The sequence below is a fragment of the Bradyrhizobium diazoefficiens genome, assembly GCF_016616235.1.
In the GTDB taxonomy this organism is placed as follows: Bacteria; Pseudomonadota; Alphaproteobacteria; order Rhizobiales; family Xanthobacteraceae; genus Bradyrhizobium; species Bradyrhizobium diazoefficiens_H.
Genome location: NZ_CP067100.1, coordinates 114,489 through 229,831, shown reverse-complemented (window position 1 = coordinate 229,831; position 115,343 = coordinate 114,489). Strand labels below are relative to the sequence as shown.

The window sequence follows — 115,343 nt, the reverse complement described above, 5'->3', positions numbered from 1 at the left end:
CTGAAGATGAAGGCGCTGGATGGCATGGCGGCGCGAACCTTCAGCGATGATATCTCTTTGCTTATTAGCCTGCTCTATGCGGTTGCGCGATCCTATGCTGCTGCCAGTATCTATGGGCCGGTCAGGCGACTGGCTCCCGCAGGGCATGTACGAAGTCGTGAGCTCGCAGCTTATTGCCGGCGTCAATACAGTCGGGGACGCGGCATTCTTTGGGTATCCCAGCAGGCTGGACTTCAGCGGCTAATTGCAGAGGACTCTTTCGCACTCTGCACTCCGACCGGTTCGGGCAAGACGTTGATTGCTAATCTTGGGATCGTCAAAGAACTGCTACTGCGGGACCATGATGGCATCGTTCCACTGGCAATCTACTTGGTGCCGTCGCGCGCCCTCGCGGGCGAAGTCGAACACAAGCTGCGCGGCGAACTAGGCGCTGAATTCATCGTAACCGGCCTATATGGCGGCACCGACTGGGGGATCACCGATTATTGGTTGGCCGCTGATCAGCCAACCGTGCTCGTTGCTACAGTCGAAAAGGCTGAGGCGCTGATGCGGTATCTCGCGCCCCATCTCATTACCCGGCTCAAACTGCTGATAATCGACGAAGCCCATCAGGTCGTACCTGACGATGTTGACAGTGCGCGCAAGGATTTTGCGAACCATAGCAGCCGCGCCTTACGCCTTGAGTCCTTCGTTTCGCGGTTGTTGGCACAGGTGCCCGGGTTGGTACGGATCGCCTTGACCGCAGTCGCTGGCGGTGCTGCCGGTCCCGTCGCCCGTTGGGTGGAAGGACGCGAAAATGCGCAAGCCGTTGGTATCCGCTACCGCAGTACGCGGCAGATCATCGGCGTGCTCGAGAACGCGCGAGGGCGTTCGTCTCGATTGTTGCTTGAGCTATTGAACGACAAGCGACTGCGCCTGCAGGATCGCGGGGATGCCGTTTACATGAACCTTCGCATTGGGCCGATGCCAAAGTTGCCGGCCCGCATGTATTCCAGCCTCTATCGCTTCAACGAACTCAGTGTCCTTTGGACCGCGCTTCATCTGGTAGACGGCGAGCGGCGTATCTTAATTTCCATTGCGCAAGAACCAGAACAGACCATGGGTTGGTATGTTGAGGCATTTGCTCTCCCGACCTGGACCGGATTTACACAATTCGAACCACCTGAAGGCGTTCTCGGCGGGCTCTATCGCGAAGCGTTTGACAGTTGCGTGGATTACTGCGGTGCGAATTCCTACGAAGCCGCGCTTCTCGCGCGTGGCATTGCTACTAGCCACGGGCAGATGCCGCAGCGTCTGCGGCGGTTGATGACTGAGCTTATCGATCGCAAGATCTGTCCGATCACGCTGGCTACGGCGACCCTAAGCGAAGGCGTCAATCTACCGTTTGACATCATCTTTGTTACGTCGCTCCAGCGCGCAAGCTTCGATGCCGATGAGGAAGAGCGAATTGTTCGACCACTGTCGACGGCTGAGTTCCGGAATCTAGCAGGCCGCGCCGGCCGTCCCGGAGCAGCAAAGGGCATGGAAGGCATGACTTTCGTTGCCCTGCCGACGACGATTGGAGCAACTGCGCCTCGGTTGCGGGGGCTGCAAACGCGACAGATGGCCGGACTGCGCGCGAACTACGTCAAGATGCGCAGGAATTTGCGCGCTGAGGAGCTTGGCGGAGAGACAATCGACAGCCCGCTCGGTGTTCTGCTCGAAGCTATTCGAGAGAAGTTCGAAGAAATCTTTGGCGATGATGATAACGAAGCTTTCTTGGATTGGCTCGAAGTGACTGCTCCGAGCGACATCACTGAACATGCGGGAAGGGGCGTAGCCGGCGAGAGGCCTAGGTTGGCGGACAGCTTGGACGAACTCGATGCCGTCCTTCTGTCTGCAATCGAGGAAGTTTCACGACTCGACGGCGCTGCGCTAGAACCTACGACCCTTGAGCAAAGGCTGGCAGAGGTGTGGCGCAGCAGCTTTACAGCTGCGGCCGCTGCTCGCGAGGAATGGTTAAAATCGGCATTCATTCAACGCGGTCGCGGGCTGGTCGATAAGGTCTACACAGACCCTGCTGAACGGTCTCGGCTCTATCAATATGGATTTTCGCCACACGTCGGACGACGCTTCGAAGCGACCGCGGCCGCCATTCGTGTTCAACTTTTGGCTGCCAGTAATTATGGCAGCGACGATGAAGCTGATCGGCTAGCAAGATTCGAAGCCATTGGTGAGCTTCTCACCGATGATCGCGGCTTTGGTTTCCGAATCCGCAATACTCAAACTGACCGGGACTTGCTGGCCAACTGGGAAGAAGTGTTGGGGTGGTGGATGGGAGCCGCGGAAGCCGCTGCGCCCGAGCCCGCGGCGCTGAGATCCTGGCAGAGGTTCGTTTCCGAAAATCTGGAATTTCGACTTGGCGTCGCGATCGGAGCGGTAGTCGCGCAGGCATGGACGCAGGGCGCAGACAGCCCGCTTGCGGTGCCGTCCCTTGCTGAATGGCAGGGGACAACAGAACTGCCCTGGTTTGGATTTTGGGCTCGCGAGCTTCTTCGCTGGGGTACCCTCGATCCCTTCGTGGCCTTTGCGCTGGCACAGGGGCGCGCCAAAACGCGGCAGGAAGCTGCGGCACTTCGTACGGATTTCAATGCCTGGCTCGAACGGGAGGTCGACGAGATTGTCTCGGAAGACCGGATCGATCCTCGGCATTTTTTGGAGTGGGAGAGAAGCCTTCCTCGCAGAGCGGTCGACCACCCTGCAGAGGCACCCGAACCTGCCCGTTTGACCGGAACGGACGGTCGCAACGAACAGTATGCGGTGCTCCCTGTGTGTATCGCCGGGACCGTCTATTGGCTCGACGCGGCGGGCTATGAACTCGCGCGCTCCAACGGTGAGCTGGAGTCTTTCGACGAAAGCGCTCTTTCAGACGACTTCATTCTCGATGCGATTAGAGGGGAGCCCGTGGTTCTACGAGCCTATCGAGCAGCGCGCTGAGGGAGTTGCTGGGAACGGAATGCAGAAAGCGGGCCATCTGCGATCGAATGAAGCCAGATGCCGGGCTTTGACTTGATCAAGGTCCGGGGATGGCGCGAGGTGAGGGCGACCGATATGCGCGCCATTCTAAAACTACTGCGTGTGACCGAGACCATTGACGTTGGGGCATCAGGGGGCGGAGATGTTTCGAGATGGTTGATTCGAGGATAACTCGTGGACAGAATAGCCTCTCTACCAATAGGCGGTTCGTCTCTTGTCGGATACCTATGATTGTCTAGCCACGGCTGCCTTGCCTGACCGCTAGGCGGAATAGCGCCATTGCCCCTTAAGGGTTCCTGCCGGCCAAGATCAATTTGTCCACGGAACGCATTCGGGCGAACGACCAGTATTAGCGAGACAAGTAATGAAGGCATTTGAGTTCGAACATCGACTTATCGATTCTTACGCTCGCTTCTCACGCTCCTTCAGCATCATTCGATCTGATGATCTGAAATCGGAGATCGACCGCCAATACGATGCTGGTCGCTTCTGGCCGGATGCTCTGCTGTCTCTCAACCCTCGATATCTTCAGGGGTCGACGGTCGATGATCTGGTCGCCTCTGGCGATCTCGACGAAGCGACCGGCAGAATATTCCGGTTCGGGCCAACGCCCCTGCGGTTTCATCGCCACCAGGCGCAGTCCATCGCTAAGGCTCGGGGCGGACAGAGTTACGTGGTCACGACTGGAACCGGCTCGGGCAAGTCGCTTTGCTTCTTTGTGCCTATAGTCGATACGATCGTCCGCGCGCGGAAAGCCAGCAGGCCGCGCAGGACCAGCGCCATCATCGTTTATCCGATGAACGCGCTGGCCAACAGCCAGATTAAGGAGATTGAGAGGTTCATTTCTCAATCCGGCCTGCCCGACGAGCTTCGCCCTGTCGTGCGGCGCTACACCGGTCAGGAAAGCCAAGAAGAGCGGCAGCGGATTGCCGATAGCCCACCGGACATACTGCTCACCAACTTCATGATGGCCGAATTGCTTCTGACGCGGCAGGATAGTCTCGATACCCGGGTCATAGAGAACGCGCACGGACTCAACTTCATCGTCCTTGACGAGCTGCACACCTATCGCGGCCGTCAGGGCGCCGATGTTGCCATCCTCGTTCGTCGCCTCCGCAACCGCTGTACGCCGGACAAGGCGCCAATCTGCATCGGGACCTCGGCCACCATGGCGAGCGAAGGCTCCGATACTAACCGCGCGCAAGCTGTGGCGGACGTGGCATCGCGCCTATTCGGGACTCCGATTGGGCCGGAATCGGTCATCGACGAGTCGCTTCAACGGGCGACGGATGATCTGCTGAAATTCGACGACGTGCGGCCAAAGCTTGCGCCTGCCCTGACATCTGCGCTCCCGGATGTGCTGACCGATCAAATTCTGAGGAAGCATCCTCTGGCGGTTTGGACTGAATTGGTGATCGGTCTAGAGGACGCGCAAGAACTCAAGCGCAAGAAGCCGATCCCCTTTGGGGACGCTGTAGCGTTGCTATCGAAGGATAGCGGCGTAGACATCGAAACCTGCCGAAGTGGCCTTGAGTCATTCCTGACCCGCATCAGCCTTCCGGAAACCGAGCGGGGCGGCTCGGGAAGCGGTGCATTCCTGGCGTTCAAACTCCACCAGTTCATCTCTGGCGCAGGTGAAGTTTTTACCACGCTGACAAACCAGCCCAGGAATGTGCTGTTCGAAGGTCAGCTCGAAGATCCCAGCGCGCCTGGTCATCGTCTTTATCCAACCCGTTTCTGCCGGGAATGCGGACACGAAGTCCACGTCGTCACCAAATCCGAAGATACTGACGGAATCCTCTTTCTGCCGAGGAACATCGACGATACGCCGCTTGACGATGAGGAGGGGGACACAGCAGGCTACCTGAGTCCCACGGGCGACGGTGACCCCGACTATGCCTTCACGGGCGAGATCGAGTCTTATCCCGAGGATTGGCGCGAGGAACGCAACGGCATCGAGCGGCTCCGCGCGAGCAGGAAACGCCAGGTGCCTCAGCCAGTCACGGTGGCTCCGGATGGACGCTACGATCCATCTGGGAAGAGCTTCTGGTTCATCCCGGGCAGGTTCGGCTTCTGCCCGTGCTGCCTCGATCAGGCGTCGCCCCGCATGCGCGAACGCAACAAACTCGCGGGTCTGTCGGGCGAGGGCCGAAGCTCGGCCACGACACTTCTCGTCGCGACCGCGCTGGAATGGATGAATGGGCGCGGCAGCGGCGTGCCGAAGGAAAAGCGCAAGCTCCTGGGCTTCACGGACAACCGGCAGGACGCGGCCCTCCAGGCCGGTCATTTCAATGACTTCCTGTTCGTCAGCTTGCTGCGCGGCGCGATCCTGCGCGCCGTTCTGGATGCGGGCGATGCAGGGTTGACCGAGGACGAATTCGGTTTGAGGGTCGTGAAGGCGCTCGGATTCACGGCCGGAAATAAGGACGCCCGCATCCATTGGATGTTGGACCCCGAAGCCGGTGCTGTGATCCGCGAAGACGCGCAGCGCTCCCTCGCGAAGGTCCTTGCCCATCGGCTCTGGACGGATTTGCGCCGGGGATGGCGCTACACCAACCCGAGCCTTTCGGTGCTCAAGCTCATCGACGTCGAGTTCATTGGGCTTGACGACGTCGTGGAAAATACCGCGCGGCTCACGAGCATTCTCCCAGAATTCGGGACCCTCGGTGGGCCTGCGCGCAAGGCGATGCTGAAGCTGCTCCTCGGCGCCATGCTCGATGGCCTCGCCGTTGGCACGGAAGCGCTCGATCTGACCGAACTCGACGCCGTCGCGCAGAAGTCGAGAAATCTCCTGCGTGCGCCCTGGGCCATCGATGCAAGGGAGAAACCGAGAAGCCGCACGGCCTTGTTTCTGCAGGCTCCGGGCAGGAACGATGTCAACCTGAGGGTGGAGCAGACGATCGTCCGTGCGGGACACAACTCCCGCATCTCGCGCCTCATCAATCGCAAAAAGATCATTGGGACCAAGCTCGGCAAGACGGACTACTTGACGGTCATGACGGGCCTGATGGAGTTTCTGGCCAGTGAAGGCCTGGTGTCGCGCATCGACATCGAAGCCGATTTGCAGGGCTGGCGACTGTCGCCATCAGCGGTTCGCATTGTGCCCGGCGAAGCGATCCGGACGGGCGCAGCGCAGGGAAACCGCTATTTTCATGATCTCTACAGTGAGATCGCAGCCGATCTGAAAGCGGGCCAGAGCAGCTTTTGGGGCCTCGAAGGCCGTGAGCACACGGCTCAGGTATCACAGAGGCAGCGCGAATGGCGCGAGTGGCGGTTTCGGTTCGAGAAAGAAGATAAGGAAAATCTCGCGAAGAGTGCCGCCGATCTCAAGGCGGCAGGAGAACCAGAGCAATTCCTGCCTGCCCTGTTCTGTTCACCCACTATGGAACTTGGCGTCGACATATCGGCGCTCAACGCAGTCTATCTGCGAAACGTGCCACCGACGCCCGCGAATTATGCCCAGCGCGCCGGCCGTGCGGGTCGCTCCGGCCAGGCCGCTGTCATCGTGACCTATTGCGCCGCTCAGTCGCCGCACGACCAGTACTTCTTTGGGCGGCGTAACGAGATGGTGGCCGGTGTCGTTCGTCCTCCGGCGCTCGACATCACCAATGAAGAACTCGTACGGTCACACCTGCATGCCGTTTGGCTTGCCGAAGCGAAGCTCGCCCTGTCTCCCGACATTCCGGAAGTGCTCGACCTGACACAGACTGGCTACCCGCTGAAGCAAGCGATTCACGACGTCATCGATCGGCCTGAGTTGGTGATTGCGGCACATTCCCCTATGAAGCGCGTCCTCCATCAGATTCTTGCTTCGATGGATGGTCGGAAGCCCGTTTGGATGGGCGAGCCGGATGACTTCATCTCAGCGGTTGCCCAGCGTGCCCCTCAAGAGTTTGATCGCGCCTTCGACCGTTGGCGAGAGCTCTACAACTCAGCCCGAACGCAGTTGATGGAGGCGAATGCCCGCTCGGAAATCGCTGGGCTCCCGGGCGCAGACCGCCGTCGAATCAAGGCGGCCCAGATGCAGGCGAGCGACCAGATCACCATTCTCGAGCAGGGCAAGGCTTCGAACGGCTCCGACTTCTACTCCTATCGCTATCTCGCGACGGAAGGTTTCCTGCCGGGCTACAATTTCCCCCGTCTGCCACTCTACGCCTTTATCCCGGGGGAAGGGAAAACCGGCTCGTTCCTCCAGCGCGCCCGCTTCCTGGCCATTTCGGAATTCGGGCCGCGCAGCCTCATCTATCACGAAGGGCGCGCCTACCGAGTCATGAAGGCGAAGCTGCCGCCGGAAGTGCGGACGGAGGACGGGGCGGAGCTCGCTACCCGGGACATCTTCATCTGCTCGAACTGTGGCGCCTGTCATGACGGCGACGTCGAGCGCTGTCATGCCTGCAACAGCCCGATGGCTGGCGAGGTGCCGGTGCAGAGGACGCTCCGGATTGACAATGTAGAAGCCGCACCTGCTGAGCGGATCACTGCGAATGACGAGGAGCGGGTACGGCAAGGCTTCGACATCCAGACCGTCTTTTCCTGGCCGAAGCGGGACGGCCGTGCGCAGATCACCGCAGCCGATTTTCGTTGCGAGGAGACCTCGATTCTCAGCTTACAATACGCCAACAGCGCCGAGATCAGCCGGATCAACAAAGGACTCAAGCGGCGGGCTAACCGGACCGTTTTCGGCTTCTATATCGATCCGCGCAGTGGCTACTGGGCAAAGGCCGAGGACGAGGATCAGGATGGTGATCCGGCTCCTGATATTGAGCGGCCCGTGCGGATCGTTCCAATCGTCCGCGACCACAAGAACGCGCTGCTCTTCCGCTTCAACGAACCCACGGCCTATGCACCGGAGACGATTGCGACGGTCCAGCATGCCCTCATGAGGGGTATCGAGGTCGTCTTCCAATTGGAAGAAGGCGAGATCCTCGGCGAACCTCTGCCTGCCCGAGATAATCGACGCGCCATCCTGGCCTACGAGGCGACTGAAGGTGGCGCAGGCGTGTTGAGTCGTCTGATCGAGGATGCGCAGGCACTCAGCCAGGTCGCGCGAGAAGCGCTGACACTCATGCATTTCGAAAAGGTTGATGAAGCGATTGCAGCCGGCGACGCCAAACTGCTCGTTAACCGCGATGGGGAGGCATGCGTCCGCGGATGCTATCGCTGTCTCCTCTCCTATTTCAACCAGCCCGATCACGAGCTGATTGACCGAACGAGCAATGAAGCGAAGCAGATGCTGATCGATCTTGCGCGCGGCAAGGTGGTGCTCGCGACGTCGCAGAGCCAATCGACCGAGGGCGGGGGATGGGCTCAAGTCTTCAAGGATGCGGGTATTCCGGCGCCTGACGCTTCGGCCGTCAGCTTCTCCGGCCAGGAGATGACCCACGCCTGGCGCAGCCATTTCGTCGCTGCAAGCGTTTACCCTTTGACCGAGACAGCGCGAGAGGCGGCGGAAGCCAAGGGATGGACTCTGTTCGAGTTGCCGGGAGCGGTCACTGCGGGAGTGCCCCAGGCGATGCGCACGATGTTTGGTGGATGATTTCATGACGGTGAATTTTGCCCCCGGAGACCTGGTTCGCGCCCGCGGACGCGAGTGGGTCGCACTGCCGTCCCCGAGGGAGGGCATTCTGGCGCTTCGTCCCCTTTCGGGCGGCGACAGCGACGCCGTCGTCCTCGATCCGGTGCTGGAGCTTCTGCCGGTCGAGCCTGCCCGCTTCGATCTCCCGGCAAACGCTGTGGTCACGGTTCAGGCGAAAGCGGCGTTGCTCGCGGATGCGATGCGTCTGACGTTGCGGCGGGGCGCCGGCCCATTCCGGTCCGCTGCTCAACTCGCCTTCGAACCTCGAATCTATCAGCTCGTGCCCTTGCTGATGGCGCTTCGTCTGTCGGCGCCGCGCCTGCTGATCGCGGACGACGTCGGCATCGGGAAGACGATCGAAGCCGGCCTGATCCTGCGCGAGCTGATGGATCGGGGTGAGGTGGACGCATTCTCGGTGCTCTGCCCGCCGCATCTCGTCGAGCAGTGGATCGGAGAGCTGAAGGCGCGCTTCGGGATCGCCGCTGTGCCGGTCACGTCGGGCACCGCAAGCCGGCTGGAACGTGGCCTGCCGCTCGCTCAGACCCTGTTCGATGCCTATCCCTTCACGGTCGTCAGCCTCGACTATATCAAGGCCGAGAAGCGCCGCGAAGGCTTCGCGCGCGCATGCCCGGATTTCGTCATCGTCGATGAAGCGCATGCCTGCGTCGGCACGCACCAGGGCCGCCAGCAACGTTTCGAGCTTCTGTCGGGACTGGCCCGGAATCCCGAGCGCCGGATGATCCTTCTGACCGCGACGCCGCATTCCGGCGACGAGGAGGCTTTCGGGCGTCTGCTTTCCCTGATTGACCCGTCATTTGCGTCGATGAACTTCGAGGACCCGCGCTATCGCGAGAGTTTGGCCCGGCACTTCGTCCAGCGCCGCCGTATCGATCTCGTCTCCGAGGATTGGGACGAAGATCGCACTTTCCCGAAGCATGAGACGAAGGAGTTCGCCTATCGGCTGTCTGAGGCCCATCGCGGGTTCCAGGAAGCCGTTCTCGACTATTGCCTCGGCGTCGTGTCCCGGGCGGGATCTGGGCAGCGGGAGCGGCGCCTGGCCTTCTGGGGCACGTTGGCCCTGATGCGCTGTGTCGGCTCTTCGCCGGCCGCAGCCCTGAGCGCGCTGCGGAACCGCGTGCTGAACGAGAGCGATCGCCTCGAACCTCAAATTTATGATGATGACGGGGACGACGAGGACGCCGTTGATCTCGAACCGGGCACGGTGTTCGACGCCGATCCTGAGCTTCTCGCATTGGTCAGGCGCGCGGAAGAATTGGTCGGCAAGCCCGATCCGAAGCTGACCGCCCTCGTCGATGAGCTGACGCCCCTCATCAAGAAAGGGGTAAATCCCGTCGTCTTCTGTCGCTATCTGGCGACGGCCGAGCATGTCCGCGATGGCCTACGCAAGGCTTTTCCGAAGTTGACCATCGAAGCCGTGACGGGCGTTCTCACTCCGGACGAGCGTCGCGACCGCGTGGCGGACATGGCGCCCGTGGATGAGGGAAAACCGGTTCAGCGAATTCTCGTCGCCACCGACTGCTTGTCCGAAGGCATCAACCTTCAGCAGCTCTTCGACACGGTCGTTCACTACGACCTTTCGTGGAATCCGACCCGGCATCAACAGCGCGAGGGGCGGGTCGATCGCTTCGGCCAGCCGGCGGAAATCGTTCGATCGATCATGATGTTCTCGCCGGACAGTGCCATCGATGGCGCGGTGCTCGAAGTCATCCTGCGCAAGGCCGAGGAAATCCGCAAGGCGACGGGTGTAATCGTGCCGCTCCCCGAGGAACGAGGGCCGGTGACGGATGCGCTGATGGTATCGATGATGCTGCGCCGTGGCGTGCCCCGTCAACTCGCGTTTGATCTTCGCCTTGACGACGGCGCCAAGATCATGGAGGCGCGCTGGCGCGATGCCGCCGATAATGAGAAGAAATCACGCGCGCGTTTCGCCCAGAACGCGATGAAGCCGCAGGAAGTCGCCCCGGAATGGGAGAAGGTCCGCACGCTGCTCGGCTCCCCTGCTGATGCGAGACTGTTCGTCGAGCGGGCGATGGCGCGTTTCGGCGTGCCTCTGGAAACCCGGAAAACCGTGCTCCTGGCTCATCTCGATGCCCTCGACGCCGGCCTGCGCGAGCGTCTTGCTCAGCACGATCTCGCCGGATCGGTGCGTTTGGCGACAGCCGAGCCGGCGCCGTCAGGCGCGGCCCTGCTGACCAGGACGCATCCCCTGACGGCGACCCTTGCCGAAGCGCTGGTCGAGGCTTCTCTCGATCCCGAGTCCCTGTCGGGTCTCGGCATTGGCCGGGTCGGCGCCTGGCCGACCGCGGCCGTCCAGCAAGTGACGCGCCTTGCTCTCTTGCGTGTCCGGTTCAAGTTGACCGTCCATGCCCGCAAGGAGCGGCTGCTGCTGGCGGAGGAAGCAGCCCTGGTGGCTATCCAGGGCGACCGGATCGTGGCAGTGGGCGAAGCTGCGCGGGAATGGCTCAATGTGCCAGCCGCTTCCGATCTCGCGCCCGTCGCACGCGACAGGTTCATCGCCCAGACGAAGGAGGGCTTGCCGGGCCTGATCGATGGACCGATCGCCGACTTCGTCCAGTCGCGCGCGCGAAAGCTCATGGCCGACCACGCGCGCCTCCGCGCCGCGTCAGGGTCCGCTTCGCGCGTCACCGTGGAGGCCGTGCTGCCGCCGGACGTGATCGGCCTGTTCGTACTGATGCCGGGAGAGGCCTGAGCCATGGCGCGCAAGCCCGTCACCGACATGTTAGCTTGGCCCTCGCTGACCCTGGAGGGCAACCTGATCGCGCCCGCCATGGTCGCCAGCATCGACCGCCGACAGGCATCCGACCAGACGGAGGAGGATTATCGAATCCGCAAGGGGCTGACGATCCGCGAGGAGGTTTCAACCGCCTTCCGCGTCGGACAGTCCCATTTCGATGCCTTCGCCAAACTTCAGAAACCCTCGGCCGAGGCGACGCAGCGTTTCGTGCGGGCCTTCCTTGCGGAAACCTTCGGCTTCGACGATCTCGCTCGGGCCGATGGCGTGATCTCCTTCCTCGCCGGTGGTCGCGTTCCTGTCGTCGTCGTGCCGCCTGCCGAAGAAAAACTCGACCGACGCAGTCCGACGCTCTCGACCGGTCGTTCGCGGTCCCCGGCTTTCGCGCTCCAGGACTATCTCAACGACAGCGATGACGCGCTTTGGGGCCTAGTCACCAACGGGACGTTCCTCCGCCTCATGCGCGACAACGCCTCACTGACCCGGCCGGCCTATATCGAGGCCGATCTTGCTCAGATATTCACGAATGAGGACGCCGCCTCCTTCGCCGTGCTCTGGTCGCTCATCCATCGCACACGGTTCGGCGTCGCCGGCGCACCCGTCACCGATTGCGCGCTCGAACGCTGGCGCGAGGCCGGCTCGCGCGAGGGTGAAGCTGCCCGAGACAAGTTGGCGGCCCAGGTCGAAACCGCGCTCAGGGTGCTTGGCTCAGGTTTTCTCGAAGCCAACCCCGATCTCGCCGCCCGCCTGAAATCCGGCGCAATCGACCGGACCGAATGGTTCAACGAGCTTCTTCGCCTCGTCTATCGCCTCATCTTCCTGATGGTGGCCGAGGACCGCAGCCTGCTTCATCCCGAAGCGGCGAAGCCGGATGCCTGCAAACTCTACACCGACGGCTACAGCCTTGCTGCGCTTCGGGCGCAAGCGGCCCGCGGCGCCACCTGGGACAAACACCACGACCGCTACGAGGGCATCAAGGTTGTCTTCCGCGGCCTTGCGTACGGCGAGCCGGCGCTCGGCCTGCCGCCGCTTGGCGGCCTCTTCGGCGCCGGCATGCTGCCGCATCTCGAAACCTCGCGCCTGCGCAACCGCGCCTTCATGGAGGCGCTCTACCGGCTGTCCTGGCTCTCAGACAAGGCCGGGATGGTGCCGGTGAACTGGCGGGCGATGGAGACCGAGGAGCTGGGCTCGGTCTACGAATCTCTGCTCGAACTTCAGCCGCAACTCGGCGACGAGGGCAAGGCGCTGGTCTTCGCCTCGGAAGCCGCCGAGCAGAAGGGTAATCAGCGCAAGACCACCGGCTCCTACTATACGCCCGACAGCTTGGTGCAGCTCCTGCTCGACACTACGCTCAATCCGATGCTCGATGAGCGGGAAGCTAAAGCTTCCGATCCTGTCGAAGCGCTCCTGAAGCTCACCGTGATCGATCCAGCCTGCGGCTCCGGGCATTTCTTGCTAGCGGCGGCGCGGCGCATAGCCACCCGCGTCGCCCGGCATCGCGCCGGAGGAATCCCTTCGGCTGCCGACTTCCGCCATGCATTGCGTGAAGTCGCCTGCCGCTGCCTCTATGGCGTGGACCGCAATCCCATGGCGGTCGAGCTGACCAAGGTCGCGCTGTGGATCGAAGCGCTGGAGCCAGGCCGCCCGCTGGCCTTCTTCGACGCACAGATTCGCTGCGGCGACAGCCTGATAGGTGTGTTCGACCGCACGATGTTGCGCGAGGGCTTACCCGATGAAGCCTACAAGCCGCTGACCGGCGACGACAAGGAACTCTCCCGTCGCTACGCCCGCCTCAACAAGGAACAACGTGACCGGGCGAAAGAGCATCTGCAACTGTTCCAGGACTGGTCGCCGCCTGAAATCCTAGCCGCGCAGGATCATAAGCTGAAGGAGATGGCGCAAGACGATCTGGACAGCGTGGAGGCGAAGGCGCGTGGCTTCGAGGCAATACGCGCATCGGATGATTGGCAGAGCCTGAAGACAGCCAGCGACCTCTATATCTCGGCCAATTTCTACATGCCGGCTTTCTTCACGCCAAAAGCAGCGGGCGCCGCAACGAGTGCAGACGTCATGCCGCTGACCGAACACGTGTGGCAGGCGGCAGGCGGCCAGGTGCCCGCCGAGCATCTGCGCAAGGGAGCTACGCTAACCGCTCAGAAGGTGAACGCCTTTCACTGGTTCATCGAATTTCCCGAGGTCATGGAGTGCGATGGCGGTTTCGACGTAGTCATCGGAAATCCGCCATGGGAACGATTCAAGCTCCAGGAGCAGGAGTTTTTTGCCGCGCGCTCCCCAGCAATCGCCAGTGCGCCCAACAAGGCGGAGCGGCAGAAGTTGATCGACGCACTGGAGCCGGCCGATCCTGAGAGTGCGGATGGACGCTTGTGGCGGGATTTTATATTCGCCAAGCGCACGGCAGAGGCGGCAAGCGAATTCGCGCGATCGTCGGGACGATATCGGCTTACTGGCAGAGGAGATGTCAACACCTACGCTCTTTTCGCCGAGCTATTCTCTCGCCTCGCTAAGCCAACCGGACGGGCCGGTGTGATCGTTCCCACTGGTATTGCTACCGATGCCAATACTGCGCCGTTCTTCGCCGCATTGGTGGAGAGTAAGCGGTTGTCTGCTTTGTATTCCTTCGAGAATGAGGAGATGATCTTTGCCAGTGTCCATCATGCATTCAAATTTGCTCTACTCTCCATCGGAGTACCAGCAAATGGCCAGTCAGAGTTTGCCTTCTTTCTCAGGCAAGTCACTTTCCTTGCAAATCCTGACCGCCGCTTTAGCCTAGCCTCGGACGAAATTGCCCGACTGAACCCCAATACCCGCACTGCGCCTGTTTTTCGTTCTCGCGCCGACGCCGACTTGACGGCGAAGCTCTATGCCCGCGTGCCCGTGCTGATTGAAGAGGCGAAGGGGGCGGAGGGAAATCCTTGGGGCGCCACCTTTCAAAGCCGAATCTGGCACATGGCGGAAGACGCCGCGTGGTTCCGAGCAGCGGCGCGGTTTGCAGCCGAGGGCTGGCGGCGCGATGGCCCGGACTGGGTGCTGGAGACTGCGGCAGGCACCGAGCGCTGTGTGCCACTCTACGAAGCCAAGATGATCCATCACTTCGATCACCGCTGGGCGACCTTTGGCGTCGGCGCAAGCAATGATGAGGAAAGCGCCCGAGACTGCACCCGTGCCGAAAAGCAGAACCCGGATTTCGAGCCGTCGCCGCGTTATTGGGTGCCGGAGGAAGAGGTCATCTTGCGCGCCGCCCGCGTGCCGGCGGCATTGAAAAGCGCCGTCAGGCTGGCGCGAGGCGAAGGTGGAAAGGGACGCCGAAAAACAGACGTCGATGCGCAGGAAAGCGCTCGCGCCATGGCACTTAAGGCGCTTATCATCTGGCTGGCCGGTGCCATTCCCGCCCTTGAAGGAAAGCCAGCGCGAGAGGCCGACATCTTCCATTTCCTCGGCCGTGCGCAGGATTGGCGTGGAGCGCTCAAGGCATCGCCTGAACGCTTCCTGCTCGATCCAAAGACGCTTGCCGCCGGCGACGAAATGCAGTGCGAGACGCCGCTGACGGTGGCCGATCTGACCCTCGTCGCGGAGGGGCCAAAGGATACGCTCCGCCTCGCCGAACTCCTGATTGCCGCGAAACAGCCGCGTTGGCTCATGGCGTGGCGGGACATCACCAATGCGACCAATGAACGGACGGTGATCGCGAGCGTGATCCCGAAAGTTGCGGTAGGGCACACGTCGCCTCAGTTCTTCCTTAACGTCAGTGCAGAACTCGGTGGCGCGTTCCTCGCCAACGTATCGTCCATAGTCCTTGATTTCGTTGCGCGTCAAAAGGTCGGGGGCACGCACCTGACTTTTGGCTACCTGAACCAGTTTCCCGTCCTTCCGCCTTCGGCCTTTTCCACCGACGATCTCGACTTCATCCGCCCGCGCGTGCTGGAGCTGACCTACACCAGCCACGCCATGAAGGCTTGGGCGGAGGATCTGGGATATTCCGGTCAGCCCTTCGCGTGGAATGAGAATCGCCGCGCGCAAGTACGTGCCGAACTCGATGTCTTCTTCGCCAGTAAATACGGCCTGACCCATGAAGAGCTGCAATACGTGCTCGACCCGGCCAAGGTTAAGGGCGTGGACTATCCCTCCGAAACCTTCCGCGTGTTGAAGGAAAAGGAAATCCGCCTCCACGGCGGATACCGCACCGAGCGTTTGGTGCTGGAAGCGTGGCAGCGGATGGAGGCCGATGGGACATTCGTCGCTCTCGGACTCGGGGCGAGTCAGGGCGCACATACAGCACCAACCATTCAGAAGCCTGCTCTCGCCGCTCTGCCCGATGGAACTTGGACGCGCGCAGCGCAGCAGCCGAATGACGCTGGCGCTGCCCTGACCGCGATCCTCAAGGCGGTCAACGGGCCGACGCCGAGCCGGACGATCCGCCTCGCTGCCGCGATGATACTGGAGCCGCACCTTCTGACGTCGCTGCTCCCGGAGCCAGGAGCGCGGGAGTGGCGACGGCTGGTCGGAAAGGAGGCCGAGCCGCGTACGGGGAATGTGATCGGCTTCGCGGCACGCAGCAATCAGGGCTGGGGCACAGCCGTCTCCAACCATCGCGGCAACGGACGTTTGATCGAGAACCTGTCGGCGGGAACATGGGCGCCGGGGCCGGGCCTCGATGCGTTCGACACTGCTGGCTGGCCGGATGGACGGTCTGGATTCGTGCTGGAGGCGCTAGGTTCGCTCGATCTGGATGCGACGGTCACCTCCTTGCCCGACGAGGTTCGAAGCTGGGTCACGCATGTCGCAGCAGCATGAGATGTTCGATGCCCCGAAGCTCAGCCTGACCGTTCCGGCGGGCCTGAAAGAGCCGCGCCTCTGGGTGCGGCGCCTGGCGCTCTGGGAGGCGCCCGGTGGCCCGAAAATCCGCGAGGACATCATGCTTCGGCCGGGGCTGAACATCATCTGGTCACCGGACGGTTTCGATGAAAACAGTGCGGGCGGCGTGCGCGCCATTGGTCACGGAAGCGGCAAGACCTTGTTCTGCCGCCTGCTGCGCTACTGCCTCGGCGAGCAGCGCTTCGCCGACGAAACCCAACGGGAACGGATCGCGGTCGCTTTTCCGAATGGGATCGTCGGCGCGGAGGTGATTCTCGATGGCGTGTGCTGGGCCGTCGTGCGGCCACTCGGCATCCGGCGCCGGCATGTCGCGATTGCCGACGGCAATCTCGATGAGATTGCTGCGGGCGATGGTGCGACAACAAGCATCGATCCACTGATCGAGGCGATAGAGCAGGCCATCGTGACGGCCGGTGTCGCGGGTTTGGCTCGTCTTCAGCCCAGCCAGAAGGCATGGCCGATAGCGCTCGCCTGGCTCACGCGCGATCAGGAATGCCGCTTTGACGACGTTCTCGATTGGCGCTCCCCCGCATCCGGCTCCGATGCACCATTGCCAGCAAGTGGACGTGAAACCGGACCGCGGCGCGAGGCGCTTCGGGCGTTCCTCATGGCGATTACTGAAGAGGAACAGCAAACTCGACGCGCGGAGGAAGCGCTGCGAACCGAAGTCGCCACGGCGGAGCGGGAAGCGTCGTACCTCGATTGGGATCGCGGTAGACGCCACGAACGATTGATTGAACAGCTCGGCCTTTCCGGACAGACCGTGCCCGAGATGCCCCTGCTCCTGGAGGTATTTCGAAAGGCCGCCGACGGGCGGCTCGCTGCGGCCGCCCAGCTTCCGACTGGCGACACCGCGGAACTCGGACAGGCCCGCAAGGCGTTGCAGGAAGCCCGCGAAATACTGCGGAGCACTGACGAAGAGCGCATCCGCCTGGAGGCCCAGATACCGGCCGAGAACCACGTTCTGACTCTGCTCTCCAGCGAAATGCCAAGTCTGTCCGCAGCGGCGGAGAATGCGGCCAGTCAGGTGTGCCCGATCTGTGAGGTGCCGATTGATAAGGCGCTCGCGGAGAAATGCGGATTGTCTCACAAGCTGCACAATGAGACAGATTGCCGAGCCCGCCTGGCCGCCAAGCGCCAGGAGGTTAGCAATCAGAAGCAAAAGATCGACAGTCTGGAAGCTCGACTAAAAGCTCTTCAGCCTGCCACCGTTCTCGGGCGCCAGCAAGTCGAGCAGGCAGAGAAGAGGGTACAAACCATCGAAAGTGTGCGCGACACGCGTGCGTCCGCCTGGCAGGCGGCGACACGACTCAAGGAAGGGGTCGAGCGCTTTTCCGAGCTATCGACTGAGCGAGATGAGGTACGGAAGCGGTTGCTTAACCTCGACGAAAAGTTGACCAAAGAACGGGAGCGGCTTGCAGCCTTCCGCGACAAGCAGAGCCTGACTTTCGGTCGAATAACGGAGAAATTCTCAGCCATTATTCGTCGCATGGTCAATGAGAATGCGAAGGGAACCGTGACCTTGAGCGGCGATAGGCTGCAATTGACCGTCGATGTCGACGGAGATCGCCGAACAGCCGCCATCGAATCCCTGAAGGTGTTGGCTTTCGATCTCGCCTGCCTTTGTCTGAGCATCGAGGGTGCGACCAGTGTTCCCGCATTCCTTGTTCACGACAGTCCCCGTGAAGCCGATCTCGGCCTCAGCATCTACGATGAGCTTTTCCGCCTGATGCGCGAGCTTGAGGCGCCGAGGAAGACAACGCCATTTCAGTACATCGTGACGACGACTACCCGTCCCCCAGATGACCTTCGTCGCGATCCCTGGCTGAGGCTGGTCCTGAGAGGGGCGCCGGGCTCGGAGCGATTGATGGCGCGCGATCTATAGTGAGGGCCGGACAGTGCTTGAATCGCCGCAGTCCTTTGTCGTCCGCGAGGAATGCCAAAAGGCCGCCTCGCAGAACGGCTTTCGCCGGATACTGGGTGAAGAAAGGGGCTGGGCGGCCTTCGGCTCGACTACAGCGAAGGGTACGGTCTATCTGGCGGCCATAGGACCGTCAGGGCCATGGCTTCTGGCCCTTGACCATCTCGGCATCATCCGTGAACTCAGCGTACCCGAAGCCGACATCTCCGGTCCCGGCCGAGCTCGCTTCTTCTTTGACACGCTCGGCGCCCTCTATGCGGCGCTGCATCGGACCTATGAGCTGGGTGTCAGCCTGCCCGATGCACCGCTCCAGGAGTTTGAGCGCCGGGTCGCTGACCTGCCCCGGACCACCGAGGTCGAGCGGCTCGTCGTGCAGAGGATCGGGCAGGACGTTTTTCGCGATCGCCTGATGGACTACTGGCAGGGGCGCTGTCCCCTCACCGGGATTTCCGACCCGGCCCTACTGCGCGCATCGCACATCATCCCATGGGCAGATTGCGAAAGCGACGCCGAACGGCTCGACGTGCATAACGGCCTTCTCCTTTCAGCGCTTTGGGACGCCGCATTCGACCGCGCACTCGTGACCTTCGACGATGAGGGAAGGCCGGAGTTCTCGGCCGGCCTCAGCGAAGCCGCGCGTGCCGAACTGCGCTGGCACACTCCAATTTCTCTTACCGACGAGCATCGCCGCCGGCTCGTTCGTCATCGCCAACGAGTACGCGCAAGTCACTAGCGATATACACGTAGACGGAGCCGAGGCTGGCTCGATCCAATGCCCAACCTTCCGTCGAACGTCTTGGCCCATACGCCAGCCTACATTTGCGCGAGAACTTCAGGCGAGTTGGCATGAACGCTATGAGGTCCGACGTACGCTTGCCGCTGTGGCGCAGGAGTTTCCCGAAGATCGGCGAACATGTGCGAATGAGGGCAATATAGCCCTATTTGGACACTCTCTCCGCCATACTGAGGCAAAAGCCCTTAATTTTCAGCGCTTCCCGAAATAGGCTGGTCTACCGCCCATATCCCGGCCCATACTCTTAATCGGACTGAGGCGCGAGCTTCTGGTCGTCCTCTATCGGCAAATTTTCTTCAGAATTCCGTCAATGTCACCCCGATACTCGTACTTCCTCGCTTCCTTTGGCAGGATGACACGAATAGATTTGATGACCTGACGTGTCTTCAGAAAGCTGGCGGTCGTGAAATAGGTGTCTCCGGTCCCGCTCTCCAAGAGCTTCCAGGTGCGCTCCTCACACGTCTCATTGATGCAGAGATACAGGGTCAGCTCTTCGTCCTTTCGATTTCCGACTCGTTCGAGTTCAGCAGGCAGCTTGTCTGCTCTAACATACAGACCGAGTTGGACCCGCTGCGACCTAGCAAAGTTTCTGCACCCTATCAGGGCCAGATTGAACTGATCCGCCTCACCAAGCTGAAGTTCGGCATCGAGGCCTGCCCCACCTTCTCCCTTGTGAAGATAGACGTTTGCGGCACAAGACTGCTTGGACCAAAGTCCCGTGAGCATGGCAAGGCTGAAACACAGGATGGCTTTATGTGCTCGGCCGATCATTTGTCGTCCTCAAGAAAGCTGCATGAGCCTCGTATCTCCCCGACCGGCTGTTGGCCATTCAGTAAGGTCGCTGTGTAGGTGAATGAATTCTGCCGACCGGTCTGAAGTAGATCAGCTCTCATGCTCCACGCCCGAGGCCAGGCCGGTGCGAGCCGCGGACTTGTTCCGACCCAAGACATTCTGTTGGCCGTCAAACTACCTTGAAATTTTACGCTGTCGAAAAGCTCAGTCGGTTTGGACTGCCTGCCGTCATTGTAATTGTGGACGATGGTTGCGGGGATGTTCAGTGCGCCGCCGTTATTGAACGATGCGCAGATCGTTATCGATCTGATCTCCCTGAAAGCGGTGGTTCGGAAATCGGTGGGGTCAGCGGTGAAGGTGTTCTTGTTGATCTTGCACCTCAGATTCCAGTCTTCGAATGCGTCATGTGCGCAAGCTTCTTTGTAGACGATGACTTCTGCTGAGCTGCTTGAGCAGTTGATTGCGATACAGATCGTTGCGATGCAGTAAGTTCTGAAAGGGTGCGCAAACTCCATAAAATGGTTCCTCTCGCTACAATTCAGACGCGACCGAACAGCGTGCGACAAGCAAGGAGACGTTGTCCCGCGCTCCGGCGCTAAATGCTTTCGCAGCAAGATGCTTCACGGCATGAAGCGGGTCCTTGGCTGTCTCCAATGCCTCGCTGATCGCGTGGCTGCTGACCATGTCGCTGAGGCCGTCGCTACACAAGAGCAGGGTCTCACCTGGCGCAAGCGGCGCGTCGACGAAGATGTGAGGTTCGACCATGATTGGAAATGGAGAGCCGCCCAAAGCTTGGGTGATGGCGTGGGACTTGCGGGGACTGATGTGGCTGCTCTCGCCTTCGGGTACATCGTCTTGGCTGAGCTGCACCAATTGGCCTGCGCTGAGCAGATAGCCGCGGCTGTCGCCGATGTTGAATGTGAGTAGTTGGCCGGCCGTCAGAACGGCTCCCACGAGCGTAGAACCCATGCCGAGCGCTTCCTCGTGCTCTCGCATGAGTTCGTAGAGGTGTCGATTGGTTTCCTCGATCGCCTCGGCGCAGGAGGCTGAATTTGAAAGCCGATCAACCGCAGCAACCAGGTAATCGAGCACGGCTCGGCTGGCCATCGCGCCGTGCGCATGGCCACCCATGCCGTCGGCGATCATCAGGAGGCAGCAATCGCCCGGTGACGTCACGACGAGCGGTGCGTCCATGTCGCCGGTAAGGATACGGTCGCCGATGGCAACGGCATCCTCATTATGCGGACGTACGCGCCCCCGATTGGTGAAGCCGGCAATGATCCAACTTGTCATGTGATCGCTCAGGCCTCGATGAAGGGAACCCCTATTATTGTGACGAAGCGCCACCTAACAGCTTGGCCTTCAGGCCGTCGAATTCAACCTGAGAAATCGCACCACGCACGAGGAGATCATGGATACGTTCCAGCTCTTGCACGGTGGATGTCTGTGGCAAAGGTGGAGGGTCGACGAGCTGAATCTTCTTCACGTCGTTGATGAACAGGTTGAGACCGGACTCGCCCCCGCTGCTTGTAGAGCCTATTCGGTGAGCCACCCGCATCGCCCACACCATCGCGACTCCCCATCCGATGATCGTGCCGCCGAAGGCGATATTGATGACCATGATGATCCAACGGTTGGGGTGGTTGCGCCGGAATGCTACGAGGGTCGGCGCGATGTAGATGATCCCGATGGCCAGGAAAAAAATCACCAGGAAAATAAAGTCGTCGGTATGGGAATCTGTTTGCACGTCACGCCGCCCGCAAAATGATCGACGCGATGAACGATGCGATCCAAACAAATCCATAAAATGGAGTCTGACGAAGACGTTGCGCGCGCACGAAAAGATAGACTGGAGCCAAAAGCAGTGCGAAGAGCGTTAGCCACCCCGCGCTGTAGCCGGCACGCTTGAGCTGTTCCGTGTCGATTAGGCACAGCCCCGCATTCGTCAACACCGGAACGAGCCAACTGAGCGGTGATAGAAACGCGTCGAAAAACTCGTCACCTGCCGGATGGCTGTTTTGGTAATTGAGTAGAGCGACGTCAACGAAGAGATAGACAAGTGGCGCGAAGGCGAGCGCCCACACGAAACCATTGTTCACGTGGTTCGCGGCGATGGGCGGTGGAGTATCCTTGAGCTCTGTCCCGAGTTCTGTTGTGCGCAATGGTTGCCAGTCAGCCAAGCCTTTACGCCAGACTGGGGTCTCTCCGTCGATCATCTGAGCCGCCAATAATTCGCGTAGCTTGTCGGAGGGCACAGGGCCTTTGCGCTGGCCGCCTTCTGCATAGAACCATGCATCGTCCCTTGCCGCTGTATCGCTCAAATTGGCCCCCCGGTGTTGATAGCCCGCGCTTGGTCTAGATTCGGTTGTTGGTTTGTAATGTTTCTAGCGGCGCGAAGTCCAGAATTTTGTCTGTTTAAAGCGGTGGGTTAATAAGCGGTGCCTTGATTGCTTGAGGCATGGACCTCCGCCAAGTCTTTGCTGCGAACTTGCGCCGCTTTCGGCACGCCAAAGGGCTGTCCCAGGAGGATTTGGCCTATGAGGCCGGCGTGAACCGGACCTACATGAGCAAGCTGGAAAAGGGTGGGACGTTCGTAGGCCTGGAAATAATCGGAAAGCTGGCAAAGGTACTGGACGTCGAGGCTGCCGAGTTTCTGAAGCCGCCTCCCAAGAAGGCGCGGAAAAAGTAGTCTTCTTATGGAAAGAGCCCCCGATGAAGGGGCTCTTTGAGCTTCGCACCTTGCGGTTTCATCGGGCTACGCCACGTTTCCGAAAGCCCCTCACGTGCCGGTACCCCTAGCCGCTGCTCTGGGGAGACTCGCACGAAGCTCAATGTTGATTCATTGGGAAGAGACCGATGTTTACTCGCGTGCATTGTACAGGCGGTGCTCAGAAGGATGCGTCGCAGTCTCACTCCAGAGGGGAGGTGGAAAATGCGATTGCAGCGGCGTGTGGCATCGATATTTTGATTACGCGCACGCCATAGGCGAGCTCTCCGCTTCCTCTCATTAAGCCAATGGGCATACGTTCATCCAGCGAACCCTCCGCAAGCTGATGTGATGTGGTATTCGAACGCGGCAACTTCGCCAAAAGGCATTTAGCGAATGCGCCACCAATTATTCGTTGGCTGAGAAGAATTGTTTGAGTCGATCGAGCTCAGACCCGGCGTCCTCAATTGCTTGTGCGAGCTCAGTCAGGTCGTTACGTGTACACTCTCCCAGCGGTTTGCCATTAGGCATCATCAAGCTGAGCATATTCCCCTCTTTCGCGGCAACCTCGATCCGACCCCTCAAGGCCAAGGCTTCAACAGCGGACATCCTTAATTTCGATTTCGTTTTTCGTTTGTTTGCATGATTACTTTCGACATTGTTTGGAGCGTTGCAGCACGCAGCATGGACTAAAAGGCGAGGACAGCAAAAGCGCCTTTCTGATTTATCATACTAAGCGCCTGTGGACACGGGATCGAGCTGCCTATGGGACTGTCTTGTCTGGACGCATGCGGACGAAGAACGGGTGCCGGAACTTTCTGTCCGCCGTGAGCTCGAGGCAGCTAACCTCGATGACTTGGCCAACCAACGTTCGGGCCTTGGCTTCGGCCCACAGAGTCTCGCGTTCGCTGTCGGAGAAACCCGCGCCCACGGCGCCTTTTACAGTTGTGACGAAGCCCAACCGGCCGCCATGCTTGCCTTTGCCTTCAGCGAATCCCGTGATGAGGACGTCGTGCGTCTCCGCAGGCTTGACCTTGATCCAATGGTCGCCCTGACGAAGGACAACACCCTCGTAGCCCAGGTCATTGGCGCGTTGGAGCTGGGCGCGTATGTCCGCGGGGGTGGGGTTGGTCAAGCTTCCCCAACGAAGGCGCTGGTCGAGAAGGGCGAGGCCATAGAGGTGTTCTTGTGCAATCGAGGGCGTGTCTTGCTTGAGACACCTGGTACGGGTCGCCCTGATTGTGTCGCGGAAGTTGTTGACGAAGACCTCGCAGTCTCGCGGTTGACCCGCGCGCCAAGGAGGAATGTTATGGAGACTCTTATTCGCCCGGCTCAACCAGCCGCGCTTGTCATGCCATATCGCACGAACTCCATCCAGTTTCAGCGTCACCAACCAGTCACCCGCGAGAGCCTTTCCATTCCATGAACGTGGATTGTTGATCTTTCGGTCCGTCATGGGTCCCGTGGCAGCTAGGTTGTTGTCGCCGGGATTCGGGGAGTACTTCGAAATGTTACGTTGGAGGCAACCGTCCTGAAAACGCTTCGCTTCGTGGGTTCTTCGAATTGAGCGGGCGCAGGGGTAGTGCAGGGAAGGGAGGGGTAGGAGAGCGGAGGGGTGGGCCGACTGGTCGGCGGGGGCAGAAAATATAGTCGTGTTTCACGCGCCGACCGTGTGATTTTTTCGCGCCAGTGGGAGAGCGATGCATCAACGCCGTCCCTTTTACCGCGACGGGGCGTTTTGAATGCGAGGACACGGTTGCAGTCGAATTCCGTCTTAGTGCCCGAGGTAATCACATGCGCAAGCTGCGACCTCTTGAGAGTCGACCGGGGACGTATCTGCGCGGCAGTTCGGGCACGCGTCGTCGCAACCGCAGGACCATGTGTCTTCCCACGTGGTACCGCAGCTTGCGCATTCGTAGAAATTGATGAAGGCAGGCTGACAGTGGGGCTCATGGCCCCACTGGTGATTGCACTGCTTCCTTTTCTTAGGCAACGATGCGGCCTTTGGCTCGGGCTTCAGCGGCGTATACCGAAATCGGCTTGTCCGGGGTGAAATGAAGGTCCCGTTCCACGGGAAGGCCCAGGCGACCTCTGATCTCCTCGATTTCCGCGAGGCTGACCCAGCCGAGCTCCGGATGCCCGAGACCCAGGTCACACAGGCCGAACAACCGATCCGGCTCGTCAGGGTCACACTCTACGAGGAGCCAGGTCGCGCCTGCGTCAGGCGTGAACAGTTTGACCACCGGAAAATGGTCGCGCTCATCCGCCAAGGCGTTCGCGAACAAACGAATCTTCAATTCGTCCGGTAGAAGAGCTGAGTCATGCATTCGCAGCATCCGTGACTTCGGAAGAGCTCGCGGGATGAGCCGGTCGGCTTCGCTTCTTGCGAGAGCCCTCTTGAGGACGAAGATTCGTATCATGGGCGGCTTGATCTGCGACCGGACTCGGCGTCTCATTGACGGGGGTCTTCGGCGCAATGACCGCAAGAGCGGCGTCATAGACGCGCTGGAAGTCGCAGTAGCGCTTCCAAAGCTGGTCAGCAGTTTCCCCATCGCCTGCCACGTCAATGGCATCGATGAACGTCTCCAGGGTGAAATGCTGGAAGCCGACGCGTGATCGATCGGTCTCGTCGATCGGCAGCAACTCGTTGGCATAGACGAAGAAGGCGGCCTGGACGCGCCGATTGAGCCGAGGCCCGATGCCGATGAACATAGCGCGCGGTGTTACGCCGTTGTCGACCGCAAGCTGGCTGAGGCAATGTTCACGGGCCAATTGCTCGACCGGTATGGAACGAAGGATCGGGCTGGTGGGATCCTTGAATAAACGAACCTCCTTAAATGCCTGTTCGTAGCGTTCCCGCCAGCGTGCCGCGGGGCCGGTCATGTCTTCGCTGTATTTCATCTCGGCATAGACGATGCCGGACCCGCCTTCCGGTGTCTTGACATGAACAGCGACGTCGAAGGCGGAGCGATCGGCGAGGAAGCGGTCATCGCGCCGTCCAGGAGAATGTTCGAAGACGACTTTCTCGACCGATTGGACGAAGTCGGGCAGAAGTTGACGGAACACCTTGGTGGCCAGCTTGACGTCGAGCGCCAATGGACCGAACGCATTGAACACCAGCGGCTGCGAGCTCAACGAATTCGCAACGAGCCGATCTTCGTCTATGGCGGCGTCGTCTTCGCGGAGAAGCATTTCGCGTAGCGCGAGGAGGTGGATTTCGGGGGTCAGGAAATTGAGGCCGGCCTCCGCGGCATCGGAGCTGAGATAGGAGCCGAGATGCGTGCTACTCGCGGCGTCGGGAATTGCATTGGCGATGCCGTGGTCGCGCATCCAGAAAATTTGGAGCATACGGGCGCAGCGGCGGAATCTTGAGTCAATATTGCATGTGCCGCCGTATTCCTGAAGCATGCGCTCCGGCACCCAAGGGGTCTGGGTGAGTTGCGTGAATTTGGCTTTTCTTTTCCGGGTGCCTGATGAGGCGGAGGCTGGTGTCGTTGCTTCGGTGTTGCTCAAGGTGTCTCTCTCTCTTGTTGTTGCCGTTGTGGCGAGAGAGATTCAGCGAGCCGATGGTGGAATTGACGTTGGTTGACGGGACGAGAAAGTGATCCGATCCTAGATCCAAACCAAGAAACCAGCCGACCGGCCTCTAAATGATCGGCAAATTCAATTCACGCGATTGTGATAATGGGTTTTCATAGGTTCGTTCTTTGTTCCTCTATATTGTATGGGTGCTCCGCTCATGACGTGCCGAGGCCCGACCATGAGAGGGGCCAATGGCCGATCGATCAGATATTCCAAAGAAGATCAAACACTTAACTCTTGTCTGGGCGCGTGATGTCGGCGATAGCACGTCCACGTCCACGTCCAAGTCACCCAAGGGGACGTCGAAGGCGCCGAAAGCGCCAACTAACGCCGCGCCTTCGGTTCCCACCGCACCTGCCGAACTCGAAAACGCCGATCTGTTCGAAACTTTGCCCGACGGCTACTTCGACGACGACTTTGCGGACCTCCCCGACGACTATTTCGAAACCTTGAATGATGTAGACTCCAAAGAGATCGAGAAGGCTCGCCTTCGCTTCAAGGACATCGACAACACTGAGGAGCTGTCGCACGCGTTCCTATTCGGCGAATATGATTGGTGGTGCTTTCCTGAACTCCACGACGAGTTGCGTCGCGCGTGCTCGGGCTCCGGCCCACTTTCGCGACGGCTCGCACGAACGGCAGGGTTCGAATTCATCGTTGGTTGTGCAGAAACGGTCGCCTTCCGCGGCGACGGGCCGCTCTCCACGCCGTTGAAATTCACATCCAAGTACGCGGAAGAGCCTACGTGGGATGAAGAGGTCATCACACTCAATGAGCCATACCGTCAGGATGCTCTCGAACTCGGCGGATGCTTGTCCTTCATGATGCATTGACGGCTTATGCCTCCATCCACTCACCCGCGGCGGCCGTAACTGGCCGCCGCGTTGTCATGAAAAGCGCCGCTCGCACCCAGTCGTGCGCCTAGATAAAGGCGCGCCAAACAGTATTAACTAGGAATTCTCGTGAAACGTCTTGCCTTGAAATATCGCCCAAAGACCTTCGAACAAGTTGTAGGCCAGGAATATCCAAAACGGATCATATCGCAGCTCATTCGGAACGGGCAGAGTTGCGCAAATCTGCTCCTGCACGGCAGCGTAGGGTCTGGCAAAACCACGCTGGTGCGCATTTATGCCGCGGCCTTAAACTGCGAAGCGCCTACGGCAACGGGTGACAGATGTTTCGCTTGCAGACAGTGCAAGGCTTGGGATGCTGGCGACGACACCGGCTTCACCGAACTGGACACCCCGAAATTCAGGGAGCGGCGCGCGCTTGAGATTGAGATCGACCGCCTGTTGGAATCCGCGAAGTGTGGCAAACGGACGGTGATCTTTCTGGATGAAGCGCATGTGCTATCGAAGTACCGGGACAGCTTCGACTTTCTCCTAAAGAGCGTCGAAGAGACGCCGCCAGGTGTGTCTTTCTGTTTTGCAACGACAGCAGTGGAGAGAATTTCTGATGCGTTGCGCTCTCGCACCATCATGTTGGAGCTTCGGCCCCTGACCCATGAACAGAGTGTCGGCCTTCTCGCCCGTACCGCAAGCGAGGAGAGTCTCACCTTCCATCCTGAAGCCCTTTCGCTGCTGGCAGGCCTGGGTGAGCATCAGCCGAGGAACATGCTTCAGGCTCTCGATAAGATGGGTCTGACTAGCGATGGAACAAAAATCACGCGGGATCGAGTGGCTGACGTCTTTGGCGTCGACTACATCGAACATCTCATCCAGTATTTCGAGGCTCTCGGGGCGGGTGACTTCAATCTGCAGACCAGGAGGTTTTTGCGGTGGTCGGATAGCGTTCGCAACAAGGCGCGCTTAATCCAGCTGTTTCTGGTGGGGTTGTACTACGTCGAGCTCTGCGGACTGGACGTCTCGGTCGAACCGGTAATCGCATCCATCAGAGAGGAGGAGCGCAGTCGCGTCACCAACGCGTTTATGAAGAGGTTGCCGACCATAGATCTGAAGGCGTTTTTCGAAAGCTTATTGAACGCGTGGCCCGTCGTTACCAGCGATTTGAGTGACGAAGCGCTTCTAGCTGTTTTGATGCGTTTTCAGGCTAGCGTGAATCGCGGCGAGATCGTTCCTCGATCGAACGAGGCGGAGCGCATCACGGCACAACCCGTGGGGCAAGAGGTCCCAATAACTGCGTCGGGGCGGATTCTCCGCAAGCGGGATGATGAGGATGCGCCCAAAGATCCAGCTTATCTGCACCGGAGCCACGTTCGTAGCATCTTTGCCGCCGCGTCATTCTTGGTGCAGCAAGGCCACCCGCCATTCAATGCCCGAATCATAATTCGACACCGTCTCTTTGGCCACGAAGAGCAGGCGGAAGCGTCCAAGCATTTCGCTAAGTTTAGCCAGGCTCTGAAGGGACAGCTCGAAAACTGGGGCGGCTCCGGTCTTCGAGTGTTCGTTCAGGAGCGAGACGAGGACGAAGGATCATGTGGTCGGGTTATCGCCCATGTTCCGGATGCAAAGGTGGCCGACCGCTGGTTGAAGAAATGGCACAGAGGTGATCGCGTGCCGGGCAAGGAAGACGAAGCGATTACGCTCGAGATGGTGCCCGAGGGCGAAATGCTCGATGGGCATTGGAGTTGCGTGCGGTGGCTATGCGGGGGCTTCAACCCAACTGATCCGATCTTCGCCAAACTGAATATCGAGTCAGCGTACCGACGTGTTGCCGGAAACATCGGCAAGCGAACGCGGCTGGATTTTTCCGAGCCGCTGGGGGCAGCCGCGAGGCGAAAAGCTGAGCTTGAGTGTGGGGTGGATCTCGTCTCCGCGTTCGATGACAAGCAATGGGGCCGTTTGTACGACGGCTGGGAACTGGAGGAGTTCAGGTGCCGCAAAGAGCAGAAGCTGCTTTGGCAAGCTGCGCTTGCGGACGTGGTGGCGCGGTATCCCCTGGATGGCTCGGCCCGCTCGAAAGAAGTGCAGGACTATGAGCTGGAGGAGCTGCGCAAACGCTGGGCGGCAAGCGCTCCAGTGCGACCGTGGGCGATTTGGAGCCGCCCTTGAGTACACCGGTTATGATGACTGACATTGAGTTCGTGCAGCTGCCCGAGCTCACCCAGAAGAATCATCTCTATCTCTATCGTGAAAATTCGGCTCTGTTGCGAGCCACTGTTCGCGCGAAGGTGATCAGACAGGCCGAGCTCGATGGGCGTAAGCTGAAAGATGTTTCGACATCTTCCCAGCGCGTTGTGAAGCCGGGCGCACTCGCCCTCCAATCGCAAGCTCGAGAGCCTAGCAGCCCCGGTGGTGACGGACGGCCGGACTCCGATAAGAGCGACGCTTCAGTGGAACTGTCTGAGAACGTGGTTTTGCCCAGTTTGCACGTGACGGTTGCTGAGGCTTCCTTGCTCAGTGACACGCTTACCGTGCACGATCTCGGCGATAAGACGCTGAGGCATCCACCGCTGGATGATATCGAAACTGCCCTGGATCTAATCGCAAGAGATGCTGCGCTCCAGTCGCTTTGTTTGCTCGTACCGGGAACGCACGAGGTCGTCAAAACCGATGCTTGGCGTGCCGCTGTCGGAACAGTCGGTCTCATCGAGGAGCCGATGGTTAGCCTTGATAGTTACCTTCCTGTCGCGCGTAGTTACTTTCCGCAAAGTCGACTGGGCAATCTGAGCCACCTCTCGGGCAATCGACGTTTCTTGACGCGATTGAGGAAGTTCGTCGAGCAGGGGACGTGCACGCCGTTCGAACTATCGCGTCAGATTGATCTGATCGTCTTGGGCGAAATGGAAGGCGGCGAATTCCGTTTTAACGAGGAGACAGAGACGAAGCGCAGGAGACGGTGGGTTCTGCCTGAGACGCTGAGGCGGTTCTTGGACGATCGCGATGGCGCATCATTCTCAGCACTAATGCAGTTGGTCGATGGTCTGCACCATAACAGGATGCTCGATCCCAGTGAAATCTTGACGAGGCTCTATCGGGCGACAACCGCAACCCTGGAAAGTCGTGACAGGCGCTATCGGCGCGTTGAAGATCCCATGCATTGCGTGTGGGCTGCGTTACTCTTGGCGAATGAGCACAGGTTTCTGAACGGAAATGCGTTCGTCTCGATGGACTATCTCTGTCAGAAATATAGCCGGGTTGCGGGAGCGCCAGCTTGGTTTTCTTCAGGTGATGGGTGGCAGGCAATTGCGCCATTGCTGGAGATCAACACAGTAAAAGAGCCGAGCCGACTGGATAACGCGCGGCTTGAAGTGCAGCGCGCCTTGCGCGCGCGGTTGGAAGCAATGACGGGAAACGGCGTCGATTGGTTTCATTGCCTAACCAGCTTGGCAAGGAGCGGAGAAGCCCCTGATTCGTCAAATGAAGAGCCTTTGATGGCGGACGCGGAGTCCGATTGATGAGACAATCGCTGGACACTTATTTGGAGCGGGAGCGGCCGCGCTCGTTCAAGGACATCTTGGGTCATGAGCGGTGGTTCGAGACGTTGCTTTCCAACCTGAAGAGAGAGCGCGCAACGAATTCGCATCAGCCGATCGCTCTGATCGGCTCGCCAGGCGTCGGAAAGCGAACATTGGTGAAAATGTATGCCCAGGCGCTGCTTTGTGAGCGGGCGCTTGCTTCACGGATCGATGGCGATCCCTGCGGCCATTGTTATGAATGTCGTGCGCTGAAAGAAGAACGAAGCTGGGGTTGGGTCGAGAAGGACGTACGTGGCGAGGATGGCGAGGATGATGATGCAGGGGTGTTGGAGAAAGCGCAGGGTGAGGCCCTTCATACGCTGATTGAGCGCGAGGGAGGCTTGAATACTGCTTCGGTGCGGGTCGTCGTGTTCAACAACTCCGAAGAGTTCACGGGCACCACCGCCGATATCGCCTTGAAGACCCTGGAGCGGGAGGTCTCGTCGAGCCTCTTTGTGTTCCTTGTGAATGACGAAGCGCGTTTTTCGGCCGCATTGCGATCGCGGTGCAACGTTTATCGTGTTGGGCCGATATCGGTGGAGGATATGGTCGGTCGTTTGTCGCTGATATGCGAGCGGCGGTCGGTGATGTTCGATGAAGCGGCTTTGCGGGCAGTCGCGGTTGCCGGCAACGGCTCATTTGGGGAGGCGTTGGCTATTCTCGCTCCCATCGAGCGCCGCGGGGATGTCACGGTCCAAAATCTTGTGCGCGAGCCGGAGTTCGGCTGGGGTCCGACGATGCTGGCGTGTTGGCGGGCTGTGCTGAGCGGTCACCGCGACGAAGCAATGTCGTTGTTTGGGAGTATCGGTACGCATGGTCCTATGCGGGTCAGGGCAATGCAAGCATTTCTCGTAGAATGCCGCATTCGCAAGGCGGCGGGCGGTCTGCCGGTGGCCGCGAGCGTGAGCCCGGCGTTGGGTCTTCTGTCGGCCGAAAGTTGGGAGCGCATTTTGCGGGATTGGACAGGGTGGTGCCAAGCTCGGGGTCTCGAGCTCGATGAAGCGATCGAACGGGCGCTCGGCTTTTGGGCTTCCGTGAAGGTCGGCGTGCCGTGGAGGGCCAGTTTCCTCAAGGGTTATGAAGACCTAACCGGAACTAGGTCGACCAGTAATGACCTGGAGATGGCGACCGGAACCGCTCTAATTTAGCCACTCTCGCGCTTGTTGATTTAGAAATGTTGATTTAGCACCTCGATTCCTATTGGAGCGATCAAGTGTTGGCAATTGCGGGGGGTCGGGACCGAATTGGGTGACCGGCTGGCCGGGTCAGCCAAGAGGCGGAATAGGCCTGTTCATGGGAGTGCTGAGATGAATTCGACAACGCGCAGGAAGCGGGGAGGGAGCCGTGAGGTCAGCCAACCTTTTGTCGAGCGGCCATTCGCGGGTCGCTGGTCGGAGGAGGAGGCCGCGGCCGCCCGTCGAGCCCGTGGGTTGGTGATCGGACGGTACGTGCGGAACGTGGATATGAGTGACCCGGCTTCGGTGCGAGCGGCTCTTGCGAATGAGCCCTTTGGTCATCTCATTCCGGATGAAGCGATCGAGAAGCTTTGCCGGGATGGAGATGCGGCGGACCTGTTCGCCCATCGATACCCGACCTGGCGCTATGGCATTGACCCGATCACATACCCTTGCTTTTTGCTGCCTCCGACAATTGAGGAGCTTGAGGGGATTGAAGACAAGGTTCATCTCGCCTCTCTCATACGAGACCTTGATATTCGTGGGACAACGCCGCGCATCCGGGCTCTAATACGGTCGACGGTTGAGCCCGAGTGGTCGTGGCTCGGGGAGATTGTCCAAGATCATCTTAATGTCGTGGAGGACAACTAGGCGCTTGGACTATCGGCCAGCATGAAAGAGTTTGGGACCATCGCTTCCACACCTCGCCTCGACGAACCCGTGTCGACGGAGAAAACTCGGCCTCAATTCACCGCCCTGTTTTCGGAACACAGCGAAAAAAGCGCTCAGCCTCTTCCGGATCGCTGATTGCTTGCCGGAGATCAAACCCGTTGGTTCCTTTCTGAAAGATTGGTTCGCGACTTACCTTTTGTTCGGTGACGTTAGGGTTGCGGGCCTTCAGCTTGCGCAACAGTGCGACGAACTCGTCGAGGCCGCGTTCGGGGTGGGCCTCTCGATCCCCATCCATGAAGATCGTCCCTTTGCCCGGATAGAAATTGTAAGGGCCAACCTTGATCTGGTATTCGGAGGTTTGTTGGTGGCGGATACGCTCGGCACGAAGCCGTTCAAGAGCGGAGTTCATTTGTGAGGTATTGCGTCCCTTATCCATGCTGTTCTCCTGCATTGAATTGTTCTCTGCGCAAAAGTGGGGGGAGTTCTCTAGGGAGGTTGGGTGTTGGATATTTGGAAGGGTGGGTAGGCAGACAGAGCAGGCAGACAGGGCAGACAGAGCAGGCAGAGCAGGCAGAGCAGGCAGAGCAGGCAGGCAGAGGGGTGAGGGGTGATATAGATTGGATCGGCAAGACGCTTTAGGTGTCGTTTTGCCATCTTGCCGTACGGGTGGAGCGTTTCGCGTTCGGCCTAATCGCGCGCACGCCGCAGCGCGGCTTGCAGCCGCGCTCTTTCCTTTTCCCACCGGTCATCTTCCGCGCGTGACCGTTTCTCGAGGGCCTCCACCTCGGCTTGGATGGCCGCTGCTTTCCTGTCGTGTTCGCGCTCACCCTGGTCCATTGCCGCTTGCGCTTTGGCCGTTGCCTTCTCGCGCCGTTCGCGCTCCCTTTCTCGGACAGCCTCTTCCCGCCGGCGTTCGGCTTCGCGGCGTTTACTCTCCTTCTCGAAATCAGCCGCGGCTTTTCGGGCTTGTTGTTCGCTGATCTTGGGAGCGGCTCGTTTCGCCGGCTTCTGCCGATGTCTTCCGCGCAGAGTCCGGTTCTCGCCGGATCTCAGATCGGACGGGAGGTCGGAGTGCTCGGCGAAGTTGCCATTCGATCCCGCCGGGCGCTTGAGCACCACGCCTGGCTTCGACATCGTGCGGCTACCACGCCGGGGTCGTCCGTCTCCTTGGCGACGCCCTGATGGAAGAGATTGCTGCCAGCGCCCCAGGCCTCGAGCGCCGCCTTCATAGACGGCGCCGCGATCGCCAGATCATAGAAGCCCAGCGACGTCTGAAATGTCTTGAGCTTCCTTGCCGTGGATATCGGCAGCCCCCGCGGCTTGGCCCTAGCGCCGGCGTGCAACCCATGTGCCGAGTAGGAACGCGACGAAGAGCGAGGACAACGGGGCCTGCACCGTCAACTTACGCAGCAGCTCGGCCCAGTGCAGCGCCGCCTCGTTCGCAGGCTTGCGCAGCGACCTGCGGGTCACGGCTGACTCCGTCTTGCCGCTCGGCTGCGGTGCGCCGACAGCGTCCTGATCGTCGACGAGGCCAGAGGCTTCTGTCATTGCGGAAGCTTCTTTCATATCCATGCGGTCCTCCTATTCCGACCTCAGGCTGACTTCCGCTGCGGCCTGACCGCCGGCTTCTTCGCCGCCGTCACATTGGGCTTCTTGCCCTCGATCGGCATCAGCATCTCCTTCTGACCACTCGATGCCTTGCGCGGTTTCTTGCCTGGCTTTGCGGCCTTTGCCGGCGCAGCCTCCTTGCCGACGGATCGGCGGAGCGCTTCCATCAGGTCAACGACGTTAGTCGATGCGGGCCGCTCTTTCGGCGTGATTGGCTTGCCCGCGCGCTTCTGGTTGATGAGGTCGATCAGCGCGGTCTCGTAGTGGTCCTCGAACTTCTCGGGCTCGAAGCGCCCCGCCTTCTGGTTCACAATGTGCCTGGCGAGATCGAGCATGTCCTTGGTGACTTTGACGTCCTGGATCTCGTCGAAATACTCCTGCTCGCTGCGCACCTCATAGGGATACCGGAGCAGCGTGCCGACGAGACCCTTGTCGAGCGGCTCGAGCGCGATGATGTGCTCGCGGTTTGTCAGCACCACCCGGCCGATCGCGACCTTGTTCATCTCGCGGATGGTCTCGCGGATCACCGCGAAGGCGTCGTGGCCCACCTTTCCGTCCGGCCGCAGGTAGTACGGGCGGATCAGGTAACGCGGATCGATATCGGACTTGTCGACGAATTCGTCGATCTCGATGGTGCGCGTGGATTCCAGCGCGATCTCCTCGAGCTCCTCCTTGGTGACCTCGATGTACTGGCCCTTGTCGAGTTCGTACCCCTTGACGATGTCCTCGTTGGGCACCTCGTCGCCCGTATCGGCGTCGACCTTGAGGTACTTGATGCGGTGGCCGGTCTGCCGGTTGAGCTGGTTGAAGCTGATCTTCTCTGACTCGGAGGTGGCCAGATAGAGCGCCACAGGGCACGTCACGAGCGACAAACGCAGGAAGCCTTTCCAGTTGGCACGGGGGGCCATGTACGCAGAACTCCGGTTCGAGACGGCCTGGATTCAAGACGAACGGCAGACCATGGTTCCGACAACGGCTGCCTCGCCATAAGTCCAATTTTTGGTCGGGGGCTCGACTCTTATGTTCTTGTTATGTTCTAATCGTAACATGACCGATCGACCCGCGAGCTGGCGCATGCCGACCCCCAAGCAAATGGAAAAGATGGCTGCTGGCGTCCGCAGAAACATGCCGCCGAAGCCCGGATTGGCTCCAGACGATGATCTGCCGCGGGAGTACTGGCAGGCGCTTCTGGACGACCCCCGCGCCGAAGCCAAGCCGGCAAGTCCGTGCGGCGGCACGCTGCGGTTAAGCCAAATTCCTCAACATGTTCTGAGGGTGAGCTGCCGCCGCTGTGCCAGGGTGGTCGAGATCCAGAAGGTCGACGCCGCTCGTCTCTACGGTCCGGACGCGCTCTGGAAAGATGTCGGACAGCGGCTGTTGGACAAGACCTGCACGCAGCGGACCGGGCGCCATGAGGAAGACGGCTGTTGGCCTGCGTTCGAATAGTCGCCGGCGCGTCCCAAACCTGGATGCTGCCATGGCACCGAAACATCACCCGACGCCCCTCTCCGGAGGAGACCGCAAGGCGCTCACCAAGGAGCTCGGCCGGGCACGCGCGATGACGACGATCCTCGCAGGACAGGCCGCCGAAGCCCGGGCTAAAGGCGAAGCGCTCATTCGTCAGGCCGACAAGTTGTTCTGCGAATCCTGGAACGAGCGCATGTGGGCGGATGGCGGGCCCATTGACCCATCACCGACGGTCGACCAGGCCATCAACGGAGGCTTCGCCTCGCTCGAGATCGAATGCTCGCGCTGCAAGACGAGACGGGACGTCGACCTGGCCGCGCTGCGTCATCCGCCGACCACATTTGTCCACGACTTGGCCAGCCGGCTACGCTGCAGCAAATGTGCTAAGGCCGGCCGTCGGCCGTCCGCCACGCTGCTGCAACTGATGTCGCGACCCCGCCTGGTCGCTCCGGAGAGTTGATCGTGTGCAATCTCTACTCAATGACAAAGAACGTCGACGCGATCCGTCGCCTGCTCGGCGCGCTGAACAGTGATGTCGGCAACCTGCCATCGACGCCCGGCATATTTCCGGACTATCCCGCACCGATCGTGCGTAACGGTGCCGAGGGACGCGAGATCGTCATGGCACGCTGGGGCATGCCGAGTTCGCAGCGGGCCCAGATGGACGCGACCAAGAAGCGCGCGGAAAAGCTGCAGGCCAGGGGGCAGACCGTCGATTTCAAGGAATTGCTGCGGATGGAGCCGGACGGCGGCACGACCAACATCAGGAACGTCAACAGCTCCCACTGGAAGCGGTGGCTCGGACCGGAGCATCGCTGCCTGGTGCCGTTCACGTGCTTTTCCGAGTACGATAGGATCGATGGCAAGAAAGTGCCGGTCTGGTTCGCTCTGGACGAGGCGCGGCCTCTGACCGCATTTGCCGGGCTGTGGACGAATTGGACCAGTGTGCCGAAGGCGAAGGAAGGCGAGATCACCACCGATGTCTTCGGCTTCCTCACCTGCGAGCCGAACACGGAGGTCAAGCGCGTCCATCCCAAGGCGATGCCGGTGATCCTGGAGACGGCGGAGGAGTACGAGGTCTGGCTCCGCGCTCCTTGGTACGAGGTGAAGTCGCTGCAGCGGCCTCTCCCGGAGGGCGCGCTGCGGATTGTCGCAACGGGCGAGAAGGAAGACCCCGCGCTCGCCGCGTGAGGAAGGCACTTTGGGCAAGCTGCTGCCAATTTGAGTTCGCCGCTGTGCACAGGGCGGCGGAACACGTGGAGAAGCGGCGCACCCAGCGATTTCGAATCCCTGCTCTGTGCTAACCGCCGGGAACGACGCGGACGGCACAAGGATTCGTCCGGGTGGGAGCGGTCTCGATGCTGATGACGAAGGAAAGACGGCCGACGATCCGGACGCTGCGCGGTTGGGTGATCTCGGTGCTGCAGGACGCCGGCGCCATCAGCGAGTGCGAGGAGCACGGCTGGATGCAGGACCGCGCCGACCCGCATGCGCGCGCCCGAGCTTTTGACATCGCCCGCCAGAATCCACCGGCGGGCGCCTCTCCCGAGGAGGCCGCAGCAGAAGTTCGGAAAGTTCTCGACTCGATCGGCGACACCTGCCCGGAGTGCCCGCCGCATCCCGATTAGTCCGCCTCTTCGCTGCGGGGGCCGAACATCGAGGGCTGCCGCATGCGAGCGATTTCGTGCAATGCCGTCGCCAGACGGATCCAGCGCTCCGGTCCATCCGTCGCCGCGGCCAGCTTCATCGCCGCTTCGGCTTCGCGCTCGGGATCATAGTCGCCGTCCATCGAGCCGGAATTTAGGCCGAAATCGTAAAAGAATCCGCGAAAGTGGGGTCCGTAGCAATCCGATGCCGCGCCACACCGCACGCTGCGGATCCGCCATGGTCGCGCCAACCCCCTCAGCCAAAGCGCTCAGAAGATTCCGAGAAGAGCAAACACCGCGACCTCGCCCAGGAACGCGAGGGTCATGATCGCCACCGTGAGAAAGACGTCACCTATCGGCATGAGGGGCATCGGCACGCCTTGCCTATCCTATGCCCCTGTCGTGAACACATGAGGACATGAAAAGTTGCGGTTCGCACGCCGGTTCCGGATATAGCGTCGGCACCCAGGACAGGCCCTTTTCACCGGGGCTGATTATCAACTCGCAATGTCATGCTGGTGCGTGACCGCGACGGGTTTGGTGATGGTGGTCGCGGTCCTGGCGCTGCTCTGAGTTCCCGCCCACTCTGGCCGCCGTCACACGCGCCTCCCCCACGTCGGAAGCCGGCGCTCCGCGATTTGTTCGGTCGGCGGCGGTCACGAGCTCTCTCGGGCGAGACCGGTCGCCTCTTCGCGGCCGTCGGCCCGCCGCTCCTCGGCTTGCTCCTTGAGATCGGCGGCCTTCTCGACCAAGCCCAAGGCGACCATCGGATCGGTGGTCGTCTTCGCGAAGTTGAGCAGGGTGGCCGCCTGTCGGTTCAGATACTCTCGACCCGCCACGACGGCGATCATTCACGCCTGGAGCCAAGATGTCATGCGCGCGGCCAAGGAGAGCAAACGGTCCAAGAGGTCCCGCTTCCTTCGCGACACGATGGTCGACGTCCAGATTGCCAGCCGCGGCATCCGGAGCAGGCGGGTCCTGTTGGCGATGCGGCAGGTCCCCCGCGAAATCTTCCTCGATCAGCGGTTCGCGGTAGCGGCGTACGAAGACACCGCGCTACCGATCCCCAAAGGGCAGACGATCTCTCAGCCCTACATCGTCGCCAAAATGCTCGAGGCCGCCGCGATCGCCAAGTCGGACCGGGTTCTGGAGATCGGCGCGGGTTCTGGTTATCTGGCGGCCCTCGCCGCCAATCTCGGCCGGGAGGTTTGCGCGCTGGAGCGCCATGAAGCATTGGTGCAGCGTGCCCGTTCGCGCCTTCGGCATCTCGGTTGCCGGAACGTGGATCTGCGCCATGGGGACGGCACCGCGGGATGGCCGGACGGTGGCGAGTTCGACGTGATCCTGGTGTCAGCCGCCAGCGCAGAGGTTCCCGCGGCTCTCAAGACTCAACTAGCTCCGTCGGGACGATTGCTGATCCCGCTCGGCAACCCTGACGGTGTGCAGCCGCTGACGAAGCTGACGCGCGCGCCGGACGGCCGTTTCGTAGAGGAGGAGATCGAGGAGGTGCGCTTCGTTCCTCTCGTTTCCGGTTGAGCAACTAGCGACCGGAGGCGCCCAAATTCGCACGCGGCACGTCAGGCCAGGGCTTGCGGTCGCTCAAACCCCGCATAATCGGTCGCGCCGTCATTCGGTTGCCGCGCTGCGGGAGGTGGCGCACACAAGCACCAGACCGAGGGCAACTGCGATCAGAAACGTTCCCGCCGATATTTCGACGTGACCGCGTCCCCGCCGCCGCTGCGTCTGAGCCGTGCACATCTGCCCGACCTCGCAAGCGATTCCGACCAACGGACGCGCTGCGCCTTCGTTCCGAGCGACCGCGAATGTTGTCTGGCGCCGCTTCACGGAACGAATCGCCCTCGAGACGTTGAGTCCGCATGTGTGCCGTGGCGTTGCGTCAGTCTCGTTCGGGAGTATCGGGCGTCCCCGGCGCCTGCAAAGCCGCTATTCCAGGTTACATCGAGCCCTGCGATCCCACGCTACGCGAAAATCCGCCGCGCGGGTCGGATTGGGTGTACGAGATCAAGGCCGACGGTTACCGCGCGCAACTGCATCGAAACGATCGGGATATCAAAGTCTATTCGCGCACCGGGCTCGACTGGACCGAGCAGTTTTCCTCGATTGCGGCCGCGGCTCGTAAGCTGAAGGCGAAGAGCGCAATCATCGACGGCGAGGCTGTCGTCTACGGCAGCGGCAGCCTGCCAGATTTTCAGCAGCTCAGGCGCGAACTCGGGCCGAAGCGCAGCGAGCGCGTCCGCTACCACGCCTTCGATCTTCTGTACCTCGACGGCTACGATCTGCGCGACGCGGCGTACGAGGACCGCAAGCGTCTGCTGCAGGACCTTCTGAAGGGCGCACCCGAGACTTTCATCTACGTCGAAGCGCTCGAGGCAAACGGCAAGGTGGTGTTCGAGAAGGGCTGCAAACTCGGCCTCGAGGGGATCATCGCCAAACGGCTCGGCCGGCCTTACCGCTCCGGGCGGCAGGAGTCCTGGATCAAGCTCAAGTGCAGGAAGAGCGAGACCTTTCCGATCGTCGCCTTCGTGGAAAAACTGGGAGCGAATCCGCGCAAGATCGCCTCGCTCTACGTGGGCCGTCGCGAGAACGGCAAGCTCCTCTATGCGGGCAAGGTTCGGACCGGGTACACGGAGACGACCGCGCGCGAACTTCGCGAGCGGCTGGATCCGCTGATCCGGCGAACATCGCCGCTTGATGTGCCCGTGAACAAGCCGAAGGCGACCTGGGTCGAGCCGAGCCTGCTGGCAGAGGTGGAGTACGGCGCGCTCACCGACGACGGGCTGCTGCGCGAAGCCGCGTTCAAAGGGCTCCGCGAAGACCTTGCTGTGCGGAAGGTCAAAGCACCGCGGCTGGTCCCCGGCTCCGGAGCACGGCGGAAGCTCGGCGTGCCTGCGGAAAACATCCTCCAGCTTCTTCCCGATGCGGTGGTGCCTTCCAAGGAAGAGCTCGCAGACTATTGGACGCGGGTCTGGAGGAAGGCGCTGCCGCATCTAGGGCATCGCCCGCTCAAGCTGGTGCGGCACGTCCACGGCACCACGTTCTACCACAAGGGCCTGCTGCCGAAGGATATCCCGGAGGCGGTGCACCAACTCCGCATCCAGAAGCGCGAGGGCGGCCAGGGCACGCGCCTGTGGGTCGACAGCCTCGAAGGGTTGCTGGGCCTCGTCGAGATCGGAGCGGTCGAGCTGCACCCGTGGAATTCGACAGTCGAGGACTTCGAGCACGCCGACCGCATCGTTATCGACCTCGATCCCGGCGAGGACGTGGAATGGGAGGCGGTGGCCGACACCGCGCTCGAGCTCCGCGCGCTCATGAAGCGCGAAGGCTTCGACACCTGGCCCAAACTGACCGGCGGCAAGGGCGTCCATCTGATGGCGCCGCTCAACGAGCCGATGCTGCACGACGAGGCGCATCGCATCGCCCGCAGCCTCTGCTCGGAGTTCGCCGCACGCGATCCCGATCGGTACATCCTCTCGGCGCAAGCGCGGCGCAGGGGGCGGATCTTTCTCGACTACTTGCGCAATGGGCGCGGGACGACCGCCATCGGGACCTATTCGCCGCGGGCCCGCGAACACTTTCCGATCGCCGCGCCGGTGACGTGGGCGCGCATCGAACGAGCGATCAGGCCCGACGCATTCAGGATCGAGAACCCATTCCAGGTGAGGAGGAGGTGACCATGGCGGATGCATTCGACCGCTGGATCGAGTGGGCCAACAACGCGCCCGGCCAAAGACCTGGGCTTGCGTCCGACGTTCACGCCAGCGTGATGTCTCTGGACAGAGAGGATCGTGCCGACCGACAAAAGGTCAATGCTGCCGTCGAGCATCGAGCCGAATTGCGTCGAACGCGACGGACCGCGTGGATCTATCTCGACGATTTCGACCGCGGAACACACCGGACTATCGGCGATCCCGAATGGGTGAAGGTCTTCGCGTCCGCCGAAGCCGCCGACAGATGGTTTGACAAGCACGATCCGGAAGGCGTCGCGTGGGAGTACGAGATCCAAGGCGGGCCGCGGCAAGCGTCTGTCTGGATCTTCCTCGCCGACGAAGGGTCCAGACAAATCGGCGACCCGACCTGGATCAAGCTGTTCGCCTCGAAAGAGGCCGCCGAGAAATGGCTTGAGCAGAACGCTCCGAGCGGCCAGTCTTGGGAATATCCGGTCGAGGAGTGAGACGTGAGCACGTTCGTGGACAGTTCGGTGTGGTTCGCGGCCGCCTCTGCGCGCGACCGCAATAACGGGCTCGCCAAGTCCATTCTGGCCAGCCTCGACGGATGGACTCTCACAGGCCACGTGCTCGCCGAGACCTGGCAACTGCTGTCGGCAAGATTCGGCGAGGAGGTGGCGGAGACGTTCTGGGGCCGCCTGCGGGAGTCCGGCGCCGTCGTCGAGCCCGTCACGGCCGGCGATCTGGAAGCGGCTTCGCGGATCGAGGCCGCTTATCCCGACGAAGAGTTTTCCCTCGTAGACCGCACCAGCTTCGCGGTGATGGAACGGCTTGGCATTACGCAGGCTGCATCATTCAGTCCCTCCTTCGCAGCGTACCGTTACGGCGTTCGCAAGAAGCCCTTCCGGATCGTTCGCTCAGGTCACAGCGCTGCGTTCGCGGCGCTGAGGCAAGCCATGCTTCAGCGCAAACCCGTTCGGTTAAACTATTCGGGCAAGGAACTGGAGGTCTGCCCGTACATCCTCGGCCACGCCGTGGGCGAGGAGCGAGCCTTCGCTTTGGAGCTGGGCAGTGTCGGAAAAAAGAGATCAGGAGAGCCCAATTGGGTATGTCTGCGGATTCAAGCCGTGCGGGACGTTCGCCCTCTGGATCGCGCCTGGACCGCCGCCGTCTACCCCGGCCGGATTCAGCGCTGTGTCGACCAGGTGCATATGGACGCAACTCTCCCGTGAGGAAGAGCGCCTCCGAGCGAGCGCCTGGTCGCCACCCCGCGCTCCGACATTTCTTGAGGCTGTTGCCCACCGCATGGAAGGGATTTAGCCGTGACGGACGCACTTTCATCCGAGGTCCACGCCGCCGCAGACGGACACCATCGCTACCGGATTGGATCCTCAGGCGGTCGCCTTGCGGAAGCGCTGTTCCCAGGGGAGCCTTAGCGTCCTCAGCGCAAAAGCCCCGTCGCCAAGAAGGGCCTGAACGACGAGCATGATGGCCCAGACGAACGGCATCTCCCATCCGCCTTCCACGAACCAAAAGCTCTTGCGCACCATCCAGAAGTGGGTTGCACCTATCATCATCGGAAGCGTGTAGAGGCTGACCCACCTGGTGTAGAGACCCAGCAGAAGCAGGATCGCGGACGCAAATTCCGCGCTGAGGGTGTAGGCCAATACCCACTCAGGATATCCTGCCTTGAGAAGTCCGTTCCACCAGAGCCCGATCAGCTTGAGAACGAACTTGCCGTAGAGGGCGGCAATGAAAAGGCCGGCAATCGTGACGCGAAGCAGCAAAGCGGTATAAGGCGCCGTACGTTGGTCAATCATGGGAGCGCTCCTTGAAATGCATCGAAGCGCCGTGAGCAGGCCCATCGGCGCCAATTACAAGCCGCCCGAAATGGCCGCCGTCCTCTACTTCTGTGGCGGCGGCTTGGGCATAGCCGAAATCAGGCGGATCTTGAGCTTGCCACCTTCGGTCACGTAGGTAGCGGTCCAAATACCGCTCGTCTCGATCGGCGCACCGCTCTGATTCTTTCCGGACAGCCGGTAATTGCCGATGGCAAGAGCCATGTCGGAGCCCAGGGGCCACGCTTGGTCCACGGTGATCTCCTCGTGGTCGAATCCGGCCTTGAAAGCTCCCTGATAGAATTCCGCGATATCGGAGCGCGGCCCTGCCGGATTGACGTGAATGCCGCCCGTCGCGAACAGCGCGGCGATGCCGGCGCCGTCGTGCCTGTTGAAGCTCGCCGCATACTCCGACGCGACTGCTTCGACCTTCTGCTTCGGGTCGTTCTCGGCGGCGACCGCAGGTAGCGACAAGGCCGCCAGGAAAATACAGGAGAGGCAGGTCCGCAGCATTGCAATTCCTCCTCGAAAATTCCTTGTTTCTGAAATCCGTCCCCACCGGGAAGTTCATCGATCTCACATCAATTCATAAGCGCGGGCAACCGATTCAGGCGTTGCGGCGCAACATCTCTCAGCGCCGCATCAATCATCTCGGGAGGTCGATCCCTTCCTGAAGAACGTCGGAGCTTTACCTGACAGAGCACAGGCATGCCTTCTCTGCCGCAAGCACAACCAGATCGCCGAAATTCGCTCGGACGCGTCACGTTCCATTGTAGTTGGGACAAGCGCTTTGCACCGGCAAAGTACTTTCCCGCGAGGGTGCTACTCGCGATGAGGCCAAGTTACGGCTTTGGAGGTCTTACGACAAACTCGATAGACTGGCCACCATCGGTCGTACTGGTTATGAAATCGTGACCGATGGTCGTATTCGTACTCCAGGCGATCGGATCGGGTGAAATTGGATCGACCCCAAGGCTGAGTCCCGAAAGCGTCATAGGATTGGCAGGATATTCCTTGTCCCGCTTTTTCGGATCGAGGTCATAGCTCTCTACCGCGCATACGGCGTAGACCAGCTCCGGAATGTCCGTCATCGAGAGCTGTTCCTGTTTAGACGTATCGTTATTCACCGTTATCGTACAAACGTAATTGAACTTACCGCTGGACGCATCCGTGCGCGTTATAGTGCCAGTGACGAGATCGTTAGGCGATACTTCGATCGATTTCGTATAGCAGCGCTGCTCCTTGTTCAGATCTGGTTGGAGCTTTTCATCGTCGTCGCCTGGCAAAGTCGGATAAGCGTCTGGATTGAAGGCGGCAGTGACGTACCAGCAGCGAACGCGCCAATGCCCCCTGTAATATTGCAGCACTGCCTGGAGAATGCCACCAGGTGTATATGAACTTTCACTTTCAAAGCCGTTGAATATGAAAATAAGTTGGTCGTGATCTTGTGTGGGTTTGGCAGGGACCGTCCAATTCGCTGTGAACGTGCTTAGGTGTTCGTTTTGCGATCTTGTCCGCCACCATCCATAGCCCTGCCATCCACCTTCCGGACAGTCTACGCTAATGTTCACACTCGTCGGAGTGACCCCTGGCCCGGGAGCCGGCACCCACTCCGTCATTAGGCCGTGATGCCGGTGCTTTTTCTTTCCAACACAGATGCTCACTGGGATCCCTAAGTCATACAGAGCAACGCGCGCGACCTCATCCAAATGAGCGATCAAATTTGGTGCCACCTTCGTACTGTCGAAGGGGTTCATTCTGTTTTTCGGTTCTGTGAAGTTGGCCGGCTGCTTGGCCAGGTCGAATCGCGCTTCAGCGGCAAAATGCTTCCAGTTGTTACGAGCTATTTTGCCTTTTGCACTTGAACACCCCCACTTGTCTGGGTTTGTTTCTATGTCTGTCTGATAGAGACCCCATTTCATATCGTTCCTGTTCGGCCAGCGGGCTTGGAGTTTGAGCTGTACCGATTTGACCTTTGCCGCTGAATACCAGTTGTTGTTGAACGTATCCAGGTAAGTTGGGTCAGCGTAGACAGCTCCATAGACATTTGCCTCTAAACTTGCTTCCAGTTGGTCAGCGGGATTGCAAGTTGGCGCCGCACAACCCGCGGAGGATGCCGTCGGGATGGCAGTCGCAGCTGCAGCAGATGCTCCTGCTATGAGCAGAGCTCGTCGATCTACAGCTGCAGGCGATGCCTTCTTGCTTTCCTCGTTGTTGATCATGACCCCTCCTCAAAATTTCTCTAAGACGCTAAAGACCAAATATGCGGGAGACGTCCCATTCGATGCGGCTCTGCGTTATCCTTCCGCCCCTTAGGGTGGCTCGTTCGAAGGTCCTGAAGCAGGGTACTCCTGCTTCGAAGAAAAGCAACCAATGCGCGATTTCAAACACGAGCTATTGGCCTGGGCTCTCCACTGAGGCTTCAACGGCAGGTGCTCAGTAGGTAACGGCCCGGAACTGCAGGTCTAAAACTGTGACCTCGCCACGGGTGTAGTTCCCACCAGCGCGATTTTGTCATTGCTTGACTCGCCGCAGGGGCCTTGCTGAGATCAGGATCCGCTCGGTAAGAGCCCCAGATCGGGCGAGGGGGCGAACGCCGTGAAGTACCGGCCTTACAGCTCGAATGGGGCACGGGAGCAACTCGGGATGGCCCGGCTCTCGACGGCTCAACCCGTCCGCCTTATGGATGGCGGCGGGGCGTTTTCCACTAACAACCGGCCAAGTCTGCAGGCCTCCGGGAAAGCGCGCCCGCGAACTCAGAGACGATCAGCGGGGTCCGCGCCCGACGCTCGCAACGCAAGATCCACACGTAATCTTGCGATCGAACGTAAATACGTTTCGATCCTGCGGGCCGATCTCCACCGCTCCTCAGATCTCGTGACGGGGCTGGACCTAGAAGAATCAATCGCTCGTTTAGCGCCGGCACTTGAGCAGATGCGCACGGCTGTCCACCAGTACGGCGGCATCGTTCACCGGGAGATGGGAGACGGGATTTTCGCGGTGTTCGGGGCTCCGGTCGCCAGCGACCTGCACGCGGTCATGGCTTGCGTCGCGGCGCTCGATCTCGTTCGTCGTATCGAAGGGCTCAAGGATATCGGCATTCGCGTGCGTATCGGGGTGCACTCAGGTCTCGTGGTGGCCGGTCCCCGGCAGCTCGACTATACGAGTATGTACGACTTCGATGGGCCGCCGCTGATTATGGCAGAGCGGTTGCAAGCCGCTGCCCAGCCTGGGCAGGCGCTCGCATCAGAGAGCTGTCGTTCGCTCGCAGAGGGCTACATCCAGTTCGGGGCCGCGCAAGCGCATACGTTGAAGGGCTTCGCCGAGCCGATAATGGTTTACCCGATCAGGGCCGCGAGCGAGAGCTCAAAATGGCAGCTCACGATGGGGCGAAGCACGACGCACTTCGTTGGACGTAACGCAGAACTATCCGAACTTCTCACCTTAGCTAAGAGTGTATCGGAAGGGACAGGGCGCACCGCGCTCGTTTCGGGCGAACCAGGGGTAGGGAAGTCCCGCTTGGTCCACGAAGCCCAATCGCTGCTGCAACAACAAGGCTGGCAGACTCTGGAGGTGGAGTGCAATCCCATTGTCGGAGACGCTCCCTTTTCGCTCCTAAAGCACATCTTAGTTGCAGCTACATCGGAATTGCCCGATGCGGAACAAACAACACTGAGATCTGAGCTTTCTGCTGCGCAATATGACGCCCTCCATTTGATTTTGGACGGTGCCAGTGCTGAAATCTCCTCAGCGTGGGATAAGTTACCACCTCGCGCTCGGGCGCACGCCATTATCGATATGAGCTGCGCGGTTGTGATGAAGTGTGTCGGCCATCAGCCAACGCTGCTTTTGATCGAAGATGTGCAATGGACCGACAAGGCGAGTGCGCCAGCGGTCCAAGCGATTGCAGCTCTTTCGCAACGTCTTCCCTTCTTCGTGCTCGCTACCGTCCGTTCCGGAGAAGCGTGGGAACGGCTCGAGAACTCGTTCGATCGGACTATCGTGGTGGTGCCACTTGAGCGAGTAGCCGGCATTGCCATGCTCGACCAGCTTCTCGGTCCGTCTTCTCGTCTAGCCGACTTAAAAGTACGCATCCTCGAACATACCGGCGCAATGCCTCTTTTTCTTGAGGAAGTATGTCGCGGACTCGTCGAAGCTGGACGTCTGAAGGGGGAGCGGGGCAATTTCGAACCAGCATCGTCCGAGCTAGAACTCGGCGTGCCATTGACCGTCCAGGGCATGATCGCAAGCCGCATTGATCGGCTCTCACCGCGCGAGAAGCGGGTATTGCAAGTAGCCTCTGCAATTGGTCCACAAGTGCCAAGCCGACTGCTGCAGGCCATCTGCGCGCTTGAGCAATCAGTGTACCGCAAAAGTCTGAACGCCTTGCTGACCGCAGGCATGCTGACGTGTACACCGCAGCTGCGAAGTGAAGCCTCGTTCCCACATGAATTCGTACGGCAGGTGGCCTACGAGGCAACTCTCGAGTCAGATCGAGTGAAGCTTCACAACGAAATATTGGCGCAGCTGGGGAAGCAAGCAGCAACTGCTCCGCACGATCCGGAGCTGGCAGCCTCAATGGTGCATCACGCCACAAAAGCCAAACAGTGGAGGGAAGCAGCTGAAATAGCGGCAGCGATTGCGCGCCGTTGCTTTAGTCAGGCAGCCTTTGCGGATGCCAAACGGTATTTTGAGCTGGCCATGTCATCCATAGACAAGCTGCCGCCTTCCCCTACCCACGAAGCAAAAGCAATAGATCTACGCATTGAAGCACGCATGGCTTACGGAAACCTGGGAGAGATTGGGCGTTGGCTCGACTTGGCGCGAGAGGCGGAGGCGCGAGCGTTGAGTTCCGGCGATCAAATGCGGCGGGTCCCGGCGCTTGCAATGCGTGCCGCCGCGCTGAATTTCTGCGGAACGCCGCACGAATCTTTGGAAGCCGGCGAGGCGGCCGTACGCGAAGCAACCAAGAGCGGCCAATTGGGTTGGCTCGCATACGCGGAATACGGATTGGGTCAGGCTCGCTTCGTGGCTGGCCGCTACGCGGAAGCAATCGACGTTCTTGAGCGAGCCTACAGACGATTCCGTTTCGAAGGGGCCTCGCCTCCGCCCGGCGGGGGACCGGCACAAGCAGCCCTGCTCTGCTCGATGATGATCTGCGTAACGCAAGTGGCACTCGGCAACGATCAAGCTGCTGCTGACGCGCAAGCACGCGCCGAGGCCATTGCGGCCGAGTGTGGGGGACCGGCAGCTGCCATTGCCGCAGGGTTCAGCGGTGGAGTGCTTCTGCTAGCAATGAACCGGGCGGAGGAGGCGGAAGTCTCACTTGCTCAATCGCTCAAACTGGCTTCACAGCACGAAGTGCACCTTTTTATTCCTGTTTTGGCTAATCAGCATGGAGGTGCGCTCATCCGGCTATTCCGGATGGAAGAGGCTCGAGTTGCATACCGAACTGCGAGCAACGAGGCGGAAGTGCTGGGACATCGTTCGGCCGCACTGAGGTCGGAGTTGGGACTGGCGCTGTGTGAGGCAACTGAACCCACAAAACGGATTTCTGCGCTTGATGTACTTTCTAGGTGTGAGCAAATCGCCAGGCAAGGCGGCTACCAACCTCTGGAACTAGAAGCATTGCTTATCAAAGGCAGGTTGTTGAGCCTGTTGGGGCAAGACTGCGCGGCTGTCCGAAGTGCGTCCGAAGAATTGTTACTGCGTACTGGGGCAGTAGGTACGAAACGCGAGGTCGGTCGAGCTCTAGATCTGGTCTTGAGCTGAACTGTTCAACGCGCGACATCGTGCGCTCATCGCCGGAAGATGCGGGCAAAGCGAACATTACGCGCGCTGGTGACCCTCGAAAATCAGAATTCATAAGGCAACATTCCTCGATGGCAAGAAAGCGCCAGTCTGGTTCGCTCTGCACGAGCGCGGCCTCTGATCGCATTTGCGGGGCTATGGACAAATTGGACCAGTGTGCGGAATGCGAAGGAAGGCGAGATCACCACCGACGTCTTGGCCTTCCTCACCTGCGAGCCGAACGCCGAGGTCAAGCGCGTCCACCCCCAGGCCATGCCGGTGATCCTGATGACGGCGGAGGAATACGAGGTCTGGCTCCGCGCTCCTTGGGACGAGGCGAAGTCGCTGCAGCGGCCCCTAACCAGCCCTCGTCTGACCAGATTTCCCAAGGCGAGGAGAAGATCCTTCGCTTGCTGTTGCATTCCAATATTGGCAGCGAGGCTCTCAAAGGTGATCGCGCGACCGTCGCTCCCGTGACGTTCGAAAACCGTGAGCAGCTTGCGCTCGAGCTGCTGCGGGTCATTTAACATTGCGTTCTTCATGCAATTTCTCCTGAATCGGCGCAGCGAACTCGAACAGCCATCGAGATTTGCCCGGTTGTCCACCGGCAGTTCGGCTCACGCCGGCCGTTGGGTGAGGAGACCACGCGCTGAGATCCACCAGCTCAGCGTCCGGCGAAACTGAGTTCAGCGCGCAGCGCGGGCCGCGCGCGTTGAAAGCAGCCGAGTGAACTCACGCCATTTGCTGGTGCTCAAGCCTCTGGTTGTCGTTGCCGGCTTGAATCGGTATCTGCCGCGGCTTCATGGCTTCGGGGAGCTCACGTACAAGATCGATCTTAAGCATGCCGTTCTCGAACGAGGCGCCTTTCACTTGCACGTATTCGGCGAGGTTGAACTCACGCCGAAATGGGCGCACGGAAATACCCCGGTACAAGTATTGGTGGTCCCCCGTTTCAGCCTTTCGGCCTTCTACTGTGAGGACGTTTTGCTCCGCAGTAATGGTTATTTCATGCGGTGCAAAACCGGCTAGCGCGAGTGAGATCTGGTAGTGATCCTCTCCGTTCCGTTCAATGTTGTAAGGTGGGGAGTTGTCGGCGCTTTCTGGCACCGAGTCTTCAAGCAGATCGAAGAGGCGATCGAACCCAATCCTTGAGCGCCAGAGAGGAGCAATCAAAGTTGGTCATAGCCATATCCTCCATTGAGCAACATGGTCACGAGCGCGGACAGTTGACGTCCGATGACCGGGCCCGGTTGGCGCCCGGTGAGCGTCCGCACTGTGCTTTTCAACCTAGAACGAGATTCCAGCCTTTCAAGAGGGCAATCTCGCGCTGCACGCACACCTTGGGCGCGATACGCAAGCAACGGACGGGCTTGGCCCGCGTCTCGCCCAGCCCGGCTGAATCCCTGATGTTGTCATGTCAAAGAGCTGTTTGCCAGGAGCGCGCAAGAAGGGCAGGAACTTGGCGCAGAAGGCAAAGGCTATTTTGCGTTCAGTGACAGAAAAGCTGTCCACGCCGCACTGGCCAATATTTGGGAAGGATCGCGCCGGCATGCTCTTTCGACTTCCTTTAGCACCGCATCGGCGTCCGCGCTCGACTGTTTCTGTCCACTCGCCGCCGCGACGTAGTTCAGACCGCTCCAGAATCCGTCAAGCCAAAATAGTACGCGCTGCTTGTCGGCTCCTTCCAACACATCGCACGGCTCGGCGCCCACTCCCATAATCTGGATTCGTACCCGTGAACTTGCGGCATCGGTAGACGCTGCGGAGTACCCATCCGTTACGGAGGTTGCAAGTGCAGCTGCGAAGAGGGCCGCGAGCAACGATCGTAGTGAAGGCTTGCAAACGTACATGACTGGATCCGCAATAGGGCGGACGACGGGTTCAAGGATGGAAAGAGCTTGCCCGTCCGACGACAATCACCATCAGAGGCGAGCGTTCCTTCGCGTCGGGCCTGCTCAAAGCGAAGCGACCCGGCCCGGCTCCCAGGGATGGTCATGCTGTCAGGATGGCTGAAGCGAAAGACGTCCACAGCATTACTAGGGAGCCGGCCTAAACTGGATCGATCAATGCTGGTCCGAGCGCATTGGCCATGGCGGCCGCTTCATGCTGCCCGCGATCATCTAGGAAATGACAGAGCGTCCCTATCGTCCCTGGGAACGCCGGAGCGATGGATCGCGCTCGCACAATGCGCGGAAGCCAAGGTGGCGGTCGACGGGCTTACGCGCGTCGAGAGGGAGGGCGGGCCTCTGCCTATGGCGGGCTGCCGCCGCATCTAACGGGTTGAGATCGGCCGACCGTGGGCCTTCAGGCTCCGTCAGGACCTCGTTGAAACCAATGCCACGCCCAAGTTGTTTCGAGCAGTGCCGCGGTAGCCCGTTGCCCGGCCCGGTTTCCGGGAAGCCGCTCCCGAAACTTTGCATCGAGTTTCTGCATGACCAACAAAACTCGCTTCAATGTCGGATATACCATTGCCGCGGTTTTCGCGGTCTTCTTCATCCAGTATTTCATCGCGACGGCGACACAAATTGCCGTCATTCCTTACAGCGAATACCTGCAGTTGCTGCATCAGGGGAAAGTTGATGCCGTCGGCATTTCCGATCGCACCCTGCAGGGCGTGCTCAAGGAGCCGCTGCCGGGCGGCCAGAAGAGATTTGTGACCACGCGTGTCGACCAGGACGTGGCGCAGGAACTCGAGAAGTACAACGTCCGGTTCACCGGCCAGATCGAGAGCACCTTCCTGCGCGACCTCCTCTCGTGGGTGATGCCGGTCCTGCTATTCTTCGGGCTTTGGTGGTACATCGGCCGTCGCATGGCTGAAGGCGGCGGCCTTGGCGGCGGGCTGATGGCGATCGGCAAGAGCAAAGCCAAGATCTATGTTGAATCCAACACAGGCGTGACCTTTGCCGATGTCGCCGGTGTGGACGAAGCCAAGGACGAGCTTCGCGAGGTAGTCGATTTCCTGAAGAATCCCACCGATTACAGTCGGCTTGGTGGTCGCATGCCGAAAGGTGTGCTGCTGGTCGGCCCCCCCGGCACTGGCAAGACCTTGCTCGCGAAGGCGGTTGCAGGCGAAGCTCGAGTTCCGTTCTTCTCGATCTCGGGTTCGGAATTCGTCGAGATGTTTGTTGGAGTTGGCGCGGCACGGGTGCGCGACCTATTCCAGCAGGCACACGAAAAGGCGCCGGCAATCATTTTTATCGACGAACTCGATGCGCTTGGCCGAGCCCGTGGCATCGGCCCGTTTGCTGGAGGGCACGACGAGAAGGAGCAGACGCTCAACCAGCTTCTGGTCGAACTCGACGGCTTCGACTCTCGATCGGGTCTGGTCATCCTGGCGGCAACCAACCGGCCTGAAATCCTTGACCCCGCGCTGTTGCGCGCCGGCCGCTTCGACCGTCAGGTCTTGGTCGATCGTCCCGACAAGAAGGGCCGTATCGAGATACTCAAGGTCCATATGAAAAAGGTGCGGCTCGCCGGTGACGTCGAGCCGGAGTCTGTTGCAGCTTTGACGCCGGGATTTACCGGCGCCGACCTAGCTAACCTGGTCAATGAAGCGGCGCTCCTGGCAACCCGCCGCGGCGCCGAGGCGGTAAGCATGAGCGACTTCAATAACGCGGTGGAGCGCATGGTCGCTGGCCTGGAAAAACGTAACCGGCTGCTCAATCCCAAGGAGCGTGAGATTGTAGCTTTTCATGAGATGGGCCACGCGCTGGTCGCGCTTTCCCTGCCCGGCGTTGATCCCGTGCACAAGGTTTCGATCATTCCCCGTGGGGTCGGCGCGCTCGGCTATACTATTCAGCGGCCGATCGAGGACCGATTCTTGATGACCAAGGAGGAGCTGGAGAACAAAATGGCCGTGCTGCTCGGCGGCCGCGCAGCTGAGCTGATCGTGTTTGGTCATCTGTCGACCGGAGCGGCCGACGATCTGCGCCGGGTGACCGACATCGCGCGGAGCATGGTGACACGCTACGGCATGTCGGAGAAACTCGGCAGCGTTGCCTATGACCGGGAGCCCGGCAACTTCCTCGCGGGCCCCGACCAGCCTTATCCAGTTCACGAGCGCGACTACGCGGAGGAGACCGCCGCAGCCGTCGACCGTGAGGTAAAGGACATAGTAGATCAGGTCTTCCAGCGCACCCAAGGCATACTGACCGCGCGGCGTCCGATCCTGGACCGCGCGGCAAAGAAGCTCCTTGAGAAGGAGACGCTGGAGCAGAGCGATATTGAGCTGCTGATCCGGGAAATGCCAAAGGAAGGCCTCCGACTAGTCTAACATCGCTGTCATTTGCGAATGCGCAGCCCGACCGTTATGAACGGGCTGCTTGCGAAGTAGTTTGTGCCTCACCTCACGCAGGCTCTCGAGCCTCTTTCGCTCGAACTCCGCTAGAGTGTACGGAAGGCGTTGTCTGACGGTTCGGTTGGGCGCAAATAGCGCGGCGTGCGATTTTGCTCGGAGCAACTTGCTTTGCTTCAAGCCAGAGCTGAACCACCCAAGCGCATGCTGGGGCCCAGCAGCAAGTATTGCACTTATAAGATCACCATCCCGCCGGCCGGCTAGCTTGCATCGCCGTGTTGCATTGCGAAGATCGGAGCAATGCGAAGAACTTCTCGATACCGGTTGTCGGCTCCGTCAAATCGCTGCCAGGGTCGACAGGGGATGGTCACCGAGTAGCTTGAACTCGCCCCGGACAGTTCTAATTGAATGTATTGCCGAACCGATGTTCGGCTAAAGAGAAGACGATAAGGAACACAACTGCGCAGAGCGCGAAACACTTGAGGAAAGCGACATGAGAAAGCTTGCTCTTGCAGTCGTCGCGGCGGCAACGCTCCTCGTCGGATCGGTTGCGCCGGCTTCGGCTCATTGGCGTCACCATGGCTGGGGCGGTCCGGGTATCGGTCCCGGGCTTGCTCTCGGACTGTTCGCTGGAACACTGGCCGCCGCCACCGCACCCCCGGTTTATTATGGATCGGTCTACGGCCCGCCCCCTTACTACTACGGCCGCCCGTATCGGGTAGTCCGCTACTATCCGCCGGTTTATCCGTACTGGTACGCCTGGTGATGAGAAGAAGAAGGCCCGGTTCTCCGCCGGGCCTTTCAAATCCCGCGATACGCCGCTCGCTGAAATCCAGCGCCGTTCGTAAGCTCGACATTGGCGTCTTCGTCTCTGACGACTTGAGCCGAACCCTGACGGCGCCCGGCGCCAGACAATTGGCGACACAAAGGCTCAAGCGGTCCAGCCTGTTGGCGATCAGGCGTTCTGCGGCGTCGGCCGAGGCGAGCAACGCGGGTCGGGACGCCGTTGCGAAGCTCGGAGATCTTGAAGGCGCGGCACCCTGCACCCAAGTTGTTGACCGCAACGGTTGCGAAAAGCGACGTTACGTATCGAGGTTTCCCTGGTCCTCCTTCATAGGATCGACACGCCGCGTGATTCGCTTGCGCGCGCTGTTCTCAGATGGAGGGATAAAATGGAGGTCGTGAGAACCAAAATAGCTGAATATCCCACACCAAATGCTGCGTTCGCCAATGACAATCATCGTGCAGACCAGCTTTTGACCCCTTCCGTTTTTCCCAAAGGCGCGGCAGCAATCATCTTTCAGCCGGCCAGATCGTGCATGTCTTCGGGAAGAGCCAATTCCGGAGGCTGGCGGCTCGTGTTCGAGCGGCGCAGCGCTCCCTACTTGGAGCCTTTGATGGGTTGGACTTCCGATGATGATCCCCTGGCGCAGGTCGAACTCAGCTTTCCGACGCTGAGGTCGGCAATACGTTACGCTGAGCGGCAGGGACTATCATACGTGGTTCAGACGTCTCAGCAGGAGCGCGCCGACCGACCTGAATGCGCGCCCGGAGTGACGCGTGCCTTCTCCGATGCCACGCTCGAACGGCTTGGTCTTGGTGCCTTGCAAAACAGCTATATGGAAGCGGTTGCAGGCGCTGAAGCTCGGCACGACCGTCGAGGGGATGAAGGCTGGACCTGCCCTATGGCTGTGGCAAAGGATGCAGCGCTCTCGATCGAGGCAAAACGGTCGATCCTGATAAACTGGGCGTGGACCGAATTCCTGATGGAGCACGCGAACAGCGACCAGCTGTCGGACCACGGGCGCCCATCCCGCCTCCGCGAAGTCGAACTCGCGTTACTCGAGCTCGAACGCGCGACGATCCACGGGCAGCGCAAGGAGTCCTTAGAGATCGCTCCTGCCGCGCCAGCCGGGCACGTGCCACAACTAGCAGCATGAGCACCCTCAGAACAATGCCCCCGCTAGACCGTGTGCCCATAAACTTGGCCGCGTGATGCGGCAAAGGCTACGGCCGCTTTACCCCTATAGCGACCAGGTTCCTGGGGCAGCGCAATTTCTCGGGAAGGGCCAATGTCAAAACGTCGCCTGCGAGAAAGACGCTGTCCTTCTGGGCGGCCTTACCGCATCGATCCTGTAAACGTCGCCGGGTTCGAGCTTGTCCTCCTTGCTCCCAACTCTGCATGTGGTTACGCTCCACAGTGAAGCTCAATTCGGTACTGGCAGAGACTTCGCATGCTAACGAAGACACGCGAGTATATTGATTTTTGGATCGAGAATAGCGTTCACGCTGCGGAGCAATACGGGACACCGGGCGCTTCACAAAGCGTGGACGTATTGGTTGAGCGCCTCGTCGACGGGGCCAAGAATCAAAACATCACGCGAGAGGCCATCGAGAAAGAGGTTGGTGATCTAAAGCAGTACATCGGGGGAAAGCTCGCGGCTGCCAACCGGATTGAGCAGGATCGCCGCAAATAAAGATCGACCTGCACCTGAGTTCCAGGGCCGCGAGTCGCGTTTGTCTTAGCTCCGATCACGAAGGCACTACGAGAACAGCCATGGCAAATGCGAGAGGAAATAAAGCGAGTGATACATGCTGCAACATCGCGTATGTCGCAGCAGCTCTACTTCAACACTGCTGGTGTTGGGCGAGCACTTAAGCAGCGCACTGGACAGAATCGATGAGCTCGAGAAGAAAGCCGACAGACAGACGGGAGAAAACGCTGATGGAGCGCCAAGGGAAAACATTCCTGAACGGCACTTCAAGACGCCTTACCTGCCGGCCTTGCCCTCGACCTCTCGCGCTAACCGCTCCGCTCTGAGACGTCTGTGGTTTTCTTGGAACTCTGGATCGGCCTGACTGTCCGCAATCGTTTGCCGCGCTCCGTTTGGGTTTTGTGCTTTGCGATCCGCCTCGTCGGCTACCTGCTGCTGGGCAGAGCGTTTCCGTTCGGTCATTACTAGATCCTTGCACTCATTGATCAGGGCCGTATCGCCCTGCAAAGATAGTTGGAGGAAGGAGTCATCAACTCACTTCGCGTAACCCTGGGATCGGGAGCCACGCGATCCGACGCTCTCCGCGCATCCAATCTTCAATTTCGGTCTTGCTTGTGAAACCCGTGATTTCTCTGGGTTCTGCGCCTGGGTACTCGGCGATGATAGCCCAGTCGCCTTCAGAGTTACGGACTGGTTTGAAACTCACTTTCACTTTTGCCGTGCCGAACTATGCAGCAAAGTACGCAAAAAGTGAAGCTCGCGAGGCATTTTCAGCTGCCGGCCCGCCCGGCGCGTTGTCCTTTATCGGGCAGACGAGGAGCCCTTATATTTCCCAGCACTCAGGGTCATTCCAGCAATCAGTCATGAGGTTCAGAAGGAACCACCAACGCGGATGAACAGCACCGTTGGCTTTCTTATTGAAGTCTCTCAACTGCTGGTGTATTGTTTCGAACATCGATACTGGCCGAACAACTGTTCCGCCTTCGCCTCAGCTCCTGACGGCGCGCACGTTTCAGACATTCTCCAACATCGACTATCCGGAACACTGGCCGCAACTCCGCGCGCCAGATCCTGCGCGTATACGAAAGGACGACCTGATGAACACAGGCACAGTGAAGTGGTTTAACAGCCAAAAGGGCTTCGGCTTTATCCAGCCGACAAACGGCAGCAACGACGTTTTTGTTCATATCAGCGCGGTTGAACGCGCCGGTATGGATACTCTGAGCGAAGGTCAAACGCTGTCGTATGACGTCGTCGCAGACCGTCGTACAGGCAAGTCTGCCGCCGAAAATCTTCGTGCTGCTGCTTAAGTAAGAGCACGACAGACCTGTCGCTCTCGCCACGGATGTACTGGCAGAGCTTGTGGTCATGCCCCGCTCCCAGATCATCGGGAGCGGGGTTTTTGATGGACCGGTCAAAGCGATACATAAGTAAGCTCGTCGGCGGCTTCGCATCAAAATAATCGCGCAGTCACCGAGAGAAGAGCCGACAATCTGTTCTGGACTGCGCTCGCCAAGCCAACCCAAGCGTGACGCTGGTACTGGCGGCGGCCTCCGATCACTGGACGGCTGACTCGTAGTTCGATCTCTGGCGAACAGCAGCAAAGGCTGTCCGAAGAGCTAAACTATGAGCGATGCTTACGGCCTGCGGGAGTACTCCCGCTGCCGGGGATGGCTTCCTGTTGTTATGTTCGCTCCCTCCCCTTCGGTCTGATACGGCCTATTCGGCCTCTTTAAGCAACGATTGATGTGTGTGCATTGAGCGGCCGCGCAATTCGACGAACGTGGTAGGGTTCGCGCAAGCAGGAGATCCAATGAGTATTGTAAAGCGGCATCTGGCCGAGCAGGAAGAGCGCCTGGTCTTGGTCGAGGAAATCTGCATCGATAAAGGAGCGCTCGTCTTGGATACCGCCACAGACGAAGTCTACTTTTCTGCGGATGAAGAGGCTTACAGGAACGCCTACGTCGCCGTGTTTCAGGCCTGGGCGAAGGGCACAATCAAGGGCACAGCGGAACAGATATTCGACGCTACAAAATCCATACTCGAGGATTAACGAACCCGCCAAGGCAAAAATGGTCCGCACTGTGAGCGCGTCAGGAGCCGGAAACAACAGGATGCATTCCAGCCCCGCTGGAGCAGCCGCAACCGTGAGGTAAACACATGTCCTATGCGTATAAGCTCAATGAAGACGTTCGCCACCAACCCCAAGGCCCACAGGGACGGACCGGAACTGAACGGCCAGCGATTTACACCATCGTACAGCATATGCCCATCGAGGCCGATGGACGGGTAAGGTACCGCATCAAGTGCAAGTCCGAGAAGATCGAGCGAGTCGTTACGGAAGATCAGCTTTCGTACCTTCAGTGATCTCCAGCGGTTGATCGATCGCGAAAATCTCCTGAGAGCGCGAGCCCTGTTACGCAAAAGGTGGTACCTCGACCAGCGTTCCGATCAATCGCAACAATGCTTGCTGTTCGGGCCCACTTCCGTGACGCAAGAACTCACCCAACTCGACGTGAGATAGGCGGCCACCAGAGGGCGCATTGGGCTGGTGGATGATGAAAGCATGACCGCTTGCCGGCTCGCGAGCGATGAACCATGCGTCGCCATTCGGGCTGCGATAGAGCTCTCGCCGGTCTGACATATCTCCTCCTAGCTCCCCCCAACGATATAAGAGGCGATGGCCGCTTGCGAGAGAAGGTATCCGAAACGCCACCCATCTTCTGGTTGGGCGCTTAGGAACTTACATTTACCGCCACGACATCGCGCTGGGAAGCAGGACAGTCTTACCACCGAACTTTGAACGCCGAGAGAGCCAAACGACCGGCGGACAGGTCTGATGAGGGTCATTTTCGACGGTGCCGGCTGGAATTGCCGGTGGGTTGATGTCCGCTTTTGCCCGCAAGCGCCATATCAGGACTGGCCAGGAGTGTTGCTTTCGGCCAGCCCCCCGTGATTCAAACTCCCAAAATAGGAGGCTCGAATCATGCGCTACGAACCCGCGGATTATGAATGGGCTGCCATCAACCCGTGCTGCCGAACAAGCCGCGTGGCGTTCCACGGGTGAACGAGCGCCGTATCCTCAACGGCATCTTCTAGGACTTGCGCGCCGGACCGCCCCGGCGTGATCTGCCCGAGGCGTTTGGCCCCTACACCATTTGCTACAATCGCTTCGCCCGCTGGCGGCGGGCCGGTGTCGGGGCCGCATCATTTACCCACTTGCCCGTGCCCATGATGCCGCTGTCCAGATGATCGATATCTCCATTGTCCGCGTGCATCAGCATGGAGCCTGCGTCACGAGGAACCAGCGTCAGTCGATGGGGAGGTCACCGTGACGGCCTGACGAGCAAAATTCGCGCGGTGGTCCGATACCAACGGTCTGCCGGTGCGACTGGAATTGAGCCCCGGGCGAGGCTCACGACGTTCGACCTGCTGTCTCGTCTGAAATCCGGATCACTGCTGCTTGCTGACGTGGCTATGACGCCGACTGGGCAGAGAGCTTGCCATGAAGAAAGGGGCGTGGGCCCACATCCCGCCGAAAAGCAATCGCAGCGATCCGATCTGCTTCGGTCCTTTACCTCTATCGTGCTCGCAATCAGGTCGAAACGGTTCTTCAACAGGATCAAACAATGTCGTCGGGTGGCGACGCGCTACGACAAGCTCGCCGCCAACTACCTTGCCTCCGTTCAACTCGCATCTATCAGACTGTGGCCGGCTGCGTGTTATGAGCCCGCCTAGTAAATCGGCGGGGTATTCCTTCGGCCGAGGTTAATGTGACCCCTTGCTCCAGGGTGGGCTCACATCGTGCGGCGCCACTCGAGCGTTTCGTTGAGCTTTGTCACAGCGCAACTGCTTCCCAATCAGGACTCGAGTTGCTGCACCCAATTGCGGAGAGCGACACTATCGATCACGCCTGAGTGGCGCGTGGCTACTTTGCCTGCACGAAAAGCGAAGAGCGCGGGAATACCTTGAACTCCGTACTCGCGAGCGGCCTGCGGGTTTTCGTCGACGTTCACTTTAACGAAACGAGCTCTGGGTTCCAGGGTCTGGGCTGCTTGCGCGAAGATCGGTGCCATCGCGCGGCACGGCCCGCACCAGGGGGCCCAGAAATCGACAATGACTGGCACGTCGGAATGGCTGAGATGCTTCTGCAACTGGGTGGCGTTGAGGTCGATCGGGCGTCTCTGAAAAAGCTGCGCGTGGCAGCGGCCGCACTTGGCAGCTTCTGCCGGTCGATCCGTCGGAACGGCATTGATGCTATCGCAGTTCGGGCAAACTACTCGCCGTTTATCGACCATGGGACTTCCTCGCGTAAGAACAGCCTGTCCTGAATCTGGGTACGACGCCAAGTAGCCGCCAGTCCGGTGGGAATGAAGCTTGCGCTTGTCACCGATGCTCCTAGATCGTCATCAGACGACGCGCCCGCGCCGTTTAGCCCCTCACAGGAAAGGACGATTGGAAACAGGGAGCAAGCTATGACTACGCATGCAGGTCCGCTCGACGTTCGCCCGAGCCGTATAGAACAACTTGAGGCTGATTTTGCCGCTTTAGCGCCGCAGCTTTCGGGTGGCGCTGAAAGGCAGGCGATCTCGCTGCTGCATGGGATGGTGCAGGAGCTCTGGCGCGCGGTGGGCACTTCCAACCCGGCACAAACCAGGCCGGGTCCCACAATTGAGGACATCGTTGAACTCCATCAGCACGCGCCGGCGATGGAGGGGGACGCCGTTAGCACCCCGCTCATGGTGGGGCAGCCAGCGCCCGAATTTACTCTTCCTGATGCTAACGGGCGCACCATTCGCCTGTCCGACTTCCGCGGACGACCGGTTGTGTTGGCCTTCTACCCGCTCGACTGGAGCCCAGGCTGCAGCCGGCAACTGGATGTTTACCAGCACGAGCTTGAGGAATTTGAGCGCCGGGGTGTCGAACTCGTCGGCATTTCGGTGGATAGCCTCTACAGCCACGGCGCCTGGTCCGCAGTTCGAGGGCTGACCTTCCCGCTGCTGTCGGACTTCAATCCGAAGGGCGAGGTCGCCCGGCTCTACCAAGTCTGGCGCGAAGCGGACGGGTTTTCGGAGCGCGCGCTGTATGTGATCGATGCTGACGGCATCATTCGCTACGCATACGTCTCGCCCAAGCTTCAGCATGTCCCGGACATTTACGAGCTGTTCGAAGTCCTCGACGGACTCAGCACTCGGAAGGCAGCTTGAGGAGATATTGCCATGTATGCGTCCACCTCCTCGATGTTTAGAACGAGGCCACATGTCGGCGACATCGTCGTATATGGCAGCCGCTGGTGCGGAATCACTATGATGGTCCGTCGACATCTCGACCGAGCTGGCGTGCCTTACCACTTCGTGGATTGGGAGGCATATCCGGAAGCGCGAAGCCAGCTTGAATGGTTGGCCGGCGGCCGGATCGCAAGCCCAACCGTCACGATCGGCGGACAAGTGCTCGTCCAGCCTTCGTTGCGCGAACTCGATTGGGCTTTGACCCGCGCCGGTTATCGCTGAAGGTCTCTGAGACTGAAAGCCGCAGGCCTGTCAACGGCAGGCCCGCGGCGGCATCTCTTATCAGGAAGCTTGTATGCGTGTCTTTCTAGCTGCAGCCACTGGTGCGATTGGCAAGCCCCTCGTGCGGCAATTGATCGAACGCGGCCATGAGGTGACGGCCACCACGCGAACCGCGGAGAAGGCGACCGAACTCGGCCGTGTCGGAGCTACGCCGGCCGTCATGGATGGCCTCAACGGCAAGGCAGTCGCCGGGGCTGTCAGCGCCGCAAGGCCAGATGCCATCATTCACCAGATGACGGCTCTATCGGGCAAACCGGACTTGAAGCATTTCGACCGGTGTTCGCGAGAACAAACGCGCTTCGAACCAACGGGACTGACAATCTGCTCGCAGCAGCCGTGCAGCTGATGTGAACCGGTTTTTAGCGCAAAGCTTCACGGGCTGGACGAACATCCGTCAAGGTGGCCCCGTGAAGACCGAAGAGGATCCTCTCTGGATCCCGAGCCCTCCGCCGCACAAGCCGAGTCTTTCGCCGCCATCAGGCACCTTGAGCGCGCGGTGATCGAGACGCCAATGAACGGCATAGTGCTTCGCTTCGGTGCGTTTTACGGTCCCGGCGCGTCGGAGATATGATCGCTCTCGTTAAAAACGAATGTTCCCGATCCGGGCAGCGGAGACGGTGTGTGGTCGTGGATCCATATCGAGGACGCCGCAGGGGCAACTCTAGCCGCGCTAGAGCGTGGCGAAAGCAAAATGGGAACTGGGTGTAAAGCTGCAGTATCCGACGTGGCGCGAAGGTTTTCGTCGCGGGCTGGCATCCCGGCGGGTTAGGAGACAGTCCAGCGCGACAGTGTACGGGCACTCTTGCTCCGGTCCTTCTCTTGAGAGAAGGGCAATCAAGCCGGCACTCTACAGATCAGACTGAGCAGTGGCACCTCCTGCTCTAACCCTGGCCGAGCTTGGCCCGCCCGCTTGCATCAGGGCGGTTTCTTGCTCGCGAAGTCAAGTTCACCTAGTTCCTTCGCCTCCAGCCGGTTTTCTGCCCGTGAGTGCCTGCTTTTCTACTCCGGGCGTCTGTGCGATCCGCGCCGCGAGGTAGTCGACCAGCAAACGTACACGGGCGATGCCCGACCGCTCAGGGACAATCAGCATGTTCAGCGGAACGGAAGGCGGCGAAAAGTCGGGCAGCACCACTTCGAGCTTACTGGCAGCAAGAAGATCCTCAATCAGCCAGAGATGTGCGGGCGCTATACCTCGTCCTGACGCGAGCGCCTCTCGGGCGGCAAGTCCATGATCAACGCGCAAGCGTCCACCGAACGGAATGGCGTGTCGTGCCCCGCGCCGCCCATGGAGCACTAGCAGATCGCTTCCCGCGATGTTCGACATCCTTACACCTTCATGGCTTGCCAAGTCTTGCGGGCGCACGGGCTTGCCGCGTGCGGCGAGATACTGAGGTGCGGCAACGAGCACTCGTCGGGATTGACCCAGCGGCTTCAGCTTCATCGAGCTATCACCAGGTGGCCCAAGCCGAATGGCGATATCGACGCCTTCTTGCACTAGGTCGATTCGCTCGTCGGTGAGGTTGAAATCGACCAAGATGTCTGGATAGACGTCCTGAAAGGCGAAGATGAAGCGGCTGACGTGCAGCACCCCGAATGCCGCGGTGCACGAGATGCGTACCGTACCCGCTGCCGCGCCCCGTGTGCTGCGCGCCTCCTCGCCGGCCTGATCGACAAGGCGGAGGATCTGGACGCAGTTCCCGTAGTAGCGTGCGCCCTCCTCAGTCATTGTCACCCGGCGCGTGGTCCTGCTGAGCAGCGGCACTCCGACTGCGTCCTCAAGCTCTCGCAAATGCCGCGTCACCGTTGACTGGCCGACTCCCAGCTCGCGCGCGACCGCGGACAGATTGCCCCGCTCGGCAACTCGAACGAAGTTGCGCATGCGCTCGAGCGTGACTTCCGACTTATCCATTTTCTGGCACAATCCTATCCATTACCAACATCTACTGAATCGTGGCCTGGCGCGCTACCTGATCGATGTCACATCATCAGGAGGTGCTTCTCATGAAAGTCTTGATTGTCTTCGCCCACCCGGAGCCGCACTCTCTGAACGGCGCGTTGCTTAAGGTCGCCGTCACGGAGCTCGAGAGGCTCGGTCATGAGGTGCAGGTATCGGATCTCTATGCCCAGGGCTGGAAATCGGAGGTCGACCGAGCCGACTTTCCGTCATTGGGCGAAGGTGAACGGCTCAAGCCAGCCGCGGCGTCCAAGCAGGCTTTCGAGGCCGGCACGTTGACCCGCGACGTGAAAGCCGAGATCGAGAAGCTGTTGTGGGCGGATGTCCTGATTCTGCAATTTCCGCTGTGGTGGTTTTCCATGCCGGCGATCCTCAAGGGCTGGGTCGACCGGGTGTTCGCATATGGCTTTGCCTATGGGGTTGGCGAACACAGCGACAAGCGATGGGGCGATCGCTATGGCGATGGAACCTTGAAGGGCAAGCGCGCCATGCTGGTTGTGACCGCCGGCGGCTGGGAGGAGCACTACTCTCCTCGCGGCGTCAACGGCCCCATTGACGACCTGCTCTTCCCCATCAACCACGGCATCCTCTACTATCCCGGCTACGAAGTCCTTCCGCCGTTCGTGGTGTATCGCGTGGACCGGCTGGACGATGCCGGCTTCGAGGCTATTGCTGAAGGCTTGCGAGAAAGGATGCGCAGCCTGGCAACCGCCGAACCTATTCCGTATCGGCGACAAAATGGGGGCGATTACCTGATCCCGAGCATGCAACTCCGCGCTGGGCTTGAGGGGCCGGGGGCCAGCGGATTCGCGCTTCACCTCGATAGAGCAGGTGGCAGGCGGCAAGATGGTAAGCCCCACCCGCTGGGCTCGTCCCCTCATCATGCAGGTAGCGGCAGTCCGGTAGCCGATGATGGCGATTTTTCTGAGTAATTGCCTACTCGAAACGAGGAACAACCTATTGGGTTCGCAGTTTTTTTGGCGCCCGCCGGCCTGAGTGTCGCTGGGCGCCCTCAGGGCCCAGCTAAGTCAGGCGACACGGCGGTTCGTACCATTTTGCTCCATGGAGGATTTGGATATGAAAGCTACCTGTCTCATCGCTTGGCAGTCGATCGGTCTCGCTCACCTCGGTGGGTTCTCGCGGCTGCATCTTCCCTCTCGCTGCTCGTTAGAGCTCAAGAGCGGCGCTGACTTCTGAAGGAGGGCAAGCCATGTCAATCACGTCAGCCCTCCCTGCGATCCATTCGGAAACTGGGTTGTCCCGGTATCTGCAAGAGATCCGTAGCTTCCCGTTGCTCGATGCATCCGAAGAAGTGATGTATGCGAGGCGTCTTCGGGATTCCGGAGATCGCGAAGCTGCTTACCGTCTAGTGACCAGCCATCTAAGACTTGCTGCCAAGATCGCGTTGAAATATCGGCGCTACGGATTGCCGATCGCCGACCTTATCTCGGAAGCCAACGTCGGGCTGATGCTGGCCGTCAAACGGTTCGACCCTGAGAAAGGATTTCGCCTGGCGACCTATGCCACTTGGTGGATCAAGGCGTCCGTGCAGGAATTCGTCCTGAGATCATGGTCACTGGTTAAGCTCGGCACAACAGCGGCACAAAAAAAGCTCTTCTTCAACCTTCGAAAGTTGAAGAGACAGCTAGGCGCGCCGGACGACGGCGAGCTTTCGCCGGAGCAGGTGAAGCAGGTCTCTGAGCACCTTCAGGTCAAGGAAACCGATGTCGTCGAGATGAACGGGCGGATCCGTGGCGACATGACGCTGAATATTCAGCTCAGTGATGAAGAAGGCGAACAATGGCAGGACCGGCTCGCCGATTCGTCTCCTGATCCTGAAACCTTGCTCGCCGAGCTCGGAGAGCGTGAACGGCAGAAGGCCGCACTCTCGGAAGCGCTGAGTGCGCTTTCCCCGCGAGAACGGACCATCGTCGAAGCCCGCTACATGGCAGAAGAGCAAAGAACGCTTGACGATCTTGCTGCCACTTTCGGGATCTCTCGTGAGCGAATTCGCCAGATCGAGCAGCGTGCCCTGAAACGTATCAGGGCGATGATCTGCGCACGCCTTCCGGACCTTCAGACTGCGCTTCAGTAAGCGTACACTAGAAAAAATGACCGGCTGCTGATCGACGGATCAGCAGCCGGTGCAGATATCCGGCACGATTGCTACAGCCGAGAATTCACGGTCCTTGCGGCCGCTGGACCTTGTCGTTGCGAGCTTGCTTCGCGGCTGCCCGCTTTGATTGCTTACGAATTGCTTAACGGTAGCGTCTGAGGCACGCAATGCTCGCAAGGAATCCGTTTCCTTGGCGTGCAGCGAAACCACCATGCTGAGTAGAGCAGCCAATGCCATTATGCTCCGCATTTCTGGTCAACCTCCTTTCGACGATGCTCCAATGCGCTGCGCAGAGTTGCTCCGCAGTCGAGCAACATCTCGGTTTGATGATCTAGGTTTTCAACGTGCGGCGAGCGATTCCCGGCGCTGGAGCGCCCGCGACGGCGGGCCGCGAGCGGCATCCGATGAGCCGTCCTTCGACAAGAAAAAGTTGTTTTCTTCCTCTTGAAAGTAGAACCTCCGCGCCTAGGTCGTTGCTCGCCCGGGGGCCGTTACGGACCCGGATTTTGGACATCGCTGAACCTGCCCAAGGAGGATGTGCATGCATTTCCGCCCCTTGCACGATCGCGTGCTCGTGCGTCGTCTCGATGCCGAAGAGAAGACCGCCGGCGGCATCATCATTCCAGACACCGCAAAGGAGAAGCCGCAACAGGGCGAGATAGTCGCCACTGGGCCCGGCGCACGCAACGAACAGGGCCAACTCGTTCAACTCGACGTCAAGCCCGGTGACCTTGTCCTGTTTGCCAAGTGGTCTGGCACCGAGGTCAAGATCGACGGCGAGGAATTCCTGATCATGAAGGAAAGCGACCTTCTGGGTGTCATCGACAAGACAGGCACCATCAAGAAGGCAGCCTAGCGCGCCGACAGTCATAGAGGAAAGGAGAGATCGAAATGGCTGCCAAGGACGTGAAGTTCGCAACCGAGGCCCGCGATCGCATGCTGCGGGGCATCGACACACTGGCAAACGCGGTGAAGGTCACACTCGGTCCGAAGGGGCGGAATGTGGTGATCGAGAAATCGTTCGGCGCCCCACGCATAACCAAAGATGGCGTCACCGTTGCCAAAGAGATCGAATTGGAGGAGAAGTTCGAGAACATGGGCGCGCAGATGGTGCGCGAGGTCGCATCAAAGACCAATGATCTTGCGGGGGACGGCACCACGACGGCGACCGTGCTCGCTCAGGCCATTTTCAAGGAAGGCAGCAAATCGGTCGCTGCGGGCATGAATCCGATGGACCTTAAGCGTGGTATTGACCTGGCTGTCGACGCCATCGTCGCCGATCTGAAATCCCACGCCAGGAAAATCACCTCCAATGACGAGATCGCCCAGGTCGGTACAATCTCCGCCAATGGCGACACCGAAATCGGGCGCTTCCTCGCGGATGCCATGAACAAGGTCGGCAATGAGGGCGTGATTACCGTTGAGGAGGCCAAAAGTCTGCACACCGAGCTCGAAGTGGTCGAGGGTATGCAGTTCGACCGCGGCTACATCTCGCCATACTTCGTCACGAACACCGAGAAGATGCGCGTCGAGCTCGAGGATCCCTACGTTCTGATTCACGAGAAGAAACTGTCCGGCTTGCAAGCCATGCTGCCGCTGTTGGAGCAGGTCGTTCAGTCCGGTAAGCCGCTCCTGATCATCGCCGAGGACATCGAAGGTGAAGCGCTTGCGACATTGGTCGTCAACAGACTGCGTGGCGGGCTGAAGGTTGCGGCCGTCAAGGCGCCCGGATTTGGCGACCGGCGCAAGGCCATGCTGGAGGACATCGCGATTCTGACTGGAGGCAACGTCATCAGCGAGGACCTCGGCATCAAGCTGGAAAAGGTCACGGTGAAGATGCTCGGCCGCGCCAAGAAGGTGGTCATCGACAAGGACAATACCACCATCGTCGGCGGCGCGGGCGCCAAGAAGGATATCGACGCGCGTGCCCAGCAAATCAGGATCCAGATCGAGGAAACGACCTCCGACTATGACCGCGAAAAGCTGCAAGAGCGCCTCGCGAAGCTTGCCGGGGGTGTTGCCGTGATCCGCGTCGGAGGTGCGACGGAGGTCGAAGTCAAGGAACGCAAGGACCGTGTCGACGACGCGATGCACGCCACCCGCGCGGCGGTGGAGGAAGGCATTCTCCCCGGCGGCGGGGTGGCCCTTTTGCGTTCCCTCGAGGCACTGGACGGCATCAAGACGCCGAATGCCGATCAAAAGGCCGGCATTGACATTATTCGCCGCGCCATCCAGGTGCCGGCTCGTCAGATCGTGCAGAACGCCGGCGAGGATGGTTCACTTGTAGTCGGCAAGCTTCTGGAGCACCAGAGCTACAATTGGGGCTTCAACGCCGCGACTGGCGAGTATGAGGACTTGGTGAAAGCCGGTGTGATCGATCCGGCCAAGGTCGTTCGTACAGCCTTGCAGGACGCCGCATCGGTCGCTTCGCTTCTGATTACCACCGAGGCACTCGTGGCCGAGAAGCCGAAGAAGGCCGAAGCAACTCCAGCAGCTCCCGCTATGGACTTCTAAGCAATTGACCCCGGCCGACGCGGCCGGGGTCACCAGAGAGGAGAATACCACTTCCAACACGGAGTCTCGCATGAACAGGTCTAATCGTCGTCGACTCAGGATGAGACGTGACGAGATCCATTGGTTCATGTTCTCCCTGAGCTTTGTCACACTCGGCTGGATCTGCTTTCGAACAATTGGAGGAGTATAGATGATGAGCCATCACCATACGTTCTCCGCCCGGACGGAGACCATTCGCAATCTGCGGCAACGCCTGCTCGCTCTCGCAATCGGCAGCGCAATGTCCCTGACGGCCTTTGGTGCTTACGGCGTGGAAAGCCCGCGCGGAGCCGAGGCAACGCAAGGTGCTTTCACTGGACTACCACTGCCGCCGATCCCGTATCTCGACACGATGCCCTGGATGAATTGGCAGCCTGCGGCCGCAAAGATGAAGATCGACATCTTGCTTCCGCCGACTCAAGCGCCAATCGGCATCTGGCCGCAGCCGATGCCCCGTCCTGCCGGACCGGCCGCAACAAGCTGAACGTCAGCGAGCGGCCCGCGCTGGCCGCTCGCGACCTTATGCAAGGTCGTCAACGGCGAGCGACAATCATGTTCGAACCGGATTCGGCGAGACATTCCGTGCGCGGGACCTCCGACGCTGCCATGAGCGGGACAGTAGGATCCGGCGTGCGCGACTTTCTTATGAGGGGCAGCCAGAAAGTTATCGCTCACTACGAGCGCTTGCTCTCAACCGCGAAGAGCGAGCAAGAGCGCCAGCTTTATCAAGCCCGGATCGAGCGCGAGCAGCGAGTAATCGATGATCTACGCCACGGCGCTTTTCCAGATCGCTTGGCCGCTTAGTCACGGAGACGCAAAGCGAGGGCCGCGCAGAAAAAATGCGGACGCCCCTCTTGAACTCACGAAGGTGAGTTCTAGTTCGTTTCTCAGCCGCGACTGCGGTGTGTCGAGCGCCAGTTAGGCTCGGCACAAGGCGCCGGATTGGAGTCTTCGGCTCTACGCGAGACTTCCATCCTGCCTTGCTTCGTATCCATATTGCTCTTTGGAGGACTTGGCTATGAGGACACTCGACTTTACGCCGCTTTGGCGCACCACCGTCGGCTTCGATCATCTGGCTGATCTTGTCGACGGCATGTCGCGCCAGCCTGCTGAGGACAACTATCCCCCGTACAACATCGAACGGTCCGGTGAGGATAACTATCGGATCACGCTGGCCGTGGCGGGCTTCGGAGCCAACGACATCTCCGTGACGGCCGAGCAGAATGCTCTCACGATCGAAGGCAGGAAATCCGATGGTGCTGCGCGCGAATATCTGTACCAAGGTATCCCGGCGCGACCTTTCCGGCGTGTCTTCAGCCTTGCCGACTACGTTCAGGTGAAGCAGGCATCCTTCCGGGACGGTCTCTTGATTGTTGACCTTGTTCGGGAGATTCCGGAAGCAATGAAGCCGCGCAAGATCCAGATCGGAAGTGGAGCGGCTACTTCATCGCAGATTGAGCAGAAGAAGGCAGCTTAGGTAGCCTCGATCCATGGACCTGCGATGTCAACGTACATCGCGCTCTAGACGCTGCGATCCCAACATTGGGTGGCGACATCTCTTACGCCGCCACCCGAATCTCGAGCATCATCCCATGGAAAGGAGTAAGATAGGGAGGCGACCCATGACTCACGTCAAGATTGACGGCCGTGGTCTGCAACCGTTCTTCCACCCCGCCGCTCACTATGTCTCTCCGGCGGAAGTCCTGAATGACAAGGAGCTCTCGACGTCCGAGAAGCGAATCATCTTGTCTTCATGGGCGTCCGACATGTACGCGGTGGAGTCCCGCCCCGACTTGCGGGAGGTCCCCGGAACGGGCCACGCTGTGAAGTTGGCCGACATACTGGCAGCGTTGCAGCAACTCGACGTAGACGGCGATGATGATCCGCCCCGTGGCGGTGGCGTTCCCATGCGGCTGCGGCGGCCTTGGGCCGCCGCACAGCGGAGGTAGTTGTGATGATCACGGAAGCTGTTCTCGGCATCGTGCTGCTTGGCCATGCCGCGGCGATGTGGGCGCTTCCGACCATGGCATTTCAACGAGCGAAGCTGTGGCCGATTGGCGATCCCACGACCATGCAACGATGATCGAAATGTTGGGTAAGCGAACAATATTGGCTCTGTTTATAATTGTGGCGCTCTCCGCGTTTCATCCGGCTGCAGCTCAAGTGCCGGACCTGAAGACGGGCGCTTCTGTGCCAACATTGGCGCCGGTGGTTCGACAGGTGACACCCGCCGTCGTTAATATTTCCGTGCACGGCCGCGTTCGTGCGGACAATCCGCTTTACCGCGATCCGTTCTTTCGTGAATTTTTCGACATTCCCAAGCAGGTCGAGAAGGAAATAAATTCGACCGGCTCGGGAGTCATCGTCGATGCGAAGCGCGGCTATGTGCTGACCAATAATCACGTGGTCGAAGGCGCTTCTGTCGTTCAGATTACGACCAAGGACGGTCGCCAGTTATCTGCGAAGGTGATCGGGCGCGACCCGCCCACGGACGTCGCAGTGCTGCAGATCCAGAACCCTGCCGGACTTCAGGGGCTTCCTTTCGGCGACAGTGATGCACTTGAGGTCGGAGATTTCGTGCTTGCGATCGGAAATCCCTTCGGTCTCGGTCAGACCGTCACGTCCGGACTCGTCAGTGCGCTAGGTCGCACCGGCTTGAGTAAGGAAGGCTACGAAGACTTTATCCAGACCGATGCTGCGATTAATCCGGGAAACTCGGGTGGCGCATTGGTCAATCTTCGCGGCGAGTTGGTCGGTATAAACTCCGCGATCATTTCGCCCGGTGGAGGTAATGTCGGGATTGGTTTTGCAATTCCGGCAAATATGGCGCGGCTGGTCATGGAGCAGATTGTAGATAAGGGACACGTTGAGCGTGGCCGCATTGGCGTTTCACTGCACGACCTACAACCTTCGACCAATCGCGGCCGCAATGAAGGGGCAGTAATCGCGGAAGTCGCGCCAGAGTCTCCGGCTGATCAGGCAGGTTTGCGGAAAGACGATATCGTGATCATGGCAGATGACCGTCCGATCCGGACCGCGTCGCAACTTCGTAACAAGATCGGCCTCGCACGTGTCGGTCAGGATGTGAAGCTGACCATAGTGCGTGGTGACCACACCAATTCCGTAATTGTAAAAGTCGCTCCGCCCGTCCAGGCAAGCGGACTATTGCGCTAGCGCGAACGCTTCACTGTGCGACCAGCCTCACGCAGCCGAATCCGCATGCCAGCAATTGCCTGCCGGCTCGCATCCAAGCCAGGAGTTGAACATGAAGGATTGGCCTGGGGCGGGCGACTGCCGGTGATAATCTGCCAGGCCAGATTTGGCTCAAAAGCCTGCTCTTCTTCTAGGGCAGCCACCTAACTTGCTCAATCTTGTAACTCTTATCGCCTCCTGGGGTCTCGACAGCTACAACTGCGCCTTTGGGCTTGCCTATTAACGCCCGTGCGATCGGTGAGCTGACTGAAATCTTGCCTCTGGCGGCATCGGCTTCCGGCTCGCCAACGATTTGGCAAATTCGCTCCTGGCCCGTATCTTGGTCCGTCAGCGTCACCGTCGCGCCGAATTTAACGGTTTCGCCGGAGAGCTTGGAGACATCGATGACCTCTGCACGTGCAAGCTTGATTTCCAACTCGGCTATACGTGCCTCGTTGACACCTTGCTCCGTCAGCGCAGCCTGATATTCCGAATTCTCAACGAGATTGGGTTCGTCCGCGATCGCTTGCTGGATGCGCTCGGCAAGATGGGGCCGCGTGATTCTAATGCGGTTGGCTAGTTCGTCCTGAAGAGCGGCGTGACCGGCCGCAGTCATGGGGATGGTTGGCATTGAATTCGTTACCCACTTCCTGAGCTCTCTCCCGAGAGCCGAGAACGGCCGCGCTGTCGTTTGTCGGCGAGACGCGAGCTCGGTGCTACTCGGCTGGCAACTATACCGAACCTTGCCTGTTCCAAGGAGCGCCTGTACGGCCACTGAACAAACGACCCCTCGCGCTGGACGGATTACTCGCTGGCGGTGCCTTTCAGCTTCTGAGGAACTGACGTTCCGGTCGTTAGTTTTGCGCGTATCCAGAGCGGACTCCGGCACGCTCGCCGGTCGAGCGCCTCGGAGTGTCGCCCTCGTTGCATCGCGACAATGAAGAAGGGTGTCGACCAATGTACCAGTGTCCCGAACTAATGCCTCCAATGACGAGCGTGGCAATGCTCCTGACGCGAAAGCAGCACCTGATCAGCCGCCTAGAAGAAGATCCCGGTCCAAGGGAGCGCGAGGAGATCGAACGTCTTCTCGAAAAGATAGATGCCGAACTGGATGCAGTTGATAGGCCGGATCGGCTGTAGAACTGCGGAAGGGAGGGCCATCCATGCCGATCCAGTCGTATTCCAACTTGGGCAGTGCCGCTCAAGACGAGGCGGCATACCTTGAATCGCTAATCCGCCAGGATTTTGAGCGATGCCATCCCGGTGAGACTCTCGAGGACCTTAAACGGCGGGCTGCCTTTTCTAAGGAGGACAAAGGATTGCTGAGGGATTGGATGGCGATTGCGGCGAGCCGCGCAGCTGCTGAGCGGGCAAACAGGAGGGAGTTTAACTCGGTGGCGTAGTGGATGCGCCTTCTCAACGTGCGGGATTGATTTGCCGAACTGCGGTCGCGCGAGCGTTCTGGCGAAGATCTGCGCACGCTGTCGGACAATCCTGGTGCCGCTACCGACCAGCAAGCCCGGTACAGTGCAAGCTCCATTTCAATAGAACGGCCTAGGAAGAGCGCGCCGCTCCCTCGAAAAAAAGCACCGGATGACTCCTATCGGCTCACCAACCCAGGGAGTTCGTTCTTGATCCCCGTCATGATAAAATTCACAGCGATAGCCGCGATGATGAGCGCCATCACACGCGTCATAACGTTAATGCCGGTTCGCCCCAGGAAGCGTTCGATCGCGGCAGCCATCCACAATGTCAATCCGATCAGGGAAGCCGCGACCACAGCTGCCGTCGCCAAGAACACCTTCCCGTGCCATCCCGGGTTGTCATTCGAGAGGGTGATCATGATGCTCAGTTCGGCCGGTCCGACAAGCAACGGAAACGCAAATGGCGTGATGGCCAGACCATGAATGTCGATTTCGCTATCGTTCGCCTCGTCGGCGCGAGGAATAAACTTTGTATATTGCGCTTGAAACATTTCGAACGCGATCACCAGCACAAGCAGCCCGCCCGCGATCCGAAAGTCATCGAGCCCCACATTGAAGAACGCCAGGATTTCCTTCCCGAACATTGCAGATCCAACAAAAAAGACAGCTACCGCCGTACAGGCCAAAACGATGATCCGGTGGGTCTTCAGCGCGCCAGCACGCCCCGTCATCGCCATGAATACTGGGATAGCTCCGACCGGGTTCGTCAGGGCGTAGAGAAGGATGGTGGTGCCGACAAACTGATTCCAGGCCACAGTCTTCCGCTTTCGCTTTGTCTCGCTCGCCGCGGCTGTCGTGCTCAGAGATTTTGCGTGGGAGCCGGGTAACTCCAACCTTCCGATCCGGGTTCCGGCTCGCGGTAGTTCCGGCGGCTTGACAGAGCACCGGAAATTCGTACGAAATTAGCCATCAGGAAGATGTTTGCAGCCACGGTGCCTGCTCAAGGGCCTTGGCCCTGTCTTCGCGAAATCATGACAATCAAATCCAAGCCGTGGCGGTCGGGCGGGGCGATGTCCGGTTGCGGGCGCGCGCTTGAAAAATCGGAAGACAGATGAGCATTCCTGAACGCACCCCCAGAACACAGGCGATCTCTACGGGCATCGCCGGCTTCGACGGAATCCTCGATGGCGGATATGCGTCGCACCGCGTTCACTTGATTGAAGGCCAACCGGGAACCGGCAAGACGACGCTCGCATTGCAGTTCCTCCTTGATGGCGCGTCAAAAGGCGAACGATGTCTTTACATCACGCTCTCCGAGAGCAAAGACGAATTGCGACAGGTGGCTGAAACCCACGGCTGGAATCTCGATGCGATCGAGATCTTTGAGCTTGTCCCCGCGGAACTCAGCCTGGACCCAAAGCAGCAACAGACCGTGGTCTACGCTTCAGACCTCGAGCTCGGGGAAACAACGAAAATGACCTTTGACGAGGTCAAGCGGGTAGCGCCTGCTCGGGTGGTTTTTGACAGCCTCTCCGAGATCAGGCTCCTTGCACAGAACCCGCTGCGCTACCGCAGGCAAGTCATTGCTCTAAAGCACTTCTTTGCCCAGGAGGGATGCACCGGGCTATTTTTGGACGACCTCACCGAAGAAGCCGATGACCTCAATTTGCACAGTCTTGTTCACGGCGTGATCAGGCTCGAACATAATGCCCTGCCATACGGCGCCGAGCGTCGCCGGCTGCGCATCTTCAAGATGCGCGGGCGCAGCTTCCGGGGAGGCTTTCATGATTTCATCATCCGCAAAGGGGGAATCGTCCTGTTTCCACGCCTGATCGCGTCGGAGCACGTCGATAACACCCCGTCGGCAGAACCGCTTCTCAGCGGTATCGAAGAACTGGATCAATTGCTGGGTACCGGCCTCGATCGCGGCACGAGTACTCTGCTCATGGGCCCATCTGGCGCTGGGAAATCATCCATAGCCATGCAGTTTGTCATGTCGGCGCTCGCTCGCGAGGAACGCGCTCTCTTTGTTACATTTGACGAGACCAAAGCTATCCTGACCAAGCGGGCAGCAGGGATGGGCTGGCACTTGGACCAGCGGATCGCATCAGGGCAGCTGCTCCTCGAGCAAGTCGATCCCGCAGAGCTTTCCCCCGGAGAACTCACTGGGATGGTCCGCAGGCGCGTCGAGGTGGACGATGTCAAGGTCGTGGTGCTGGACAGTTTGAGCGGATATCAGAACGCCATGCCCGCCGAGCAGTTCATGCTGTTGCTGATGCACGAAATGCTGACCTATCTGAATCATCGTGGCGTCGTCACGATCTTGACCCTTGCCCAGCACGGGCTTGTCGGTTCGATGCAGTCCAGCGTCGATCTGACTTATCTGAGCGACTCGGTCCTGCTGTTGCGTTTCTTCGAGGCCGCCGGAAAAATCCGTCGGGCGATCTCGGTTTTAAAAAAACGCACCGGCCGGCACGAAGACGAAATCAGAGAGTACCGGCTCGATAGCCGCGGCATCCAAGTCGGCCCTCCTCTAGCGGAGTTCCAGGGCGTCCTGTCAGGGTCTCCGGTCTATACCGGCCAGCACGGCGCACTGCTTACGACGAGGATTGATGGGCACTCATGAGACGAGCGAGGACGGTCCAGTGCTCGTTCTGGCACCGTTCGGCCGCGACGCGAGGGTGGTTTGCTCGGCTCTGCGTGATGTCGGCATCCAGGCGTTGGAGCAATCCGGGCTTTCAGAATTGGTGGCCAATCTGAATGATGCAGCGGCCGCTGTTGTTGCGGAGGAAGCGCTCGTTCACGAACATCGTGGCGCATTGGCCCGATGGATCGCCAATCAGCCGCCATGGTCGGATTTTCCGTTCGTCCTGCTAACATTGAGAACCGGCCCAAATGGCCCGGCTCTTACGGAGCTGATCGAGCTTCTTGGTCACGTCACAGTGCTTGAGCGGCCATTAGCCGCGACCTCACTGAAGAGTGCGGTGCTGGCAGCGGTACGCGGTCGCCGGCGGCAGCGACAAGCCGAGCACTATCTGCTGCAATTGAGACAACTGGCCGACACGCTTGAGCGCCGCGTGGAGGAGCGGACAGAGCAGCTCTCGGAAGCGAACAAGCGGCTGAGAGACGAAATCGTGGAACGCGAGCGCACTGAAGTCGCGCTGCGTCACGCGCAGAAGATGGAGGCCGTCGGGCAACTCACCGGCGGCATTGCTCACGACTTCAACAATCTTTTGATGGCGATTATTGGTAATCTTGAGCTGATTTCCCGGCGAGTGGAAGACGAGCGTATTCAGCGATATGTCCGGAACGCCATGCATGGCGCGCAGCGCGGGGCCAAGCTCGTCGGGCAGCTGCTGACATTCTCCCGGAAGCAGCGGCTCGCGCCGGAGCCTGTCGACGTCAATCAACTGGTGGGCACGGTTGCAGAGATGTTGTCCAGAACCTTGGGAGCCTCTATTCGGGTTGGCGTAGTCACGCAGAAGGACCTTTGGCCTGCATTGGTCGATGCGACCCAACTAGAGCTGATGTTGCTCAACCTTGCCATCAACGCGCGAGACGCGATGCCCAATGGCGGTCTTCTCACGATAGAGACAAGCGTTCTCCACGGCGTCCCCGAAGATCTGCAGACCGAGCTAAAGCCAGGTGAGTACGTTTCCATCGCGGTGAAGGACACGGGCACCGGAATGCCTCCGGAGGTCCTGGCACGGGCGTTCGATCCATTCTTCACCACCAAGGAGCCCGGTAAGGGAACGGGGCTCGGATTGTCTCAGGTCTATGGGTTTGCCCGGCAGTCCGGCGGGACCGCGATAATTGAGAGCCGGGTTGATCGGGGAACGGTTGTGCGGATCCTCTTGCCACGATCAACCGACGTAGTTGTAGGAGACGAAGATCGCCAATTGAGTAGTCCACGTGTGGGAGCAAGGGAGCACATCCTTGTTGTGGACGACGACGCCAGCGTGCTCGAAACGACACGGAGCATGCTTGACGATCTTGGATACCAGGCGATCGCGGCTGAGAATCTGGATGCTGCGGTGGCAACTCTTTCCCATCGAGCGATCGATTTGGCGATTATCGATCTCGCCATGCCCGGCGTCTCTGGACTGGACGTTGGACTTGAACTTCAACGACAGCAACCGGGTCTGCCCGTCCTGTACTGCAGTGGCTATCCAGATCTCATCGAAGAGACCGGCAAACGTATGAACGGCACTATGCTCCTCAGGAAGCCGTTTTCCTCGCGGGAGCTCTCAGCCAAGCTCGAAGCGATGTTAGGCGCAAAAACCAGCCAATAGGGCGCACGCGACACAGGTTTACGCTGTTCGGACCTTAGTCGATACCAGTCCGCACCATCGCGCGAGCCAGCTCAAGTTCGCTGATCGCCTGGCGCAGCGATCGACGGGCGGCGTTCTTATCTCCGTTCGCACAAGCCACTTTCAGTTCTTTGATGTGCTGAGCCGCCGTCTCTGCATGCGCAACGACATCCGCAACGCCTGCAAAGCTGGATTTCCGCCTTGTGTCCATCGTCGAGCACATCCCCGGAGACGGTTTGGTCTTGTAGCAAAACGGGAGCGGAGACCCGCTCCCGTCGATTTGGGTGTCATTTCGAGTTGATTGCGATACGCTTCACCTTGGATTCTGCTTGCGGCAGCTTCGGCATGGTGACCGTCAGCACGCCATTCTTGAACGCAGCAGAAATCTTGTCCTGGTCGACGTCTTCGATCGGGATGCGCCGTTCAAACCTGCCATAGTAGCGCTCGCTGAACTTGCGATCCTTGTCTTCCGTCTCAGTCTTCTTCTCTCCCTTGATCGAGAGAACGCCGTTGGCGAGTTCGACCTGGACGTCTTTCTCGTCGAGGCCCGGCAACTCCGCCGTGACTTTCACGTCCTTGTCACTCTCATTGACCTCAATGCTCGGCCAGTTCATCGACTGCTCGAAGCTGCCGCCAAATGGCGCGACATCGAAGCCACGGAAGACATCGTCGAACAGGCGGTTCATCTCCCGATGCAGGGTCAGAACCGGGTTGTAGTTCTCGGAGCGACGGGTGGTCACATCACGACCGCGGCCCCAGGGGATCAGATCAGTGATAGCCATAGAGTTTCTCCCTTTTCTGGTTCCAAACGCTCGCGGCGCGGCGAAGCCACGCCGCGAAATGCAAGCGCGAGCAGGCGGTGTTACGCCGCTTGCTTATTCTCAACTTGCTGGTGATCACCACCTGTGCTGATCGCAATCTGGCGCGGTTTCATCGCGTCTGGAATCTCGCGAACCAGATCGATGTTGAGCATGCCGTTCTCGAACGAGGCGCCCTTCACCTGCACGTACTCCGCCAGGTTGAACGTCCGTCGGAACGGGCGCGAAGAGATGCCTTGGTAGAGATATTGATGGCTGCTCGTGTCGGCCTTGCGACCCTCAACGGTCAGCGTGTTCTGCTCGGCTGTGATGGAGACCTCATCAGGCGTGAAGCCGGCAAGAGCCAGCGAGATCTGGTAGTGGTCCTCACCAACACGTTGGATGTCATACGGCGGGTAATTGTCCCCGCCCGTCCATCCGCCAGAATCCTCGAGAAGGTCGAACAGACGATCGAACCCAATCGTCGATCGCCACAGGGGAGCAAGATCAAGCGTGGTCATAGCCATATCCTCCTTTGAGCAACATGGATAGAACGCCTCGGACACCTGCCGGGCGCCCGCTGACCGGGCCCTGTCGAAGGCGCCCGGTACGCCGTGCGATTACTCGCGCGGCCACCCATCAAATTAGAAGCGGGTTCAATCGTTTCAAGGCCTCCAGGTCTCTTGCGTAAACGGCAATGCCGCACCCATGTTTTGGCCAGGTCCGGCTGAGACGAATTTGGAAGGAGTTCTCCCGGCCTCCTGCGCCTCAGCGGACCCTCCAAGCGTTCTTACCTGACGAGAGTGACCATGACAGCAGTCCCAAACGACGTGATCGACACGGCGCTTCTGGAATCATTTCCTGCGAGTGATCCCCCGTGCTTCGCCGCGCTCGGGGTCAACATCGGGTCTCCCGGGCGCTTCGCCGGCGCAAACCTTGAAGTCGAGTCGCAACGTAAACGTAAAGGGCCCAGACGCCGCCGCATGGCCTCGGCAAAGCGTCGCTCCACGGCAGGGGTGCGTGACGTCTACCCGGTCGGATCCCGCTCCTTTCGGGGCTCACTGGCCTTCGGCGCGCCGCAGGCAGGCTAGCAAAGACGGATGTTCGACAGGAAATGTACTGAATTGGAAGCACAGAGGACGCAATGAAGATCGCGCAGATTGCCCCATTGTTCGAGAGCGTACCGCCCCGTCTTTATGGCGGCACCGAACGGGTCGTGCACTATCTGACGGAGGAGTTGGTCAGACAGGGGCACAACGTCACCCTGTTCGCGAGCGGGGATTCCATCACCTCAGCCGAGCTGGTTCCCTGCACGCCTAGGGCCCTCCGGCTCGATTCGGATGTGAAAAATTCGATTCCACACCAGATGCTTCTGCTGGACAAGGTCCGCGAGCGCGCTGGAGAGTTCGACATCCTCCACTTTCACATCGACTACCTGCATTTTCCACTGTTCCGGACCCAGGCGGGAAGGGCGTTGACAACCCTCCATGGTCGACAGGACTTGGCTGACCACTTGCCGTTCTACGCTCATTTCCCCGAGATGCCATTGGTGTCGATCTCAAACGCGCAGCGCGCGCCGCTGCCGCGAGCCAATTTCATCTCAACGGTCTATCACGGGCTGCCGCTCGATCTCCACGAGCCTACCTATCGCCCGCGCGGTGGCTATCTCGCCTTCCTTGGACGTATTTCTCCGGAGAAGCGGCCTGACCGAGCCATCGCAATCGCGCGCGCTACAGGCCTGCCGTTAAAAATCGCCGCGAAGGTGGACAGTGCCGATGAGGCCTATTTCCGCGATGCCATCGCCCCGCTGCTAAACGGACCAGGTGTCGAATTTATCGGCGAAATCAATGAAAGCGAGAAAACCGAATTCCTGGGGAACGCCGCGGCACTGCTGTTTCCGATTGATTGGCCGGAGCCATTCGGCCTCGTCATGATCGAGGCTATGGCGTGCGGCACACCCGTCCTGGCGTTCCGCGGAGGATCGGTCGCCGAGATCGTTGAAGACGGCATCACCGGATGCATCGTCGAAAGCGTAGAGGAAGCCGTGCGGGCAATGCCAGATGTGCTGGGGCTGGACCGAAAGGCCGTGCGCGCACGTTTCGAAGAGCGCTTCTCCGCAGCACGCATGGCGGCCGACTATGTGAAGCTCTATCAGAAGATGCTGCGAAAGCGCGCAGCGTCCGAAGGTCACCTGTCGAGATTGGCGGCGCATCCGATCGCCCACGCACATGCTCGGGCGGAAGCTTCACTTCAAAGTGAACCCAACTGAGGAGGCCGAGTACGGGAGGTCACCATGACGCCCAGTGATGTCTCGAATGCCAGTGGAGCCGGAGCGATGCCGGCGCATGGCACCAGTTCCGACCGTGACGCAGCGTGGGCCCGCTGCCTGGACGGCGACAGGGACGCCTTTCACAGTTTGATTAGCCCTTATCTGGACGAGCTGTTCGCTGCTGCTCAGCGAGACATCAGATACCACACTGCAGTTGGTGACCTTCGAGAGGGCGATCTCTCGGCGGAGGAGCTCGTTGGCGAGACCCTGCTGCGCGCTTGGCGTGACCGCCGAGCCCGCCCGCAACTCCTCGGCTTGCGCGCATGGCTCCTCGGGCTGCAGTTTCGGGTGCTGATGCGCATCGTCCGACAGGAGCAGTTACTGCGGCGTCTCATTTCTGTTTCGCTGGAGGAGCATGCGCCCGAGCCACCCATCTACCATGATGATGAAGGCTTCTACGAATGGTTCCAACCGGACGAGGAGGTGCGTTGGGAGGATATCCTGGCCGGCGAGTCCCATCTGGAGCCCTCAGCTGAGGTATTCGAGGAGAGCGTTCCGGGCCTTTCGCCGGTCGCCCGCCAAGTGTTGGCCATGCGCCATATCCATGGTCTCAGCTTTACCGAGATCGCGGTTGGCTTGCGGATTTCGCGGGAAAGCCTGACCGAGCTTTGGCGAGAGGGGCACACCCGCTTGGTTGAACTGTTGAGGAGAAACGCAGATGAAGGCTCTTAGCCTCGCCATTGACGCGTATCATGCACTCACTCCCGAAGTGCGGGAACGGATTGTCCAGACCGTGCGCACACGGTTGCAAGAGCCCCCTTATCGCCTGCTCTCCCCCGAACATTTGCGCACTCTCGCAACGCTCGAAACAGCCGGCCCTCCCGTGGTCAGCCTGTATCTACAGCTGACCCCGGAGCGACGCGTTGGGCGCGCCTGGCAGTCGGCTTTCTCGGCCCTTACCCACCGGGTCTCTCAGGCGATGGACGAGGCTGCGCGAACGAGCATTAACGCCGACCTCCAGGATGTTCAGCGCGCGCTGGAGCGCCAGCTGCCGGAACTTGGTCGTGGCGCTGCATTCTATGCCTGCCGCGAACGCGGGATCTGGCGTCAGATTGCGCTGCCGATTCCGCTGCCAGATCGAATCCAGATCGGATCCCGGCCTTATCTGCGACCTCTGTTGCGCAGCTGGGGTCGGAGCGATCGCATGCTGCTTGCGGTACTCTCGCGAGAGCAGAGCCGGTTTCTTGTCAGTCATCTGGGCGCTGTCGAAGAAATCTATCGGGTCAAAGGCCAGCGCATTCGCGGCTTGCTGACGGACCGCGTTCCTCGAGACCGTCGTAGTGCGCTGGCAAATCAGCTCATGAGGGACGAGGCAAAGGCCTTGGCTTCGATGGCGGAGATTATCGGCCGGGAGTTCGAAACGTCGCATATCCTGCTATGCGCACCCCCTGATATGAGTGCAGCTTTCCGCGACCATCTGTCCAAGAACGTTCAGTCCCGTCTCGGCATGTTCGAGGCGAGCGTACATGCCTCTCCCGCCGAAATCGGTGCTGCGGTCGCCACTGTGCAAGAGCAGCTGAAAGCCCGCGAGGAGCGCCAGCTTGTTGATCGCTTACGCGAAGCAAGCCCGGTCGCGGTCTCGACGGGAGTGCAGGAGACGCTCGATTGCCTGAGCGAGGGGCGAGTTCTCACCCTGGTCGCTGATGACACGTACGCCGCTAGAGGCTGGCATTGTCGGCAATGCGGATCCTTGTTCGAAGTCACCCCGTCCAAGTGCCCGGTGTGCCGCGAGGCGGACCTAGAACCGGTCGACGACCTCCTAGAAGCTGCGCTCCAGCAGGCGCTTGAGTGCAGGGCGCAGATCGCGTTCGTTCGCGACCCTGCCTGCCGGTCAGCACTTACCCAGAAGGCGCCGCTGCAAGCCTTACTGCGATACTGAGTAAAGCCGGCCTTGTGAGGCCGCCTTTTCGATGACGTTGGGAGATCCATGCAGCTGCAAGCAGTCCCGGCATCGATCACTCCAGCGGTATAGGCATTGTGTATCTCAAATCCCGCAGCGCGATGCAGCTGCGGGACGCACCTGACGAGTAGGCGTTTTCCAAGTAGGCACCCGCCACTTGCGCCCGAAAGATTCGGCAACCAGATAAAAGGTGCGCGCTCGACCCAATCGCAGGCTGCCCCGGGCCGCCACGAAGGCGCCAAGGCGGAAAAGGCCGTGCCGTCCCCGACCGCCTGCGATCGGGCCGAAGGTCATGAGCGCCTAGGCGATGTACATCCGACGAGACCGCTGAGCAGGGTGCGCCGCCGAGGATCAAAATCGTTGCCCATGACGCGGACTGTAAACGGCAAATCTGCAGGCCCGTAGCAACCCACGAGCGGCTAACAGTTCATTGTTCCACCATTACCGACTTCGGCTTCGCGCGTAGACGCCGGTACCCCGAGAGACATCGCACTCCCGCCTCAGCACCACGAGCACTCGATGATGCGGTCGATCAGCGGGCGCAAACAGCGTAGCAACGGGACAGACACGCAAACCCGTCGAACTGTACCGTCTCCGCGCAGAGACATTCCGGCGAGAACCGCAAATTTCGCCGCCAATCAATTCTAAGCACGGCTGATCACAACCTTCACAGTCACCGAGCCAATCAAGCCCTCGTCGGAGTAGACCTGCAGCGTGGTGTCCTCCGGCGAGGAGGCCAGGTTGTCCCGCGCGATCGCAAGCGCGGCGTCCGCCGCCTGCGACAACGCCGTATCGGCATCCTCGAGTTCGATTGCCTCTCCAGGACGTTCACCTAGTCCTGTGACGTAGAATCGCGAGGCAGTCATCTCACATTCGCCTTTAAGAAGGTCCGCTGCCCGTCTGGTGTAGATAGGTCGGATCGAACCCGCCTTCATTGAGGACCCGTTCGAAGTCGATCAGCCTGACCATATTTCTTTGCACGTCGAGCACCCGCTCCGCCCGGAAAGCCTGCAGCACCCGATTGACATGGACCACGCTCAGCCCAAGCGCATCCGCCAGTTCCACCTGGGTCACCGGAAACTCGAACTCGTGGTCAGCAACGAGTCCTACAGCTGCGAGGCGCTGCCGCATCTCCGCGAGTACGTGCGCCATCCGGGCGTGGGCCGGTCGCGCTCCCACGTTGACGATCCACTCGCGGAAGATCGCGGCATCGATCAGAGTCTCGCGCCAGAGTGCGCGCACCACTGCCGGCCGCACGTCTATCAGCCTCGAAATCGCCGAATGTTCGACGAAGCCGAGGGTCGCCGAGGAGATGGTCGAGAGATCATGGTCCATCGTCTCCAGGAACAGACTCTGCAGATCAGGAAGCTCACCGGGTATATGGAAGGATAAAATCTGACGTTTGCCGTTCTCGGCGGCCTTCGAGCGGCAGGCGAAGCCTCGCACTATCAGACAGCAGCGGCCGGGCCGGTCCCCTTGCCGCACGATCGCAGTGTCGGCCGAGACCTCTCTCACGTCCACGGGTAACGCACTGAGCGCGGCCGCGTCGTCGTCGCTCAGCTGAGTGTCCGCCTTCAACTTACGGATCAGGATTTCGCTAGGACGCATGATGCAGTCCGCCTGATGGCTAAGGACAAGACCACCGACTTGAGGCTAGGTTGAAACAGCCTCGGAGCGAGGGGCCTGTGTTCGCCGAAAGGCACGCGCAGAAGGAAGCCGCGCGGACAGAGAGCAACCCGCGGCGGAAACGTCCGTTCCTATCCGACTCCCTGCTTGTGCGGCGCGATCCCGGGATTTGATGAGAAAATCATCAAAAACATCGAATCGTGGCAGAGCTGCTTCAGCCGGTCGTACGCGGGCGATGATCGCGGCGGTCCCCTCAAGGACTTCAGTCTGCCAAGATCGCCAGCGTGGGTGCCGGTCGCGTTTGTGTCTTTCCAGGTGTCCTAACTGCTGCGAGCCGCCGGCGCCGCCCTTTGTCAGTCCAAGTTCGCTGGCGAGTCGGAGCTATCAGACCGCATCCGAAGACGAGTTGGCGACATTGCGCCGGCTCCTCGCGCAAAGCGATCGTGCTCGGGACCGTCGACGATATCAGCAGCACTGCCTCTTGCGGCGCTGTCGTTAACGACGACGTCATTAGCGTGAGTAGCGCCGACCGGCCGCCGCCGGCAAGGCGACTAGGTCTCCTGCGCCAACGGCCGGGCGGTGAACGCTCGTTGCGAGCGCGGTGGGCCTGGTGAAGAGGCCGACTCGGTCTAAGCTGGCGGCTTCAGCGGACCCTCGATCCATCTGCGAGCTACGGGATCGTGCAGCGGATCCCGATCGCAGCAGGGGCAGACATAACGCTCCCGCGTCGTCTGCGCGGGCTCGAGCTTCATCGCCCTCCCGCAGACCGCGCACAACTTCCGGATCGCAGCGCCGACACTATGGATTTCCCCGCCACCAGCAGCCTACTGCTTTGTTTGGCACGCACAAGCGCGTCATTGGTAGTCGTTGGGCAGCCGCGGCGCCCGTCGTCGGCGTGTTGAGATGACTATTGCCGGCGTACTGGGAGTGGGCCGTCGTGATGTTGCGGGGTGGTGTCATAGAAGACTTCTGCAAAGGATTTGCGAAGCGCGCCCGACGTTGCCGAAAAGATAGAAGCGGCTGCTGGAGTTGGCCGAGTGCGACGACGCGCAATGCAGCACGTCGCAATCACCGCAACGCATTGGGAGCGCCAGAGAGCGCCCTGCGGCCGACCTGCCTCAGGCTCTCGGGCGCCGTCTCGCCCTGCCTTGCCGCCTCAAGAATCTTCGAGGCCACGTGCGTGCGGGTGCCGGTTTCGTAGAGCGACACGGTTCGGCAGACATCGTCAAGGACCGTGCGCAAAAGCGCGGTGGTCTGGGAATCGAACATCTGAGATTGCCCCTAAGTCGGTGTCCAATGACGATAGTCGATGTCATTCATCCTCGGATTCACGAAGGTTAAGATGCACCGCAAAAAATTCGGCATGGTACGTGATCCTAGGCGGCGGGCGCACGTTCCGTGAGGTCAGCTGGCGATGCGCTGCATTTGATACGTAGCGGAGGTTTCGCGGCAGGCAGGTCGTCTATCGGCGTGCGGCCGGAGGCGCGGCACATCGGGAGAGGTGAGGGCCCTGTCGGCGGCCTCTATTCCAGCATGTGCCAACTCTCGCGCGGCAACACCTGCGGGCGATCCGCCTATTGGCGGCAAAACAGTGCGCGCTGCGGCCCTGCGACAGCTTTTTCGAGAGAACGGCCCCGCTCGGCGGGGCCAATCCCCTTGGCATCCAATCTCCTCACCAGCCTGGAACGAGGTAGTCGACATCCCCGACATAGCCGTAGCGCGGCAACGGCGCACGATAGACAGGGGCGGGCACGTAGATCGGGCGGCTTACCACGACAGTGCGCTCGCGCACGACTGGTGCGGGCGCCTCAATCACGGCCCGTCTGATGACGTAAGCGGGGGCTGGCGGTAAAACAGCGGGATACGGATCCACGTAAATCGTTTGTGCAGATGCCGTGCCGATGCCAAAAACCAGCCATCCGGCCGTCGCCAGGCCGAGTAGTGAGAGTAGGCTCGTTCTCGATTTCATGTTTCTGGCCTCCTTGATTTGAGTTCGAGTGGTTTTCCCAAGAACGAGTGAAGCGCTTGAAAGTTGCTGGTTATGCTTCGCCGGCCTATCCGGCCAGCCCACGCCCGGCTCGGTGAGGCCAGAGCCTGGCTGCATCCGGCGCCCGGCCAGCTGGCTGGAGCCAAACAGGACTGACAACACGGCGACAGTTGCGAGCGAGCGCTGCGTCCGTGATCTCCCGGAATGAGGCGGTGCCACGAAATAACCGCTCGCCAGTTCCTGGCCCGATCCGCAATACGGCGGCCCAGATCATGGAGCCGACGCACGATCGCCGCGCTCGATCGCAGCGCGGATTGCGCGTGATAGGTAGTCCTCATAACCACATCCTCCTCAAAGCAACGTGGGCTTCCAATTGCGCCAATCCTTGAAAGGCCTCGGCGACGGTGGATTTGGTAACGGTCTGCGCGTCTGCAAGATTTCGCGGAGGCTCGCTTCCTGAGCCCTTGAAACCAGATCGAGTTGTTCTAGCTCTTGTGTTGCCACACATGTGGTGCCGGACGCCGTCAGGGTCCGGCCGAGACCGCCGGCGTCTCCCGGCGTCGCTCCTATCCATGTTGCTCAAAGGAGGATGTGGTTATGAGAACCTATGATCTGTCCCCGTTCTGGCGTTCGAGCGTAGGCTTCGATCGCCTCTTCGACCTCGCTAACGATACGATGAACGACAGCGACAACTATCCGCTGTACAACATCGAACGTGTCGGTGAGGACCAGTACCGGATTTCGCTGGCGCTGGCGGGCTTCGCTCCGGACGAGATCACCATCACTGCGGAGCAGTCCACGCTCACGGTGGAAGGCCGCAAGGCTAACAAGGGTGATCACGACTTCCTGTACCAGGGAATCTCGATGCGCCCGTTCCGGCGCGTATTCAACCTGGCAGACTATATCCAGGTTAAGGACGCGACCTTCGAGAATGGTATGCTCAAGATCGGTCTGGTACGTGAGGTCCCCGACTCGATGAAGCCGCGTCGCATCGAGATCGGCGTCGGCGGGAACGACAACCAGCCAATCGAGCAGAAGCAAGCGGCCTGACGGGTCTCCCTTTCAGAGCCGCGGTAAGCCTGTGCGCGGCCTCGCCGCGCGCGGGCGAGCTGCGTTCATCACATGACGTGAACAGCAAAGACCTGAGAAGAAAAGACCTGAGAAGAAAGGAGAGAACAATGGCACTACGCGATCTCATTCCGTTCAACAACGGCTCGCGCGAGGTGGGCCTGCACCGCGCTGAGACCAATCCATTTCTCGCGCTTCACCGCGAGATGAATCGGCTGTTTGACGATGCGTTCCGCGCCTTCGACGTCGCCCCATTCAGCTCTCAGGGGATCGGTTGGCCGAGCGTCGAAGTGAACGAGACCGACAAGGACGTCAAGGTCGTGGCGGAGGTGCCCGGTCTCGAAGAGAAGGACGTCAACGTCGAGCTACGCGATGGCCTGCTGACCATCAGCGGCGAGAAGAAGAGCGAGACCGAAGACAAGGAGCGTCGCTTCAGCGAACGCTATTATGGACGTTTTGAGCGTTCTATCCCGGTCGGCGAAGTCGACCAGGACAAGGTCGCTGCGACGTTCAAGAATGGCGTGCTCGCCGTGACGCTACCGAAATCACCTGCCGCTCAGCAGAAGGTGAAACGGATCGCCATCAACAGCAAATGAGCATCGGTCCGGACGGGGACAAGTGCTCGCGCCCGGACTGGTCTGCGGGCGGAGTTGTGGTTCGAAAGAACGGGAGAGAACAAAAATAATCTGAAGGAGTAGCAACATGAACACCAGCTTGAGAAAGGAACTGATTCCGGATGTGCTGAATCTCTTGCTCGGGGCGGGCTTGTTCGTTTCGCCTTGGGTCTTTGGCTTTTCCAACGAGACTACGGCAGGTTGGAATGCCTGGATCAGCGGCTTCGCCATCGCCGTGCTGGCGATCGCAGCCTTGGCGATGTTCGCTGAATGGGAGGAGTGGTTGGCGCTTGCCATCGGCGTCTGGGTCGCCGCGTCGCCATGGCTCGTGCATTTCTCAGCTAACGCGATCGCAACACCGCTCCACGTGATTGCTGGCATGATCGTTGCGGCGGTGGCTGCCGTGCGGCTCTGGTACGCGCATGGGGGTTATCCACACGTCACAGCGTGAATTGTTACTGGGGGGAGGCTTGTCCCAAGCCTCCCCCCAGAGAATGAACATCAGTGGTCGACAAGTAGGGCTGGTGAGACCGATGGATGGCTATCGTGATTGATGGCCGCAAGTCTGACGCTTCGGCGGAGATGGCGCGGCTCTCGTTAGCTTCCGTTGAGATCGGGTTCCGCATCGAATCAGCTCTGTCCTTCACCCATTTGCCAAGCTTGGGGCGGGCTTTGAATTCGCATAGGCGGGAAGTGTTGTAGTGGCGGGACGGGAGCATTTGAACCGGCAAGCGGCGACCCTGCTCAGGTTCGCCAAAGCGGACCACCGCCCCTGAGTCGCAATTGCAGCAGCACGGTTAAGCTCAAAGTCACCATGCGCCTTTACGTGTCGTTCGACACTCGGCGCCTAAAGCGTGACGGCATTAGGTTCGATAGCCTGAATTTTTGAGATAGTTGGCGCATTCCTCGGAGGTGAAGCATCGAGTGCGTGGCCGATTGCGGCGCAGACCGCGTCGACGGTTCGCGCGGCAGCCTTGCGGAGCAGGTGCTTGAGCTTGGCAAAGACCTGTTCGATCGGGTTCAGGTCGGGTGAGTATTTGGGCAGGAAGAAGAGTTTGGCGCCGACGGAACGGATGAGCTGGCGGACTGCTTTGCTCCTGTGACTGCCGAGATTATCCAAGATGACGATATCGCCGGGTCGAAGGACGGGTAGAAGAACCTTCTCGACATAGGTGCGAAAGCTCACGCCATCGATCGGCCCTTCGATGAACCATGGCGCGTCGATCCGATCATAGCGCAGGGCCGCCAGGAAGGTCATGGTTTTCCAGCGGCCGTGGGGAACCTTGGCGTGAAGTCTGTGCCCGCGTGGCGCCCATCCCCGCAAGGAAGCCATGTCAGTCCTGGTCCAGGTCTCGTCGATGAAGACCAGCCGGTCAGCTTCGACGCGACCTTGATACTTTGTCCACTGGGCTCGCCGCCGCGCGACCTCGGGACGATCGCGTTCGCCAGCCGCCACGCTTTTTTTTGAAGCTGAGCTTCTCGGCATGCACAAAGTCCCACACCGAATGGTAGTCGACCTTCAGGCCGCGTCCGGCAAGCTCGGCAACGAGCCCTCGTATGGTGAAATCACCGCCCTTGATCCGTTGGGATAGCCAAACCGCGTGGTCTCCCGAAACCGCCTTCGGCTTGTGACCGCCCATCTGGCCAGGCTCAACGCTGCCGGTCTCCTCAAGGCGCTGCATCCAGCCGATGGCCGTGCTGATCGCCACTCCGAACTGTTTGGCTGCCTGATTGCGCGACATCCCGCCTTCGACCGCGGCCACCACACGCTTACGGAGATCCAGAGAGTAAGGCTTGCCCATCCATGCTGGCCTCCAATCCAGCCAGCATGGTGAATCAGAAACACACTGATTTGGGAATCCCAAATCGATTCAACTTAACCCCATCCCGCTCTAGCCTGTTGACAGGCTGGGGACTTCCTCATGGGCTTACTCTCGCGGACGCGCGGCGCCTTCTCCATCGGCAGCACCACCGACCCGCTCGGTCGTTCGCTGCTCGTCGAGCAATTCGGCCTGCTGCGGAGGCAGATCCCGGTTCTCTACGCCGTGCTGCTGGTCGACAGCATCAGCGTCGGGCTGGTGCTCCCGGCGACGGTCTCGCCATGGTTGCGATTTGCTCTGCCCGCCGCGCTCCTCTCCGTCTGTCTCGTTCGCCTGATCCAGTGGCTGCGCTTGAACGGCGTGGACTTCACTCCCAAGGAGGCGTTCCGTCAACTCGGCAGAGCCCGCCTCATGGCGAGTCTGCTGAACGCCGGATTCGTGCTCTGGATTCTGGCGCTGTTCGGGGTGGTCGATCCGAGCCTCCGCGCCCCGGTGGCGCTGCTCGTCTTCATGGGCTGCATCGGCTCCGCGTATTGCCTCGGCAGCTTCCCGCCGGCGTCCCGACTGACCATGCTGATCGCCGGTGTCCCCGTCGCGACGGTGCTGCTGGTTTCCGGAGACGGGATGATGATCTCGCTCGGGATCAATCTGCTGCTGCTGCTCGTCCTGCTCGGCCGGATGATCAACACCAATTTCCGCTCCTTCGTCCAACTGGTCGAGACCCATAGCCGGCTGACGCAGGAAGGCGAGCGCGCCCGCGTTGCGGAGCAGACCGCCACCGGTTTTGCCGAGCGCTTCGACAGGGCGCTCAACAACATGTCCCAGGGCCTTTGCTTCTTCGATGAAGATCAGCGCCTGATCGTCTGCAACAGGCAGTATCTGGAACTCTACGATCTCGATCCGGAACTGGTTCGGCCAGGCATGAAATTGAACGATATCGTCGATCTCCGGTATTCGGTCGGCAGTGCGCCCAAGATGTCCAAGCAGGAGTACCTGGTCTGGTGCAACAGCGCTCCGGTGATTGCCCCGCAATCGGACACCACGGTCGAACTGACCAATGGGCGGATCGTGCGGATCAGGCATCGCCCGATGCCCGGCAACGGCTGGGTCGCGACGCATGAGGACATCACCGAGCGCCACCGGACCGAGGTCGCGCTTGCCGAGGCCAAGGCGGCGGCCGAGCGGGCCGAGGCTGCCGCGCGCGCCGCCCACACCCGTCTCACCGAGGCGCTCGATGTCGTCCCGGAAGGGCTCGCGGTCTACGACAGCGAACAGGGCGGGAGGAGGAGTGGCTCGCCGAGCGCATGGCTTGTCACGCATTGCCGCGGCACTCGCACGAACAGCGTCTGGCCGGCGACCGGTGGATCCGCGTCGAGGAGCGACGGACCGCCGACGGCGGCAGCATCGGCGTGCGGATCGACATCACCGACCTGAAGCGGCGCGAGGCGTCGTTCCGCCTTCTCTTCGAAGAGAATCCGCTTCCGATGTGGGTGGCCGACGCGAAGACGCGGCAATTGATCGCCGTGAACGGCGCGATGTGCCGCCATTACGGCTACCGCCGCGACGAGCTTCTCGCCATGACCGAACAGCAGCTCGGGTGGGGAGAGCCGGACGATTGCGCGGAGCGCAACTTCGAGCTGCACAGGACCGCATGCGGCGAGGTGATCCAGGTCGCGATCGAGGCCCGGCCGCTCGTCTACGACGGGCGGGCCGCCCACGTCAGCGTCGCCTTCGACGTCACCGACCGCAATCGGACCCAGGAGAGGATCAGCCATCTGGCTTCCCATGACCCCCTGACCGAATTGCCCAACAGAGCTGCGCTGGATCGGCATCTCGTCGCCGCGATCGACTGGGCGCAGGTCACCGGCGGCGGCTTCGCCGTGCTCTGTATCGATCTCGACCACTTCAAGGAGATCAACGACCTGTTCGGTCACGCGGTCGGCGACGCCGTGCTGCGCCAAGCCTCGCGACGTCTGCAGGATGCCGCGCAAGGTTCGTACGTCGCGCGGATCGGGGGCGACGAGTTCATCGGCATCACCGAACATCTGCCGTTGCCGGCAAGCGCGGAACTGCTGGCGACCAGGATGCGGGCCGCCTTCGAACGTCCGATCGAAGTCGAGGGGCACGCCCTGAACGTGGACCTCTGCATCGGCGTGGCGGCGTTTCCGCGCGACGCGCGGGATGCCGTCTCGTTGCAGGCGAATGCCGATGCCGCCCTCTATCGAGCCAAGCACGAGGGTCGGGGTGCGATCCGCCTGTTCACGAGCGCCATGGACCAGCAGCTACGCGAGCGGCGCGCCATCGAGCACGACCTACGGTTCGCCGTCGAGCGCGGCGAATTTTATCTGGATTACCAACCGCAACAGCACCGGAACGGTCACATCGTCGGATACGAGGCCCTCGTCCGCTGGCGGCATCCGGTCCGCGGGGTCGTCCCTCCCGGCGAATTCATTCCGATCGCGGAGCGGAGCGGCTCAATCGCGCAGATCGACGACTGGGTGCTGATGGAGGCGTGCAGGCAGGCGGCTTCATGGGCTCAGCCCCTCAGGGTGGCAGTCAACGTCTCGGCAGCGCAGTTCCGCCGGGACAACCTCGATGTGCAGGTGCGCAAAGCGCTGCGGGAGAGCGGGCTATCGCCGTCCCGCCTGGAGCTCGAGATTACTGAGGGCTTCTTCATCGAGGACATCTCGCGCGCCAAGAGGGCGATCCAGGCGCTCAAAAACCTCGGCATCTTGATCGCGCTTGACGACTTCGGCACGGGCTATTCCTCCCTGTCTTACATCGAGGCCTTTCCTCTGGACCGGATCAAGATCGATAGGTCGTTCGTCGCCTGCCTCGGGCAGAGCGAGCGGTCGTTGGCCATCGTGCGGGCCGTGATCGGCCTCGCCCATGGGCTCGGTGTGCCGGTGCTTGCCGAGGGCATCGAGACCGACGCTCAGATGTCGCTTCTCCTGCAGGAGGGATGCGACGAGATGCAGGGCTTTCTGATCGGCCGGCCTCGAAGCGAGACCGGCCTCGAGAAAGGCAAGACGCTCCGGCTCCGGGCGGTGTCGTAGACGGCGAATGCTCGCGCTGAGGTCGTCCGGCCCGTCGCCGAACTTCCGGATCAGCTTGGCGCCGCCGAAGTCGCCGCTCGGTCCGGGAGAACGCGATGGCCCCGGCGTTGCCGGGCTTCCCGAACGTTCTGAGACTGACGGGAAGCTGCGCCAATGGTCTCCAGATTTTCCTCTCCTGGGAAATACTTGTGCCATCAGGGATGGCACAAAGCGGACTGTTTCGAGATGCCGGACACGCTCTGCACTCACGACGCCGGGTCTTTGGCTAACATATTTGAATCCACCTACCTCGAAACAGGCGCTATGATGGGTTTTTCCCCTCGGGGCATCTCATGTTCGACGCCGTCACCACCGCGCTTTTGCGCGCGGTCCTCGATGAAGTCTGCGCAAGCGTTTCGCACCGCGAGATCGGGGCGCGCACGCACGTCGCCTCGACAATTTTGGAAGCTGCCGCGAAGGGCGATATCTCCCCGGATGGCTCGAGGCAGATCGGTCATCAGGCACTCTCACACGCGCCGACGATGTGGCGCTGGCCGGCAAGGGGCCCGCGGTGAACTTCCAGGTCACGGTGCTGAAGATTTTGGTGAGTTACCCTGGCGGCTTCGCTGTGATGGCCGACCTCAAGCGCGACATGGCGATCCTGGCGACCAGCGGCCGCGATTGGGCTGAGCGCACGAAGCGGCTCGCCGCGCGCATGCCGCACCTCGACATCTTCTCGCAAGGCCTCGTCGAGCGCGAAAGCGGCGGCTGGAAGATCACTGAGAAGGGGCGGACGGTGCTGGAATTCCTGGAGGCTCGCCCAGGGACCAATCAGGCGATAGAGGTGCCTTTGACCGAGAGCGTCGCTGCGCCACTTCCTATGCTGCGGCAGCCGGCCGAGCGGGCGAGGCGGCGACGCGAACGCTGCGAGCGGCGCCGGCAGGCGCGCGAACGAGCTCGGGCAAACGCTTCCTGACGTCGCCGTGCAGCGTGTTGCGCAGTGCCCTCTCCTGCTACAAGGCTACCCTCGCGGATTCTACGGAGAACAGTTGCAGAAAGCTGGGAAATTTCCCGGCGCTCAAAGGATGAACGGGAATCGGGGCGGGGCACAGAATTGGAACGCAAGACAAATGGCGCACAGCCGATCTACGGATTGATGTCGTCGGCTTCGCCGGGCGTCGGAACCGGGCCGGCGCGCCGCTGAAGCTGCTGCTCGGCGGGTCGCGGCACGGCGGGCTCGCGCGAGGGTGGCCGCTCCGAGAGGTCCCGGCCGATTTTGGAGCGCAGCTCCATCAGGTCGACGAAGACATCGGCTTGCCGCCGAAGCTCGTCGGCGATCATCGGCGGCTGGCTGCAAATGGTCGAGACCACGATCACGCGGACGCCGCGGCGCTGCACCGCCTCGACCAGCGAGCGGAAGTCGCCGTCCCCGGAAAACAGCACCATCTCGTCGATCTGCCCGGCGAGGCTCATGGCATCGACCGCGAGCTCGATATCCATGTTGCCCTTCACCTTGCGGCGGCCGTAGGAGTCGACGAACTCCTTCGTGGCTTTGGTGACGACCGTGTATCCGTTGTAGTCGAGCCAGTCGACCAGAGGTCGGATCGAGGAGAACTCCTGACCCTCGATAACCGCCGTGTAGTAGAACGCCCGAAGGAGCGGATCGCGGCTCTGGAACTCGATCAACAGCCGCTTGTAATCGATGTCGAAGCCCAAGGTCTTCGAAGTGGCATGCAGGTTGACGCCGTCGATGAAGAGAGCGACCCTGCGAGGGGCGGGCGACAATGGGCACCTCTCGGCTTACCCCACGCGGAGCAACGCGCTCCCGCACGAGGTCTGGTTATGTAGCTCAAGGTGAAGTTGGGGCGGCTTCGATGCTGCCGCTTACTCGCAGTGCCGACGCGAGGCACACGGGCTCCGACGCGTGTGAAGCTATCTTCAATCGATCGGGTTTTCAATCTGTTTGGTCGCCTCCGCGCTTGAACCTGCGACGGGAAGCAAAGACAGAAGAGGAATGGAAATCCCTCTGGCCGATCCTACGGTGGCAATGCCCGACCAGCTGCCCATTTTCGAGACCCACCTTAAAAAGCGCGGCCGCACCTGGAAGTGGTGCGTGTGTACGACCGAGGGCGACGTCCTCATGCAGGGATCCGAGAGCAGGAGGCGGGCGGCTAGCTACAATGCCAACCGGGCGCTTCTGCTGGCGCTACTGTCGGCCGCCCATCGGTCCGTGCGGCGCGGCGAGCCGGAGCCGAGTCGGCACATCCGGCGCCGGAGCCGCTCGGCCAGCTGAGCGCGGCGGGAGCCGGCAAGCTGGCCCGGCTCGCCCAACCCCGCGCTGACGCTACCGAAGGACCAGCCATCCGCACCGAGAGCGTCGACCCCGCCGCCCAGGTGCCTGCACTGCGGCAGTCGCCCGAGCGGGCGAAACGGCGGCGCGAACGTCGCGAGTGGTGCCGGGAGGCTCGCGAACGGGCATGCGCCAACGCGACTTGAGATCGGATGAATTCGAGCTCAAGGACTGGCGTCATGGCGTCCGTCGCTCGTGGTGCAGACCAGAGGAACGAAGCGGACCTCCTGTATCCTTTCCTCGACGAAACGATCGTCCGGCGCGCGCGTCAGCTTCGTCAGCCACTGCACACCGTCAGGGTTGCCGAGCGGGATCAGCAATCGTCCCGACGGAGCTAGTTGAGTCTTGAGAGCCGCGGGAATCTCTGCGCTGGCGGCTGACACCAGGATGACGTCGAACTCGCCCCCGTCCGGCCATCCTGCGGTGCCGTCGCCATGGCGCAGATCCACATTCCGGCAACCGAGATGCCGAAGGCGCGATCGGGCACGCTGCACCAATGCCTCGTGGCGCTCGATCGCGCAAACCTCCGGTCCAAGATGGGCGGCCAGGGCCGCCACATAGCCTGAGCCTGCGCCGATCTCCAGCGCTCGGTCGGACTTCGCGATCGCAGCAGCCTCGAGCATTTTGGCGACGATGTAGGGTTGAGAGAGGGTTTGTCCTTTCGGGATCGGCACGGCACCGTCTTCGTACGCGGCCTCCGCGAACCGCCGCTCAAGGAAGAGTTCGCGGGGGATCTGGCGCATGGAGAGCAGGACCCGCTTGTTGCGGATGCCGCGGCTGGCAATCTGGACGTCGACCATTGCGTCGCGAAGGAAGCGCGACCTTTTGGACCGTTTGCTTTCCTTGACCGCGCGCATGACCTGTTGGCTCCAGGCGTGAATGATCACCGTGATAGATACGGAAAACGCGGGCGCCGATGGTTTGCTCCTTGGACGGAAGGCTCGGACAGCGAGCCCCCACGCATGAGGGGTCTAGCCGAATCGTAGGAGTATCGCGCGCGACCGCGAGGGCACCGTGAACGCGTCATCTCGTCTGATGCCTAGCCCCGCGTGAAGCGCGATCCGGATTGGCCTGACTGGTGGATCGACAAGCTGCGATGGGCCTGCCCGGCCGGCTCCCGACGGGTTAATCATTGAGGCGAGCGATAACGGGATGGACCAGCGCGCCCAGGCGAGGTCGGATTGCGCCGAGCAGGATGCGGATTCCGAGAGAGGCCGCCCCCTTTGGCTATCCTTGCGTCGCAAGACTTTGGCTATCCGCGACGGACGCCGTTTTTCAACGGCGCGCGACGGTCTCTCGCGGGTCAATAGGGTACGACGAGCATCGTTCCTTCGAACTTCTGGCTGAAGACCGGAACCGCCCGGTCCCGTACGCGAACCGCCACCTGGCCTGGCCCGTCCACCCTCCCGCTGCGCCCACGACCTCAAGTTTGGGCGCCTTTCTGCGTAGGCGTCGCGGCCGGCGCCGATGACGGAACGGAGCCAATGTCCTCCGGTTGACTCCGGAAGACGACATCGGGAGGTCAACATGGCCATGGAAGATCGCGAGACGTTCAGTCTGATCGGAAGCGACAAGGTCGAGGGCACGAACGTGTACGGAGCGAACGGAGAGAAGGTCGGCTACATCGAGCGCGTGATGATCGACAAGATCATCGGCAAGGTGTCGTACGCGGTGCTCAGCTTCGGCGGTCTGCTCGGCATCGGCGACGATCTCTATCCGCTGCCCTGGCAGGCGCTGAAATACGACAGCAATCTCGGCGGCTACGTCACCGGCATCACGCAGGAGCAGCTCCGCGGCGCCCCCAAATACGCCGACGAGAGCAGTTGGAATTGGAGCGACCCCGCGACCGCACGCTCCGTGAACGCCTACTATGGTGTGCCGGTGGCTTAAGGCAGCACGCCACGGTCTGCCCCGACTGTGACGACGATCCGCTGCAGGGGGGCGCACCAACTTCCCAGTTTAGGTGTCCAGAAGCGGGGAACGAGATGTCGACGGTTGCGAAGCTGCTTGCGCGGAAGCAGGCGCTCATGGAGCGGCTGGAGAGCGATCCCGGACCGAACGAACGCGAGGAAATCCAGGCGCTGCTCGCCCAGATCGAGACCGCGCTTAACCTGCTCAATCCGAGAGATGCGGCCGGTCTAAGCGACGAGTGACGAAGCCCCCGCCCGTCAGAGCGTGCTCAGATCGTCCGGCACCTCGCCGACATTTCCGGATGACCTTGGCGTCTCCGAAGTCGCCGCTGGACGGGTCTCCGGTCCGCGAGAAGGCGACCGCGCCGGCGCAGCCGGGTTTCCGCGACAGCGCTTCGGCGCGCATGACGGCGGCATTGGCGCTCAGGCACTCCACCGCCTCGCCAGGCGCGAGCCCGTCGTCTGCCATGACGAAAGGCAGTGCCACATAGTAGGTGACGTCCATCGCAGTCACTCCTTGCGATCGCGCGGCATGCCGTAGCGGCCGCGCATAACCCGTTCGACCGCCATGTTTACGGCTTCGGCTCCGGCTGAAAATCGATCTCGTCGGTCTCGGCAACTGCGCGAAGTCTGTCCTGCCCCTCCAGGTCGGCTTTAAGATTTGCCCGTCTTCGTCCTTGGCGAGGCGCCGGGCGCCTTCCTTGCGAAACGGGAGCCGCCCATCTCCATCCGGCGCAACACCAAGGGCGCCGCGATGCCGAGCATCTTCGCGACCTCTTCGACGTCGACCTGTGCGTCCGCGGTAACTTCCTTCGGGATCTTCCCGTCGCTCATATCGATCACTCCTTGCGATCGCGTGGCGCGACGTAGCGGCCGCGCGCATAACCGTTCGACACCGCGCCCTTGAGTTCGCCGACCTTAGCCTCGAGGAAGTCGACCGCGACGAGCAGCGCCTTCACCGCCTTGCGGGCGCCCTGGGCGGGCGCGAACGGTTGGGGTGCAGCGGGCATGGCGATATGTTCCCTCGTTCCCGCGGAGCCTAGCCCCCCGGTGTCTTAAGTTAAATTTGGAGTGTCCCAAATTAGCTTTAACTCATGTTGACGACGCCGCTTTCCGCCGGGCCTAAATACCTGCATCAGGGACCCTGATCAGGGGCGCGCGATGACCCAACGACGGCGACGTTTTAAACAGGTCGATACTCTAGAAGAGCGTCTGGCGGCCGAAGCGCTCCGGCTTCGTGAAAGAGCCAAGGTGTTAAGACCTGGGGTTATGCGCGACGATCTTCTGCGAAAGGCTCGCCAGTGTGAGACCGGCTCGCGCATGAGCGAGTGGTTGCGGTCGCCGGGTTTGCAGCCACCAAAGTAACAGGCAGCCATGCACGATTACCGAGCCCGGCTCGAGAATTCTCCTCTGCTGCGTAACGAAATGCCGGCTGAAATTGGCTCGACCAGCCCGGACCTCCAGATTTCTCCGGTCAACAAACTGTCGCCATAGCAAATGTGAATCGGCGGCTCGTAAAATTGCCAGTGTCCTAGTGCCCGGACGCCAGAGCTGCCGTCCTTTTCGATACGACGGGCAAATCACGTGTGATCGAATTTCGCTCACGAGCGCTTTCGCCTGGCCAGGGCGCCATCTTCAAAAGGCGCGGTGCAATACGCGTGGTGAGCGGCAATCCCACGTCCCGGCTCTGCGAAGCGGCGCTTCGCGCTGCATCGCGCCCATTTTGTTCCCTGGGCGATTTCGGCACGCCTTTGCCGGCGTCCACAAATGCAGCAGGGGTGTAAGGAACGTGGATCCGTAGCGGGCGGTTTTTGATTCTCATGAACAGACTGTATCCGCTGGTGCTTGAGCACCGCCTTCCGTGGTTCGTCCGCTACATCATCTCGGCCTGCATCATGTTGGTGTGCGCCGTGCTGCAGGTGGGGCTGCAGATCCAGACCGGTGACCCCGGCTACTTCCTGCTGCTCCCCGGCGTGTTTCTCTCCGGACTGATCTTCGACCGGGGCTCCGGGATTCTGGCGGCGGTGATCGCCGTCGGCGTGGGAGCCTACATCAGCTATGCTGGCGGATACGGCGCCAACTATCTGGCAACGAACACGCTGTTCGCGATCACCGCGGCCGGCACGGCGGTCGTCGCCGAATTCCAGCGCATCGAGCTCAAGCGCGTCATGCAGGCGGACAAGACCAAGGCCGTGCTGCTGCAGGAGTTGGCGCACCGGACGAAGAACAACCTCGCCATCCTTGGCTCGATGATCAGGCTCGAAGCCAGGAACGGAGGCCCGGAGGTCGCCGCGGCGCTCGAGGCCACGGCGCGCCGGCTGCAGGTCATGGCGGCGGTGTACGGCCATCTCTCGCCCAGGCAGGATTCGCGCGTCGTCGACATGCGATACTTCCTCACGGACCTGATCGAAAAGGTCTTCCAGTCCTTGGCACCATCCGGCCCGATCGCATTCAAAGTCGTCTGCGATGATATTGCTCTATCGCATCATCAGGCCTTGGCTATCGGAATCATCGCGAGCGAACTCGTCACGAACTGCCTCAAGTACGCCTTCCCCGACGACCGGGCCGGTCATGTCGTCGTCGCCCTCGCGAACGGCGACGGACTAGAGCTTTCGGTGAGCGACAACGGCATCGGTCTGCCGAGCGCGAGCAATCCCGAAGGATTGGGCTCCCGCATCATCTCGCTGCTGAGCCAGCAACTCGAGGGAGAGATATCCTACGAGCGGCTTGATCCGGGCCTGCGCGTGGTGCTGCGGGCGCGTCCTCGTTAGTCCGAATGGCGATCCATTCGCTCCGCTGCGCGGAGCCGCTCGAGCAGCAGCTTGATCCGCGTCGGAGCTTCCGCCTCCGATCGCATCGCCTGGCGTAGCCTTGCTCCGATCTCCGCGGAGATGGCGCGGCTTTCGGAAGCATGGATCGAGATCGGGTTCCGCATACAATTCTTCTCTGTCGTTCGCCCTTGCCAACATTCAACGTCCGGGATGGTTGCGCCGCTGGCCCCGAAAGTTCACTTTTGAACATTTGGGGGGAACGAAACCTCCAGGTGGTGCTTCTTTGCTTGGGCCGGACCTTCGGACTTAGCACAGGCGGGGAAGTGTGTGGTGGCAGGACGAGATTATTTGAAACCGGCAGGCAGCGACCTTCCTCAAGTTCGCGAAGGCGACAAGCGACCCGGAGGTCGCCCTTGGGTTCGTTGAAAAGGCAGCCGACCTGAAGGAGCTCGCGGAGCATCAGGGCCCGGAATGCGGCGAGAACCGCGATGAATCCCAAAGGACCTGATCCTCTCTCTCTTCGCGAGGAGCAATGGTGAACGACGCCTTCCGCATTCTCCTCGCCGAGGACGAGCCTCAGATCCAGCGCTCCGTCGAAGACGCGTTGTCGTGACATCGCGCCAACCGCCGCGGTATCGGAACGGAATTCCGCGCGCGGAACGATATCAATTTGGATGTTAGTTGAAGCTCCTGTCGCGCGGCCGCCGCGACGGCCGGCGACGGCTGCGGAATCACCGGCTCGGCTCCCAATCCTTCAAGAACGCGCCCGGAAAGTGGGAGGTGCAGGCCATCACATGGGTGATGGCTTCGGTGTCGTATTCGTCGCCTGAGCGGTACGCCTCGAAATAGGCGTTCAGCCGCTCGGCCCGATCGAGATGCCAATTGACCGCCTGCAGCCCAAGCGACACACCATAGTTGGTGAAGGCGAAGCGGACGTGCCTTTGCCGGCGGGACCGTCCGAAATAGCCCGGGGGATCGACCCAGAGATGGTCGAGCGCGTCCAGGGCGCGCTGGCGATGCAGGCCCGCCCAGGATTCCTCGGGGAAGAAGTGGGCGAGCCACAGCATCATGCCCAGCCCGAGATCCTGGTCGATGTCGAGCTGCTCGGACTGGGCCGCGATCAGGGCCTGCATATCGGCGATCTCCGCCGCCAGCGCCGCCTCATCGAGGAGGCGGTAGGCCACGTAGCCGTCGAAGGCATCCATCGCGCCCAGGCCATAGCCCGGGTAGGGACCGCTGAGGTCCTCCTGCATTTTCCAGATGACGCCCACTCCGGGTACGACAAACGCTGGATGAATGTCCTTGGCCAGGCGCACGGCGCGTTCCCGGTATTCGGGTTTGTGTTCGCCCAGACGGCCGAGCGCGAACAGCCACATGGCGAGATAATGGAAATATTGCCCGTCCCGGTCGGGCGCTTGGCCGATGCGCAGGCCGCGCGGTCGCCCGAGCACCCGTTCCACGTCGCCGACCAGGTCCTCCGCCCGGTCCAGCCATGTCCTGTCCTTGAAGCGCTCATGGAGCGACACATAGAGGACCAGACCGAACGCGTCGGTCCAGAGATAGCGCGGGCCATTGGGCCAGATCTCCTGCTGCTTCATCCACTCGAGCTTGGCGAGGACGTAGTCGATCTGATCAAGCATGTCGGCCTGGGCCCTTACGACGCACGTGCAGGCTCAGGGCTTGGCCGCGCCGCTGGCGAGGCTCTCGGCCTCGGTCCGGCGGCTGACCGCGGTCTCGCCTTTCAGCACCAGGGTTGTCGGCGCGATGCCGACCAGCTTGCGGTCGATCGAGACGACGACATTCGGCCCGCCCGGCGTGGCGGTGACGGACTGGACCCTGCCGACCCTGCGAAATCACCAGTCGGGACATGCGCGCCTCCAGGTCAAGCTCTCGTAACATGGGCACGGCTGGCCAGTTGCCGCGTGCGGACGGTCAGAGCCCAAAGGGATAAGTCTCTTCGGCGCCTTGGCGGACGGTCGTCGGCAGCGGCGTCACCGCCGTGGTCTCGTCGAACCAGACATACGCGTCGAACTGCTGCGGCAGCGAGCAGGCTGAATAGTGGCTCCAGCGCTCGGTCTCCGGCCGATAGATCACCCCGATGAAGCGCTCGAGCCGAGGTTCGAGCAGCCGACGACGCAATTCCTCGTGCATCCCCTCCCGCAGGTCCAGCAGGAAGCGATTCCCGTGGCTGTCGTGCGCCAGCCGCTCGTAGCTGTCAGGCCGGGAGGGGGTCACCCGCTTCACTTGCATCGGCTCGTCCCAATTGTCGGCGCAGGCGACCGTGCCCGAATGGGTGCCGAAGCCGATCAGGGCGGCACCTTTGCCGAACCGCTCGCGGCAAAGCTGGCCCAGATTTAGTTCTTCGCGCACCAGCCCCATTTCGGTCTTGGAGGCGTCGCCGATATGGGAGTTGTGCGCCCAGACCACAGCCTTTGCGTTCGGGCCCTTGGCTTCGAGAATGGCGCAGAGAGTCTCGAACATGTGGGTGTCGCGCAGGTTCCAGCTTTTGGCGGAGCCGTAGTACATCACCCGGTAGTAGGCTTCGGCGTTCTTGACCAGGCGCGCATTGGCGCTGGCGTCGAGGAACTGGTCACCATCCGTGCCGAAATACTGCAGCCGGTTCTCCATGAGCTCGCGCAGCATCTTCACCACTCCAGCCTCGCATTGGGCGTAGCCATGGGTGAGTGCCATGCGGCCGTAGGCCTGGGGCTCCTTGGCCCAGGGCGTCAGACAGCCATAGCGCTCGCGCGCCACCCGGGCGGCTTCGGGATCGACTTTGTCGAGATAGTCGAGCACCGCGCGGATCGAGGCGGAGAGATTGTAGAGGTCCAGGCCATAGAAGCCGGTCCGCTCTTCCAGGCGACGATTCAGGTTCCACGCGCGCAGCGATTCGATGAACGCCTCCACGTCGGTGTTGCGCCACATCCAGGTCGGGAATCGGCGGAACGCCGGCTCGGCATGGTCGGGCGCGCGGCGGTCGCGCACATAACGGTCGAGGCTGGCTGCGTCGGGCCAGTCGGCCTCGACAGCCACGATGGTAAATCCGTGCCGCTCGATCAGACGTCGGGTGATGGCGGCGCGGGCACGATAGAACTCGCTCGTTCCGTGGCTCGCCTCGCCGAGCAGCACCACGCGGGCTTCGCCGAACCGGTCGGAGAGGGCGCCGAACGCGGGCTCGTCGAGTTCCGGCAACGGCTCGGCCGCGGCGCGGATCAGCTCGGGTGTGGAGCGGGTGGGGGCAGGAGACTTCAAGCTGCGCGGCTCGGCCGGACGGCACGCCTCCTCACTCCAGCCGTGTTCCCCGATCAGGGGCACGAACGTCACCCCGCCGAGGTCCTCTTCCTCGAAATGGGTGGCATCGTGGCGTGTCACCTTCACCAGCCGCTGCTCACGCTGACTGGTCCCCACGGGCATCACCAGCCGTCCTCCGATGTCGAGCTGCTCCTTGACCGGCTGAGGAATGGCAGGCCCGCCGGCGGCGACCAGGATGACATCGAACGGCGCGGCTTCCGGCCAACCCTGGGTGCCGTCGCCGGTCCGGATCTGCACGTTATCGTAGCCCAGCCGCCGCATGCGCGCGCCGGCCAGGCGCGAGAGCTCGTCATGCCGCTCGATGGCGTACACACGATCGGCGATCCGGCTCATCACCGCGGCGGCGTAGCCGGACCCGGCGCCGACCTCCAGGACGTTGTCGCCGGGGCGCACGTCGGCGGCCTCGATCATGAGGCCCACGATGTACGGCTGAGAGATCGTCTGGCCGGCCTCAATCGGCAGGGGCGTGTCCTCGTAGGCGAACTCGCGTAGACCCTCCGGGACAAACCTCTCGCGCGGCACCGCGCGCATCGCCTCCAGGACGTAGCTGTTTTTGACGCCCCGGCGGGCGACTTGGCGCTCCACCATGCGTTCGCGTTCATGGGTGAGATCCAACATCTGCGCCTCCAGACAGGCCCGAGCGGATAGGCCAGCAACGCAGCTTCTGAGGCCCTGTTCCACGCGCCGGATGGCGCCGAGGGGCTCGGCTGGGCATATGCCTCTCGTCCTACAGCTTCGGCGCCCAGCGCCCCGGCTCGCGCCTGGAGGATGCGCCGGCCGAGATCGCACGGTGCGGTTCGGCGGATCAGAGCAGGGTCGACGCGAGCACAGTGCAGTGGCGCAAGCGTCGAAGTTCGCGCAGAGGTAAGTGGCTGTTTTTGCGCCACTTTGACGGATCGAGTCCCAATCCAACCCTGCTCTGCGTCCAACAGGCGACATTCACGAAATGAAAGAGGCCGCCAACTGAAGCGGCCTTAGTCGATAGCCTCTTTGTGAGAGCCAGAGCTCAACCTTCTAGTCCGGTACCGCTAGTCGCAACGGCGGATCCTGCGGACCGAACCGTCGTCGCGCTCGATCGTGACGGTGCGGCATCCACCGCGATATCCGCGATCATATCCGTAGGCACGATAAGCGGGTCGATCGTACTCTCGATAGTAACGCCGCTCCGGCCCCACTCTTACGCCGCCAAGCGGAGTATCAACCGAAACTTGAGCTGATGCCGGTGCAATAGAGATCGGCGTGGCGATAGCGAAACCAGCAACCGCCATTATACCCGCCAGTAACAGGGTTCTCATATGGACCTCCTGCTGAGTTGTTGCCTTGTTTTCGAAACATCTCAGGTAGGGCAAGGTTCCTGTATGAACAGTAACCCACGGCGCATGTTTCTGAACAAAGCGATGTGTCTCTTGCGGGTCACAAGCGGCAATCGAAGCGACCGCGGCTCCGCGTTGTTCTACCGATATAGCCGACGTCACAACAGGATCAGCTGGGCTCCGTTAGGGGCCAAATTTCCGAGATCAAAGGACATCGCTTGATCCGTAACAACCTCCGGCGAACTCGCGTTTCCAGAACTAAGGAAATCCGCTTGAGAACGGGGGCACATCCAAGTGGTGACATTTCTGTGTGTTGAGCAGTGCGACCTAACTACCGCACTTCCAGGGGCGAACGTGATTTTGTTTGGCGCTCCAGATCCGACGGCTCACGTTGCAGGTCAGACAAGCCATGCTGCCGCGGCGCCAGACGCAATCCGTCAGGCCCTCCGCCGCTATGAGAGCGATCTTCATCGTTAGGATTTCGATCAGGAAGACGAAACTAGAATGTGGAGTTTCGACGGAGGTAATTTACTCGAAGACACCGAAGCGAATCGGGAACGATTAGGACAGCCACCAAGCAATTCTGGCTCTACGAGCCGTTCCACTTCTTTTGGGCGGCGATGATTCGGCTCCGATACCCTTGCTTGAGGCATTCCACGAAACCAACAACCTGACAGTCTCGCAGATAGATGCCCATCTGGATTGGTGCGACCATCGGAACGGATCACGCTATACGTTCTCCAGCGCAATGCGGGCCAGCGAGATGCAGTCGGAAAAGCGGATCGTCGGCTGCGTGTTCGGGTGCGCGCCCATCCGCGTTAGAGTATTTGGCCGTCGCTCGGATGCCTTCTTACGGTTCGATAGGGCCACGGCTAAGGTTGAACCGTTCCGACGCCGCCCGTGCGTTCGGCGATGAAACGAGCGGCGAAGTCGGACGCCGAAGCGGGCTCGAATCCGAAGCCCACCGCTTTCACCAGGTCGCGGTGGCCTGCTTGTCCGCATCGGCCTCTCAGACTTCGGCATCGGCGCGCAAGGTCCTCCGTTCCCCTTGGTCGACGGTCGCGATGAGACGCCCGAAATGCTTTGCGGCCTCCGCGCTCGCGCGCAGTTGGCTGCATGGCGCGCCAGAGAGCTGCCTGCTCGAAGATCTCATATAGGGCGGCCCGGATGGTCTCCTCGCACATAGACCTGCCGCCGTCCCGAATCGCTCTTTTGATCTAAGTCAACCGGCGGGCATCCGACGATAATGCACCTCTGCCAATCCAAACCGGCGGTACCCGTCAAAGTTGGATCGCTGGCCAATCCCGTTGGCCTCGCATTCACCTTGATGTCTTCGGCGACTTCCACGGCGAACATTCCGAGAGGATCGCCGAGCCTCCGAAGGGTGCGGGCGCCAAGGCCGTTTGGACGAAGTGAGCCGAGCGTCGTCATGCCAGACTAGACCCAAGCCGCTCCTCCAGGTGCAGTCTCGCTGTCCCGGCAGTGCGTGTGGTTTGGCGATCAGAGCAGGGTCGACACGAGCACAGTTCAGTGGTACAAGCGTCGGACTTTGTGAAGAGGCAAGTTGTTGTTTTTGCTGCAGTTTGACGGATCGAGCCCCAATCCTTTCCTGGGCACCATTTTGCGGGGTTTGGACCCAACCTCGAGCGACCTCCGGTCGGTAGAATAGCAGGGCGGCAATTCCCCGCATCGCTGCTGCGTGGGTCGCTATGAGACCGGCCCGTCCGATCCGCCCTCACATCACCCGCTTCCCCGCCCGTTCCGCCACTGCCTTCTGCACAAAGTACATCGCCACCAGCGTGACGGCCGTGGTCGCCACGACGACGTAGCCGATCCGCTCGAAATGGAGCAGCGAGCCATCCGGCTCTTGCGCAATGATCGCGGCGGCGAGCACCGAGCCGAGGCCGCCGGAGAGCTGCTGGAGCGAGGCGCTGATCGCGCTGAACGAGCCGCGCTGGGTCTGGTCGGGGATCGCCGACATCAGCGCCTGCGACGGGATCATGCGCGAGAAGATGCCGACGAATAACAGGACGTTCACGGCGATCGCGGTGGTGAGCGAGACGTGGCCGAGATGGGTGTAGATCAGCACCATGATGACCGTCATCACGCAGCCGAACACGAAGGTCGGGTATTTGCCGAAGGCATCGCTGGCGCGGCCGACCAGCGGACCCGTGACGATGCTGAACAGGCCGGAGACGAGATAGATCGTCGGAAGGTGCACGATATCGATGCCGAGATTATTCACCGTGAAGGCGCTGCCGAACGGCATCAGCATGTAGCCGCCGGTCGCCAGCAAGGTCGTGACCGCGAAGGCCAGCGTGTAGCGCGGCTCCCCCACCGTCGCAATCAGATGGCGGAACGGGTTTCTGTCCTGCTTCAGCTTCAGATGCGCGTCGACCGGCTCCATCGCGAAGACGATGACCGCGATCGCCGCAATCGACAGGCCGACGATCGCAACGAAGCAGACATGCCAGTTCCAGTGATTGGCAAGAAACAGGCCGGCGGGAATGCCGAGCACCTGGCTCGCGGCGAACGCGGTCTGGACGAAGCCCATCACGCGGCCGCGCAGCTGCAGCGGGAACAGATCGGTGATGATGGCAAGCACGACCGAGCCGATCACGCCGCCGAACAATCCGGTCACGATCCGGCCGAGCAGCAGCACATGGTAATTCTGCGCGGCGGCGCAGAGCAGCGTTCCCAGCGTGAAGCCGACATAGAAGAACAGCAGCAGGCGCTTGCGATCGAACCGATCGGCAAAGCCGGCGGCCAGCACACCCGATAATCCCGCACTGAACGCATAGGCCGACACCGCGACGCCGAATTGCCCGGCAGTGATGTTGAGCGCGGGCATCAGAATGGCGCCAAGCGGCGACATGATGATGAAGTCGAGGATGATCGTGAACTGCGTGAATGCCAGCAGCGCGATGAGAAGCGCCTGGTAGCGCGAAAAGCCGCGTGGTGGCTCCCGCTGATCGTCGATCGGCGCAGCTAACGTCTGTTCGGTCATGGCACTCGTTTCATGGTGAGCGGGGGCACGGGGCAGGCTCGCAACAGATAGGGTGCGCCTTCTTGATTTTCACGGGGCGTGCGCATCGCCTGGTTCCGCGTACCCGATCAGTCCGACATGCCGAGGCCAGGGCACGTGCTATGACCCGTCCCGGGCCTCGCAGTGGCGTTGCCAGATGCCGCGATATGCGGCCTCCACGGCTCGGGTGTAGGTGGCGGCGTCGCCCACAGGCGACCGGCTCAGTCTGGTCCGCAACGATTGTCGCAGGCTTGCGAGGCCCTCGAGGTCCGCGGCCTTGCGGAGCGCCAGCGCCACATAGTCCTCGTGGCTCGTGGCGATCCAGTCGGTCAGGCCCAGCGCCGTGAGGCAGGCGGCGGCGAGGCGGGACGAGATCGTGGGGCCTGGGCAGGTGATGACCGGGACGCCCATGGCCGTGGCATCGAGCGTGGTCATGCCGCCGCCATGAGGAAACGGATCCAATGCGACATCGATGAGCTGGTACGCCTTCATGTGCGAGCCGCGGTCGGAAGCGCCGAGGATCGTCAGCCGGTCGGGCGAAATGCCTTCGCTGCCGAAGATCGCGTTGATGCGCTGCTGATGCGCCGGATCGCCCAGATGCGGGCTCTTGAGGACCAGGCGCGAGGTTGGCGCCTCGCGCAGAATACGCGCCCACAACCGGAGCACCGGATCGGAAAGCTTGGCCGGCCGGTTGAAGGAGCCGAAGGTGACGTGGCCTGCGGCCACTGCCGGCGGCGGCCCCGGATCGGGCAGGCTTTCGGGTGTCCAGAAACACAGAAAGCAGGGCAGGTCGATGACCTGCTCGCGCAGCAGGGCGCGCACCGGTTCGGAGACCAGCACAGGATCGCCGAGGAGGTAGTCCATCGCGGGCAGGCCCGTGCCGGTCGGCTCGCCCCAGCCGGTCACCTGGACGGGCGCAGGCCGCGCGGCGAAGACGCCAAGCCGGTTTCCGACCATGTGCCCGACCAGATCGACCAGGATGTCGATCTGGTCGGACTTGATGAGCGCGGCCAATTTGGCGTCGGAGAGGTCGGCCGTGGAGCGCCACGTCTTCGCGCTGTCGCGGAGCTTGTGCGTCAGGGCGTCCTCGGGCGCGGTGTCGGAGTAGCAGATCACCTCGAACGCCCGCCGGTCGTGATGGATGATCACCGGCGCAAAGGCGTAGGTGGCCGCCTGATGCCGAAAATGGGCGCTGACATATCCGATGCGCAGCCGCCGATCCGGATCGCGCTGACGGCCGGATACCGCGCCGGCCGGAAGCTGCGGGCGATGGATGTCGCCGAACCGCGCCCGCTCGCGCGCGTGGTCGTGCGGCCCGGCCGCCGGATCGAAGTTGAGCGCGAATATCAGGTTCGAATAGGCCGCATCGAAATCCCGCTGGTGCGCAATGGCCTGCCGGTGGCACTGGAGCGCATCGGCGGGACGGCCGAGATCAAGATAGGCATTGCCAAGATTGGTCAGCGCCCCGGCGAAAGCCGGCTGCAACGCCAGCGCTCGGGAATAGGCCTCAACCGCTTCACCGATCCTGCGCGCCCCCTCCAGCGCCCGTCCCAGATTGTTGTGGTACTCCGCCCGGTTCGGCTCCAGGGCCAGGGCCTGGTGGTAGGCGATGATGGCAGTATCGAACTCGCCCAGCGAAGCGCGGGCGTTGCCGAGATTGTAGAGGATTTCGCTGTTGTCCGGTGCCGCGCGCGAGGCCTGCACCAGCACGGCGGCAGCCTGGCTGAGTTCCCCTCGCGCCTTGTGGGCGAGACCCAGATTGCAGAGCGCCGCAGCGTTTCCGGGCGCGAGCCGCGTGCAGGTCCTGATGTGGGCCACGGCCTGTTCGGCCTGTCCTGCCCGCAAGGCAATGACGCCGAGAAGGTGCCAGGTGTCGGGATTGTCCCGTTGCCGCTTCAGCGCCTTTCGACAGAGCGATTCCGCCTGCGCCAGCTCGCCGGCATTGAAGTGCCGGAGCGCCAGCTGCAGCAGGTCGGGGGAAGTGTCGCTCCTCATGACGAGGAAACCTCGGCTCGGTCGTGACTGGAACTGGCCGCTGTTAAGGGTTACGGCGCGGCGATCATCGCTACCGACCCGACTTGATTGTTCTATGACAGACCGCGGCGGCCACGCCTCGACGCCTCTCTCCCTGGGTTCGAGTTAAGCCCTCCTTAGCGATTGGAAATTACGGTTTCGCCGTCGATTTCCCTGCTCCCCGGCCGCGGGCCGGCAATCACTCAGGTCCGGCGTTTTCGCATGGAGCAGCCCCTCAGGCAGCACTCAGACCAATCCGGGGCGGCGCCGGTCGCGGCGCCTGTCCGCGCCCTCGTCATCGATCTCGAAGGCGCGCTGCTGCGCTCGGAACTGCTGATGGAAGCGCTGTTCAGCAGGCCCGGTCGTATGCTTGCGCGCTTCGGCGCGGGCGGGCGCCCAGGCATGGCGGCGCTGACGGATATTCTGGCGCAAGCCGACATCGACTACGCCCATCTGCCCTATGACGCCGACGTGCTGAACCAGGCATTGGCGGCGCGCGCGCGGGGCGAGAAGGTCTATCTCGCGGCGAGCCGCTTCGAGCGTCATGCCGCCGCGATCGCCTCGCATCTCGGCTTTGACGGCGTGGTCGCGCCGTCCGAGCTCGCGGCGGGCGCGCCGCCGTTCGACCCGGCGTCGATCGCGCGCATCGGCGCGCGAAGCGATGGCTCTCGCCCCGGTTGGCGAACATGGGCCAAGGCGCTGCGCGTCTATCAATACGCCAAGAACACGCTGGTGTTCGTGCCCGTCATCACTGCGCATCAGCTGAATCTTGCGACGCTCGGCCATGCGCTGCTGGCGTTTCTGGCGTTCTCGGCCTGTGCGTCCGGCGCCTATCTGATGAACGATCTGCTCGATCTCGCCGCCGACCGGCAGCATCCGACCAAGCGCCATCGCGCGCTTGCGTCCGGCGATTTGCCGATCTCGTCCGCGCTGTCGGCGATCCCTGCGCTGTGGCTGTTCGCGGTCGCAGCCAGCCTCTGCATCTCGCCGCTGTTCCTCGGCGTGCTCGCAGCGTATCTCGTCACCACCATCGCCTATTCGCTCGTGCTCAAGCGCAAGATGCTGGTCGACGTCGTCACGCTCGCCGGCCTCTACACGTTGCGCATCATCGCCGGCGCGGTCGGCGTCGGCGTCGTGCTGTCGGAATGGCTGCTGATCTTCTCGCTATTCGTGTTCACTTCGCTTGCGCTGATCAAACGCTTCAGCGAGCTCAGCATGCGCGAGAGCGCGGGCCTTGCCGATCCCTCCAACCGCGACTACCGGATCACCGACCTGCACGTCATCGGCGCGATGGCGGCGGCGAGCGCGATGAATGCGGTGACGGTGTTCTCGCTCTACGTGTCCTCCTCTGCGGTGACGCCGCTCTACAGCCGTCCGTGGATGCTGTGGCTGCTCAACCCGCTGCTGCTGTACTGGTTCGGCCGCGCCTTGATGATGGCGCATCGCCGCGAGATGCCCGACGATCCGATCATCTACGCGTTCCGCGACGGTCCCAGCCGCATCACGGTGGCCGCGATGATCTGCATCATGCTGGCGGCGATCTGACAGCCCGCTTGCGCGGGCCGCCGCCAGTGGCTACATCGCGGGCCATCCGATTAGCCTATGATCCCGACAGACCGATTCGCCCCGAGGTTTTGACCCGCCATGACCGTACGCCTGCACCGCGGCGACCTGCCCGACCTCACGCGCTACACCACAGCGGTGGCGATCGATACCGAGACCATGGGCCTGAACCCGCACCGCGACCGGCTCTGCGTGGTGCAGCTCTCGCCCGGCGACGGCAGCGCCGATGTGGTGCAGATCCCCAAGGGCCATACCGACGCGCCGAACCTGAAGGCGCTGCTGGCCAATCCGGCCATCACCAAAATTTTCCACTTTGCGCGGTTCGACGTCGCGGTGTTGTTCCAGACCTTCGGCGTCATGACCGGGCCGATCTACTGCACCAAGATCGCCTCCCGTCTGACCCGCACCTACACCGACCGCCACGGCCTCAAGGATCTCGTCCGCGAGGTGCTCAACATCGACCTCTCCAAGCAGCAGCAATCCAGCGACTGGGGCTCCGACAGCCTGTCCGAGCCGCAGCTCGCCTACGCCGCCTCCGACGTGCTGCATCTGCATGCCTTGCGCGAGCGGCTCGATGCCATGCTGGTCCGGGAAGGCCGCACCCAGCTGGCAAAGGCCTGTTTCGACTTCCTGCCGACCCGCGCTTTGCTCGACCTCGAAGGCTGGGCCGAAGAGGACATTTTTGCGCATTCCTGAGACCGCGCGTGACGGCCAGAGTCTGACGGAATGAGATGCGGCTAGTGCTGCGACAAAAGTGCGTTCCCTCCCCTCTTGTGGGTGGAGGGCTAGGGAGGGGGGTAGCCCAGCAAAAGGTGCCGGTTGTGATGATGCGCTAAGAGCGGGTGCGCGATCGAAAGAATCCCCGTGTGGTACCCCCCTCCCCGCCCCTCCCCCACAAGGGGGAGGGAACGGCGAGATGTCCAGACCGGATAGATAGGTAACAGAGTAGACCGGATGGATGGGTGACAGTTCTCTGTCGGCTGGGAGGATCAGCCGATGCCTTGGCGGGAGAGCTGTACAATGGACGAACGAGTTCGCTTCATCTCGGATCAGCGAACCGGCTTGTGGACGATGACGGAGCTTTGCGAGCGCTACGAGATTAGCCGCAAGACCGGTTATAAGTGGCTGGAGCGCTACCGGTTGGAAGGACCTGCCGGGCTGGCGGATCGCTCCCATGCCGCGCGGGTTCATGGACGGGCGACACCACAGCACATCGTGGATGCGATTGTGGGGCTGCGGCTTGAGCGGCCGAGCTGGGGACCGCGCAAGATCGTCAGCAAACTTGAGGCTCGCCAAGGGGACGTCGATTGGCCGTCGGCCTCGACGGCGGGCGGGATTCTCAAACGGGCGGGACTGGTGAGCAACCGTCGGACCCGGCGGCGTGCGCCGCCGCGCATGGGGCAACTGACGGTGCCTCAGCATGCCAACCATGTATGGGCGCTCGATCACAAGGGCTGGATCCGCCTGGGCGACGGATCTCGCGTTGAACCGTTCACGGTGACCGATGGCTTCAGCCGCTATTTGATTAGCCTGGCGGCGACGGGCAGCACGCAACATGCCGAGTGCCAACCGCTGCTGGAGCGGGCGTTTCGCGAGTACGGCTTGCCGCAGATCATCCGCTCCGACAACGGCTCGCCGTTCGCCTCGACCGGAACCACGGGCCTGACGGCACTGTCGGTATGGTGGATCAAGCTTGGCATCCGCCATGAACGGATTGATCCCGGCCATCCACAGCAGAACGGCCGCCACGAGCGTTTTCACCTCACGCTTCTGGAGGCCATGCAGCCGCCGCCGCCGACCCAGGCCGCGCAGGCTCGTCGCTTCGCGGCATTCGTGCGCGACTACAACGAAGAACGACCGCACGAGTCACTTGGCCAGCGCCCACCTGCCAGCGTCTATCAGCCTTCGTCTCGTGCGATGCCGAGGCGGCTTCCGGAGCCGGATTATCCAGCCGAAGCCGCGGTGCGCCAGGTCCGCTCCAACGGCGAGATCAAGTGGCGCGGCGAACTCATTCACATCTCCAGCGCTCTCATTGGTGAGGCCGTTGCCGTCGAGGAGGCCGCCGATGGGCAATGGCAAGTGCGCTTCTTCCACATACCGATCGGCATCATCGACCAGAAAACACGCAGGCTGCGGCGCTGCGCTAGCGCAGCGCCGCAGCCGACCAAACCATGAACGATTGTTACCTATCCATCCGGTCTGTTTTGTTACCCATCCATCCGCTGGACAGAGAGCGCTGCTGATGGCCGAGATCGCTTCGAGCTCAACCCCGTCACATCATAGGCTGGGGCTAACCGCCCCGTTTCGGACACTTTCGTAGCGGCCTGTCGCCGGCTGCGTATTGCGGCGGGGCCGGGTACAATGCGGCGCCCTTCAACCGGACAGAGCGAGCGACACGCTGGAGCAGCAGTGAATTCGGCCCGGATTCCCACCTACGACGCCGCGCTTGCGGCGAAGTTTGCCAGCGCGGCGCGCCACAGCCGCCTGGTGCGGATTCTGCGCATCGCGGTGCCGGCGACGGTGGCCGCGTCCATGGCTGCGATCGTCGCCGTCTCGACCTTCCTCAATCCGTTCCAGATCCCGATCAAGCTCGACTCCGGCAACCTCGTGGTAACAGGAACCAAGATCACGATGGAGACGCCGCATATGTCCGGCTTCACCCCGGACCAGCGGCCCTACGAGCTCTGGGCCAAGACTGCAACGCAGGACATCACCGACCCCGATCATGTCGATCTCGCCGATCTGCGCGCGAAGGTGCTGATGGAGGATCAATCCACCCTGTTCCTCGATGCCCGCACCGGCCGCTTCGACAACAAGCAGCAGCAGCTCGACCTGCACAAGGACATCTTCCTGCGCACCTCGACCGGCTATGAAGCGCGGCTGAACTCGGCCTTCGTCGACATGGGCAAGGGCACGGTCTCCTCGGACGAACGCGTCGACGTCAAGCTGACCAACGGCACGTTGACTGCCGACCGGCTGCGCATCACCGACGGCGGCGACGTCATCCGCTTCGAGGGCAATGTGGTGATGCATCTGGACAAGCTGGACGATCCCGCGGCCGCTCAGCCGGCGCCGGCCGAGCCTGCGCCGCCCGCAAAGACACGCACGCCTCAGAACAAGTCTGCCAATTCAAGATGATTTTCATGACCTGGTTTTTCCCGCGCAACGAGTACAAGCGCAGCGCCATCATCAGTGCGGCCGCGCTGGCCCTGGGCCTCTTGATCGCAGCCGATGCGGCGCGCGCGCAGAGCTCGGCGAGTGCGCCCAACAACGCGATGCAGGGCTTTTCGCAGAATCGCGATCAGCCGATCCAGATCGAGGCCGCCTCGCTAGAGATGCGCGACAAGAAAAAGGAGGCGACCTTCTCCGGCAATGTGAAGGTCGTCCAGGGCGACACCACCATGACCTCGAAGACGCTGGTGGTGTTCTACGAGTCGGGCGGCGGCGACAAGCCGGCAACGCCGCAGCCCGCGGCGAAGGGCGCGAAGAACAGCAGCACCGGCGCGCCGATACAGTCGGCGACGCCGGGTCCGGGCGGCAGCTCCTCGATTAAGCGGCTGGAGGCCCATGGCAATGTGGTGGTCACCCAGAAGGACCAGGTGGTCACAGGCGAGACCGCCGTCTTTGACACGAAGACGAACCTCATCACCATGTTTGGCGGCGGCTCGGGCCAGGTGGTCATGACGCAATGCAAGAATGTGATGCGCGGCGACCGGCTGAAAGTCGACATGACGACCGGCGTATCTCGCGTGGAGTCCGACAGCGGCCGAGTTCAGGTTCTGCTCCCGCAGGGCGCGGGCAATGATTGCGGATCTGGCAGTCCGGCCGCTCCAGCCAAGCCAGGCGCGGGCTCGCCGCTGCAACTGCCCGGTGTTGGCAAAAAGTAAATTCTGGAAGTGAGTTCCAAGAATAATTTCCAAGAGTAATTTCCAAGAGTAGGATCAATGGCTTGGATCAGACACGGCCGATCCGAGGTTGAAGCCTGCTCCGCGAGACTGTATCTAGCGCGCAGGGCTTTCGAAGCGGGGTCCGCCGCTTTTCGGGCGTGTTTCACTGGGCATGAGACATCCCTTCATTCATGCTGCGTCGGCGAATCGAAGGGCCGGCGCGGCAGATCGCGCGAACGCTGCGCAAACGCCGCGCACTAACCGCGCAAGAAACCGCGCAAGAAACCGCGAAAGGCTGGAAGGCGGGGATGGTCGATCTCTTCAGCATGTTCCGTCGGCGCCCCGCCAAACCCGGCCGGCCAGGATTTGCGCGCGACATCACCGCGCTCGGGGACAGCGTCGGGGGTCTCGTGACCAGCCCGGTGCGGGACGCCCCGCCGATCGCCCGTGACCAGCCGATGCATGCGCCCGGCCAGTTCCAGAGCGAATATCAAGACGACTATCAGGCCGACTACCAAACCGAGCCGCCGCGCGCGGTTCACCCCACCAGGAGCGCCGCGAAGCCGAACGGCGCCGGCGGGGCGCAGCTGCTGCGCCGTCCCGGCTTCCTGGCTGTGCATAGCGTGGAAAAGAGTTTCGGCAGCCGCCAGGTCGTGCGCGGCGTCAGCATCTATGTGCGCCGCGGCGAAGCGGTCGGCCTGCTCGGCCCGAACGGCGCCGGCAAGACCACCGTGTTCTACATGATCACCGGCCTGATCAAGGCCGATCGCGGCGCGATCGAGCTCGACGGCCACGACGTCACCAAGCTGCCGATGTACCAGCGCGCGCGGCTCGGCATCGGCTATCTGCCGCAGGAAGCCTCGATCTTCCGCGGCCTCACCGTCGAGCAGAACATCCGTGCCGTGCTCGAAGTGGTCGAGCCCTCGCGCAAGAAGCGCGAGCAGCAGCTCGATTCGCTGCTCGACGAGTTCAACATCACCCGCCTGCGCAAATCGCCGTCGATCGCGCTGTCAGGCGGCGAGCGCCGCCGCGTCGAGATCGCGCGCGCGCTGGCGACGCGCCCGAACTACATGCTGCTCGACGAGCCGTTCGCCGGCATCGATCCGATCGCGGTCGGCGACATTCAGGACTTGGTTCGCCACCTCACCAATCGCGGCATCGGCGTCCTGATCACCGACCACAATGTCCGCGAGACGCTCGGCCTCACCGATCGCGCCTATATCGTCTATGCCGGTGAAATCCTGACCGAGGGCAGCCCGGACGAGATCGTCGCGGATCCCGACGTTCGGCGGCTTTACTTGGGCGAGGAATTCCGCCTCTAGCCCTTTTTTCCAATCCGTCAAGGCGTGTACATCGGGCCACGACTGAGATAAGCAAGAATCGGACCAATTTTCGGGAACGGTTCTTGTTAGATGGCGCTGACGCAGAGATTAGAGTTCCGGCAATCGCAGTCGCTGGTCATGACGCCGCAGCTGATGCAGGCGATCAAGCTGCTGCAATTGTCCAATCTCGATCTCACGACCTTCGTGGAGGAGGAACTCGAGCGTAATCCCCTGCTGGAGCGGGCCAATGACGAGGCCTCCGGCGGCGAAGCTCCGGCCGAGGGCGGCCAGTTCAGCGACCATGATGACGAGAATTCGGGCAGCCAAAGCGATGATCATGGCGATGAACATGGCGATGGTCATGGCGATAGTGACGGCTTTGGCGGCAGCGGCGAGGCCTTCGAGCCCGGCCAGGAAGAATGGATGAGCAAGGATCTCGGCAC

At 61.1% G+C, this 115,343-nt stretch carries 100 protein-coding genes and 6 pseudogenes (2 of these 106 cut by a window edge); 66 read left to right on the top strand and 40 right to left on the bottom strand.

All coding sequences use genetic code 11. The features are described from left to right. The 6 genes from JJB99_RS01005 to JJB99_RS00980 form a co-directional block, all read left to right on the top strand. Nucleotides 1-2,976 carry the 3' portion of a DEAD/DEAH box helicase gene (locus JJB99_RS01005; protein ID WP_246775117.1) on the top strand. The gene continues 648 nt to the left of window position 1, outside the view, so 2,976 of the gene's 3,624 nt are visible here — the last part of the coding sequence; its start codon lies off the left edge, out of view; its stop codon occupies nucleotides 2,974-2,976. A 403-nt stretch (nucleotides 2,977-3,379) separates the two neighbouring features. Then, nucleotides 3,380-8,551 carry a DEAD/DEAH box helicase gene (locus JJB99_RS01000; RefSeq protein WP_200496978.1) on the top strand — a complete coding sequence of 1,724 codons (5,172 nt, stop codon included), beginning with the start codon at nucleotides 3,380-3,382 and terminating at the stop codon, nucleotides 8,549-8,551. A gap of 4 nt (nucleotides 8,552-8,555) precedes the next feature. After that, the gene (locus JJB99_RS00995) at nucleotides 8,556-11,321 is read left to right on the top strand and encodes a DEAD/DEAH box helicase (RefSeq protein ID WP_200496977.1); all 2,766 of its coding nucleotides are present in this window, start codon (nucleotides 8,556-8,558) and stop codon (nucleotides 11,319-11,321) included. A 3-nt stretch (nucleotides 11,322-11,324) separates the two neighbouring features. Then, nucleotides 11,325-16,175 carry an Eco57I restriction-modification methylase domain-containing protein gene (locus JJB99_RS00990; RefSeq protein ID WP_200496976.1) on the top strand — a complete coding sequence of 1,617 codons (4,851 nt, stop codon included), beginning with the start codon at nucleotides 11,325-11,327 and terminating at the stop codon, nucleotides 16,173-16,175. Next, complete coding sequence (locus JJB99_RS00985; RefSeq protein ID WP_246775116.1) at nucleotides 16,159-18,141, top strand: chromosome segregation protein SMC; 1,983 nt, start codon at nucleotides 16,159-16,161, stop codon at nucleotides 18,139-18,141. The genes JJB99_RS00990 and JJB99_RS00985 overlap by 17 nt, the downstream gene beginning before the upstream one ends. Before the next feature lie 13 nt (nucleotides 18,142-18,154). Then, nucleotides 18,155-18,910, top strand: a complete 756-nt coding sequence (locus JJB99_RS00980) for an HNH endonuclease (RefSeq protein WP_200496975.1) — start codon at nucleotides 18,155-18,157, stop codon at nucleotides 18,908-18,910. A 339-nt stretch (nucleotides 18,911-19,249) separates the two neighbouring features. Here JJB99_RS00980 and JJB99_RS00975 read toward each other — a convergent pair whose 3' ends face one another. The 5 genes from JJB99_RS00975 to JJB99_RS00955 are packed head-to-tail and all read right to left on the bottom strand — an operon-like array spanning nucleotide 19,250 to nucleotide 22,083. Continuing rightward, on the bottom strand, nucleotides 19,250-19,741 hold the full coding sequence (locus JJB99_RS00975) for a hypothetical protein (RefSeq protein ID WP_200496974.1): 492 nt from the start codon (nucleotides 19,739-19,741) through the stop codon (nucleotides 19,250-19,252). Further along, nucleotides 19,738-20,277 carry a hypothetical protein gene (locus tag JJB99_RS00970; protein ID WP_200496973.1) on the bottom strand — a complete coding sequence of 180 codons (540 nt, stop codon included), beginning with the start codon at nucleotides 20,275-20,277 and terminating at the stop codon, nucleotides 19,738-19,740. Before JJB99_RS00970 ends, JJB99_RS00975 begins: the two co-directional genes overlap by 4 nt. Nucleotides 20,278-20,293: 16 nt before the next feature. Continuing rightward, entirely contained in the window at nucleotides 20,294-21,055 is a 762-nt protein-coding gene (locus JJB99_RS00965; protein WP_200496972.1) for a PP2C family protein-serine/threonine phosphatase, read from the bottom strand. Nucleotides 21,056-21,089: 34 nt separating this feature from the next. Continuing rightward, nucleotides 21,090-21,509, bottom strand: a complete 420-nt coding sequence (locus JJB99_RS00960; protein ID WP_200496971.1) for a superinfection immunity protein — start codon at nucleotides 21,507-21,509, stop codon at nucleotides 21,090-21,092. Nucleotide 21,510: 1 nt separating this feature from the next. Next, nucleotides 21,511-22,083, bottom strand: coding sequence for a DUF4339 domain-containing protein (locus JJB99_RS00955; protein ID WP_200496970.1), 573 nt, complete (start codon nucleotides 22,081-22,083; stop codon nucleotides 21,511-21,513). A gap of 137 nt (nucleotides 22,084-22,220) precedes the next feature. Between JJB99_RS00955 and JJB99_RS00950 the strand changes: the two genes are divergently transcribed. Continuing rightward, nucleotides 22,221-22,451, top strand: a complete 231-nt coding sequence (locus JJB99_RS00950; RefSeq protein WP_200496969.1) for a helix-turn-helix domain-containing protein — start codon at nucleotides 22,221-22,223, stop codon at nucleotides 22,449-22,451. A gap of 781 nt (nucleotides 22,452-23,232) precedes the next feature. On the opposite strand, the gene JJB99_RS00945 is transcribed toward JJB99_RS00950, so the two are convergent. The 3 genes from JJB99_RS00945 to JJB99_RS00935 all read right to left on the bottom strand — a co-directional run bounded on the left by JJB99_RS00945 (nucleotide 23,233) and on the right by JJB99_RS00935 (nucleotide 25,982). After that, entirely contained in the window at nucleotides 23,233-23,859 is a 627-nt protein-coding gene (locus tag JJB99_RS00945; RefSeq protein WP_200496968.1) for an ATP-dependent DNA ligase, read from the bottom strand. 595 nt (nucleotides 23,860-24,454) lie between these two features. Continuing rightward, nucleotides 24,455-24,796: a DUF2958 domain-containing protein gene (locus JJB99_RS00940; RefSeq protein WP_200496967.1), complete on the bottom strand. Its 342-nt coding sequence runs from the start codon at nucleotides 24,794-24,796 to the stop codon at nucleotides 24,455-24,457. After that, nucleotides 24,789-25,982, bottom strand: coding sequence for a PGN_0703 family putative restriction endonuclease (locus JJB99_RS00935; protein WP_200496966.1), 1,194 nt, complete (start codon nucleotides 25,980-25,982; stop codon nucleotides 24,789-24,791). Before JJB99_RS00935 ends, JJB99_RS00940 begins: the two co-directional genes overlap by 8 nt. 260 nt (nucleotides 25,983-26,242) lie before the next feature. Here JJB99_RS00935 and JJB99_RS00930 point away from each other — a divergent pair, with 260 nt between their 5' ends. From JJB99_RS00930 to JJB99_RS00910, 5 genes are all read left to right on the top strand, one after another. Continuing rightward, entirely contained in the window at nucleotides 26,243-26,884 is a 642-nt protein-coding gene (locus JJB99_RS00930; RefSeq protein ID WP_200496965.1) for a hypothetical protein, read from the top strand. Nucleotides 26,885-27,013: 129 nt separating this feature from the next. Beyond that, complete coding sequence (locus JJB99_RS00925) at nucleotides 27,014-29,062, top strand: AAA family ATPase (RefSeq protein ID WP_200496964.1); 2,049 nt, start codon at nucleotides 27,014-27,016, stop codon at nucleotides 29,060-29,062. Then, on the top strand, nucleotides 29,059-30,408 hold the full coding sequence (locus tag JJB99_RS00920) for a hypothetical protein (protein WP_200496963.1): 1,350 nt from the start codon (nucleotides 29,059-29,061) through the stop codon (nucleotides 30,406-30,408). Before JJB99_RS00925 ends, JJB99_RS00920 begins: the two co-directional genes overlap by 4 nt. After that, the gene (locus JJB99_RS00915; RefSeq protein ID WP_200496962.1) at nucleotides 30,408-31,616 is read left to right on the top strand and encodes a hypothetical protein; all 1,209 of its coding nucleotides are present in this window, start codon (nucleotides 30,408-30,410) and stop codon (nucleotides 31,614-31,616) included. The genes JJB99_RS00920 and JJB99_RS00915 overlap by 1 nt, the downstream gene beginning before the upstream one ends. A gap of 315 nt (nucleotides 31,617-31,931) precedes the next feature. After that, complete coding sequence (locus tag JJB99_RS00910) at nucleotides 31,932-32,294, top strand: hypothetical protein (protein WP_200496961.1); 363 nt, start codon at nucleotides 31,932-31,934, stop codon at nucleotides 32,292-32,294. A 97-nt stretch (nucleotides 32,295-32,391) separates the two neighbouring features. Here the strand turns inward: JJB99_RS00910 and JJB99_RS00905 are convergent, their stop codons facing one another. From JJB99_RS00905 to JJB99_RS00890, 4 genes and pseudogenes are all read right to left on the bottom strand, one after another. Beyond that, nucleotides 32,392-32,751, bottom strand: coding sequence for a hypothetical protein (locus tag JJB99_RS00905; protein ID WP_200496960.1), 360 nt, complete (start codon nucleotides 32,749-32,751; stop codon nucleotides 32,392-32,394). Nucleotides 32,752-33,002: 251 nt separating this feature from the next. After that, nucleotides 33,003-33,625 (bottom strand): annotated as a pseudogene (locus JJB99_RS00900) (cell envelope biogenesis protein TolA). A 16-nt stretch (nucleotides 33,626-33,641) separates the two neighbouring features. Further along, nucleotides 33,642-33,863 (bottom strand): hypothetical protein, encoded by a 222-nt coding sequence (locus JJB99_RS00895; protein WP_246775115.1) that lies wholly within the window; start codon nucleotides 33,861-33,863, stop codon nucleotides 33,642-33,644. A 44-nt stretch (nucleotides 33,864-33,907) separates the two neighbouring features. Then, a complete protein-coding gene (locus tag JJB99_RS00890; RefSeq protein ID WP_200496958.1) occupies nucleotides 33,908-34,831 on the bottom strand; it encodes a Ku protein in 924 nt (307 codons plus the stop codon). Between the two features lie 139 nt (nucleotides 34,832-34,970). On the opposite strand from JJB99_RS00890, the gene JJB99_RS00885 reads away from it, so the two are divergent. The 4 genes from JJB99_RS00885 (at nucleotide 34,971) to JJB99_RS00870 (ending at nucleotide 37,018) form a co-directional block, all read left to right on the top strand. Then, a complete protein-coding gene (locus JJB99_RS00885) occupies nucleotides 34,971-35,369 on the top strand; it encodes a hypothetical protein (protein WP_200496957.1) in 399 nt (132 codons plus the stop codon). Between the two features lie 31 nt (nucleotides 35,370-35,400). Continuing rightward, nucleotides 35,401-35,850, top strand: coding sequence for a hypothetical protein (locus JJB99_RS00880; protein WP_200496956.1), 450 nt, complete (start codon nucleotides 35,401-35,403; stop codon nucleotides 35,848-35,850). Nucleotides 35,851-35,852: 2 nt separating this feature from the next. Further along, nucleotides 35,853-36,581, top strand: coding sequence for an SOS response-associated peptidase (locus tag JJB99_RS00875; protein WP_200496955.1), 729 nt, complete (start codon nucleotides 35,853-35,855; stop codon nucleotides 36,579-36,581). 167 nt (nucleotides 36,582-36,748) lie between these two features. After that, complete coding sequence (locus JJB99_RS00870; protein ID WP_200496954.1) at nucleotides 36,749-37,018, top strand: hypothetical protein; 270 nt, start codon at nucleotides 36,749-36,751, stop codon at nucleotides 37,016-37,018. Here the strand turns inward: JJB99_RS00870 and JJB99_RS00865 are convergent. Together JJB99_RS00865 and JJB99_RS00860 are read right to left on the bottom strand one after the other, a co-directional pair. After that, nucleotides 37,015-37,179 carry a hypothetical protein gene (locus JJB99_RS00865; RefSeq protein WP_200496953.1) on the bottom strand — a complete coding sequence of 55 codons (165 nt, stop codon included), beginning with the start codon at nucleotides 37,177-37,179 and terminating at the stop codon, nucleotides 37,015-37,017. The two genes, JJB99_RS00870 and JJB99_RS00865, sit on opposite strands and share 4 nt — an antisense overlap. A 513-nt stretch (nucleotides 37,180-37,692) precedes the next feature. Further along, on the bottom strand, nucleotides 37,693-37,887 hold the full coding sequence (locus JJB99_RS00860) for a hypothetical protein (RefSeq protein ID WP_200496952.1): 195 nt from the start codon (nucleotides 37,885-37,887) through the stop codon (nucleotides 37,693-37,695). A 22-nt stretch (nucleotides 37,888-37,909) separates the two neighbouring features. Between JJB99_RS00860 and JJB99_RS00855 the strand changes: the two genes are divergently transcribed. From JJB99_RS00855 to JJB99_RS00840, 4 genes are all read left to right on the top strand, one after another. After that, entirely contained in the window at nucleotides 37,910-38,572 is a 663-nt protein-coding gene (locus tag JJB99_RS00855; RefSeq protein ID WP_246775114.1) for a protein-L-isoaspartate(D-aspartate) O-methyltransferase, read from the top strand. Between the two features lie 341 nt (nucleotides 38,573-38,913). Then, nucleotides 38,914-40,728: a DNA ligase D gene (gene ligD, locus JJB99_RS00850; protein ID WP_200496951.1), complete on the top strand. Its 1,815-nt coding sequence runs from the start codon at nucleotides 38,914-38,916 to the stop codon at nucleotides 40,726-40,728. Between the two features lie 2 nt (nucleotides 40,729-40,730). Next, complete coding sequence (locus tag JJB99_RS00845; RefSeq protein WP_200500467.1) at nucleotides 40,731-41,228, top strand: hypothetical protein; 498 nt, start codon at nucleotides 40,731-40,733, stop codon at nucleotides 41,226-41,228. Nucleotides 41,229-41,231: 3 nt separating this feature from the next. Further along, entirely contained in the window at nucleotides 41,232-41,954 is a 723-nt protein-coding gene (locus JJB99_RS00840; protein ID WP_200496950.1) for a type II toxin-antitoxin system VapC family toxin, read from the top strand. Nucleotides 41,955-42,113: 159 nt separating this feature from the next. On the opposite strand, the gene JJB99_RS00835 is transcribed toward JJB99_RS00840, so the two are convergent. The 3 genes from JJB99_RS00835 to JJB99_RS00825 form a co-directional block, all read right to left on the bottom strand. After that, on the bottom strand, nucleotides 42,114-42,542 hold the full coding sequence (locus JJB99_RS00835) for a DoxX family protein (protein WP_200496949.1): 429 nt from the start codon (nucleotides 42,540-42,542) through the stop codon (nucleotides 42,114-42,116). Nucleotides 42,543-42,626: 84 nt separating this feature from the next. Continuing rightward, the gene (locus JJB99_RS00830) at nucleotides 42,627-43,073 is read right to left on the bottom strand and encodes a YybH family protein (protein WP_200496948.1); all 447 of its coding nucleotides are present in this window, start codon (nucleotides 43,071-43,073) and stop codon (nucleotides 42,627-42,629) included. A 329-nt stretch (nucleotides 43,074-43,402) separates the two neighbouring features. After that, nucleotides 43,403-44,782 carry a hypothetical protein gene (locus tag JJB99_RS00825; protein ID WP_200496947.1) on the bottom strand — a complete coding sequence of 460 codons (1,380 nt, stop codon included), beginning with the start codon at nucleotides 44,780-44,782 and terminating at the stop codon, nucleotides 43,403-43,405. A gap of 424 nt (nucleotides 44,783-45,206) precedes the next feature. Between JJB99_RS00825 and JJB99_RS00820 the strand changes: the two genes are divergently transcribed. After that, the gene (locus JJB99_RS00820) at nucleotides 45,207-48,332 is read left to right on the top strand and encodes an ATP-binding protein (RefSeq protein WP_200496946.1); all 3,126 of its coding nucleotides are present in this window, start codon (nucleotides 45,207-45,209) and stop codon (nucleotides 48,330-48,332) included. A 106-nt stretch (nucleotides 48,333-48,438) separates the two neighbouring features. Then, nucleotides 48,439-48,827, top strand: a pseudogene (locus JJB99_RS00815) (SOS response-associated peptidase family protein); the annotation flags it as partial. A 255-nt stretch (nucleotides 48,828-49,082) separates the two neighbouring features. On the opposite strand, the gene JJB99_RS00810 reads toward JJB99_RS00815, so the two are convergent. After that, nucleotides 49,083-49,523, bottom strand: a complete 441-nt coding sequence (locus JJB99_RS00810; protein WP_200496945.1) for an Hsp20 family protein — start codon at nucleotides 49,521-49,523, stop codon at nucleotides 49,083-49,085. Between the two features lie 1,258 nt (nucleotides 49,524-50,781). Here JJB99_RS00810 and ftsH point away from each other — a divergent pair. From ftsH to JJB99_RS00775, 7 genes and pseudogenes are all read left to right on the top strand, one after another. Then, entirely contained in the window at nucleotides 50,782-52,623 is a 1,842-nt protein-coding gene (gene ftsH, locus JJB99_RS00805; protein WP_200496944.1) for an ATP-dependent zinc metalloprotease FtsH, read from the top strand. Nucleotides 52,624-53,137: 514 nt separating this feature from the next. Continuing rightward, entirely contained in the window at nucleotides 53,138-53,410 is a 273-nt protein-coding gene (locus JJB99_RS00800; RefSeq protein WP_200496943.1) for a hypothetical protein, read from the top strand. Nucleotides 53,411-53,816: 406 nt separating this feature from the next. Then, nucleotides 53,817-54,584 (top strand): NADH dehydrogenase ubiquinone Fe-S protein 4, encoded by a 768-nt coding sequence (locus JJB99_RS00795; RefSeq protein ID WP_200496942.1) that lies wholly within the window; start codon nucleotides 53,817-53,819, stop codon nucleotides 54,582-54,584. A gap of 294 nt (nucleotides 54,585-54,878) precedes the next feature. After that, nucleotides 54,879-55,121, top strand: coding sequence for a hypothetical protein (locus JJB99_RS00790; protein WP_200496941.1), 243 nt, complete (start codon nucleotides 54,879-54,881; stop codon nucleotides 55,119-55,121). Between the two features lie 1,115 nt (nucleotides 55,122-56,236). Further along, complete coding sequence (locus JJB99_RS00785) at nucleotides 56,237-56,449, top strand: cold-shock protein (protein WP_080586619.1); 213 nt, start codon at nucleotides 56,237-56,239, stop codon at nucleotides 56,447-56,449. A gap of 503 nt (nucleotides 56,450-56,952) precedes the next feature. After that, nucleotides 56,953-57,192 carry a hypothetical protein gene (locus JJB99_RS00780; RefSeq protein WP_028154345.1) on the top strand — a complete coding sequence of 80 codons (240 nt, stop codon included), beginning with the start codon at nucleotides 56,953-56,955 and terminating at the stop codon, nucleotides 57,190-57,192. A 933-nt stretch (nucleotides 57,193-58,125) separates the two neighbouring features. Next, nucleotides 58,126-58,877: pseudogene (locus JJB99_RS00775) on the top strand (IS5 family transposase). Between the two features lie 122 nt (nucleotides 58,878-58,999). On the opposite strand, the gene trxC reads toward JJB99_RS00775, so the two are convergent. Beyond that, a complete protein-coding gene (trxC, locus tag JJB99_RS00770) occupies nucleotides 59,000-59,437 on the bottom strand; it encodes a thioredoxin TrxC (protein ID WP_200496940.1) in 438 nt (145 codons plus the stop codon). A gap of 177 nt (nucleotides 59,438-59,614) precedes the next feature. Here trxC and JJB99_RS00765 point away from each other — a divergent pair, with 177 nt between their 5' ends. The 3 genes from JJB99_RS00765 to JJB99_RS00755 all read left to right on the top strand — a co-directional run bounded on the left by JJB99_RS00765 (nucleotide 59,615) and on the right by JJB99_RS00755 (nucleotide 61,055). Then, complete coding sequence (locus tag JJB99_RS00765) at nucleotides 59,615-60,346, top strand: peroxiredoxin (RefSeq protein WP_200496939.1); 732 nt, start codon at nucleotides 59,615-59,617, stop codon at nucleotides 60,344-60,346. A gap of 12 nt (nucleotides 60,347-60,358) precedes the next feature. Beyond that, a complete protein-coding gene (locus tag JJB99_RS00760; protein WP_200496938.1) occupies nucleotides 60,359-60,649 on the top strand; it encodes a glutaredoxin family protein in 291 nt (96 codons plus the stop codon). 130 nt (nucleotides 60,650-60,779) lie between these two features. Next, nucleotides 60,780-61,055: a hypothetical protein gene (locus JJB99_RS00755; protein WP_210347634.1), complete on the top strand. Its 276-nt coding sequence runs from the start codon at nucleotides 60,780-60,782 to the stop codon at nucleotides 61,053-61,055. 600 nt (nucleotides 61,056-61,655) lie between these two features. On the opposite strand, the gene JJB99_RS00750 is transcribed toward JJB99_RS00755, so the two are convergent. After that, nucleotides 61,656-62,618 carry a LysR family transcriptional regulator gene (locus JJB99_RS00750; RefSeq protein ID WP_200496936.1) on the bottom strand — a complete coding sequence of 321 codons (963 nt, stop codon included), beginning with the start codon at nucleotides 62,616-62,618 and terminating at the stop codon, nucleotides 61,656-61,658. Nucleotides 62,619-62,710: 92 nt separating this feature from the next. Between JJB99_RS00750 and JJB99_RS00745 the strand changes: the two genes are divergently transcribed. The 9 genes from JJB99_RS00745 (at nucleotide 62,711) to JJB99_RS00710 (ending at nucleotide 70,506) form a co-directional block, all read left to right on the top strand. After that, a complete protein-coding gene (locus JJB99_RS00745) occupies nucleotides 62,711-63,595 on the top strand; it encodes an NAD(P)H-dependent oxidoreductase (protein WP_200496935.1) in 885 nt (294 codons plus the stop codon). Nucleotides 63,596-63,873: 278 nt separating this feature from the next. Then, complete coding sequence (gene rpoH / locus JJB99_RS00740; RefSeq protein ID WP_200496934.1) at nucleotides 63,874-64,758, top strand: RNA polymerase sigma factor RpoH; 885 nt, start codon at nucleotides 63,874-63,876, stop codon at nucleotides 64,756-64,758. 562 nt (nucleotides 64,759-65,320) lie between these two features. Continuing rightward, nucleotides 65,321-65,635, top strand: a complete 315-nt coding sequence (gene groES / locus JJB99_RS00735) for a co-chaperone GroES (protein ID WP_200496933.1) — start codon at nucleotides 65,321-65,323, stop codon at nucleotides 65,633-65,635. Nucleotides 65,636-65,670: 35 nt separating this feature from the next. Further along, on the top strand, nucleotides 65,671-67,293 hold the full coding sequence (groL, locus tag JJB99_RS00730; protein WP_200496932.1) for a chaperonin GroEL: 1,623 nt from the start codon (nucleotides 65,671-65,673) through the stop codon (nucleotides 67,291-67,293). Between the two features lie 591 nt (nucleotides 67,294-67,884). After that, the gene (locus tag JJB99_RS00725; RefSeq protein WP_246775113.1) at nucleotides 67,885-68,136 is read left to right on the top strand and encodes a hypothetical protein; all 252 of its coding nucleotides are present in this window, start codon (nucleotides 67,885-67,887) and stop codon (nucleotides 68,134-68,136) included. Nucleotides 68,137-68,350: 214 nt separating this feature from the next. Beyond that, nucleotides 68,351-68,809 carry an Hsp20 family protein gene (locus JJB99_RS00720; protein WP_200496931.1) on the top strand — a complete coding sequence of 153 codons (459 nt, stop codon included), beginning with the start codon at nucleotides 68,351-68,353 and terminating at the stop codon, nucleotides 68,807-68,809. A 145-nt stretch (nucleotides 68,810-68,954) separates the two neighbouring features. Beyond that, nucleotides 68,955-69,281, top strand: a complete 327-nt coding sequence (locus JJB99_RS00715; protein ID WP_200496930.1) for a hypothetical protein — start codon at nucleotides 68,955-68,957, stop codon at nucleotides 69,279-69,281. 5 nt (nucleotides 69,282-69,286) lie between these two features. After that, nucleotides 69,287-69,415, top strand: coding sequence for a hypothetical protein (locus tag JJB99_RS36640; protein WP_283816014.1), 129 nt, complete (start codon nucleotides 69,287-69,289; stop codon nucleotides 69,413-69,415). Nucleotides 69,416-69,420: 5 nt separating this feature from the next. Continuing rightward, a complete protein-coding gene (locus tag JJB99_RS00710) occupies nucleotides 69,421-70,506 on the top strand; it encodes a trypsin-like peptidase domain-containing protein (protein WP_200500001.1) in 1,086 nt (361 codons plus the stop codon). A 169-nt stretch (nucleotides 70,507-70,675) separates the two neighbouring features. Here the strand turns inward: JJB99_RS00710 and greA are convergent, their stop codons facing one another. Then, entirely contained in the window at nucleotides 70,676-71,155 is a 480-nt protein-coding gene (gene greA, locus JJB99_RS00705; RefSeq protein WP_200496929.1) for a transcription elongation factor GreA, read from the bottom strand. Between the two features lie 969 nt (nucleotides 71,156-72,124). Further along, nucleotides 72,125-72,763 carry a MarC family protein gene (locus tag JJB99_RS00700; RefSeq protein ID WP_246775112.1) on the bottom strand — a complete coding sequence of 213 codons (639 nt, stop codon included), beginning with the start codon at nucleotides 72,761-72,763 and terminating at the stop codon, nucleotides 72,125-72,127. Nucleotides 72,764-73,059: 296 nt separating this feature from the next. On the opposite strand from JJB99_RS00700, the gene JJB99_RS00695 reads away from it, so the two are divergent. Together JJB99_RS00695 and JJB99_RS00690 are read left to right on the top strand one after the other, a co-directional pair. Continuing rightward, complete coding sequence (locus tag JJB99_RS00695) at nucleotides 73,060-74,574, top strand: ATPase domain-containing protein (RefSeq protein ID WP_200496928.1); 1,515 nt, start codon at nucleotides 73,060-73,062, stop codon at nucleotides 74,572-74,574. Nucleotides 74,575-74,593: 19 nt separating this feature from the next. Further along, nucleotides 74,594-76,240, top strand: a complete 1,647-nt coding sequence (locus JJB99_RS00690) for an ATP-binding protein (protein ID WP_200496927.1) — start codon at nucleotides 74,594-74,596, stop codon at nucleotides 76,238-76,240. 34 nt (nucleotides 76,241-76,274) lie between these two features. Here JJB99_RS00690 and JJB99_RS00685 read toward each other — a convergent pair whose 3' ends face one another. The 3 genes from JJB99_RS00685 to JJB99_RS00675 all read right to left on the bottom strand — a co-directional run bounded on the left by JJB99_RS00685 (nucleotide 76,275) and on the right by JJB99_RS00675 (nucleotide 77,576). Further along, nucleotides 76,275-76,469, bottom strand: coding sequence for a hypothetical protein (locus tag JJB99_RS00685; RefSeq protein WP_200496926.1), 195 nt, complete (start codon nucleotides 76,467-76,469; stop codon nucleotides 76,275-76,277). Nucleotides 76,470-76,545: 76 nt separating this feature from the next. Further along, on the bottom strand, nucleotides 76,546-77,040 hold the full coding sequence (locus JJB99_RS00680; RefSeq protein WP_200496925.1) for an Hsp20/alpha crystallin family protein: 495 nt from the start codon (nucleotides 77,038-77,040) through the stop codon (nucleotides 76,546-76,548). An 80-nt stretch (nucleotides 77,041-77,120) separates the two neighbouring features. Further along, entirely contained in the window at nucleotides 77,121-77,576 is a 456-nt protein-coding gene (locus tag JJB99_RS00675; protein WP_200496924.1) for an Hsp20 family protein, read from the bottom strand. A 623-nt stretch (nucleotides 77,577-78,199) separates the two neighbouring features. Between JJB99_RS00675 and JJB99_RS00670 the strand changes: the two genes are divergently transcribed. The 3 genes from JJB99_RS00670 to JJB99_RS00660 are packed head-to-tail and all read left to right on the top strand — an operon-like array spanning nucleotide 78,200 to nucleotide 81,263. Then, complete coding sequence (locus tag JJB99_RS00670) at nucleotides 78,200-79,324, top strand: glycosyltransferase family 4 protein (RefSeq protein WP_200496923.1); 1,125 nt, start codon at nucleotides 78,200-78,202, stop codon at nucleotides 79,322-79,324. A 24-nt stretch (nucleotides 79,325-79,348) separates the two neighbouring features. Next, nucleotides 79,349-80,056, top strand: coding sequence for an RNA polymerase sigma factor (locus JJB99_RS00665; RefSeq protein ID WP_200496922.1), 708 nt, complete (start codon nucleotides 79,349-79,351; stop codon nucleotides 80,054-80,056). Beyond that, nucleotides 80,043-81,263 carry a hypothetical protein gene (locus tag JJB99_RS00660; protein ID WP_200496921.1) on the top strand — a complete coding sequence of 407 codons (1,221 nt, stop codon included), beginning with the start codon at nucleotides 80,043-80,045 and terminating at the stop codon, nucleotides 81,261-81,263. Before JJB99_RS00665 ends, JJB99_RS00660 begins: the two co-directional genes overlap by 14 nt. A gap of 665 nt (nucleotides 81,264-81,928) precedes the next feature. Here the strand turns inward: JJB99_RS00660 and JJB99_RS00655 are convergent. From JJB99_RS00655 to JJB99_RS00640, 4 genes are all read right to left on the bottom strand, one after another. Next, a complete protein-coding gene (locus JJB99_RS00655; RefSeq protein WP_200496920.1) occupies nucleotides 81,929-82,150 on the bottom strand; it encodes a hypothetical protein in 222 nt (73 codons plus the stop codon). Nucleotides 82,151-82,163: 13 nt separating this feature from the next. Then, on the bottom strand, nucleotides 82,164-82,892 hold the full coding sequence (locus JJB99_RS00650; protein WP_200496919.1) for a Crp/Fnr family transcriptional regulator: 729 nt from the start codon (nucleotides 82,890-82,892) through the stop codon (nucleotides 82,164-82,166). 1,086 nt (nucleotides 82,893-83,978) lie between these two features. After that, nucleotides 83,979-84,179: a hypothetical protein gene (locus JJB99_RS00645; RefSeq protein ID WP_200496918.1), complete on the bottom strand. Its 201-nt coding sequence runs from the start codon at nucleotides 84,177-84,179 to the stop codon at nucleotides 83,979-83,981. A gap of 403 nt (nucleotides 84,180-84,582) precedes the next feature. Beyond that, nucleotides 84,583-84,879: a hypothetical protein gene (locus JJB99_RS00640; protein WP_200496917.1), complete on the bottom strand. Its 297-nt coding sequence runs from the start codon at nucleotides 84,877-84,879 to the stop codon at nucleotides 84,583-84,585. Nucleotides 84,880-85,494: 615 nt separating this feature from the next. On the opposite strand from JJB99_RS00640, the gene JJB99_RS00635 reads away from it, so the two are divergent. From JJB99_RS00635 to JJB99_RS00625, 3 genes are all read left to right on the top strand, one after another. Continuing rightward, entirely contained in the window at nucleotides 85,495-85,947 is a 453-nt protein-coding gene (locus JJB99_RS00635) for an Hsp20 family protein (protein WP_200496916.1), read from the top strand. 128 nt (nucleotides 85,948-86,075) lie between these two features. Continuing rightward, nucleotides 86,076-86,561: an Hsp20/alpha crystallin family protein gene (locus tag JJB99_RS00630; protein ID WP_200496915.1), complete on the top strand. Its 486-nt coding sequence runs from the start codon at nucleotides 86,076-86,078 to the stop codon at nucleotides 86,559-86,561. Nucleotides 86,562-86,667: 106 nt separating this feature from the next. Next, nucleotides 86,668-87,030 (top strand): SPW repeat protein, encoded by a 363-nt coding sequence (locus JJB99_RS00625; RefSeq protein WP_200496914.1) that lies wholly within the window; start codon nucleotides 86,668-86,670, stop codon nucleotides 87,028-87,030. Between the two features lie 412 nt (nucleotides 87,031-87,442). Here JJB99_RS00625 and JJB99_RS00620 read toward each other — a convergent pair. Then, nucleotides 87,443-88,381 (bottom strand): annotated as a pseudogene (locus JJB99_RS00620) (IS630 family transposase). Nucleotides 88,382-88,624: 243 nt separating this feature from the next. On the opposite strand from JJB99_RS00620, the gene JJB99_RS36035 reads away from it, so the two are divergent. The 4 genes from JJB99_RS36035 (at nucleotide 88,625) to JJB99_RS00605 (ending at nucleotide 92,410) form a co-directional block, all read left to right on the top strand. Then, nucleotides 88,625-89,833 (top strand): PAS domain-containing protein, encoded by a 1,209-nt coding sequence (locus tag JJB99_RS36035; RefSeq protein ID WP_246775111.1) that lies wholly within the window; start codon nucleotides 88,625-88,627, stop codon nucleotides 89,831-89,833. Then, the gene (locus JJB99_RS36030) at nucleotides 89,809-91,455 is read left to right on the top strand and encodes a sensor domain-containing protein (RefSeq protein WP_246775110.1); all 1,647 of its coding nucleotides are present in this window, start codon (nucleotides 89,809-89,811) and stop codon (nucleotides 91,453-91,455) included. Before JJB99_RS36035 ends, JJB99_RS36030 begins: the two co-directional genes overlap by 25 nt. A gap of 332 nt (nucleotides 91,456-91,787) precedes the next feature. Next, nucleotides 91,788-92,009, top strand: coding sequence for a hypothetical protein (locus JJB99_RS00610; RefSeq protein ID WP_200496913.1), 222 nt, complete (start codon nucleotides 91,788-91,790; stop codon nucleotides 92,007-92,009). Continuing rightward, nucleotides 92,006-92,410, top strand: coding sequence for a hypothetical protein (locus tag JJB99_RS00605; protein ID WP_200496912.1), 405 nt, complete (start codon nucleotides 92,006-92,008; stop codon nucleotides 92,408-92,410). The genes JJB99_RS00610 and JJB99_RS00605 overlap by 4 nt, the downstream gene beginning before the upstream one ends. A gap of 170 nt (nucleotides 92,411-92,580) precedes the next feature. On the opposite strand, the gene JJB99_RS00600 is transcribed toward JJB99_RS00605, so the two are convergent. Both JJB99_RS00600 and JJB99_RS00595 read right to left on the bottom strand, forming a co-directional pair. Further along, nucleotides 92,581-93,219, bottom strand: coding sequence for an NYN domain-containing protein (locus JJB99_RS00600; RefSeq protein ID WP_200496911.1), 639 nt, complete (start codon nucleotides 93,217-93,219; stop codon nucleotides 92,581-92,583). A gap of 729 nt (nucleotides 93,220-93,948) precedes the next feature. After that, nucleotides 93,949-94,641: a protein-L-isoaspartate(D-aspartate) O-methyltransferase gene (locus JJB99_RS00595; RefSeq protein WP_200496910.1), complete on the bottom strand. Its 693-nt coding sequence runs from the start codon at nucleotides 94,639-94,641 to the stop codon at nucleotides 93,949-93,951. 670 nt (nucleotides 94,642-95,311) lie between these two features. On the opposite strand from JJB99_RS00595, the gene JJB99_RS00590 reads away from it, so the two are divergent. Together JJB99_RS00590 and JJB99_RS00585 are read left to right on the top strand one after the other, a co-directional pair. After that, nucleotides 95,312-95,674: a PRC-barrel domain-containing protein gene (locus JJB99_RS00590; RefSeq protein ID WP_200496909.1), complete on the top strand. Its 363-nt coding sequence runs from the start codon at nucleotides 95,312-95,314 to the stop codon at nucleotides 95,672-95,674. Between the two features lie 95 nt (nucleotides 95,675-95,769). After that, entirely contained in the window at nucleotides 95,770-95,937 is a 168-nt protein-coding gene (locus JJB99_RS00585) for a hypothetical protein (RefSeq protein WP_200496908.1), read from the top strand. A gap of 15 nt (nucleotides 95,938-95,952) precedes the next feature. Here JJB99_RS00585 and JJB99_RS00580 read toward each other — a convergent pair. The 3 genes and pseudogenes from JJB99_RS00580 to JJB99_RS00570 all read right to left on the bottom strand — a co-directional run bounded on the left by JJB99_RS00580 (nucleotide 95,953) and on the right by JJB99_RS00570 (nucleotide 96,704). Then, a pseudogene (locus JJB99_RS00580) lies at nucleotides 95,953-96,199 on the bottom strand (hypothetical protein). A 149-nt stretch (nucleotides 96,200-96,348) separates the two neighbouring features. Beyond that, entirely contained in the window at nucleotides 96,349-96,528 is a 180-nt protein-coding gene (locus JJB99_RS00575; protein WP_200496907.1) for a hypothetical protein, read from the bottom strand. A 5-nt stretch (nucleotides 96,529-96,533) separates the two neighbouring features. Continuing rightward, nucleotides 96,534-96,704, bottom strand: coding sequence for a hypothetical protein (locus tag JJB99_RS00570; RefSeq protein WP_200496906.1), 171 nt, complete (start codon nucleotides 96,702-96,704; stop codon nucleotides 96,534-96,536). A 151-nt stretch (nucleotides 96,705-96,855) separates the two neighbouring features. Here JJB99_RS00570 and JJB99_RS36025 point away from each other — a divergent pair, with 151 nt between their 5' ends. Both JJB99_RS36025 and JJB99_RS36020 read left to right on the top strand, forming a co-directional pair. Beyond that, nucleotides 96,856-97,059 (top strand): hypothetical protein, encoded by a 204-nt coding sequence (locus tag JJB99_RS36025; protein ID WP_246775109.1) that lies wholly within the window; start codon nucleotides 96,856-96,858, stop codon nucleotides 97,057-97,059. A gap of 455 nt (nucleotides 97,060-97,514) precedes the next feature. Beyond that, nucleotides 97,515-98,465: a sensor histidine kinase gene (locus JJB99_RS36020; protein WP_246775358.1), complete on the top strand. Its 951-nt coding sequence runs from the start codon at nucleotides 97,515-97,517 to the stop codon at nucleotides 98,463-98,465. A 731-nt stretch (nucleotides 98,466-99,196) separates the two neighbouring features. Here JJB99_RS36020 and JJB99_RS00560 read toward each other — a convergent pair. Next, the gene (locus tag JJB99_RS00560) at nucleotides 99,197-100,105 is read right to left on the bottom strand and encodes a hypothetical protein (protein WP_200496905.1); all 909 of its coding nucleotides are present in this window, start codon (nucleotides 100,103-100,105) and stop codon (nucleotides 99,197-99,199) included. On the opposite strand from JJB99_RS00560, the gene JJB99_RS00555 reads away from it, so the two are divergent. Further along, nucleotides 100,104-100,361, top strand: coding sequence for a hypothetical protein (locus JJB99_RS00555; RefSeq protein WP_200496904.1), 258 nt, complete (start codon nucleotides 100,104-100,106; stop codon nucleotides 100,359-100,361). The genes JJB99_RS00560 and JJB99_RS00555 overlap by 2 nt on opposite strands. 36 nt (nucleotides 100,362-100,397) lie before the next feature. Here JJB99_RS00555 and JJB99_RS00550 read toward each other — a convergent pair whose 3' ends face one another. Further along, nucleotides 100,398-102,395 (bottom strand): protein-L-isoaspartate(D-aspartate) O-methyltransferase, encoded by a 1,998-nt coding sequence (locus JJB99_RS00550; protein WP_200496903.1) that lies wholly within the window; start codon nucleotides 102,393-102,395, stop codon nucleotides 100,398-100,400. 1,305 nt (nucleotides 102,396-103,700) lie between these two features. Here JJB99_RS00550 and JJB99_RS36865 point away from each other — a divergent pair. After that, nucleotides 103,701-104,006 (top strand): arginase family protein, encoded by a 306-nt coding sequence (locus JJB99_RS36865; RefSeq protein ID WP_200496902.1) that lies wholly within the window; start codon nucleotides 103,701-103,703, stop codon nucleotides 104,004-104,006. An 819-nt stretch (nucleotides 104,007-104,825) separates the two neighbouring features. Here JJB99_RS36865 and JJB99_RS00540 read toward each other — a convergent pair. The 3 genes and pseudogenes from JJB99_RS00540 to JJB99_RS36860 form a co-directional block, all read right to left on the bottom strand. Further along, nucleotides 104,826-106,097 carry an MFS transporter gene (locus JJB99_RS00540; RefSeq protein WP_200496901.1) on the bottom strand — a complete coding sequence of 424 codons (1,272 nt, stop codon included), beginning with the start codon at nucleotides 106,095-106,097 and terminating at the stop codon, nucleotides 104,826-104,828. Nucleotides 106,098-106,235: 138 nt separating this feature from the next. After that, nucleotides 106,236-107,825 (bottom strand): tetratricopeptide repeat protein, encoded by a 1,590-nt coding sequence (locus tag JJB99_RS00535; RefSeq protein ID WP_246775108.1) that lies wholly within the window; start codon nucleotides 107,823-107,825, stop codon nucleotides 106,236-106,238. A gap of 114 nt (nucleotides 107,826-107,939) precedes the next feature. Then, a pseudogene (locus tag JJB99_RS36860) lies at nucleotides 107,940-108,110 on the bottom strand (tetratricopeptide repeat protein); the annotation flags it as partial. A gap of 240 nt (nucleotides 108,111-108,350) precedes the next feature. Between JJB99_RS36860 and JJB99_RS00530 the strand changes: the two are divergent. The 7 genes from JJB99_RS00530 to rpoN all read left to right on the top strand — a co-directional run. Further along, nucleotides 108,351-109,673, top strand: coding sequence for a UbiA family prenyltransferase (locus JJB99_RS00530; RefSeq protein WP_200496899.1), 1,323 nt, complete (start codon nucleotides 108,351-108,353; stop codon nucleotides 109,671-109,673). Between the two features lie 99 nt (nucleotides 109,674-109,772). Next, entirely contained in the window at nucleotides 109,773-110,387 is a 615-nt protein-coding gene (locus JJB99_RS00525) for a ribonuclease D (protein WP_200496898.1), read from the top strand. A gap of 324 nt (nucleotides 110,388-110,711) precedes the next feature. Continuing rightward, the gene (locus JJB99_RS00520) at nucleotides 110,712-111,866 is read left to right on the top strand and encodes an IS481 family transposase (RefSeq protein WP_200493737.1); all 1,155 of its coding nucleotides are present in this window, start codon (nucleotides 110,712-110,714) and stop codon (nucleotides 111,864-111,866) included. Between the two features lie 234 nt (nucleotides 111,867-112,100). After that, nucleotides 112,101-112,829, top strand: coding sequence for an LPS export ABC transporter periplasmic protein LptC (gene lptC / locus JJB99_RS00515; protein WP_200496897.1), 729 nt, complete (start codon nucleotides 112,101-112,103; stop codon nucleotides 112,827-112,829). Then, nucleotides 112,826-113,578 (top strand): LptA/OstA family protein, encoded by a 753-nt coding sequence (locus JJB99_RS00510; protein WP_433995745.1) that lies wholly within the window; start codon nucleotides 112,826-112,828, stop codon nucleotides 113,576-113,578. The genes lptC and JJB99_RS00510 overlap by 4 nt, the downstream gene beginning before the upstream one ends. A 308-nt stretch (nucleotides 113,579-113,886) precedes the next feature. Next, a complete protein-coding gene (lptB, locus tag JJB99_RS00505) occupies nucleotides 113,887-114,900 on the top strand; it encodes an LPS export ABC transporter ATP-binding protein (RefSeq protein ID WP_200496895.1) in 1,014 nt (337 codons plus the stop codon). Between the two features lie 90 nt (nucleotides 114,901-114,990). Beyond that, on the top strand, nucleotides 114,991-115,343 hold the beginning of the coding sequence (rpoN, locus tag JJB99_RS00500; protein ID WP_200496894.1) for an RNA polymerase factor sigma-54. It continues 1,312 nt past the right edge of the window; 353 of the gene's 1,665 nt are visible here — the first part of the coding sequence; it begins with the start codon at nucleotides 114,991-114,993; its stop codon lies off the right edge, out of view.

Coding starts and splice junctions, on each gene's coding strand:
- JJB99_RS00510 (WP_433995745.1), top strand. CDS start 112,826: ATGATTTTCATGACCTGGTTTTTCCCGCGCAACGAGTACAAGCGCAGC.
- JJB99_RS00820 (WP_200496946.1), top strand. CDS start 45,207: ATGGCCCGGCTCTCGACGGCTCAACCCGTCCGCCTTATGGATGGCGGC.
- JJB99_RS00655 (WP_200496920.1), bottom strand. CDS start 82,150: ATGACTGCCTCGCGATTCTACGTCACAGGACTAGGTGAACGTCCTGGA.
- JJB99_RS00550 (WP_200496903.1), bottom strand. CDS start 102,395: ATGTTGGATCTCACCCATGAACGCGAACGCATGGTGGAGCGCCAAGTC.
- JJB99_RS00970 (WP_200496973.1), bottom strand. CDS start 20,277: ATGGAGTTTGCGCACCCTTTCAGAACTTACTGCATCGCAACGATCTGT.
- JJB99_RS00780 (WP_028154345.1), top strand. CDS start 56,953: ATGAGTATTGTAAAGCGGCATCTGGCCGAGCAGGAAGAGCGCCTGGTC.
- JJB99_RS00890 (WP_200496958.1), bottom strand. CDS start 34,831: ATGGCCCCCCGTGCCAACTGGAAAGGCTTCCTGCGTTTGTCGCTCGTG.
- JJB99_RS36020 (WP_246775358.1), top strand. CDS start 97,515: ATGAACAGACTGTATCCGCTGGTGCTTGAGCACCGCCTTCCGTGGTTC.
- JJB99_RS00520 (WP_200493737.1), top strand. CDS start 110,712: ATGGACGAACGAGTTCGCTTCATCTCGGATCAGCGAACCGGCTTGTGG.
- JJB99_RS00715 (WP_200496930.1), top strand. CDS start 68,955: ATGACTCACGTCAAGATTGACGGCCGTGGTCTGCAACCGTTCTTCCAC.
- JJB99_RS00885 (WP_200496957.1), top strand. CDS start 34,971: ATGACCGATCGACCCGCGAGCTGGCGCATGCCGACCCCCAAGCAAATG.
- JJB99_RS00860 (WP_200496952.1), bottom strand. CDS start 37,887: ATGATCGCCGTCGTGGCGGGTCGAGAGTATCTGAACCGACAGGCGGCC.
- JJB99_RS00930 (WP_200496965.1), top strand. CDS start 26,243: ATGGCCGATCGATCAGATATTCCAAAGAAGATCAAACACTTAACTCTT.
- JJB99_RS00790 (WP_200496941.1), top strand. CDS start 54,879: ATGCTAACGAAGACACGCGAGTATATTGATTTTTGGATCGAGAATAGC.
- JJB99_RS00650 (WP_200496919.1), bottom strand. CDS start 82,892: ATGCGTCCTAGCGAAATCCTGATCCGTAAGTTGAAGGCGGACACTCAG.
- JJB99_RS00915 (WP_200496962.1), top strand. CDS start 30,408: ATGAGACAATCGCTGGACACTTATTTGGAGCGGGAGCGGCCGCGCTCG.
- JJB99_RS00785 (WP_080586619.1), top strand. CDS start 56,237: ATGAACACAGGCACAGTGAAGTGGTTTAACAGCCAAAAGGGCTTCGGC.
- JJB99_RS00870 (WP_200496954.1), top strand. CDS start 36,749: ATGCTGATGACGAAGGAAAGACGGCCGACGATCCGGACGCTGCGCGGT.
- JJB99_RS36640 (WP_283816014.1), top strand. CDS start 69,287: ATGATCACGGAAGCTGTTCTCGGCATCGTGCTGCTTGGCCATGCCGCG.
- JJB99_RS00800 (WP_200496943.1), top strand. CDS start 53,138: ATGAGAAAGCTTGCTCTTGCAGTCGTCGCGGCGGCAACGCTCCTCGTC.
- JJB99_RS00525 (WP_200496898.1), top strand. CDS start 109,773: ATGACCGTACGCCTGCACCGCGGCGACCTGCCCGACCTCACGCGCTAC.
- ligD (WP_200496951.1), top strand. CDS start 38,914: ATGTGTGCCGTGGCGTTGCGTCAGTCTCGTTCGGGAGTATCGGGCGTC.
- JJB99_RS00720 (WP_200496931.1), top strand. CDS start 68,351: ATGAGGACACTCGACTTTACGCCGCTTTGGCGCACCACCGTCGGCTTC.
- JJB99_RS00940 (WP_200496967.1), bottom strand. CDS start 24,796: ATGCATGACTCAGCTCTTCTACCGGACGAATTGAAGATTCGTTTGTTC.
- JJB99_RS00765 (WP_200496939.1), top strand. CDS start 59,615: ATGACTACGCATGCAGGTCCGCTCGACGTTCGCCCGAGCCGTATAGAA.
- JJB99_RS00745 (WP_200496935.1), top strand. CDS start 62,711: ATGAAAGTCTTGATTGTCTTCGCCCACCCGGAGCCGCACTCTCTGAAC.
- JJB99_RS00670 (WP_200496923.1), top strand. CDS start 78,200: ATGAAGATCGCGCAGATTGCCCCATTGTTCGAGAGCGTACCGCCCCGT.
- JJB99_RS00725 (WP_246775113.1), top strand. CDS start 67,885: ATGTTCGAACCGGATTCGGCGAGACATTCCGTGCGCGGGACCTCCGAC.
- JJB99_RS00640 (WP_200496917.1), bottom strand. CDS start 84,879: ATGAAATCGAGAACGAGCCTACTCTCACTACTCGGCCTGGCGACGGCC.
- JJB99_RS00750 (WP_200496936.1), bottom strand. CDS start 62,618: ATGGATAAGTCGGAAGTCACGCTCGAGCGCATGCGCAACTTCGTTCGA.
- JJB99_RS00855 (WP_246775114.1), top strand. CDS start 37,910: ATGCGCGCGGCCAAGGAGAGCAAACGGTCCAAGAGGTCCCGCTTCCTT.
- JJB99_RS00895 (WP_246775115.1), bottom strand. CDS start 33,863: ATGACAGAAGCCTCTGGCCTCGTCGACGATCAGGACGCTGTCGGCGCA.
- JJB99_RS00975 (WP_200496974.1), bottom strand. CDS start 19,741: ATGATCGGCCGAGCACATAAAGCCATCCTGTGTTTCAGCCTTGCCATG.
- JJB99_RS00635 (WP_200496916.1), top strand. CDS start 85,495: ATGAGAACCTATGATCTGTCCCCGTTCTGGCGTTCGAGCGTAGGCTTC.
- JJB99_RS00950 (WP_200496969.1), top strand. CDS start 22,221: ATGGACCTCCGCCAAGTCTTTGCTGCGAACTTGCGCCGCTTTCGGCAC.
- greA (WP_200496929.1), bottom strand. CDS start 71,155: ATGCCAACCATCCCCATGACTGCGGCCGGTCACGCCGCTCTTCAGGAC.
- JJB99_RS00990 (WP_200496976.1), top strand. CDS start 11,325: ATGGCGCGCAAGCCCGTCACCGACATGTTAGCTTGGCCCTCGCTGACC.
- JJB99_RS00830 (WP_200496948.1), bottom strand. CDS start 43,073: ATGCTGCGGACCTGCCTCTCCTGTATTTTCCTGGCGGCCTTGTCGCTA.
- JJB99_RS00880 (WP_200496956.1), top strand. CDS start 35,401: ATGGCACCGAAACATCACCCGACGCCCCTCTCCGGAGGAGACCGCAAG.
- JJB99_RS00845 (WP_200500467.1), top strand. CDS start 40,731: ATGGCGGATGCATTCGACCGCTGGATCGAGTGGGCCAACAACGCGCCC.
- JJB99_RS00560 (WP_200496905.1), bottom strand. CDS start 100,105: ATGCTTGATCAGATCGACTACGTCCTCGCCAAGCTCGAGTGGATGAAG.
- JJB99_RS00570 (WP_200496906.1), bottom strand. CDS start 96,704: ATGCCCGCTGCACCCCAACCGTTCGCGCCCGCCCAGGGCGCCCGCAAG.
- JJB99_RS00660 (WP_200496921.1), top strand. CDS start 80,043: ATGAAGGCTCTTAGCCTCGCCATTGACGCGTATCATGCACTCACTCCC.
- ftsH (WP_200496944.1), top strand. CDS start 50,782: ATGACCAACAAAACTCGCTTCAATGTCGGATATACCATTGCCGCGGTT.
- JJB99_RS00835 (WP_200496949.1), bottom strand. CDS start 42,542: ATGATTGACCAACGTACGGCGCCTTATACCGCTTTGCTGCTTCGCGTC.
- JJB99_RS00610 (WP_200496913.1), top strand. CDS start 91,788: ATGTTCGACGCCGTCACCACCGCGCTTTTGCGCGCGGTCCTCGATGAA.
- trxC (WP_200496940.1), bottom strand. CDS start 59,437: ATGGTCGATAAACGGCGAGTAGTTTGCCCGAACTGCGATAGCATCAAT.
- JJB99_RS00530 (WP_200496899.1), top strand. CDS start 108,351: ATGGAGCAGCCCCTCAGGCAGCACTCAGACCAATCCGGGGCGGCGCCG.
- JJB99_RS00710 (WP_200500001.1), top strand. CDS start 69,421: ATGTTGGGTAAGCGAACAATATTGGCTCTGTTTATAATTGTGGCGCTC.
- groES (WP_200496933.1), top strand. CDS start 65,321: ATGCATTTCCGCCCCTTGCACGATCGCGTGCTCGTGCGTCGTCTCGAT.
- JJB99_RS00760 (WP_200496938.1), top strand. CDS start 60,359: ATGTATGCGTCCACCTCCTCGATGTTTAGAACGAGGCCACATGTCGGC.
- JJB99_RS00965 (WP_200496972.1), bottom strand. CDS start 21,055: ATGACAAGTTGGATCATTGCCGGCTTCACCAATCGGGGGCGCGTACGT.
- JJB99_RS00625 (WP_200496914.1), top strand. CDS start 86,668: ATGAACACCAGCTTGAGAAAGGAACTGATTCCGGATGTGCTGAATCTC.
- JJB99_RS00680 (WP_200496925.1), bottom strand. CDS start 77,040: ATGGCTATCACTGATCTGATCCCCTGGGGCCGCGGTCGTGATGTGACC.
- JJB99_RS00995 (WP_200496977.1), top strand. CDS start 8,556: ATGACGGTGAATTTTGCCCCCGGAGACCTGGTTCGCGCCCGCGGACGC.
- JJB99_RS00590 (WP_200496909.1), top strand. CDS start 95,312: ATGGCCATGGAAGATCGCGAGACGTTCAGTCTGATCGGAAGCGACAAG.
- JJB99_RS00685 (WP_200496926.1), bottom strand. CDS start 76,469: ATGGACACAAGGCGGAAATCCAGCTTTGCAGGCGTTGCGGATGTCGTT.
- JJB99_RS00825 (WP_200496947.1), bottom strand. CDS start 44,782: ATGATCAACAACGAGGAAAGCAAGAAGGCATCGCCTGCAGCTGTAGAT.
- JJB99_RS00665 (WP_200496922.1), top strand. CDS start 79,349: ATGACGCCCAGTGATGTCTCGAATGCCAGTGGAGCCGGAGCGATGCCG.
- JJB99_RS00575 (WP_200496907.1), bottom strand. CDS start 96,528: ATGAGCGACGGGAAGATCCCGAAGGAAGTTACCGCGGACGCACAGGTC.
- JJB99_RS00675 (WP_200496924.1), bottom strand. CDS start 77,576: ATGACCACGCTTGATCTTGCTCCCCTGTGGCGATCGACGATTGGGTTC.
- JJB99_RS00795 (WP_200496942.1), top strand. CDS start 53,817: ATGGAGGTCGTGAGAACCAAAATAGCTGAATATCCCACACCAAATGCT.
- JJB99_RS00695 (WP_200496928.1), top strand. CDS start 73,060: ATGAGCATTCCTGAACGCACCCCCAGAACACAGGCGATCTCTACGGGC.
- rpoH (WP_200496934.1), top strand. CDS start 63,874: ATGTCAATCACGTCAGCCCTCCCTGCGATCCATTCGGAAACTGGGTTG.
- JJB99_RS00985 (WP_246775116.1), top strand. CDS start 16,159: ATGTCGCAGCAGCATGAGATGTTCGATGCCCCGAAGCTCAGCCTGACC.
- JJB99_RS36025 (WP_246775109.1), top strand. CDS start 96,856: ATGACCCAACGACGGCGACGTTTTAAACAGGTCGATACTCTAGAAGAG.
- JJB99_RS00540 (WP_200496901.1), bottom strand. CDS start 106,097: ATGACCGAACAGACGTTAGCTGCGCCGATCGACGATCAGCGGGAGCCA.
- groL (WP_200496932.1), top strand. CDS start 65,671: ATGGCTGCCAAGGACGTGAAGTTCGCAACCGAGGCCCGCGATCGCATG.
- JJB99_RS00585 (WP_200496908.1), top strand. CDS start 95,770: ATGTCGACGGTTGCGAAGCTGCTTGCGCGGAAGCAGGCGCTCATGGAG.
- JJB99_RS00595 (WP_200496910.1), bottom strand. CDS start 94,641: ATGCGCGCGGTCAAGGAAAGCAAACGGTCCAAAAGGTCGCGCTTCCTT.
- JJB99_RS00905 (WP_200496960.1), bottom strand. CDS start 32,751: ATGGATAAGGGACGCAATACCTCACAAATGAACTCCGCTCTTGAACGG.
- lptB (WP_200496895.1), top strand. CDS start 113,887: ATGGTCGATCTCTTCAGCATGTTCCGTCGGCGCCCCGCCAAACCCGGC.
- JJB99_RS00645 (WP_200496918.1), bottom strand. CDS start 84,179: ATGTTCGATTCCCAGACCACCGCGCTTTTGCGCACGGTCCTTGACGAT.
- JJB99_RS00630 (WP_200496915.1), top strand. CDS start 86,076: ATGGCACTACGCGATCTCATTCCGTTCAACAACGGCTCGCGCGAGGTG.
- JJB99_RS01000 (WP_200496978.1), top strand. CDS start 3,380: ATGAAGGCATTTGAGTTCGAACATCGACTTATCGATTCTTACGCTCGC.
- JJB99_RS00865 (WP_200496953.1), bottom strand. CDS start 37,179: ATGGACGGCGACTATGATCCCGAGCGCGAAGCCGAAGCGGCGATGAAG.
- JJB99_RS00555 (WP_200496904.1), top strand. CDS start 100,104: ATGTCGGCCTGGGCCCTTACGACGCACGTGCAGGCTCAGGGCTTGGCC.
- JJB99_RS00910 (WP_200496961.1), top strand. CDS start 31,932: ATGAGTGACCCGGCTTCGGTGCGAGCGGCTCTTGCGAATGAGCCCTTT.